The sequence below is a fragment of the Nocardioides sp. NPDC004968 genome, from assembly GCF_040608935.1.
Lineage (GTDB): Bacteria > Actinomycetota > Actinomycetes > Propionibacteriales > Nocardioidaceae > Nocardioides.
In genome coordinates this window covers 1-107,579 of sequence record NZ_JBEXJF010000006.1, presented here as the reverse complement: position 1 = coordinate 107,579, position 107,579 = coordinate 1, and the positions used below count along the sequence as shown (strand labels likewise).

General features: G+C 69.4%; 122 protein-coding genes (1 of these 122 running past the window's edge). 55 read left to right on the top strand and 67 right to left on the bottom strand.

Annotation, left to right across the window (positions count from 1 at the left end; genetic code table 11):
• Together ileS and ABZU72_RS09420 are read right to left on the bottom strand one after the other, a co-directional pair.
• A protein-coding gene (gene ileS / locus ABZU72_RS09425) for an isoleucine--tRNA ligase (RefSeq protein ID WP_355018600.1) crosses the window boundary here: on the bottom strand, window positions 1-2,544 show its 5' portion. It extends 690 nt beyond the left edge of the window; the window shows 2,544 of its 3,234 coding nt (coding positions 1-2,544); its start codon is at window positions 2,542-2,544; its stop codon lies beyond the left edge, outside the window.
• A gap of 268 nt (window positions 2,545-2,812) precedes the next feature.
• Window positions 2,813-3,259 (bottom strand): GNAT family N-acetyltransferase, encoded by a 447-nt coding sequence (locus tag ABZU72_RS09420; RefSeq protein ID WP_355018599.1) that lies wholly within the window; start codon window positions 3,257-3,259, stop codon window positions 2,813-2,815.
• Window positions 3,260-3,315: 56 nt separating this feature from the next.
• Here ABZU72_RS09420 and ABZU72_RS09415 point away from each other — a divergent pair, with 56 nt between their 5' ends.
• The 4 genes from ABZU72_RS09415 (at window position 3,316) to ABZU72_RS09400 (ending at window position 7,186) form a co-directional block, all read left to right on the top strand.
• Window positions 3,316-4,086, top strand: coding sequence for an enoyl-CoA hydratase-related protein (locus ABZU72_RS09415; RefSeq protein ID WP_355018598.1), 771 nt, complete (start codon window positions 3,316-3,318; stop codon window positions 4,084-4,086).
• Between the two features lie 58 nt (window positions 4,087-4,144).
• Window positions 4,145-4,714, top strand: a complete 570-nt coding sequence (locus ABZU72_RS09410; RefSeq protein ID WP_355018597.1) for a DinB family protein — start codon at window positions 4,145-4,147, stop codon at window positions 4,712-4,714.
• Window positions 4,715-4,856: 142 nt separating this feature from the next.
• Window positions 4,857-6,992: a carbon starvation CstA family protein gene (locus ABZU72_RS09405; RefSeq protein WP_355018596.1), complete on the top strand. Its 2,136-nt coding sequence runs from the start codon at window positions 4,857-4,859 to the stop codon at window positions 6,990-6,992.
• Window positions 6,989-7,186: a YbdD/YjiX family protein gene (locus ABZU72_RS09400; RefSeq protein ID WP_355018595.1), complete on the top strand. Its 198-nt coding sequence runs from the start codon at window positions 6,989-6,991 to the stop codon at window positions 7,184-7,186. The genes ABZU72_RS09405 and ABZU72_RS09400 overlap by 4 nt, the downstream gene beginning before the upstream one ends.
• A gap of 6 nt (window positions 7,187-7,192) precedes the next feature.
• Here the strand turns inward: ABZU72_RS09400 and ABZU72_RS09395 are convergent, their stop codons facing one another.
• Entirely contained in the window at window positions 7,193-7,483 is a 291-nt protein-coding gene (locus tag ABZU72_RS09395) for a hypothetical protein (protein ID WP_355018594.1), read from the bottom strand.
• A gap of 68 nt (window positions 7,484-7,551) precedes the next feature.
• Here ABZU72_RS09395 and dapD point away from each other — a divergent pair, with 68 nt between their 5' ends.
• Entirely contained in the window at window positions 7,552-8,481 is a 930-nt protein-coding gene (dapD, locus tag ABZU72_RS09390) for a 2,3,4,5-tetrahydropyridine-2,6-dicarboxylate N-succinyltransferase (protein ID WP_355018593.1), read from the top strand.
• A gap of 35 nt (window positions 8,482-8,516) precedes the next feature.
• Window positions 8,517-9,365: a hypothetical protein gene (locus ABZU72_RS09385; RefSeq protein ID WP_355018592.1), complete on the top strand. Its 849-nt coding sequence runs from the start codon at window positions 8,517-8,519 to the stop codon at window positions 9,363-9,365.
• Window positions 9,366-9,488: 123 nt separating this feature from the next.
• Here ABZU72_RS09385 and ABZU72_RS09380 read toward each other — a convergent pair whose 3' ends face one another.
• Genes ABZU72_RS09380 through fdxA form a run of 3 tightly spaced genes read right to left on the bottom strand, consistent with a single transcriptional unit; the run spans window position 9,489 to window position 12,001 of the window.
• Window positions 9,489-10,520: a hypothetical protein gene (locus ABZU72_RS09380; RefSeq protein WP_355018591.1), complete on the bottom strand. Its 1,032-nt coding sequence runs from the start codon at window positions 10,518-10,520 to the stop codon at window positions 9,489-9,491.
• 36 nt (window positions 10,521-10,556) lie between these two features.
• Window positions 10,557-11,678: a succinyldiaminopimelate transaminase gene (gene dapC / locus ABZU72_RS09375; protein WP_355018590.1), complete on the bottom strand. Its 1,122-nt coding sequence runs from the start codon at window positions 11,676-11,678 to the stop codon at window positions 10,557-10,559.
• Window positions 11,678-12,001, bottom strand: coding sequence for a ferredoxin (gene fdxA / locus ABZU72_RS09370; protein ID WP_355018589.1), 324 nt, complete (start codon window positions 11,999-12,001; stop codon window positions 11,678-11,680). The genes dapC and fdxA overlap by 1 nt, the downstream gene beginning before the upstream one ends.
• 79 nt (window positions 12,002-12,080) lie before the next feature.
• Between fdxA and ABZU72_RS09365 the strand changes: the two genes are divergently transcribed.
• Window positions 12,081-12,968, top strand: a complete 888-nt coding sequence (locus ABZU72_RS09365) for a GNAT family N-acetyltransferase (protein WP_355018588.1) — start codon at window positions 12,081-12,083, stop codon at window positions 12,966-12,968.
• A 4-nt stretch (window positions 12,969-12,972) separates the two neighbouring features.
• Here ABZU72_RS09365 and ABZU72_RS09360 read toward each other — a convergent pair whose 3' ends face one another.
• The 6 genes from ABZU72_RS09360 to ABZU72_RS09335 form a co-directional block, all read right to left on the bottom strand.
• Window positions 12,973-13,362: a VOC family protein gene (locus ABZU72_RS09360; RefSeq protein WP_355018587.1), complete on the bottom strand. Its 390-nt coding sequence runs from the start codon at window positions 13,360-13,362 to the stop codon at window positions 12,973-12,975.
• A gap of 19 nt (window positions 13,363-13,381) precedes the next feature.
• Window positions 13,382-14,212: an alpha/beta fold hydrolase gene (locus ABZU72_RS09355; protein ID WP_355018586.1), complete on the bottom strand. Its 831-nt coding sequence runs from the start codon at window positions 14,210-14,212 to the stop codon at window positions 13,382-13,384.
• A 109-nt stretch (window positions 14,213-14,321) separates the two neighbouring features.
• Window positions 14,322-16,682 carry a VanW family protein gene (locus tag ABZU72_RS09350; RefSeq protein ID WP_355018585.1) on the bottom strand — a complete coding sequence of 787 codons (2,361 nt, stop codon included), beginning with the start codon at window positions 16,680-16,682 and terminating at the stop codon, window positions 14,322-14,324.
• A gap of 62 nt (window positions 16,683-16,744) precedes the next feature.
• Complete coding sequence (locus tag ABZU72_RS09345; protein ID WP_355018584.1) at window positions 16,745-17,101, bottom strand: hypothetical protein; 357 nt, start codon at window positions 17,099-17,101, stop codon at window positions 16,745-16,747.
• Complete coding sequence (gene mshB, locus ABZU72_RS09340) at window positions 17,098-18,033, bottom strand: N-acetyl-1-D-myo-inositol-2-amino-2-deoxy-alpha-D-glucopyranoside deacetylase (RefSeq protein WP_355018583.1); 936 nt, start codon at window positions 18,031-18,033, stop codon at window positions 17,098-17,100. The genes ABZU72_RS09345 and mshB overlap by 4 nt, the downstream gene beginning before the upstream one ends.
• A gap of 10 nt (window positions 18,034-18,043) precedes the next feature.
• Window positions 18,044-18,754, bottom strand: a complete 711-nt coding sequence (locus tag ABZU72_RS09335) for a (deoxy)nucleoside triphosphate pyrophosphohydrolase (protein WP_355018582.1) — start codon at window positions 18,752-18,754, stop codon at window positions 18,044-18,046.
• A gap of 112 nt (window positions 18,755-18,866) precedes the next feature.
• Between ABZU72_RS09335 and ABZU72_RS09330 the strand changes: the two genes are divergently transcribed.
• Window positions 18,867-20,462, top strand: coding sequence for a D-alanyl-D-alanine carboxypeptidase family protein (locus tag ABZU72_RS09330; protein WP_355018581.1), 1,596 nt, complete (start codon window positions 18,867-18,869; stop codon window positions 20,460-20,462).
• A 17-nt stretch (window positions 20,463-20,479) separates the two neighbouring features.
• On the opposite strand, the gene ABZU72_RS09325 is transcribed toward ABZU72_RS09330, so the two are convergent.
• Entirely contained in the window at window positions 20,480-21,307 is an 828-nt protein-coding gene (locus tag ABZU72_RS09325; RefSeq protein WP_355018580.1) for a thioesterase family protein, read from the bottom strand.
• 45 nt (window positions 21,308-21,352) lie between these two features.
• Between ABZU72_RS09325 and ABZU72_RS09320 the strand changes: the two genes are divergently transcribed.
• From ABZU72_RS09320 to ABZU72_RS09285, 8 genes are all read left to right on the top strand, one after another.
• Window positions 21,353-21,730, top strand: a complete 378-nt coding sequence (locus ABZU72_RS09320) for a DUF202 domain-containing protein (RefSeq protein WP_355018579.1) — start codon at window positions 21,353-21,355, stop codon at window positions 21,728-21,730.
• Window positions 21,731-21,788: 58 nt separating this feature from the next.
• Window positions 21,789-22,844, top strand: a complete 1,056-nt coding sequence (locus ABZU72_RS09315) for an acetamidase/formamidase family protein (RefSeq protein ID WP_355018578.1) — start codon at window positions 21,789-21,791, stop codon at window positions 22,842-22,844.
• A complete protein-coding gene (locus ABZU72_RS09310) occupies window positions 22,841-24,379 on the top strand; it encodes an AtzH-like domain-containing protein (protein WP_355018577.1) in 1,539 nt (512 codons plus the stop codon). The genes ABZU72_RS09315 and ABZU72_RS09310 overlap by 4 nt, the downstream gene beginning before the upstream one ends.
• 75 nt (window positions 24,380-24,454) lie before the next feature.
• Window positions 24,455-24,949: a 2-oxo-4-hydroxy-4-carboxy-5-ureidoimidazoline decarboxylase gene (gene uraD, locus ABZU72_RS09305; protein WP_355018695.1), complete on the top strand. Its 495-nt coding sequence runs from the start codon at window positions 24,455-24,457 to the stop codon at window positions 24,947-24,949.
• A gap of 11 nt (window positions 24,950-24,960) precedes the next feature.
• Window positions 24,961-25,275: a hydroxyisourate hydrolase gene (gene uraH, locus ABZU72_RS09300; RefSeq protein ID WP_355018576.1), complete on the top strand. Its 315-nt coding sequence runs from the start codon at window positions 24,961-24,963 to the stop codon at window positions 25,273-25,275.
• Window positions 25,275-26,150, top strand: coding sequence for a factor-independent urate hydroxylase (gene pucL, locus ABZU72_RS09295; protein ID WP_355018575.1), 876 nt, complete (start codon window positions 25,275-25,277; stop codon window positions 26,148-26,150). Before uraH ends, pucL begins: the two co-directional genes overlap by 1 nt.
• Window positions 26,151-26,155: 5 nt before the next feature.
• Window positions 26,156-26,989, top strand: coding sequence for a MurR/RpiR family transcriptional regulator (locus ABZU72_RS09290; protein WP_355018574.1), 834 nt, complete (start codon window positions 26,156-26,158; stop codon window positions 26,987-26,989).
• Window positions 26,990-27,035: 46 nt separating this feature from the next.
• Window positions 27,036-27,515, top strand: a complete 480-nt coding sequence (locus tag ABZU72_RS09285; RefSeq protein ID WP_355018573.1) for a nucleoside deaminase — start codon at window positions 27,036-27,038, stop codon at window positions 27,513-27,515.
• 118 nt (window positions 27,516-27,633) lie between these two features.
• Here ABZU72_RS09285 and ABZU72_RS09280 read toward each other — a convergent pair whose 3' ends face one another.
• The 7 genes from ABZU72_RS09280 to ABZU72_RS09250 form a co-directional block, all read right to left on the bottom strand.
• Window positions 27,634-28,452: an ABC transporter permease subunit gene (locus tag ABZU72_RS09280; protein WP_355018572.1), complete on the bottom strand. Its 819-nt coding sequence runs from the start codon at window positions 28,450-28,452 to the stop codon at window positions 27,634-27,636.
• Window positions 28,449-29,258: an ABC transporter permease subunit gene (locus ABZU72_RS09275; protein ID WP_355018571.1), complete on the bottom strand. Its 810-nt coding sequence runs from the start codon at window positions 29,256-29,258 to the stop codon at window positions 28,449-28,451. The genes ABZU72_RS09280 and ABZU72_RS09275 overlap by 4 nt, the downstream gene beginning before the upstream one ends.
• Complete coding sequence (locus tag ABZU72_RS09270) at window positions 29,258-30,091, bottom strand: ABC transporter ATP-binding protein (RefSeq protein WP_355018570.1); 834 nt, start codon at window positions 30,089-30,091, stop codon at window positions 29,258-29,260. The genes ABZU72_RS09275 and ABZU72_RS09270 overlap by 1 nt, the downstream gene beginning before the upstream one ends.
• A gap of 2 nt (window positions 30,092-30,093) precedes the next feature.
• A complete protein-coding gene (locus ABZU72_RS09265; protein ID WP_355018569.1) occupies window positions 30,094-31,209 on the bottom strand; it encodes an ABC transporter substrate-binding protein in 1,116 nt (371 codons plus the stop codon).
• Between the two features lie 283 nt (window positions 31,210-31,492).
• Window positions 31,493-32,179: an NUDIX domain-containing protein gene (locus ABZU72_RS09260; protein ID WP_355018568.1), complete on the bottom strand. Its 687-nt coding sequence runs from the start codon at window positions 32,177-32,179 to the stop codon at window positions 31,493-31,495.
• A 10-nt stretch (window positions 32,180-32,189) separates the two neighbouring features.
• Window positions 32,190-32,897 carry a YoaK family protein gene (locus ABZU72_RS09255; RefSeq protein WP_355018567.1) on the bottom strand — a complete coding sequence of 236 codons (708 nt, stop codon included), beginning with the start codon at window positions 32,895-32,897 and terminating at the stop codon, window positions 32,190-32,192.
• A 23-nt stretch (window positions 32,898-32,920) separates the two neighbouring features.
• Entirely contained in the window at window positions 32,921-33,472 is a 552-nt protein-coding gene (locus ABZU72_RS09250) for a TetR/AcrR family transcriptional regulator (protein WP_355018566.1), read from the bottom strand.
• Between the two features lie 84 nt (window positions 33,473-33,556).
• Between ABZU72_RS09250 and ABZU72_RS09245 the strand changes: the two genes are divergently transcribed.
• Entirely contained in the window at window positions 33,557-33,880 is a 324-nt protein-coding gene (locus ABZU72_RS09245; protein WP_355018565.1) for a multidrug efflux SMR transporter, read from the top strand.
• Between the two features lie 10 nt (window positions 33,881-33,890).
• Here the strand turns inward: ABZU72_RS09245 and ABZU72_RS09240 are convergent, their stop codons facing one another.
• Window positions 33,891-35,552 carry an FAD-binding dehydrogenase gene (locus ABZU72_RS09240; protein WP_355018564.1) on the bottom strand — a complete coding sequence of 554 codons (1,662 nt, stop codon included), beginning with the start codon at window positions 35,550-35,552 and terminating at the stop codon, window positions 33,891-33,893.
• 137 nt (window positions 35,553-35,689) lie between these two features.
• Between ABZU72_RS09240 and ABZU72_RS09235 the strand changes: the two genes are divergently transcribed.
• Window positions 35,690-36,601, top strand: a complete 912-nt coding sequence (locus ABZU72_RS09235; RefSeq protein ID WP_355018563.1) for a hypothetical protein — start codon at window positions 35,690-35,692, stop codon at window positions 36,599-36,601.
• Here the strand turns inward: ABZU72_RS09235 and ABZU72_RS09230 are convergent, their stop codons facing one another.
• The 3 genes from ABZU72_RS09230 to ABZU72_RS09220 are packed head-to-tail and all read right to left on the bottom strand — an operon-like array spanning window position 36,602 to window position 38,024.
• Window positions 36,602-36,898, bottom strand: a complete 297-nt coding sequence (locus tag ABZU72_RS09230; RefSeq protein ID WP_355018562.1) for a GNAT family N-acetyltransferase — start codon at window positions 36,896-36,898, stop codon at window positions 36,602-36,604.
• A gap of 10 nt (window positions 36,899-36,908) precedes the next feature.
• Window positions 36,909-37,385: an isoprenylcysteine carboxylmethyltransferase family protein gene (locus ABZU72_RS09225; RefSeq protein WP_355018561.1), complete on the bottom strand. Its 477-nt coding sequence runs from the start codon at window positions 37,383-37,385 to the stop codon at window positions 36,909-36,911.
• 60 nt (window positions 37,386-37,445) lie between these two features.
• Window positions 37,446-38,024 (bottom strand): TetR/AcrR family transcriptional regulator, encoded by a 579-nt coding sequence (locus tag ABZU72_RS09220; RefSeq protein WP_355018560.1) that lies wholly within the window; start codon window positions 38,022-38,024, stop codon window positions 37,446-37,448.
• A 137-nt stretch (window positions 38,025-38,161) separates the two neighbouring features.
• On the opposite strand from ABZU72_RS09220, the gene ABZU72_RS09215 reads away from it, so the two are divergent.
• From ABZU72_RS09215 to ABZU72_RS09205, 3 genes are all read left to right on the top strand, one after another.
• Window positions 38,162-40,642 (top strand): MMPL family transporter, encoded by a 2,481-nt coding sequence (locus ABZU72_RS09215; RefSeq protein ID WP_355018559.1) that lies wholly within the window; start codon window positions 38,162-38,164, stop codon window positions 40,640-40,642.
• 86 nt (window positions 40,643-40,728) lie between these two features.
• Window positions 40,729-42,546, top strand: a complete 1,818-nt coding sequence (recQ, locus tag ABZU72_RS09210; protein ID WP_355018558.1) for a DNA helicase RecQ — start codon at window positions 40,729-40,731, stop codon at window positions 42,544-42,546.
• 43 nt (window positions 42,547-42,589) lie between these two features.
• A complete protein-coding gene (locus tag ABZU72_RS09205; protein ID WP_355018557.1) occupies window positions 42,590-43,171 on the top strand; it encodes a histone deacetylase in 582 nt (193 codons plus the stop codon).
• Here the strand turns inward: ABZU72_RS09205 and ABZU72_RS09200 are convergent.
• Complete coding sequence (locus tag ABZU72_RS09200; RefSeq protein WP_355018556.1) at window positions 43,155-43,349, bottom strand: helix-hairpin-helix domain-containing protein; 195 nt, start codon at window positions 43,347-43,349, stop codon at window positions 43,155-43,157. The two genes, ABZU72_RS09205 and ABZU72_RS09200, sit on opposite strands and share 17 nt — an antisense overlap.
• Before the next feature lie 59 nt (window positions 43,350-43,408).
• Here ABZU72_RS09200 and ABZU72_RS09195 point away from each other — a divergent pair, with 59 nt between their 5' ends.
• Entirely contained in the window at window positions 43,409-43,879 is a 471-nt protein-coding gene (locus ABZU72_RS09195) for a DinB family protein (protein WP_355018555.1), read from the top strand.
• A 27-nt stretch (window positions 43,880-43,906) separates the two neighbouring features.
• Here ABZU72_RS09195 and ABZU72_RS09190 read toward each other — a convergent pair whose 3' ends face one another.
• The 3 genes from ABZU72_RS09190 to ABZU72_RS09180 are packed head-to-tail and all read right to left on the bottom strand — an operon-like array spanning window position 43,907 to window position 48,400.
• On the bottom strand, window positions 43,907-45,019 hold the full coding sequence (locus tag ABZU72_RS09190; RefSeq protein ID WP_355018554.1) for a 2Fe-2S iron-sulfur cluster-binding protein: 1,113 nt from the start codon (window positions 45,017-45,019) through the stop codon (window positions 43,907-43,909).
• Complete coding sequence (locus ABZU72_RS09185; protein ID WP_355018553.1) at window positions 45,012-46,304, bottom strand: aromatic ring-hydroxylating dioxygenase subunit alpha; 1,293 nt, start codon at window positions 46,302-46,304, stop codon at window positions 45,012-45,014. The genes ABZU72_RS09190 and ABZU72_RS09185 overlap by 8 nt, the downstream gene beginning before the upstream one ends.
• 38 nt (window positions 46,305-46,342) lie before the next feature.
• Window positions 46,343-48,400 carry an NADH:flavin oxidoreductase gene (locus tag ABZU72_RS09180; protein ID WP_355018552.1) on the bottom strand — a complete coding sequence of 686 codons (2,058 nt, stop codon included), beginning with the start codon at window positions 48,398-48,400 and terminating at the stop codon, window positions 46,343-46,345.
• An 84-nt stretch (window positions 48,401-48,484) separates the two neighbouring features.
• On the opposite strand from ABZU72_RS09180, the gene ABZU72_RS09175 reads away from it, so the two are divergent.
• The 5 genes from ABZU72_RS09175 (at window position 48,485) to ABZU72_RS09155 (ending at window position 53,277) form a co-directional block, all read left to right on the top strand.
• Window positions 48,485-49,405 (top strand): LysR family transcriptional regulator, encoded by a 921-nt coding sequence (locus ABZU72_RS09175; RefSeq protein WP_355018551.1) that lies wholly within the window; start codon window positions 48,485-48,487, stop codon window positions 49,403-49,405.
• Between the two features lie 72 nt (window positions 49,406-49,477).
• Complete coding sequence (locus ABZU72_RS09170) at window positions 49,478-50,116, top strand: LysE family translocator (protein ID WP_355018550.1); 639 nt, start codon at window positions 49,478-49,480, stop codon at window positions 50,114-50,116.
• 84 nt (window positions 50,117-50,200) lie between these two features.
• The gene (locus ABZU72_RS09165; protein ID WP_355018549.1) at window positions 50,201-51,193 is read left to right on the top strand and encodes a DUF5829 family protein; all 993 of its coding nucleotides are present in this window, start codon (window positions 50,201-50,203) and stop codon (window positions 51,191-51,193) included.
• A 52-nt stretch (window positions 51,194-51,245) separates the two neighbouring features.
• Window positions 51,246-51,956, top strand: a complete 711-nt coding sequence (locus ABZU72_RS09160) for an IclR family transcriptional regulator (RefSeq protein ID WP_355018548.1) — start codon at window positions 51,246-51,248, stop codon at window positions 51,954-51,956.
• A 91-nt stretch (window positions 51,957-52,047) separates the two neighbouring features.
• Window positions 52,048-53,277 (top strand): aromatic acid/H+ symport family MFS transporter, encoded by a 1,230-nt coding sequence (locus ABZU72_RS09155; RefSeq protein ID WP_355018547.1) that lies wholly within the window; start codon window positions 52,048-52,050, stop codon window positions 53,275-53,277.
• A gap of 27 nt (window positions 53,278-53,304) precedes the next feature.
• Here ABZU72_RS09155 and ABZU72_RS09150 read toward each other — a convergent pair whose 3' ends face one another.
• Entirely contained in the window at window positions 53,305-54,255 is a 951-nt protein-coding gene (locus ABZU72_RS09150; protein WP_355018546.1) for an SDR family NAD(P)-dependent oxidoreductase, read from the bottom strand.
• An 83-nt stretch (window positions 54,256-54,338) separates the two neighbouring features.
• On the opposite strand from ABZU72_RS09150, the gene ABZU72_RS09145 reads away from it, so the two are divergent.
• Complete coding sequence (locus tag ABZU72_RS09145) at window positions 54,339-54,878, top strand: TetR/AcrR family transcriptional regulator (protein WP_355018545.1); 540 nt, start codon at window positions 54,339-54,341, stop codon at window positions 54,876-54,878.
• Window positions 54,879-54,893: 15 nt separating this feature from the next.
• Here ABZU72_RS09145 and ABZU72_RS09140 read toward each other — a convergent pair whose 3' ends face one another.
• The 7 genes from ABZU72_RS09140 to ABZU72_RS09110 form a co-directional block, all read right to left on the bottom strand.
• Entirely contained in the window at window positions 54,894-55,748 is an 855-nt protein-coding gene (locus ABZU72_RS09140) for a PfkB family carbohydrate kinase (protein WP_355018544.1), read from the bottom strand.
• 47 nt (window positions 55,749-55,795) lie between these two features.
• Window positions 55,796-56,983, bottom strand: coding sequence for a winged helix DNA-binding domain-containing protein (locus tag ABZU72_RS09135; RefSeq protein WP_355018543.1), 1,188 nt, complete (start codon window positions 56,981-56,983; stop codon window positions 55,796-55,798).
• Between the two features lie 22 nt (window positions 56,984-57,005).
• On the bottom strand, window positions 57,006-58,217 hold the full coding sequence (locus ABZU72_RS09130; protein WP_355018542.1) for a M20 family metallopeptidase: 1,212 nt from the start codon (window positions 58,215-58,217) through the stop codon (window positions 57,006-57,008).
• A gap of 3 nt (window positions 58,218-58,220) precedes the next feature.
• Window positions 58,221-59,687 carry an MFS transporter gene (locus tag ABZU72_RS09125; protein WP_355018541.1) on the bottom strand — a complete coding sequence of 489 codons (1,467 nt, stop codon included), beginning with the start codon at window positions 59,685-59,687 and terminating at the stop codon, window positions 58,221-58,223.
• A complete protein-coding gene (locus tag ABZU72_RS09120; protein ID WP_355018540.1) occupies window positions 59,684-60,286 on the bottom strand; it encodes a TetR/AcrR family transcriptional regulator in 603 nt (200 codons plus the stop codon). The genes ABZU72_RS09125 and ABZU72_RS09120 overlap by 4 nt, the downstream gene beginning before the upstream one ends.
• A gap of 99 nt (window positions 60,287-60,385) precedes the next feature.
• Window positions 60,386-60,802 carry a DUF1232 domain-containing protein gene (locus ABZU72_RS09115; RefSeq protein WP_355018539.1) on the bottom strand — a complete coding sequence of 139 codons (417 nt, stop codon included), beginning with the start codon at window positions 60,800-60,802 and terminating at the stop codon, window positions 60,386-60,388.
• A gap of 81 nt (window positions 60,803-60,883) precedes the next feature.
• On the bottom strand, window positions 60,884-61,648 hold the full coding sequence (locus ABZU72_RS09110; protein ID WP_355018538.1) for an SDR family oxidoreductase: 765 nt from the start codon (window positions 61,646-61,648) through the stop codon (window positions 60,884-60,886).
• A 189-nt stretch (window positions 61,649-61,837) separates the two neighbouring features.
• Between ABZU72_RS09110 and ABZU72_RS09105 the strand changes: the two genes are divergently transcribed.
• The gene (locus ABZU72_RS09105) at window positions 61,838-62,476 is read left to right on the top strand and encodes a dihydrofolate reductase family protein (RefSeq protein ID WP_355018537.1); all 639 of its coding nucleotides are present in this window, start codon (window positions 61,838-61,840) and stop codon (window positions 62,474-62,476) included.
• Here the strand turns inward: ABZU72_RS09105 and ABZU72_RS09100 are convergent.
• A complete protein-coding gene (locus ABZU72_RS09100) occupies window positions 62,451-63,152 on the bottom strand; it encodes an NUDIX domain-containing protein (RefSeq protein ID WP_355018536.1) in 702 nt (233 codons plus the stop codon). The genes ABZU72_RS09105 and ABZU72_RS09100 overlap by 26 nt on opposite strands.
• A gap of 47 nt (window positions 63,153-63,199) precedes the next feature.
• Between ABZU72_RS09100 and ABZU72_RS09095 the strand changes: the two genes are divergently transcribed.
• The gene (locus ABZU72_RS09095; protein WP_355018535.1) at window positions 63,200-63,967 is read left to right on the top strand and encodes a DeoR/GlpR family DNA-binding transcription regulator; all 768 of its coding nucleotides are present in this window, start codon (window positions 63,200-63,202) and stop codon (window positions 63,965-63,967) included.
• A 141-nt stretch (window positions 63,968-64,108) separates the two neighbouring features.
• Here ABZU72_RS09095 and ABZU72_RS09090 read toward each other — a convergent pair whose 3' ends face one another.
• Together ABZU72_RS09090 and ABZU72_RS09085 are read right to left on the bottom strand one after the other, a co-directional pair.
• Window positions 64,109-64,564 carry a GNAT family N-acetyltransferase gene (locus ABZU72_RS09090; protein WP_355018534.1) on the bottom strand — a complete coding sequence of 152 codons (456 nt, stop codon included), beginning with the start codon at window positions 64,562-64,564 and terminating at the stop codon, window positions 64,109-64,111.
• Window positions 64,565-64,594: 30 nt separating this feature from the next.
• Window positions 64,595-65,836, bottom strand: coding sequence for a DUF222 domain-containing protein (locus tag ABZU72_RS09085; RefSeq protein WP_355018533.1), 1,242 nt, complete (start codon window positions 65,834-65,836; stop codon window positions 64,595-64,597).
• Window positions 65,837-66,252: 416 nt separating this feature from the next.
• Here ABZU72_RS09085 and arr point away from each other — a divergent pair, with 416 nt between their 5' ends.
• Entirely contained in the window at window positions 66,253-66,663 is a 411-nt protein-coding gene (arr, locus tag ABZU72_RS09080; protein WP_355018532.1) for an NAD(+)--rifampin ADP-ribosyltransferase, read from the top strand.
• 4 nt (window positions 66,664-66,667) lie between these two features.
• Here the strand turns inward: arr and ABZU72_RS09075 are convergent, their stop codons facing one another.
• From ABZU72_RS09075 to ABZU72_RS09055, 5 genes are read right to left on the bottom strand one after another with little or no spacing between them, the layout of a single operon-like run.
• Window positions 66,668-67,246, bottom strand: coding sequence for a DUF1349 domain-containing protein (locus ABZU72_RS09075; RefSeq protein WP_355018531.1), 579 nt, complete (start codon window positions 67,244-67,246; stop codon window positions 66,668-66,670).
• Between the two features lie 6 nt (window positions 67,247-67,252).
• Window positions 67,253-67,582, bottom strand: coding sequence for a nuclear transport factor 2 family protein (locus ABZU72_RS09070; RefSeq protein ID WP_355018530.1), 330 nt, complete (start codon window positions 67,580-67,582; stop codon window positions 67,253-67,255).
• 35 nt (window positions 67,583-67,617) lie between these two features.
• Window positions 67,618-68,016, bottom strand: coding sequence for a low affinity iron permease family protein (locus ABZU72_RS09065; protein WP_355018529.1), 399 nt, complete (start codon window positions 68,014-68,016; stop codon window positions 67,618-67,620).
• A gap of 29 nt (window positions 68,017-68,045) precedes the next feature.
• Window positions 68,046-68,375 (bottom strand): AzlD domain-containing protein, encoded by a 330-nt coding sequence (locus ABZU72_RS09060; RefSeq protein ID WP_355018528.1) that lies wholly within the window; start codon window positions 68,373-68,375, stop codon window positions 68,046-68,048.
• Window positions 68,368-69,096, bottom strand: a complete 729-nt coding sequence (locus tag ABZU72_RS09055) for an AzlC family ABC transporter permease (protein WP_355018527.1) — start codon at window positions 69,094-69,096, stop codon at window positions 68,368-68,370. The genes ABZU72_RS09060 and ABZU72_RS09055 overlap by 8 nt, the downstream gene beginning before the upstream one ends.
• A 63-nt stretch (window positions 69,097-69,159) precedes the next feature.
• On the opposite strand from ABZU72_RS09055, the gene ABZU72_RS09050 reads away from it, so the two are divergent.
• Window positions 69,160-69,612, top strand: a complete 453-nt coding sequence (locus tag ABZU72_RS09050; protein ID WP_350838185.1) for an Lrp/AsnC family transcriptional regulator — start codon at window positions 69,160-69,162, stop codon at window positions 69,610-69,612.
• On the opposite strand, the gene ABZU72_RS09045 is transcribed toward ABZU72_RS09050, so the two are convergent.
• Window positions 69,602-70,408: a helix-turn-helix transcriptional regulator gene (locus tag ABZU72_RS09045; protein ID WP_355018526.1), complete on the bottom strand. Its 807-nt coding sequence runs from the start codon at window positions 70,406-70,408 to the stop codon at window positions 69,602-69,604. The genes ABZU72_RS09050 and ABZU72_RS09045 overlap by 11 nt on opposite strands.
• Window positions 70,409-70,525: 117 nt before the next feature.
• On the opposite strand from ABZU72_RS09045, the gene ABZU72_RS09040 reads away from it, so the two are divergent.
• Window positions 70,526-70,879: a nuclear transport factor 2 family protein gene (locus ABZU72_RS09040; protein ID WP_355018525.1), complete on the top strand. Its 354-nt coding sequence runs from the start codon at window positions 70,526-70,528 to the stop codon at window positions 70,877-70,879.
• A gap of 2 nt (window positions 70,880-70,881) precedes the next feature.
• Here the strand turns inward: ABZU72_RS09040 and ABZU72_RS09035 are convergent, their stop codons facing one another.
• A complete protein-coding gene (locus ABZU72_RS09035) occupies window positions 70,882-71,547 on the bottom strand; it encodes a TetR family transcriptional regulator (protein ID WP_355018524.1) in 666 nt (221 codons plus the stop codon).
• Window positions 71,548-71,645: 98 nt separating this feature from the next.
• Between ABZU72_RS09035 and ABZU72_RS09030 the strand changes: the two genes are divergently transcribed.
• Window positions 71,646-72,551: an SDR family NAD(P)-dependent oxidoreductase gene (locus ABZU72_RS09030; protein ID WP_355018523.1), complete on the top strand. Its 906-nt coding sequence runs from the start codon at window positions 71,646-71,648 to the stop codon at window positions 72,549-72,551.
• 8 nt (window positions 72,552-72,559) lie between these two features.
• On the opposite strand, the gene ABZU72_RS09025 is transcribed toward ABZU72_RS09030, so the two are convergent.
• On the bottom strand, window positions 72,560-73,012 hold the full coding sequence (locus tag ABZU72_RS09025) for an Lrp/AsnC family transcriptional regulator (RefSeq protein ID WP_355018522.1): 453 nt from the start codon (window positions 73,010-73,012) through the stop codon (window positions 72,560-72,562).
• Window positions 73,013-73,116: 104 nt separating this feature from the next.
• Between ABZU72_RS09025 and ABZU72_RS09020 the strand changes: the two genes are divergently transcribed.
• Window positions 73,117-74,061 (top strand): SMP-30/gluconolactonase/LRE family protein, encoded by a 945-nt coding sequence (locus tag ABZU72_RS09020; RefSeq protein WP_355018521.1) that lies wholly within the window; start codon window positions 73,117-73,119, stop codon window positions 74,059-74,061.
• A 19-nt stretch (window positions 74,062-74,080) separates the two neighbouring features.
• On the opposite strand, the gene ABZU72_RS09015 is transcribed toward ABZU72_RS09020, so the two are convergent.
• Window positions 74,081-74,797 (bottom strand): NADPH-dependent F420 reductase, encoded by a 717-nt coding sequence (locus ABZU72_RS09015; protein WP_355018520.1) that lies wholly within the window; start codon window positions 74,795-74,797, stop codon window positions 74,081-74,083.
• A gap of 98 nt (window positions 74,798-74,895) precedes the next feature.
• Here ABZU72_RS09015 and ABZU72_RS09010 point away from each other — a divergent pair, with 98 nt between their 5' ends.
• A complete protein-coding gene (locus ABZU72_RS09010; RefSeq protein ID WP_355018519.1) occupies window positions 74,896-75,216 on the top strand; it encodes a transcriptional regulator in 321 nt (106 codons plus the stop codon).
• Window positions 75,217-75,326: 110 nt separating this feature from the next.
• Window positions 75,327-77,651, top strand: coding sequence for an arylsulfatase (locus tag ABZU72_RS09005; protein WP_355018518.1), 2,325 nt, complete (start codon window positions 75,327-75,329; stop codon window positions 77,649-77,651).
• 89 nt (window positions 77,652-77,740) lie between these two features.
• On the opposite strand, the gene ABZU72_RS09000 is transcribed toward ABZU72_RS09005, so the two are convergent.
• From ABZU72_RS09000 to ABZU72_RS08980, 5 genes are all read right to left on the bottom strand, one after another.
• On the bottom strand, window positions 77,741-78,073 hold the full coding sequence (locus ABZU72_RS09000) for a metalloregulator ArsR/SmtB family transcription factor (RefSeq protein WP_355018517.1): 333 nt from the start codon (window positions 78,071-78,073) through the stop codon (window positions 77,741-77,743).
• The gene (locus ABZU72_RS08995; protein WP_355018516.1) at window positions 78,070-78,543 is read right to left on the bottom strand and encodes an SRPBCC domain-containing protein; all 474 of its coding nucleotides are present in this window, start codon (window positions 78,541-78,543) and stop codon (window positions 78,070-78,072) included. Before ABZU72_RS08995 ends, ABZU72_RS09000 begins: the two co-directional genes overlap by 4 nt.
• Before the next feature lie 26 nt (window positions 78,544-78,569).
• Window positions 78,570-79,121, bottom strand: coding sequence for a hypothetical protein (locus ABZU72_RS08990; protein ID WP_355018515.1), 552 nt, complete (start codon window positions 79,119-79,121; stop codon window positions 78,570-78,572).
• A gap of 390 nt (window positions 79,122-79,511) precedes the next feature.
• Window positions 79,512-80,111 (bottom strand): hypothetical protein, encoded by a 600-nt coding sequence (locus ABZU72_RS08985; protein WP_355018514.1) that lies wholly within the window; start codon window positions 80,109-80,111, stop codon window positions 79,512-79,514.
• Between the two features lie 20 nt (window positions 80,112-80,131).
• Window positions 80,132-80,821 carry an alpha/beta hydrolase gene (locus ABZU72_RS08980; protein ID WP_355018513.1) on the bottom strand — a complete coding sequence of 230 codons (690 nt, stop codon included), beginning with the start codon at window positions 80,819-80,821 and terminating at the stop codon, window positions 80,132-80,134.
• A gap of 56 nt (window positions 80,822-80,877) precedes the next feature.
• Here ABZU72_RS08980 and ABZU72_RS08975 point away from each other — a divergent pair, with 56 nt between their 5' ends.
• The 3 genes from ABZU72_RS08975 to ABZU72_RS08965 all read left to right on the top strand — a co-directional run bounded on the left by ABZU72_RS08975 (window position 80,878) and on the right by ABZU72_RS08965 (window position 82,982).
• Window positions 80,878-81,255 (top strand): HTH domain-containing protein, encoded by a 378-nt coding sequence (locus ABZU72_RS08975; RefSeq protein WP_355018512.1) that lies wholly within the window; start codon window positions 80,878-80,880, stop codon window positions 81,253-81,255.
• 102 nt (window positions 81,256-81,357) lie between these two features.
• A complete protein-coding gene (locus ABZU72_RS08970; protein ID WP_355018511.1) occupies window positions 81,358-82,566 on the top strand; it encodes a N(5)-(carboxyethyl)ornithine synthase in 1,209 nt (402 codons plus the stop codon).
• A gap of 71 nt (window positions 82,567-82,637) precedes the next feature.
• Window positions 82,638-82,982, top strand: coding sequence for a VOC family protein (locus ABZU72_RS08965; RefSeq protein ID WP_350662469.1), 345 nt, complete (start codon window positions 82,638-82,640; stop codon window positions 82,980-82,982).
• Between the two features lie 125 nt (window positions 82,983-83,107).
• Here the strand turns inward: ABZU72_RS08965 and ABZU72_RS08960 are convergent, their stop codons facing one another.
• From ABZU72_RS08960 to ychF, 5 genes are all read right to left on the bottom strand, one after another.
• Window positions 83,108-83,773 carry a hypothetical protein gene (locus ABZU72_RS08960; protein ID WP_355018510.1) on the bottom strand — a complete coding sequence of 222 codons (666 nt, stop codon included), beginning with the start codon at window positions 83,771-83,773 and terminating at the stop codon, window positions 83,108-83,110.
• A gap of 31 nt (window positions 83,774-83,804) precedes the next feature.
• Window positions 83,805-84,182, bottom strand: a complete 378-nt coding sequence (locus tag ABZU72_RS08955; protein ID WP_355018509.1) for a hypothetical protein — start codon at window positions 84,180-84,182, stop codon at window positions 83,805-83,807.
• 131 nt (window positions 84,183-84,313) lie between these two features.
• Entirely contained in the window at window positions 84,314-84,772 is a 459-nt protein-coding gene (locus ABZU72_RS08950) for an SRPBCC family protein (RefSeq protein ID WP_355018508.1), read from the bottom strand.
• A 20-nt stretch (window positions 84,773-84,792) separates the two neighbouring features.
• On the bottom strand, window positions 84,793-85,086 hold the full coding sequence (locus ABZU72_RS08945; protein WP_355018507.1) for a DUF1330 domain-containing protein: 294 nt from the start codon (window positions 85,084-85,086) through the stop codon (window positions 84,793-84,795).
• An 80-nt stretch (window positions 85,087-85,166) separates the two neighbouring features.
• Window positions 85,167-86,240, bottom strand: a complete 1,074-nt coding sequence (gene ychF, locus ABZU72_RS08940) for a redox-regulated ATPase YchF (protein ID WP_355018506.1) — start codon at window positions 86,238-86,240, stop codon at window positions 85,167-85,169.
• A 129-nt stretch (window positions 86,241-86,369) separates the two neighbouring features.
• Here ychF and ABZU72_RS08935 point away from each other — a divergent pair, with 129 nt between their 5' ends.
• From ABZU72_RS08935 to ABZU72_RS08925, 3 genes are read left to right on the top strand one after another with little or no spacing between them, the layout of a single operon-like run.
• The gene (locus ABZU72_RS08935; protein WP_355018505.1) at window positions 86,370-86,888 is read left to right on the top strand and encodes a PH domain-containing protein; all 519 of its coding nucleotides are present in this window, start codon (window positions 86,370-86,372) and stop codon (window positions 86,886-86,888) included.
• Window positions 86,885-88,510, top strand: coding sequence for a PH domain-containing protein (locus ABZU72_RS08930; protein WP_355018504.1), 1,626 nt, complete (start codon window positions 86,885-86,887; stop codon window positions 88,508-88,510). Before ABZU72_RS08935 ends, ABZU72_RS08930 begins: the two co-directional genes overlap by 4 nt.
• A 40-nt stretch (window positions 88,511-88,550) precedes the next feature.
• On the top strand, window positions 88,551-88,958 hold the full coding sequence (locus ABZU72_RS08925) for a VOC family protein (RefSeq protein ID WP_355018503.1): 408 nt from the start codon (window positions 88,551-88,553) through the stop codon (window positions 88,956-88,958).
• A 2-nt stretch (window positions 88,959-88,960) separates the two neighbouring features.
• Here the strand turns inward: ABZU72_RS08925 and ABZU72_RS08920 are convergent, their stop codons facing one another.
• Complete coding sequence (locus ABZU72_RS08920; RefSeq protein WP_355018502.1) at window positions 88,961-90,022, bottom strand: oxidoreductase; 1,062 nt, start codon at window positions 90,020-90,022, stop codon at window positions 88,961-88,963.
• Between the two features lie 243 nt (window positions 90,023-90,265).
• Between ABZU72_RS08920 and ABZU72_RS08915 the strand changes: the two genes are divergently transcribed.
• On the top strand, window positions 90,266-92,113 hold the full coding sequence (locus ABZU72_RS08915; RefSeq protein WP_355018501.1) for a glycoside hydrolase family 3 protein: 1,848 nt from the start codon (window positions 90,266-90,268) through the stop codon (window positions 92,111-92,113).
• A 61-nt stretch (window positions 92,114-92,174) separates the two neighbouring features.
• On the opposite strand, the gene ABZU72_RS08910 is transcribed toward ABZU72_RS08915, so the two are convergent.
• From ABZU72_RS08910 to ABZU72_RS08895, 4 genes are all read right to left on the bottom strand, one after another.
• Window positions 92,175-92,978, bottom strand: coding sequence for a M57 family metalloprotease (locus ABZU72_RS08910; RefSeq protein ID WP_355018500.1), 804 nt, complete (start codon window positions 92,976-92,978; stop codon window positions 92,175-92,177).
• Window positions 92,979-93,140: 162 nt separating this feature from the next.
• A complete protein-coding gene (locus tag ABZU72_RS08905; protein WP_355018499.1) occupies window positions 93,141-94,229 on the bottom strand; it encodes an ABC transporter substrate-binding protein in 1,089 nt (362 codons plus the stop codon).
• A 21-nt stretch (window positions 94,230-94,250) separates the two neighbouring features.
• Window positions 94,251-95,102, bottom strand: a complete 852-nt coding sequence (locus tag ABZU72_RS08900; protein ID WP_355018498.1) for an ABC transporter permease — start codon at window positions 95,100-95,102, stop codon at window positions 94,251-94,253.
• Window positions 95,099-95,905, bottom strand: a complete 807-nt coding sequence (locus tag ABZU72_RS08895) for an ABC transporter ATP-binding protein (RefSeq protein WP_355018497.1) — start codon at window positions 95,903-95,905, stop codon at window positions 95,099-95,101. Before ABZU72_RS08895 ends, ABZU72_RS08900 begins: the two co-directional genes overlap by 4 nt.
• A 45-nt stretch (window positions 95,906-95,950) precedes the next feature.
• Here ABZU72_RS08895 and ABZU72_RS08890 point away from each other — a divergent pair, with 45 nt between their 5' ends.
• A complete protein-coding gene (locus ABZU72_RS08890) occupies window positions 95,951-96,733 on the top strand; it encodes an exodeoxyribonuclease III (protein ID WP_355018496.1) in 783 nt (260 codons plus the stop codon).
• Between the two features lie 10 nt (window positions 96,734-96,743).
• On the top strand, window positions 96,744-97,691 hold the full coding sequence (locus ABZU72_RS08885; protein WP_355018495.1) for an endonuclease/exonuclease/phosphatase family protein: 948 nt from the start codon (window positions 96,744-96,746) through the stop codon (window positions 97,689-97,691).
• Here the strand turns inward: ABZU72_RS08885 and ABZU72_RS08880 are convergent.
• Complete coding sequence (locus ABZU72_RS08880; RefSeq protein ID WP_355018494.1) at window positions 97,674-97,991, bottom strand: TfoX/Sxy family protein; 318 nt, start codon at window positions 97,989-97,991, stop codon at window positions 97,674-97,676. The genes ABZU72_RS08885 and ABZU72_RS08880 overlap by 18 nt on opposite strands.
• A gap of 75 nt (window positions 97,992-98,066) precedes the next feature.
• Between ABZU72_RS08880 and ABZU72_RS08875 the strand changes: the two genes are divergently transcribed.
• Complete coding sequence (locus ABZU72_RS08875) at window positions 98,067-99,158, top strand: DNA recombination protein RmuC (protein ID WP_355018493.1); 1,092 nt, start codon at window positions 98,067-98,069, stop codon at window positions 99,156-99,158.
• 84 nt (window positions 99,159-99,242) lie between these two features.
• Window positions 99,243-99,686: a DUF6542 domain-containing protein gene (locus ABZU72_RS08870; RefSeq protein ID WP_355018492.1), complete on the top strand. Its 444-nt coding sequence runs from the start codon at window positions 99,243-99,245 to the stop codon at window positions 99,684-99,686.
• On the opposite strand, the gene ABZU72_RS08865 is transcribed toward ABZU72_RS08870, so the two are convergent.
• Together ABZU72_RS08865 and ABZU72_RS08860 are read right to left on the bottom strand one after the other, a co-directional pair.
• Window positions 99,687-100,316, bottom strand: a complete 630-nt coding sequence (locus ABZU72_RS08865) for an L-threonylcarbamoyladenylate synthase (protein ID WP_355018491.1) — start codon at window positions 100,314-100,316, stop codon at window positions 99,687-99,689.
• Window positions 100,317-100,349: 33 nt separating this feature from the next.
• A complete protein-coding gene (locus ABZU72_RS08860; protein WP_355018490.1) occupies window positions 100,350-101,348 on the bottom strand; it encodes a 4-hydroxy-3-methylbut-2-enyl diphosphate reductase in 999 nt (332 codons plus the stop codon).
• A gap of 65 nt (window positions 101,349-101,413) precedes the next feature.
• Here ABZU72_RS08860 and xseA point away from each other — a divergent pair, with 65 nt between their 5' ends.
• Both xseA and ABZU72_RS08850 read left to right on the top strand, forming a co-directional pair.
• Window positions 101,414-102,661 (top strand): exodeoxyribonuclease VII large subunit, encoded by a 1,248-nt coding sequence (xseA, locus tag ABZU72_RS08855; RefSeq protein WP_355018489.1) that lies wholly within the window; start codon window positions 101,414-101,416, stop codon window positions 102,659-102,661.
• Window positions 102,654-102,851, top strand: a complete 198-nt coding sequence (locus tag ABZU72_RS08850) for an exodeoxyribonuclease VII small subunit (RefSeq protein ID WP_355018488.1) — start codon at window positions 102,654-102,656, stop codon at window positions 102,849-102,851. The genes xseA and ABZU72_RS08850 overlap by 8 nt, the downstream gene beginning before the upstream one ends.
• Before the next feature lie 110 nt (window positions 102,852-102,961).
• Here ABZU72_RS08850 and ABZU72_RS08845 read toward each other — a convergent pair whose 3' ends face one another.
• The gene (locus ABZU72_RS08845; protein WP_355018487.1) at window positions 102,962-103,585 is read right to left on the bottom strand and encodes a DUF4245 family protein; all 624 of its coding nucleotides are present in this window, start codon (window positions 103,583-103,585) and stop codon (window positions 102,962-102,964) included.
• A gap of 130 nt (window positions 103,586-103,715) precedes the next feature.
• On the opposite strand from ABZU72_RS08845, the gene ABZU72_RS08840 reads away from it, so the two are divergent.
• The 5 genes from ABZU72_RS08840 to glpX are packed head-to-tail and all read left to right on the top strand — an operon-like array spanning window position 103,716 to window position 107,434.
• Window positions 103,716-104,105, top strand: a complete 390-nt coding sequence (locus ABZU72_RS08840) for a TOBE domain-containing protein (protein ID WP_355018486.1) — start codon at window positions 103,716-103,718, stop codon at window positions 104,103-104,105.
• Window positions 104,102-104,857, top strand: coding sequence for a molybdate ABC transporter substrate-binding protein (gene modA, locus ABZU72_RS08835; RefSeq protein WP_355018485.1), 756 nt, complete (start codon window positions 104,102-104,104; stop codon window positions 104,855-104,857). Before ABZU72_RS08840 ends, modA begins: the two co-directional genes overlap by 4 nt.
• A gap of 58 nt (window positions 104,858-104,915) precedes the next feature.
• Window positions 104,916-105,677: an ABC transporter permease gene (locus ABZU72_RS08830; protein ID WP_355018484.1), complete on the top strand. Its 762-nt coding sequence runs from the start codon at window positions 104,916-104,918 to the stop codon at window positions 105,675-105,677.
• Window positions 105,674-106,372 carry an ATP-binding cassette domain-containing protein gene (locus ABZU72_RS08825; RefSeq protein ID WP_355018483.1) on the top strand — a complete coding sequence of 233 codons (699 nt, stop codon included), beginning with the start codon at window positions 105,674-105,676 and terminating at the stop codon, window positions 106,370-106,372. Before ABZU72_RS08830 ends, ABZU72_RS08825 begins: the two co-directional genes overlap by 4 nt.
• Before the next feature lie 42 nt (window positions 106,373-106,414).
• On the top strand, window positions 106,415-107,434 hold the full coding sequence (gene glpX, locus ABZU72_RS08820; protein ID WP_355018482.1) for a class II fructose-bisphosphatase: 1,020 nt from the start codon (window positions 106,415-106,417) through the stop codon (window positions 107,432-107,434).
• The last annotated feature ends 145 nt before the right edge of the window (window positions 107,435-107,579 follow it).

Genomic DNA, 107,579 nt, shown 5'->3' with positions numbered 1-107,579 from the left:
GACCGCGCGGACCGCGTCCATCCGGGCGACCAGGTCGTCATCAGCAGGAAGGTCCTCGACGACCGGGTAGTCGGCCAGGTGCACCGAGCGGCCACCGGTCAGGCCCCGCCAGATCTCCTCGGTGGTCAGCGGCAGCAGCGGCGCGACCAGACGGGTCACGGTCTCCAGCACCGTGTAGAGGGTGTCGAAGGCGGCCTTGTCCTCGTTCCAGAACCGCTCGCGGCTCCGCCGGATGTACCAGTTCGTGAGCACGTCGATGAACTCACTCGTCACCGAACAGGCCTCGGCGACGTAGTAGTCGTCCATCGCGGAGGTCATCGCAGCGACGTAGTCGCGCAGCTTGGCCAGGACGTAGCGGTCCAGCGGGTCCTCGGACGCCGTCGAGCCGGTGGTCTCCAGGTCGGCCGCGTTGGCGTAGAGCTGGAAGAAGTACCAGCTGTTCCACAGCGGGATCATCACCTGGCGTACGGAGTCCCGGATGCCCTGCTCGGTGACGACCAGGTTGCCGCCACGAAGGATGGGCGAGGACATCAGGAACCAGCGCATAGCGTCGGCGCCGTCGCGGTCGAAGACCTCGTTGACGTCGGGGTAGTTGCGCAGGCTCTTGGACATCTTCTGCCCGTCCGAGCCCAGCACGATGCCGTGGCTGATGCAGCTCGAGAACGCCGGGCGGTCGAAGAGCGCGGTCGCCAGGATGTGCAGGGTGTAGAACCAGCCGCGGGTCTGGCCGATGTACTCCACGATGAAGTCGCCCGGGAAGTGGTGCTGGAACCACTCCTCGTTCTCGAACGGGACATGGTTCTGGGCGAACGACATCGACCCGGAGTCGAACCAGACGTCGAGGACGTCGGAGACGCGGCGCATCATCGACTTGCCGGTCGGGTCGTCCGGGTTGGGACGGACCAGGTCGTCGACGTACGGACGGTGCAGGTCGGGGTTGCCCTCGGCGTCCTTGGGCAGGGTGCCGAAGTCGCGCTCCAGCTCCTCGAAAGAGCCGTAGACGTCCAGGCGCGGGTAGGCCGGGTCGTCGGACTTCCACACCGGCACCGGCGAGCCCCAGAAACGGTTGCGGGTGATCGACCAGTCGCGGGCGTTCTCCAGCCACTTGCCGAACTGGCCGTCCTGGATGTGCTCGGGCACCCAGCGGATCTGCTGGTTGAGCTCGAGCATCCGGTCCTTGATCTTGGTGACCTCGACGAACCAGCTCGAGACACCCTTGTAGATCAGCGGCTGACGGCAGCGCCAGCAGTGCGGGTAGGAGTGGTTGTAGGACTCGCGGCGGAGCAGGATCGTGCCCGCGGTCACCGATCCCCCGGCCTCGCCGCGGGTGACCGACTTGAGGTGGTCGATGATCTGCAGGTTGGCGTCGAAGACCTGGACACCGGCGTAGTCGACCACCGGCGCGGTGAAGCGCCCGTCCTTGCCGACCGGCATGACCGCCTCGATGTTCTCGCGGTCGGTCACCTCCTTGTCGACCTCACCGAACGCACCGGCGGTGTGGACGACCCCGGTGCCGTCCGTGGTGGTGACGGCGTCGTCGGCGGCCACGATCCGGAAGGCGTTCTGGTGACCGGCGTAGTAGGAGAACGGCGGCTGGTAGGTGCGGCCGAGCAGCTCGGCTCCCTTGTAGCGGCCCAGGACCGTCGCCTCGTCGGCGTCAGGGAAGAGCTCCTTCTGGTACGCCGCGAGGCGAGCCTCCGCGAGGACGTACTTGGCCGTCTTGTCGGTGCCCGGGACCGGGCCCTCGACCACGACGTAGTCGATCTCGGAGCCGACCATGACCGCGAGGTTGGACGGCAGGGTCCACGGCGTGGTGGTCCAGATCAGGATGTGGGCGTTGTCGAGGACCTCGTCCTCACCGGTGGCGTCGATCGCATAGCCGACGGTGACCGCCGGGTCCTGGCGGTCCTTGTAGACGTCGTCATCCATCCGCAGCTCATGGTTGGACAGCGGGGTCTCGTCCTGCCAGCAGTAGGGCAGGACACGGAAGCCCTCATAGACCAGGCCCTTGTCGTAGAGCGTCTTGAACGCCCAGATCACCGACTCCATGTAGTCGGGGTTGAGGGTCTTGTAGTCGTTGTCGAAGTCCACCCAGCGCGCCTGACGGGTGACGTAGTCGCGCCACTCGCCGGTGTACTTCAGCACCGAGGCGCGGCTGGCCGCGTTGAACTTGTCGATGCCCATCTCGACGATCTCGTCGGTCGTCTTCAGGCCGAGCTGGCGCATCGCCTCGAGCTCGGCGGGCAGGCCGTGGGTGTCCCACCCGAAGCGCCGCTCGACGCGCTTGCCGCGCATCGTCTGGTAGCGCGGGACGATGTCCTTCACGTAACCGGTCAGCAGGTGGCCGTAGTGCGGCAGGCCGTTGGCGAACGGCGGCCCGTCGTAGAAGACGAACTCGTTCTCGCCGTTCTCCCCGGCGTAACGGTTGTCGATGCTCGCCTGGAAGGTCCCGTCCTTCTTCCAGTAATCGAGAATCTGCGTCTCGATCTCCGGGAAGCGTGGGCTGGCCGGGACTTTGGCTGAGTTGACCTTCGGATAGGCCATCGACGCATCTCCTGCTGGGTGGTAGTGGGTTGTCTTCACCACAGGGACGATCTTTCGACCGCGGTACCACCCTGCTTGTCCTGGTCGGCCACGCTCCACCGGTGGTTGAGCTTGTCGAAACCAGGGCCACTCATTCTCGGCTGTGACGGGCCAATCCCGCCGGGTTCTACTTGCCCGAAGGCTTTCTTCCCGGGGCTCGCCGCTGATGACGGCTCGAACGCCTGTAAGGAAGAGAGTACGCCGCCCGGCACCCGCCACGCGAACCCGATTACACCGCGCGCCACATCCGCACGTGCGGACCGATCTCGGGGTCGTCCCACGGCTCACCGATCTCGACGAACCCGGCCCTCGCGTAGAACGCTGCCGCCGGCGTACGCGCGTTGCACCAGACCAGCCCGCCGCCCCTGGCCGCGACATGGTCCAGCGCCGCCTGCAGCACCTCGGCCCCGACACCCTTGCCGCGCCATCCGTCCGCCGTCGCCATCCCCCGGATCCGCCACCCCTTCCCGGGGTGTTCGGCCAGGTCAGGACATGCTTCCGGGAAGAGCCCGACGCAACCGATCAGACTCCCGTCCACATCCAGCGCCGCGTACGTAGCGACCTCGGGACCGTCGTCCCCCGGCACCCTCGCAGCCTCCGGCGGCCCACCGTTTCGCAACACCTTCGCCCGCAACGGATACGTCTCCTCAACCGCCACCCGGCGCACCGTGATCACGACGCGACCATATCGGGGTGCCGACGCCTCGTCGGGGCACCTGGCAGGATGCGCGCATGAGCCTGATTCGCTACGAGTACGCCGACGGTTGCGCCCGCATCACGATGACCAACCCGGACAAGGGCAACGTCTTCAAGCCCGAGGCGGGCGCGGAGATGCTGGCGGCGATCTTGCGCGCGAAGGCGGACTCGGCGCGGGTGATCGTGCTCGCGGCGGAAGGGAAGTACTTCTCCGTCGGCGGCGACCTGGCCGGGTTCGCGGCGGCCGATGACCTGGGGCCGTTCATCCTCGAGCTCGCCGAGGGCGCCAACCGGATCATCACCGAGCTCGTCCGCTGCGACGCGATCGTGGTCAGCGCCGTCCAGGGCACCGCGGCGGGGGTCGGGTTCCCGCTGGCTGCGGCCGCCGACATCGTGATCGCGGCCGACAAGGCGAAGTTCAGCCTGGCCTACGCGAAGGTGGGGCTGTCGGTCGACGGCGGCGGGTCGCTCCTCGTGCACACCCTGGGCCTGCACCGGGTGCTGCGGCTGACCCTGCTCGGCGACATGCTCTCGGCGACCGAGGCGCTCGAGGCCGGGCTGGTCGCTCGTGTCGTACCGGCCGATGACCTCGCCGCCACCGTGGACGAGGTCGTCGCGACCCTCCTCGCCGGCTCGCCAGAGGCGCTGGCGAGCACGAAGCACCTGATCCGCGACGTCGCCGACCCCAACCCCGAGTCGGCGCTGCGCCGCGAGGCGCAGTCGATCTCCGCGCTCGGAGGCTCGGCCTCCGGCCGCGAAGGCATCAACGCGTTCCTGGAGAAGCGGCCGCCCAGCTTCACCGGCTGAAATCGCTGGCCGCTGAATTCATTTGGCGCGGGGGCGCTCGTTCCGCGAGGGTGAGCCCATGAGCAGTGATCAGCGACAGGTGGGCTTCGGCGGAATCTGGCTTCCCGAGGGCGAGGATCCACGCCACCAGGACCAGCAGGCCGTCGGGGAGCTGGCGACCTACCGGGACTACCTGCGCCACTACCGGCTCACCCTCGAGCTCAAGTGCGAGGACCTCGGCCCGGAGGATCTGGCCAAGCAGAGCGTGCCCCCGAGCGACCTGAGCCTGCTCGGGCTGATCCGCCACATGGCACGGGTCGAGCACAGCTGGTTCCAGCGGGTGCTGAAGGAGAACCTCGAGCTGCCGCGGTTCGACGCCGACGACCCCACCGGCGGCTTCCACAGGGTGGCGCCGACCAAGGAGTCGGTCGACGAGGCGTTCGCGAGCTGGCGCGAGCAGGTCGCGGCGGCCGACGAGTGGCTCGACTCGATCGACGACACGATGCTCGGCGAGACCCGTGACGTCGGCCGCGGCGACGAGCCGACCAGCATCCGCGACATCCTGGTCCACATGATCGAGGAGTACGCCCGCCACGCGGGCCACGCCGACCTGCTGCGCGAGGTCATCGACGGGCGTACCGGGCAGTAGCCCCTCCCCCGCCCACCAGGCGGTTTCCTGAGACTAGGCTGAGACAGCGGTCACAACGACCGTTACCGCGCTGAATCAGAGGGAGACCATGTCGACGTCGACCGCCAACCCCACCAGCTCGGGCCCAGGGTCCGGGCCCAACATGCCCCGTAATTGGAGGGCAATCGCCATCTGGACCGCCGTCGCTGTCGTCGGCGCCGTCTGCTGGGCCATGCTCGCCCTGTCCCGAGGCGAGGAGGTCTCGGCGCTGTGGATCCTGTTCGCCGCGCTGGCCTCGTACGCGATCGCCTACCGGTTCTACTCGAAGTTCATCGCCAACAAGGTGCTGAAGGTCGACGACACCCGGGCCACCCCGGCCGAGCGGCTGGAGAACGGGCAGGACTTCGACGTCACCGACCGGCGAGTGCTCTTCGGGCACCACTTCGCCGCGATCGCCGGCGCCGGCCCGCTGGTCGGCCCGGTGCTGGCCGCGCAGATGGGTTACCTGCCGGGCACGATCTGGATCATCGTCGGCGTCATCTTCGCCGGTGCCGTGCAGGACATGGTCGTGATGTTCTTCTCGATGCGCCGCGACGGCAAGAGCCTCGGTCAGATGGTGCGTGAGGAGATCGGCACCGTCGCCGGCGTGGCCGCGCTGATCGCCGTCTTCGCGATCATGATCATCATCCTGGCGGTGCTCGCGCTGGTCGTCGTCAATGCGCTCGCGGAGTCGCCGTGGGGTGTCTTCTCGATCGGTCTCACCATCCCGATCGCGCTCTTCATGGGCTTCTACCTGCGTTACCTGCGCCCCGGCCGCGTCAGCGAGGTGACCGTCATCGGCGTCGCGCTGCTGCTGCTGGCCATCATCGGTGGTGGGTACGTCGAGGAGATGGGCCTGGCCGGCGCCCTCACCCTCTCCCACGAGACGCTGGTGATCTGCCTGGTCGTCTACGGCTTCGTCGCCTCGATCCTCCCGGTGTGGATGCTGCTCACGCCGCGTGACTACCTCTCCACCTTCATGAAGGTGGGCGTCATCGTGCTGCTCGCCGTGGGCCTGGTCCTCGCGGCCCCCGTGCTGCAGAACGAGGCCGTCACCGACTTCGCCACCAACGGCGAGGGTCCGGTCTTCGCCGGCAAGCTGTTCCCGTTCGTCTTCATCACCATCGCCTGCGGCGCCCTCTCCGGCTTCCACGCCCTGATCGCCTCGGGGACGACGCCGAAGATGGTCGCCAAGGAGTCGCAGGTCCGCATGATCGGCTACGGCGGCATGCTGATGGAGTCGTTCGTCGCGATCTCCGCCCTCATCGCAGCCTCCGTGATCGACCAGGGCATCTACTTCTCGATGAACGCCTCCGCCGGTGCGACCGGCGGCACCCCGGAGACCGCGGCCGCCTTCGTCAACGGGCTCGGCTTCTCGATCACCCCGGCCGACCTCGAGGCAGCCGCGGCCAGCGTGGAGGAATCGATCATCTCCCGCACCGGTGGCGCCCCGACCCTGGCGTTCGGGATGTCGCTGATCTTCACCGAGGCGTTCGGTGGCGGCCTGGCCGCCTTCTGGTACCACTTCGCGATCATGTTCGAGGCGCTCTTCATCCTGACCGCGGTCGACGCCGGCACTCGCGTGGGCCGGTTCATGCTCCAGGACACGATCGGCAACGTCTGGAAGCGCTACGCCGACACCTCCTGGCGGCCGGCGGCCTGGTCGGCCTCCGCGCTGGTCGTACTGGCCTGGGGCTACATGCTCTGGATCGGCGTCGGTGACCCGCTCGGCGGCATCAACCAGCTCTTCCCGCTCTTCGGCATCGCCAACCAGCTGCTCGCCGCGATCGCGCTGACGCTGGCCACGACGCTGCTGATCAAGCACGGCAAGCTCAAGTGGGCGTGGGTGCCGGGCATCCCGCTGGTCTGGGACCTCATCGTCACGATGACGGCGAGCTGGCAGAAGGTGTTCAGCGACAACCCCGCGATCGGCTACTTCGCCCAGGCGTCTGCCGCGCGCGAGGCACGCGACGCCGGCGAGCTCTACGGGGTTGCGAAGACTCCCGCGGACGTCGACCAGATCATCTACAACTCGACCCAGTCCGGCATCCTGCAGGCCGCATTCGCGGTGCTGGTGATCGTGATCGTCGCCGGTGCCGCGGTGACCGTGGTCAAGGCGATCCGCGCCGGCGGGCTGCCGACCACCGAGGTACCGAAGGTCGAGTCGAAGATCGTCGCGCCCTCCGACTTCTTCGCCACCAAGGAGGAGAAGGAAGCCGTACGCGAGTGGGAGGCCTCCCAGAAGGCGCCGGTCTCATGAGTCTGCTCGCCGAGCGTGTCTCCGATCGCTTCTCCGGCGCCTGGCGGCTGCTCCGCCAGGCGACCGGGGAGGCGAAGTGGGACGAGTACGTCGCCCGGTGCGAGCGCGAGGGCGTCGAGCCGATGAGCCGGCGCGCGTTCGAACGTCACCGGGCCGACGAGAAGGAGCACAACCCGCAGGCCCGCTGCTGCTAGCGGGGCCTAGCGGGGGCTGTCGTCGGCGAAGGCGGCGTCGAGCCAGGCGTACACCTGCGAGTCACCTCGGGTGACGAGCAGGACCACCTGCTTCTCGGCGTCGCTCACCGGCTTGCCGTTGATCCACCCGCGCACGATGTCGGAGGCCGCGCGGCGGACGACCTCGACGCCCTTCGCCATCGCCCACTCCGGCGCCGGATGACCCTTGCTGGTCGCCACTCCGGGGATCTCCAGGGTCCAGGTGCCGTCCTCGGCCTGGAGGAGCTGGGGCATCGGGGGCGCACTCTTCTTACTCACCTCCACATGTTCGCACGTCGAGACCGTCGATAAGGGACCACTCAGGCTCGGCCACTAGACTGCGCCCCGTGACGAATGCAGCTTGGGGCTTCGGCCTCGTGACGTACGCCGCCGATAACTCCGTCCTCGACGTGTGGTTCCCCGCGCCGCAGCTGGGTGAGAAGCCCGCCGACGCGAACGCGCCGGCCGAGCTGACCGCCCTCGAGGGCGCCGACGAGGTGCGTCAGGTCACCCAGCGGGTCGCTCTCGTCGAGGTCAAGGACCTCGAGACCGCGCCCGAGACCACCGAGGACGTCTGGCTGCGGCTCCACCTTCTCTCCCACCGCCTCGTGCAGCCGCACGGGCAGAACCTCGACGGCATCTTCGGCCTGCTCACCAACGTGGTGTGGACCAGCGCCGGCCCGTGCGCCGTCGAGGGCTTCGAGCTCACCCGCGCCCGGCTGCGCGCCGCCGGCCAGCACGTGACCGTCTTCGGCGTGGACAAGTTCCCGCGGATGGTCGACTACGTCGTCCCGAGCGGCATCCGGATCGGCGACGCCGACCGCGTCCGCCTCGGTGCCCACCTGGCCTCCGGCACCACCGTGATGCACGAGGGCTTCGTCAACTTCAACGCCGGCACGCTCGGCGCCTCGATGGTCGAGGGCCGGATCTCCGGCGGTGTCGTCGTCGGCGACGGCTCCGACGTCGGTGGCGGCGCCTCGATCATGGGCACGCTCTCCGGTGGCGGCAAGGCCGTCATCTCCATCGGCCAGCGCTGCCTGCTCGGTGCCAACTCCGGCATCGGCATCTCGCTGGGCGACGACGCCGTCGTCGAGGCGGGGTGCTACGTGACGTACGGGACCAAGGTCACGCTCCCCGACGGCACCGTGACGAAGGCCGGCGAGCTCTCCGGCGCCTCCAACATCCTCTTCCGCCGCAACTCGGTCAGCGGCGCCATCGAGGCAGTTCCGTGGAAGGGCGAGGGCATCGAGCTCAACGCCGCCCTCCACGCCAACTGACTCTCGCCGAAGAGCCCGAAGAGCAGAGTGCCGAGTTGAAGAAGCTTCTCACCGCCCTGGTGGTGCTCAGCGTGATCGCCGGCGGCATCTACTGGGTCGTTCAGGCCGCGACGGACAAGCTGGACTCGATCCTGCCCGACCTGCAGCAGTGCACGGCGGTCGCGGGCGAGTACGAGGCGCGCTTCGACCCCGAGCAGATGGGCAACGCCGCCGTGATCACGGCGCTCGGGCTCAAGCGCGGCCTGCCCGCACGGGCGGCGACGATCGCGATCGCGACCGCGATCCAGGAGTCGAAGCTCTACAACATCAGCCACGGTGACCGGGACTCGCTCGGCCTCTTCCAGCAGCGCCCGTCGATGGGCTGGGGCACCGAGGAGCAGGTCCAGGACCCCGTCTACGCCACCAACAAGTTCTACGACGCGCTGGTGAAGATCGAGGGCTACGAGGACATGGTGGTCACCGAGGCGGCGCAGGAGGTACAGCGCTCGGCCTACCCCGAGGCGTACGCCGACCACGAGGGCGAGGGCCGCGCGATCGCCTCCGCGATCAGCGGCTACTCCCCCGCCGCGCTGACCTGTCGGATCGACGAGCCCGAGGCCGGCTCCGGCAAGCCCCAGGCGACCAAGACCGAGGTCAACCAGCTGCTCGGCCAGATGGTCGGCCGCGCCCGGGTCGACGGCACCACCGTGGTCATCCCCGTCGACGCCGGCGAGACCGGCCAGCGCAACGGCTGGGCCGTCGCCCACTACGTACTCGCCCGGGCCAGCGAGTTCGGCGCCACCTCCATCGCCTACGACGGCCGCACCTGGTCCGCCGGCAAGGACGAGGAGTGGGCCGCCACCCCCAAGGCCACCGGCGACCAGATCGTCGTCACCCTCGCCTGACCCCACCAGCCGAGGCGTCAGCCCGGTCGGCCGAGACGTCACCCCGGGCGGGCGACATGGCAGTCGGGTGCCAACTCGGCCAACGCGAGCGACCTCTCGGCCGACGTACGTGACGCCTCGGCGTCAGTCGGCTACGTCGACGTGCACGTGGTCGCGGTGCTCGAGGATGGCTTGGTCGCCGCCGCGGGGCGGGACCTCGTAGTCGCGCCAGCCGGCGCCGGAGCGGAACTTGGTCCAGATGCGGTCGTCGTAGATGACGGTCTCGATGTCGAGGCGGTCGGCGTTGGCGACGAGGTACTGCGCCAGCGACCAGCCTCTGATGTTGTTGCGGGCGTTGATGGGCCGGAAGAAGTAGTCGACCGCGCGGCCCTCGTAGTGGGCCGAGCCGACCATGTGTCCGGTGGTCACCCCGCCGGGTTGGAAGCCGCCTTCGGGGACGCCCCCGTAGACACTGCGTACGTCCTCGCGCAGCGCCTCCGCACGCGAGGTGAGCCCGGCGCCGCTGAGCCTGTCCGGGACCTCCTCGGCGCTGCCCTTGACGACGCACGAGAACGCCTCAGGGGTGTTGCCGGTCAGCGCCGAGGCCAGGGCCCGCGCCTCGGGCTCGGCGTCGCGGTAGCTGTCGCGCGGGCCGTCGCCGATCTGCTGGGCGACGCCCGGGACGGACTGCTGGCGGTAGTCGGCGACCCCGGAGAGCCGGTCGTAGAGGCCGGCCGCCTTCGCCGGATCCCGTTCGAGCGAGTGGTCGGCGAGCTCGACCGCCAGCACGACAGAGGCCGCGCGGGCAGGGAGGCCGCGGCGTACGGCTTGGGCGGCGATCGCCGAGGCACGCTCGGCCTGCTCGGAGGAGAGGTCGTAGGTCTCGCCCTCGGAGGTCACGGTGCAGGCCTCGCGGGCGAGGACCGGGATGCCGCCGACCCCGACGCCGAGGAGCCGCAGGCCGGCGAAGACCAGGGCGACGGCGATCACGACGCCGAGGACGATGAGGTGCTTGCGCACCGGCCGCAGCTGCTTGCGGGCTTCCCGCGCCGACTTGCGCAGCGCCTTGCGCGCCGGCTCGGGGAGCCTCGGCCCGTGAGGGCCCGGCGCAGGAGGCCGCGGACCCGGGGGCGGGATGGTCGGCGGGCCCGTCGGGGTCCCCGGCTGTGCGCTCACTCCACCAATCTTCACGTATGGGGCAAACCCGCCCGGCTATGCCGTGAGGCGGGCGACGGCCGCGTCGACGCGCTCGTCGGTGGCGGTGAAGGCGATGCGTACGTGCTGGCTGCCGGCGCGGCCGTAGAAGATGCCGGGGGCGGCGAGGATGCCGCGCTCGGCGAGCCATTCGACGGTGGCCCAGCAGTCCTCGTCGCCCCCGGAGATCGGGCGCCGTGACCACAGGTAGAGGGATGCCTCGGAGTGATCGATGCGGAAGCCGGCCGACTCCAGCGCCGTCTTGAGCTTGGCGCGCCGGGCGGCGTAGCGGGCGTGCTGCTCCTTGGCGTGCTGGTCATCGCCCAGCGCGGTCACCATGGCGACCTGCTGCGGGCCTGGCATCTGCAGGCCGAGGTTCTTGCGGACCGCGAGGACCTCACCGAGGACGGAGGCGTCACCGGCGACGAAGGCGCAGCGGTAGCCCGCGAGGTTGGAGCGTTTGGAGAGCGAGTGGACGGCGAGGATGCCCTCGTAGGAGCCGCCACAGACGTCCGGGTGCAGCACCGAGATCGGCTCAGCGTCCCAGGCGCACTCGATGTAGCACTCGTCGGAGATCAGCAGCGTGCCGCGCTCACGCGCCCACTCGACCGTCTTGCGCAGGTGCTCGACCGGGAGCACCCGGCCGCTCGGGTTGGAGGGCGAGTTGATCCACAGGATCTTCGGCGCCTTCGGGCCCAACGCGACCAGCGAGTCGGTGGCGACGGTGTCGGCGCCGACGAGAGCCGCGGAGACCTCGTACGTCGGGTAGGCGAGCTCCGGGTAGGCGACCAGGTCACCCTGGCCGACGCCGAGGTGAAGCGGCAGCGATCCGATCAGCTCCTTGGAGCCGATCACCGGCAGCACGTTGTCCAGCCCGAGGCCGTCGACCCCGTGGTTGCGCGCGAGCCAGTCGATCGCGGCCTGACGTACCGCGGGTGTGCCGATCGTGGTCGGGTAGCCCGGGGAGTCGGCGGCAGCACGGAGCGCGTTCTGCACCACCGCGGGGGTCGAGTCGACCGGAGTCCCGACCGAGAGGTCGACCAGCCCGTCAGGGTGCGCGGACGCCTTCTCCTTGAAGGGAGCGAGCTTGTCCCAGGGGAAGTCGGGCAGCCGCTGCGAGACTGGGATCGAGGCCGGCATCATTCCTGGTTCTGCGGGGGCAGCGCGGCGACGAACGGGTGGTCCTTGTCGATCTCACCCATGCGGGCAGCACCACCGGGCGAACCGAGGTCGTCGAAGAACTTGACGTTGGCGTCGTAGTACTCCTTCCACTCCTCCGGGGTGTCGTCCTCGTAGAAGATCGCCTCGGGCGGGCACACCGGCTCGCAGGCGCCGCAGTCGACACACTCGTCGGGGTGGATGTAGAGCATCCGCTTGCCTTCGTAGATGCAGTCCACCGGACATTCGTCGACGCAAGCCTTGTCCTTCACGTCAACACAGGGCTGGGCGATGACGTACGTCATTCGGGGCTCCTCCAAGCGGGGTATCACGAAAGTCAGAGGGGCACGACTGGCCCTTCAGGGAACAGCCTAGTATCCCCACGTGCCTGCTCATCTCCTGGGACCACATGTCGTCGGCAAGCGGATCGTCATCCGCCGCCTCGTGCCCGGCGAGACCGGCCCCACCGGCGGCCCCGCCTTCACCGACATCCTCGGAGTCTGTACGTCCTGGGCCGACGGCGTCGCGGTCATCGAGCGTGAGTCCGGGGAGCAGGTGAGCGTGCCCGTCGCCGAGATCGTCTCCGGCAAACCGGTGCCGCCACGGCCGAACGTACGCCTCCGGATCGGGGTGCGCGAGGCCGAGCTGCTCAGCGCCGCGATCTTCCCCGGCACCACCTCCGAGCCGTTGGGCGAGTGGGTGCTCTTCGACCACGAGGTCTCGGTCCGCCGGCGCCCCAACTCGGCGCTGGCGATCGGCGACCCCGGCATCGGGCTGGATGCGGCCATCGACCGGGTCGAGAGCTACTACCGGAGCCGCCACAAGCGCCCGCGCGTGAAGATCGAGGTCGGCTCCGCGGTCGAGGAGGCTGTGGTCGCGCGCGGCTGGGTCGAGGACGTGACCGTCGGGTTCCAGCTCGCCGGGCTCGCCGCCACCCGCCGCATCCTGCCTCCGCCCGTCGAGGACGCCCGCGTCGAGGTCCAGGCGAACGACGCACAGGTGCTGATCACCCTCGGCGACACCGCCCGGATCATGGGCACGATGGAACGCGACTGGCTGGCCATCCACGACCTCGAGGTCGCCGAGCCACACCGCCGCCAGGGCCTCGCCTCGAAGGCTCTCGCCACCCTGCTCGAGTGGGGCGCCGAACGCGGTGCCCGCGCCGCCTGGCTCCACGTCGAGACCACCAACGCCCCCGGCCTCGCCCTCTACGAGGGGCTCGGCTTCACCGAGCACCACCGCTCCCGCTACTACGCCTCGCCCACCCCGTAGAGATTCAGCCCGCCAGCAGGTCCCACAGGTTGCCGAACGGGTCCCGGAAGACCTGGAGGGTGCCGTAGGGCTCCTCGCGCACCGGCCCGACGAGCTCGATCCCGGCGGCGACCAGCTTCTCGTACGCGATCCTGAAATCGTCCACCCGCAGGAAGAACGTGACCCGGCCGCCGGTCTGGTCACCGACCCTCGCGGCCTGCGCGGGGCCGTCAGCCCGGGCGAGCAGGAAGCCGGTGCCACCGCCGGGCGGGCGTACGACCACCCATCGCTTCGGGCGGCCGTCGTTCGTGGTGGACGGTGCGTCCTCGGTGACCTCGAAGCCGAGGACGTCGCGGAAGAACTCAATCGCCTCGTCGTAGTCGGGAACGACGATCGTGACCAGGTCCAGGTGCATGGGTGAACGGTAGGCGAGGTCAGCAGGTCTTCAGGTCCGGGGAGGCGGGGCCTTCGTGGGTGAGCGCGTCGAGGGTGAGGGCGATGGCGGAGGCGCTCATCGGGATGAGCAGGTGGTCGGAGAGGTCGAGGGCGCAGGCGTCCTGGATGCGTACGTTGGTGGTGTTCGGGCCCTCCGCGAGGAAACCGGAGGTGTGGGGCACGACCACCTCGTCGGTGGCGGTGACGATCTGGGTGTAGGAGATGTCGCCCGGGGTCTCGTCGCCGGCGTTCAGGTCGGCGAGGAACTGCGAGCCGGCGGCCTGCTGGGCACACGACTGGCACAGACCGGTGGCTCCGAGCGCGGTCCCGTCCAAGACGATGGTCGTGCCGTGGTTGGAGGGAGCGAGGCCGACGAGGTCCTCGACGTAGGCAGCTCCACCGAGGTTCTTGATGTAGTAGCGCGGCATCATGCCGCCCTGGGAGTGACCGACGAGGGACACCTTGTCGGCGTCGGTGACCTCGCGTACGCGCTCGATGAACTCACCCAGGTGAGCCGCCGAGTCCCGGATGTCGCCAGTCGCGCGGTTGCCGTAGTCGAGCGAGTAGACGCAGAACCCTGCCCGCTTCATGGCCAGCGAGATCGGATCCAGCAGCGAGCGGCGGTCGCCGAAGGTGCCGTGCACGAGGATCACCGGCGTCGGGCGGGCTGCCGACGGCGCGCACGCCCAGTCGTTGGACCCGGCGGGGTCGCCGTAGGGCGAGCCCGGAAGCGGGATCCCGGTCCGGCTCGGCCCCGCCGCAGCGGGGGCAGAGACCGGTGCCAGGACGAGTGCGACAGCAGCGAGAAGACTCAGCAGAAACGGGCGCATGACCGCTTCAACGAGCAGCTGTGATCCGCGTCACGGTCAACAACGCCGAGTCGGCGCGTCATGACGCGCCGACTCGGCGTTGGTTGTGGTCAGAACCGGCCGACTCGGGTCAGTTGGGGTCGGCGGGCGGCGGCGGCTTCTCCGACTCGTCGGTGCACTCGACCTCGTCCTGCGGGATGTAGGTGGTCTTGAAGGTCTCGGTGTCGACCTTCGAGCCCGAACCCGCGTTGTAGAAGTCGCGCCAGACGTTGATCGAGAAGCCCTGGGCGCCGACGGTGTTCTCGCAGTTGCCGTCGGTGATCTTCTGCTTGCCCGGCGACTTGAAGTCGTAGCGCTCGCCGGTGCGGGTCTTGATGTCCCAGATCTTGGTGGACCACATCTCCACGGTCACCGCGCCCTGGCTGCTGCCGCTGGCGGGGTTGACCCAGGAGCGGATCAGGACGCCGTACTTGGTGTTGTTCTTGAACTTGAGGTCCAGCGAGGGCCAGGCGACGGTCGCCTCACGGCCGATCGGGTAGCGGTCGATGTAGAGCGAGTGGGCCTTGTGCTCGACGTCCTGGAGACCGGCGAAGAACATCGCGTTGAACGTGGTCGTCGCCATCTGCGAGACACCGCCGCCGTAGTCCTCGCGGAAGACACCGTTCTGGATCATCCAGCCCTTGGTGAACCCGTTGGCGGCCGTACGCTCCCCGACGATGCCATTCATCGAGAAGGTGTCCCCCGGCGCGAGCACGGTGCCGTTGACCAGCTCGGCGGCGCGGCCGATGTTGACGTTGCGGTATTCGGCGTAGGGGAAGTTGGTGGTGAAGGTCGAGACCTTCTCCTTCACGCCCCAGGCCTTGGCTTCCTCGGTGGTGACCTTCGGCTTGGCGACCTTCGACTTCACCTCGACGGTGCGCTCGCCCTTCGGCGCCGTGACGACGTCGAGGAAGACCGCCTCCAGGTCCTTCTGGTTGAAGGTGACACCCGGCTTGGCGGGGATGACCTTCGGAGTGCCGTTGACCATCTTGATGGTCGCGTCGACCGGCTTCGCGGCGTCGTCGGCGAGGGCCTTCTTGAGCACCTTCTTGAGCTTGCTGGGCGCGACCGAGGCCTGCAGCTCGCCGTCCTTCGGGTCGAACCGGATCGCGTCGCCGAACTCCTTCGGGGACAGCTCCACCGGGGTCTTCTCGAACTTCAGCGTGATCGGCCCGGAGACCGCCGGCGTGGCGACCTTGTCGACCGCCTCCTGGACGTCGGCCTCGTCGACGTCGGGGGTGAGCTCCGCTAGAGGTACGTCGGCCTTGCGGTCGCCCTCGACGAGGAGCTGACCGGCGAGCGCGGTCCGGAGGGCCTCGTCGCTGACGCCCTCACCGGCGACCGGCTGGGTGGTCTTGATCTTGCCCTTCTTGATGACGACGTCGCCGTCCTTGAAGGGGGTGCCGGCGCGCTTGTTCACCTTGGCGGCGACCTTGGCGATCAGCTTGTCGTCGGCCTTGACGACGGGCTCGATCTCGGCGCCGCCGGTGAAGTGCTTCCACAGCTTGACCGGGCTCCAGCTGCGTACGGCGTTGGCCTTCTCGATCGTCGCCTCGGCGTCGAAGCTCAGGCCCGCGTCGGCCGGGTTGACCTCGGTCGTGCTGTCGCCGGCGGTCACGTTGATCGGCTGGCTGTGGGCGGGAGCGAACTTCTGGTCCAGCAGCGGCGTCGCCGCGGCGGCCGTCATGCCGCCGATGTCCACGCCCGCGACCGTGGTGCCTTCGGGGATCTTCTCCCCCGCCACGGCGTACGCAGCAGCCCAGCCGACGAAGGCCAGGACGGCGATGCCGCCCGCGATCGCGGCGGCGACCTTGGTGCCGGTGCCGAGCGGCTTGCTCTCGGCCGCGACCGGCTGGGCGTAGTCGGGCTGCTCGAAGGCGGAGTGGTCGTAACCGGAGTGGTCGAAGCCGGACTGGTCGAAGCCGGGCTGGTCGGCGGGGACCGGCTCGTTCACGACGAACGGCCCGACGCCCATGACGGTCGCCTCGAGCGGCTCGTCATCGAAGTCGGGAGCGTTCTGGGCCTGGTTGTCGAGCGCGATCTCGGTGGCCGCGTCGCTGGCCAGCTCGGGGGCGGCGTCGACCGCGTCCGGCTCCGGGGCGAACTTCCGGTTCTTCGAGACGAACAGGAAGTTGTCCTCCTCCGGCAGCTCGGCGCGCTTCGGCAGCTCCGAGCGCAGCATCGTGCTGCGCAGCAGGGTCTCCTCGGCCGCATCCTCGTCGAAGTCGCCGGCGGGGACCACTCGGGTCGCGCCCTCGGGCTCATCATCGGCGTCGTTCGGAACCGGCTTGGCACCCGTGGACTCGGCAACACGGGCGTCGATCTCGATCTGAGGGATCATGATCGTCTCGATGGCAGCATCGTCCGCGCCAGCTTGGCTGGCGTTGGACCCGGCCGCGTCAGTTTGCTTCGCGGGCTCGGGGGCCTTGGAGGCCTCGGGCTCATTGGACATGCGGGAGAGCCTAGGACCTATACCCCCCTAGGCCGAACCCGTAGCCCATCTTGGGACGTTCGTCACTTCCCGGGGAGGTCCTGATCCGCCCGGGAAGCGACCCTCGACACGGTCGCGGTGGCCACCACGATCATCAGCACGGCCCAGAAGATCATCAGGTACCCCGCCACGTCGCCCGCGACGGCATACCCGCCCGTCGGCCTCGGCGTCGCGGCCAGTGCGACCACGATCGCCCAGGCCGCGGCGTACGCGATCCTCGAGACTCCGCGCGGCAGCACGAGCAGCATCGCCGAGGACGCGGCCAACGCGAGCGGCAGACCCCACCACCAGGGATGAACTGCGACCGCCGCGACCCCGACGACGAGACCGAGGAGAAGACCGGCCCCACAACGAGCCAGGCCGCCGCCGAGCAGCCTCACAACCCGGCGAAGAGGTCAGTCAGGCTGGTCCCGTCGACGGTCCCTTCGACAGTCCCTTCGACGGCTCCCTTGGCGATCCGGAAGTGCTCCTGGGACCACGCGGTCGTACCGAGGCTGTTGGTCATCGCGAACATGCCCTGCTCCATGTCCATCTGGGTGGGGTAGGCGCGCATCGCGGCGACCTTCTGATCGGCGTAGGCGGTGCCGTCGATCGCGGCGGCGATGTCGACGTCGGGAGTGGCCATCGGCAGCGGACCCTCCGGGTCCATCCCGCCGAGCGCGTCCTCGTCGCCGGCCGCGCGGGCCGCCCGCAGCCCCTCGCGGATCCAGCTCTCCGCGATCGCGGTCCAGAAGATCCGGTCGATCTCGTGGGCCTCGCCGAGCTCCTTCTTGTAGGTCGGCACGGCGGCGAGATGGGCGGCGTACGTCGCGACCCGGTGAGCCTGGATGTGGTCGGGGTGGCCGTAGTTGCCGAACTCGTCGTAGGTGACCAGAACCTGCGGGCGCACCTCGCGGATGATCGTGACGAGGTGGTCGGCGGCCTCGTTGAGGTCGGCGTACCAGAAGGCGTTCTCGCGCGCGTCGGGGTCGGGGAGCGCGTGTGTGCGGCCCTCGCTCCAGGTCATCCCGGAGTCACGGTAGTTGCCGAATCCGCCCAGCCAGCGGTGGTCGACCTGGCTGCCGTCGGGTGCCTTCAGGGCCGCCATCGCGTCGTCGATCTCGCCTCGGCGGTGCTCGCCCAGGGCGTCGTCCTGGTCGGCGGCGAGATGGGCGAGGCCGGGGACCAGGATCTCGCCCATCTCCCCGGCCGTGCAGGTCACCAGGGTGACGCGGGCGCCCTCGGCGAGATATCTCGCCATCGTCGCCCCCGTCGCGATCGTCTCGTCGTCGGGGTGGGCGTGGACGAGCAGCAGGCTCTTCTGTGAAGTCACGTTATCGATCCTAGGAGTCGCCCAAGTCGGGGCGCTTGATCCGCTTCGGGTTGTCGGGGAGCTCGACGGGTTCGGGGGCGATCGAGTCGTCCGGTGCGTCCTCGGGGATGTCGAGCCAGCCGTCGTACTCGTCGACCAGCAGCTCCAGGACCATCTCCGGGGCGTCCGTCTCGACCGACCACGGGTGGTCCTCGTCGTCGTCCTCGCCCTGGTAGCGCTCCCTGCTGACCCGGGCCGTCCAGCCCTCGCGCTCCAGCGTCGACGCGGCGGTCCGGGCGTACTCCTCCTCGAAGAAGATGCCGCGCAGAGTGGGCCCTTCGGGCACGCCGAGTACGTGGCGGAGCGCATCGAGGAACGGACGGTCGGGCTCGAGCCAATCGATCGAGTCGAGGTCCTCGGCCGCCAGCCAGAGGACCTGGTCGTGCTCGCGCGGTCTCGGCTCTCCCGCGACCACCCGGGCGGTCGCGGCGATCAGCCTGCCGGCGGTCCCGCCGATGGCCGACTCGCCCTCCATCCAGTCGAGCACCTCGATCAGGCAGCCGAGCTCCTCGCCGATCTCGCGGACGAGGGCCGCCTCGGGCGTCTCCCCCTCCTCGACCTTGCCGCCGGGGAGCTCCCAGCGTCCGGCGGCCTCGGGCGGGGAAGTACGCCTCGCGGCCAGCACCTGCTTGCCGTCGGCGCTGAGGATCGCCGCGGCCACTACGGTCTTGGGGCTGTTCACGTGTGAGATTGTTCCCTAGACACCCGGAAAGTGGTGTCTCTTGGGTACGCTCCAACGCCGTGCCCCGCTGTCTTCTGCTCATCGCCTGCCTGCCCCCGTCCGGGGCCCGATCATGAGCGATCAGCAGTGGCCCCCGCGGCGCCCCGGCGAGCCTCGCCCGCCCTACCGGGGACAGGAGCCCTTCCCCGGCCCGCGGCAGCCCCAACGGCCACCGGCCCAGCCGGGCCGACCTCAGCAGCCGCAGCACCCGGGGCAGCAGCCCCACCCCAGCCAGCAGCGGCCCCATCCGGGGCAGCACCAGCCCTACCCCGGCGGGCAGCGCTACTCAGACCAGCGGCCGTACCCGCCTCAGCAGCAGCCCTATCCGCCGGCACAGCAGCCTTATCCGCCTGAGCAGGATCCCTACGGCCAGCAGCCCTATCCGGATCAGCCCTACCCCGAGCAGCCCTACCCCGAGCAGCCCTACGGGCAGCAGCCGCCCCCGGGGTACCCGCAGGGTTTCGGTCCCGGCCGGTTCGGGCCCGAGCCGCCGAAGAAGCGGCGGTGGCCGAAGGTGGTCGTGGGCCTGCTGGTGCTCGCGCTGGTCGGGGTCGGCGGCTACGGGGCGTACGACTTCTACGACCAGATGCAGAAGTGGGAGCAGACCACGACCGACGACCTGAACGGCGTCGGCAACGACCTGTCGGTGGCCGTGGCGTCGCTGCGCAGCGTCGGCTGGGAGGTCACCGCCGCGGACATCGGGACCTGGCTGGAGCAGCCGGGCGCCTACGGCGACGGCCTGAGGCTGCGTACGCTGCAGGCCGATCCTGCCGGCACAGACGGCAACAGCTTCTCGGTGGCCGGCTATCGGACCTGGCAGGACACCTACGCAAAGCGCGACCACACCACAGTCGTGTGCGCGAACATCACCCTCGCTACCGGGACCCAGAAGCCGTTGAGCGAGTCGATCACGACCTGCCCCGAGGACGTCCCGAAGACGGCCCCGGACGCGGGTCAGACCGACGCCGACGCGAACGCGGGCGGGGTCACCGGTCATCTCGCCGACCTGGCCGTGGAGGCCTCCGAGCAGCGCGCCGCCGGCGCAGCCGAGGGCAAGCTCCTCGAGGTCGCGGCACCAACGAGGCCGGTCGGCAACGTACGCGCCGACTCGACCGCGCTCGTGTGCTCGCCGGGGACGAAGGACCTCGGCGAGGGCGAAGGGTATGACAAGGGCAAGCTGATCCCGGTGCGGCTCTGCGCGGTCGAAGGACTGCCCAACACGGGCACCGAGAGCACCAAGGGCGACCCCTACTACATCGACGGCGCCGAAGGCCTGACCGTCGTCAACGCACGCATCTCCGGGGCCGCGGCGGCGCTGGTCAAGAAGGCCTCGAAGCAGGGGGTCGACCTGGTCGCGGGCAGCTCGTTCCGGACGATGAAGAAGCAGAAGGCGCTGTGCCAGGAGGACGCCACCGGCGGCTGCCCGACCGGTGATTACACGCTCACCGCGCAGCCCGGCCACTCGTCCCACCAGCTCGGCATCGCCATCGACTTCGAACAGCCCAGCGCGACCGGCGGCAAGACCTGCGCGACGCGGGCCTCGGAGCCGGCCAGCGCGGTGTGGAGGTTCCTGAACAAGACGGCGCTGAGCGTCGGGCTGAAGCAGTACTCGGCCGAGGCCTGGCACTGGGACGCGTACGGCGGGAAGGACCGCTGCGCTCCGATGTGACCGCCCGGACTGACGCGTCAGGCGCGCGGCAGCCGAGCCAGCTGACGCGCCTGCGCGACCAGCTTGCCCTCGGAGTCCCAGACCTCGCAGTCCTCCTCGAACATGCCGCCCGAGAGGTTGCGGGAGAAGTGGGTGACCTTGAGCCAGCCCGGCGCCGGCTTGTGGCGGATGTGGCAGGTGAGCTCGAGAGTCGGCGCCCAGCCTGGCAGCTCGAGCCCGAAGGTGACCGGCGGGAGCGCGTCGAGCACCTGCAGCAGCGAGATCGGGTCGGGCTCGCGCTCGTGGTGACGGAACCAGCCGGTGAAGACGGCCTCGCCGGTCGGCGCGGCGCCGCCCCAGACGAACTGCTCCTTCGGCACGCAGAGCTCGTAGCGGTCCAGCATCGGCACGAACTTCTTCATCTCCTCGGGCGCCGTGGTCGAGGAGAGGCACTCATCGAGCGGCGGCAGCTCCGGCTCGGTCGCGGTGACCCGCTCGAAGCCGCTGCTCTTGGCGTGGAGACCGTCGAGGTCCGCGTACGTCGCGGTGGTGGTGATCCGCAGCTCCTCGCCCTGCCACAGCTCGGCGGTCGCGATGGCCAGCGAGCCCTTGTCGCGCTTGGTCTCGACGCGGACCTCCGCCGGCCCGGGGGTGCTCGCGCCGGCGTAGAACGCGCTCAGCACGACCGGGTCCGGGTGGTTCGGCAGGTGAGCTCGCAGGGCGTTGGCGATGACCGCGAGCAGGTAGCCGCCGTTCACACCACCGCCGACCACCCAGCCGGGGGCGAGGTCGGCCGCGTACGTCTTCTGGTCGGTCCTGCGGACCGCGATGTCACGGTCGAACTCAGCCTGTTCGCTATTACCCATGGGTAATAATCTAGATCGGGACCCGATGTGGTGGACGATGGGGGCATGACCGAGACGCCATCGAAGGAGGACCCGCGGCACCCGCACTGGGTCTACGACCACGGCTCCGAGCCGGACCCGCGGTTCACGCTGGCCAACGAGCGCACCTTCCTGGCCTGGGCACGCACGGTGCTCGGCCTGCTCGCCGGTGCGGTCGCGCTGCACTCGTTCCAGGTGCCCACCGCGGAGGGCGTACGCATCGGGGTGGTCGCCATGCTGGTGCTCACCGCGATCCTGTGCACGGTCCTCGCGATGGTCCGTTGGGCACGGGTCGAGCGCGCGATGCGGGAGCGGCGACCGCTGCCGGCCTTCTCCACCGGGTTCATCCTCGCCGGGGCGCTGCTGCTCATCGCGGTGCTCCTCGGCGTCGCGCTCGTCTTCTGAACCATCGGCTGATCCGCGCGTCACGAACGTGAAACATCCGTTCCATACGGTTTCGGCCATGACTGCCCCCACCGTGACGGCACTGCAGCCGGGAACCGGACCGATCAGCTCCTCGACCTACCTCCCTGCCGAGGTCGACAACGTGCTGTGGGGGCGGCTGCCGTGCGCGACGGACTCCCCCGTGCTGAGCATCGCGCCGGGGACCTCGGTGACCGTGGACACGATCTCCCACGAGGGCATCCTCGAGGACCAGGGGCGGGACCCGGAGAGGTTCTTCTCGGCCCACGGCGTCTCGGAAGTCCTCTCCGACGCCGTCGCTCTCGCGGCGTCGGGCTATGAGCGGACCTTCGGCGTCGACGGTCCGCACGTGGTCTCGCGGCCGATCGAGGTCGAAGGTGCCGAGGTGGGAGACCTGCTCGCGATCACGGTGCTGGAGACGCTGCCGCGGGTGCCCTACGGCGTGGTGTCGAACCGGCACGGGCGCGGCGCGCTGCCGGACGAGTTCCCGCGTGGCGACTCGCCGGTGCACAGCGTCTTCACCCCCGTCGTCGACGGACGTGGGGTGATCGGGCCGGCGTCGTTCGCCCTCGACCCGTTCCTCGGGATCATGGGGGTCGCCGTGCCGGGGTCTGAGCGGCCACACTCGGTCCCGCCCGGGTCGCACGGCGGCAACATCGACATCCGGCTCCTCACGGCCGGGGCGACCCTCTACCTGCCCGTCCAGGTCGCCGGGGCGCTGGCCTACGTCGGCGACCCGCACTTCGCGCAGGGTGACGGCGAGGTCTCGCTGACCGCCTTGGAGGCCTCGCTCCGGGCGACGCTCCGTTTCGACGTGGTCGCTCGCGAGGAGGCCGCCACGCGGTTCGGCGAGCTCGCCGGGCCGTTGGCGGAGACCTCGGAATTTCTGATCCCCACCGGGCTCGACGAGTCCCTCGACGTGGCCACGCAGAACTGCGTCCGGGCCGCGATCGCCCTGCTCAGCGCGCGCTTCGGGATGGAGCCGGAGGCTGCGTACGCCTATCTCTCGGCGGCCACCGACTTCCGGATCTCTCAGGTCGTCGACGTCGTCAAAGGCGTACACGCCACGATCCGCAAGGCAGACTTCGCCCTATGACCCCTCGACATGCCGGCGCCCAGCTCAAACCGGTCCCGCACGGGCTGCTGCAGGCCTTCCGGGCGTACGAGAGCGCGCTGATGTCCGACGACGTCGCCGCTCTGGACGCGCTCTTCGCCGACTCACCGACCACCCTGCGCGGTGATGCCGCCGGACTGCTCGTCGGGCACGAGCAGATCTCCGCCTTTCGCGGGTCGCGCGGCGGCGCGCCGAAGCGGCGCATCGTGCAGACCCATGTGCAGGTGATCGACGACGACCATGCGCTGATCGTGGCCGTCACGGAGCTCGACCGCGGCGGGCGCGGTCTGCAGACGCAGCTGTGGGCGCGGGACCCGGTGCGGATCGAGTACGGCGGCTGGCAGGTCACCGCGGCCCATGTCTCGGCGCCCGCGCCGGCCTTCGACACCCGGATCTGGCGGGTCGTCGGGGACCCGCTGGTCTCCTCGCACACCGCCGACGGCGCCCTTTCGGGCGAGACCGTCGCGGTCAAGGACCTCTTCGCGGTCGCGGGCTTCGCGGTCGGCGCCGGGAGCCCGGCATGGCTGGAGCAGGCGCCGGTGGAACCGTCGCATGCCGCCGCCGTCGCCGCGCTGCTCGACGCCGGAGCGTCGGTACGCGGGATCGCGCGCACCGAGGAGTTCGCCTACTCGCTGTCGGGGCTCAACGCCCACTACGGGGCGCCGCCGAACCCGAAGGCTCCCGGGCGGATCCCCGGCGGCTCGTCATCTGGCTCGGCGACCGCGGTCGCCCTCGGCCAGGCCTCGATCGGCCTCGGCACCGACACCGGCGGCTCGATCCGGGTCCCGTCCGCCTACCAGGGCCTCTACGGGATCCGTACGTCGCACGGGGCCGTCTCGCGCGAGGGCCTGCTCCCGCTCGCCAAGGCCTTCGACACCGTCGGGTGGATGACGCGTTCGGCGTTCCTGCTGCAGGCGGTGGGTGACGTACTGCTGCCGGACGCTCCGGCGTCATCATCCGTCTCGCTGGACGAGGTCCACCTGGTGCCGTCGCTGGTCGGGCTCGCCGCGGAGGACGTCGCCACCGCGGTGAACGAGGCGCTGCCCGAAGCCAAGCCGCTGGCCTGGGAGGCGGCAAGGCTGGACGAGTGGCGCCAGGCCTTCGTCATCGGACAGGCCCACCAGGCGTGGCAGGCCCACGGGGCCTGGCTCGAGACCCGGCTCGACACGATCGGCGAGGCGGTGCGCGGGCGGTTCGAGATGGCCCGGTCGGTGACCCGCGAGCAGGCCGCCGAGGCGCGTGAAGTGCTCGCGCAGGCGCGTACGGAGATCCTCGACGTCGTCGGCGACCGCATCCTCGCCTACCCCAGCGCCTCGTCGGTGGCGCCGACGGCGGCCGACGCTGCCGGGGTGCGCGACGACACCATGCGCCTCACCTGCATCGCCGGTATCGCCGGCCTCCCCGCCGTCTCGATCCCCGTCCGCACCCCTGGCAATCTCCCGGCGGGCCTCTGCCTGGTCGCCGCACCCGGCCGCGACCGCGACCTCCTAGCCCTGGCCCAGAGCCTCGCGGGGTAGCGGCCAGGGCGTTACACAAAGGCAACCTGCGTTGCGGACGCCGAAACGATCGTTTCATAGGCTGCAGTGGTGACCATGACGCTCGCCGAGTTCGATGCCCTGCCCGCCGACGCGGCGGAGAGCGTCGTCGCACCCTGTGTCGCGATCCCCTCGTGGGCGGCCGGGCTGGTCGCGGGGCGGCCCTATACGGACCTACCGGACCTGCTCGCCGCCGCCAGGCAGCTGGCCGCGGCCTGGACGGACGAGGAGGTCGAGGCAGCCCTGGCCGACCACCCCAGGATCGGGGAACGGCACACTGGGGACGGCGACAGCGCGGCACTCTCCGCCCGTGAGCAAGCCGGGGTCGACCCTGCCGACGCCGAGGTGCAGGCGCGGCTGAGGGCGGGGAACGCGGCCTACGAGGAGCGGTTCGGGCGGATCTACCTGGTGCGGGCGGCGGGGCGCAGCGCCGAGGAGATGCTCGCGCTCCTCGAGGACCGGCTGGAGAACGACCCGGCTACCGAAATCACGGTGACCAAGGGCCAGCTCGCCGAGATCGCGTTGCTCCGGCTGCGAGGCTTGCTGGCATGACAGGTTTTGGTATGACCACCGTCTCCACGCACGTCCTCGATGCCGCCCTCGGCCGGCCTGCCGCCGGGCTCGCGCTCTACCTCACCCTTCCCGACGACAGCGCGCGCACCGCGACCACCGACGCCGACGGGCGGGTGCGGTTCGACGGCGAGGTGCCGCCCGGGCCGCACTTGCTGACCTTCGCGACCGGCCCCTGGTTCGCCGAGCAGGATCGCGAGACCTTCTTCCCCGAGGTGACCATCGGGTTCACCGTCACCGCCGGCGAGCACCACCACGTCGCCCTCCTGCTCAGCCCGTTCTCCTACACGACCTATCGAGGAAGCTGATGTCGATCACTCTTGGCCCCAACCAGCACGGCAAGGCGGAGGTACGCCTGGTCAAGGTCGACAGGGAAGGCGCACGGCACACGATCCACGACCTGAACGTGTCCACCCAGCTCAGGGGCGACTTCGCAACGGCCTTCACCGAGGGTGACAACGTGCACGTGCACGCCACCGACACCCAGAAGAACGTGGTCTACGCGAAGGCCAAGGAGCTCGGCATCACCTCGCCGGAGGCGTTCCTGCTCGACCTCAGCGCCTACTGGGCCGAGCAGCCGTGGGTGACCGGGTCGGTGATGAAGGCGGAGTCCTACTCCTGGGACCGGATCCCGGCGAACGAATTTTCGTTCGCCCGGCGCGGTCAGGAGACGCGTACGGCTGTGGTCAACAGCTATGGCGAGCGAAGGTTCGTTCTGTCGGGCCTGACTGACCTGGTGGTGCTCAAGTCGACCGGGTCGGAGTTCCACGGCTTCCCGCGCGACCGCTACACCACCCTCGCCGAGACGACCGACCGGATCCTGGCGACCGAGGTCACCGCGTGGTGGCGGTGGGAGAGCCAACCGGAGGACTGGAACGAGGCCTACGACCGGATCCGCGCGCTCATGCTCGACACCTTCGCGGAGGTGCACTCGCTCGCGCTGCAGCAGACCATCTACGAGATGGGCAGGGCCGTGATGGAGGCCTTCGAGGGGATCGCGGAGTTCAAGATCTCCTGCCCCAACAAGCACCACTTCCTCGTCGACCTCTCCCCGTTCGACCTCGAGAATCAGAACGAGGTCTTCTTCGCCGCCGACCGCCCGTACGGGCTCATCGAGGCGACCCTGCAGCGCGACGGATCGACCGAGCCGGACGCCTGGGCCTCAGTACCTGGGTTCGCGTGACCCGCATGACCGTGAGCACAGCTCGGGTGGACCAGCGGATCGACCGGCGGATCGCCGCGAACTACCAGACGCTCTCGCCCCAGGAGCGCAAGGCGGCCGACACGCTGCTCGAGCATCTCGACGACCTGGCGACCTACCGCGCGGCCGAGCTGGCCTCGCTCGCGGAGGTGTCCAAGGCGACGATGAGCCGGCTCTTCCGGTCGCTGGGATTCGACGGCTTCGACGAGGTACGCGATCACCTGCGTGGGCTGCGTACGGCCGGCGAGCCGCGACGGGTCGAGGGCGCTCCGGACCTGAGCGCCCACGCAGAGGGCGAGGCGGCCGCGATCGCGCGGGTCGTGGAGCAGGCCGGCATCGCCGAGGCGATCGAGGCCATCGCCGGCGCGAGCGACGTGATGGTCACGGGCTGGCGCAACTCCTACCCGGTCGCGCTCCATCTGCGCCAGCAGCTCACCCAGACCCGCGAGCGGGTCACGCTCGCGCCCGCTCCGGGCCAGGTCATCGGCGAGGAGCTGGCCGAGCTCGGTGAGGGCTCGGTGGTGGTCGCGGTCGGGCTGCGGCGCCGGCCGCCAGGCTTCGGCGAGTTCGTCGACGCCGCCGCGTCCTCCGGGAGCACCGTGATCGTGATCGCCGACCCGACCGGAACGGTCCACCTCGGCCGTGCCGACATCGCGCTGGAGTGCCCTGTCCAGGGCGCTCTCGCCTTCGACTCCCTGGCCGCGCCGATGTCGCTGGCGAGCGTGCTCGCCGACGGCGTACTCCACGAGCGGGGACGGGCCGGACGCGACCGCGTATCGACCATCAGCGCCACCTACGACCGGCTCCACGAGGTCGAGTGATGCCTGGGAGCAGAATGGCAGTAGGACATCGATCCGGGGGGATCTTATGAGCGACACCATGTGGTTGGAGCAGGCGATCGCACTCGCCGTGCGCAACGTCAACAACGGCGGTGGCCCGTTCGGGGCAATCATCCTTCGCGAGGGCATCCTGCTCGGCACGGGCCAGAACCGGGTCACCCGCGACCTGGACCCGAGCGCTCACGCCGAGATCGTCGCGATCCGGGCCGCCTGCAAGGAGGCCGACAGCTTCTCGCTGGCCGGCTGCACCCTCTACACCTCGTGCGAGCCCTGCCCGATGTGCCTGGCGACCGCGCTGTGGGCGCGTCTGGACCGCGTCGTCTACGCGGCCGACCGGGACGACGCGGCCAAGGGCGGGTTCGACGACCGCGCCTTCTACGACCTGTTCGGGACCGGCCGCGCCAACGAGCACCACGACTGGCCGACCCGCGTCGACGAGCTGCGGATCCCGCAGGCGTACGACCCGTTCGACGCCTGGCTCGCGAAGCAGGACCGCACGGACTACTGACCTGCCGAGGCGTCACCCCCGTCGGCCGAGGCGTCACGTACGTCGGCCAAGTTGGCATCAGATTGCCCACTCAGCCGACGGGAGTGACGCTTCGCGCGACGTACGTGACGCCTCGGCGCTACCGGGTCGTCATCCCCATCCGCTCCAGCGCGACCGACTCCAGGAGCTGGACGAGGTTGTAGAGCACCAGGGTGACCACGGTGATGATCGCGACGGCTGCCCACAGGTCGTCGAAGCGGGCGGCGGCGGGGAACTTCTGGATGTTGCCGCCGATGCCCTTGCCGGTCGAGAGCCACTCGGCCAGCAGCGCGCCGGTCACGGCGCCGGGCACCGAGACGCGGGCGGCGGCAAAGATCGACGGGAGCGCGCCTGGCAGCGACACCTTCCGGATCGCGGTGAGTCGCGAGCCGCCGTAGACGGCGACCAGGTCCAGCGACTGCGGCGAGGCCTGCGAGAGGCCGAACAGGACCGCGGCCAGCGCCGGGAACAGCACCACGATGATCCCGAGCACCACGACCGATGCTGTCGAGGCGCGGCCGGTGATCAGCATGACCACCGGAGCGATCGCGACCAGGGGTATCGAGCGCAGCAGCAGCGCCAGCGGCATCACGCCGGCCTCGACCGTACGCGACAGGTTGAACAGCACCGCCGCCACCACCGCGAGCGCCATCCCGGCGAGGAAGCCGAGCGCGGCGTCCTTCAGGGTCACCCAGGTCAGCGGGAACAGCTCCGCCCGGTGGGCGGCCGCGTCCGGCCCCGTGAAGAGGTGGTCGAGGACGTCCAGCGGCCCCTTGGCGACGAACTCCGAGACGCTGGAGAACGACACGAACGCCTGCCAGAGCACGACCACGATCGCCAGCGCGGCGACGGTGTGCAGCACCGGCCCCAGGACCGCCCGCGACAGACCCCGCGACAGACCCTTGGCACCCGACCTCATCCGGACCTCCCAGCGACCCACGGCGTCACCAGACGCGAAACCAGCCCCAGCAGCAGGTAGCCGGCCAGAGCGACCAGAGCGCAGACCAGGAAGACGGCCCAGAGCCGCTCCGGGTCGGGCTTGCCCTGCAGGACGATCAGCGTGCGCCCGACGCCACGGTCGGTGGATCCGAGGTACTCGCCGAGCACGGCACCGAGGATCGCGGTCGGCACCGCGATCTGCAGCGCGTTGAGGATCGCCGGCACGGCCGCGACGAGGCGTACCTTCACCAGCTGGGTCCACACCGACCCGCCGTAGACCCGCACCACGTCGAGCGAGGCGCGATCGGCCGACTTGAACCCGAGCACGGCCCCGACGACGGTCGTGAAGAAGACCATCAGCGCGGCCAGGAAGATCGACGTCTTCGACGGGTCACCGGGCTGCTCGGCGCCGCCGAGGACCACGATCGAGATGCCGCCCACGGCGACCACGGGCAGGCAGTACGTCGTCACCGCGATCTGCATGATCATCGGCTCCAGCCACGGCACCAGCAGCACCAGCGAGGCCAGCAGCAGGGCGATCAGGTTGCCCCAGAGGAACCCGATCGATGCCTCCATCAGCGTCTCCCGGAGCACGCCGTCCCAGAACGCCGACGGGCCCGCGGCGGCCATCTCGGATAGGACCGTCCACGGCGGCGGCACCGGCGTGAACCCGGTGCCGGGGTCGGGCGGGAACCCGGCCACGGCCACGACCGCCCACAGCACGAAGAGGGTCACCACGCCGATCAGACCGGCCAACCAGCCACCCAGCTGTTGACTCAGTCGCATCAAGACTCCGCCTCGGCACGCCCGTCATCACCGAAGAGCAGCTCGGAGGCCCGGTCGGCCAGCGCGTGGAACTCCGGCGTACGCATCATCTCGGGCGTACGCGGCCGGGGAAGGTCGACCTCGATGATCTCCTTGATCCGGCCCGGTCGCGGTGACATCACCGCGACCCGGTCGGAGAGGAAGATCGCCTCGTTCACGCCGTGGGTGACCAGCAGCGTGGTCGCCGGCTTCTCGGTCCAGATCCGCAGCAGCTCCAGGTTGAGGTTCTGCCGGGTCATGTCGTCCAGCGCGCCGAACGGCTCGTCGAGCAGGAGCACCGACGGCTTCAGCGCGAGCGCCCGGGCGATCGAGACCCGCTGCCGCATCCCGCCGGAGAGCTGCGCGGGGCGGGCCTTCTCGAAGCCCTCCAGCCCTACGAGCTTGATCAGCTCGCGGATGTAGGACATGTCGGAACGCCGCCCGGCGACCTCGAAGACGAGCTTGATGTTGCCGACCACCGAGCGCCACGGCAGCAGCGCGTGGTCCTGGAACGCGATCCCCAGCTCGGAGTCACGCCGCAGCTCGGCGGGAGCCTTGCCGTCGACGTACGCCTCTCCGCTCGTCGGCGTCTCCAGGCCCGCGAGGATCCGCAGGATCGTCGACTTGCCGCAGCCTGAGGGCCCCAGCAGGGCCAGGAACGAGCCCTGGTCGGTGTGGAGCTCGGTGTCCTTGAGCGCGGTGACGGCCTTCGACCCGGAGCCGAAGACCTTGCTGATTCCGGAGATGTGGATGCCGGTGCCGCCACCGGTCTCCGCCGTGGGAGCACCGGCATCCATGAGCTTGTCCTGAGTCATGACTACTTCAGGTAGTCCTTGAGCTCGGGGTTCTCCTCGTAGATCTCGTCGATGATCGAGGTGTCGAAGAGGTCCTCGACCGAAATCTCCCAGCCGGCGGCGGCGAGCGAGTCGACGGTCTGCTGCTGGAGCTCCTCGGAGATGGTGAAGAGGCCGTTCTCCTCGGTCTCTGGCGTCGAGATCAGCTTCTGCGACTCCTCGAGACCACGCTTGGTCTTGACCGGGTCGAGCTCACCGAAGCTGGCCTCGAGACCGTCGGAGTCGCTGGCCGCCTGGTTGTAGTGGGTGGTGACGACCTTGACCACCTCGTCGCTGGGGTTCTTGAAGGTCTCGGTCCAGCCCTTGATCTCGGCGGTCAGGAGCGCCTTGAGAAGGTCGCGGTTCTCGGCGAGGTACTGGTCGGTGACGGTGTAGGTCTCGGCGACGTACGGCACGCCGTTCTCGGCGTAGGGCAGGTTGGTGACCTCGTGGCCGGCGAGCTCGACGGTGATGGACTCGTTGGTCAGGTAGGCCATGAAGCCGTCGACCTGGCCCTTCATCAGCGGCGTCGGGTCGAACTCGACCGGGACGACGGTGATGTCGTCCTTCTTCTCCTCCAGGCCGTTGGCCGCGAGGATCGCCTTGAAGACGTTGACGTTGGAGTCCTGGACGCCGATCTTCTTGCCCTTGAGGTCGGCCGGCGTCGCGATGTTGCCGCCGTCCTTGAGCGAGAGGATGGTGAACGGGTTCTTCTGGAAGGTGGCGCCGATGATCTTCAGCGGCGCCTCCTGCTCGGCGATCGCGGAGCCGACCGAAGCGGCGTCGTTGATGGCGACCTGGACCTTGCCGGAGAGCAGCTTGGCGACGCCGGTGTCGGGGCCGGAGATGCCGTTGACAGCGTCGAAGCCGGCTTCCTCGTAGTAGCCCTTGTCCTCGGCGTAGAACTCGCCGGCGAACTCTTCGTTCTTGATCCAGGAGTACTGCATCGAGATGGTGCCGAAGCCCTCCTCGCTGCTGCCTTCTTCGGAGTCGGAGCCGCAGGCGGCCAGGGTGGTGGCGGCGACCAGGGTCAGGAGGGCCGCGGCGGCCCGGCGTTGAACTGACTTACGTCGCGAGGTCCGAGAGGCGGGGGTAGACATCGAAACGAGTTCCCTTCGAGGAGTGTCACGCATAGGTTTCGGGGACCGTAGCGAGCGGAGGTTTCAGGGGCTGGCACTGGCGTTTCGGCGTTGTAACGACCCTTTCAAGACGAAACTCTCGAACGGGGCGTACGGTCCCGAGACACGGCGTCCGCTGGACAAGAATGCCGTGGCTGTTGTCTAGTTACCCGACGCGCTCGGACGCGTCGCGTGTGCGGTCTGCCACACCGGATCCGCCGTTATCGGTTCGTGATCGGCTCGAGACCTTTCGGTGACCAAACCGTCAGGTCGTACGCCGCAGCAGCGGTGGGTGCAGGTGCTCGGCGGAGCCCCGGCGGAAGAGCTGAGCCGGCCGGCCACCGTCGCGGGTCGTCGTGGTGCCCGTGGGCTCGAGGAAGGCCTCGGTCTTGGTGACCTTGCGATGGAAGTTGCGGGGGTCGAGGCGCTCGCCCCAGACGATCTCGTAGACCCGGCGCAGCTCGGCGACGGTGAACTCCTCGGCACAGAACGCCGCGCCCAGCGGTGAGTACTCCAGCTTGGAGCGGGCGCGCTCGACGCCGTCACGCAGGATCGCGGCGTGGTCGAAGGCGAGGCCGCCGCCGGCCAGGAGCGAGTCGACCGGCCACCACTGGGCGTCCGCCGCGTCCGAACCCGCAGCGGGCACCGGCAGGTCGGGCGCCAGCGCGAGATAGGCGACGGTCACGACCCGCGTCCGCGGGTCCCGCCCCGGAGAGCCGTACGTCGCCAGCTGCTCGACATGGACGCTGCCCGGCCGGATGCCGGTCTCCTCCGCGAGCTCGCGCGCCGCCGCCTCCTCGAGGCCCTCGTCGTCGAGGACGAACCCGCCCGGAAGCGCCCAGGCGCCGACGAACGGCTCGATGCCGCGGCGTACGACCAGGGCGCAGAGCGCGTCGTCACGAACGGTGAGCACGACGAGATCGACGCTCACGGCGAACTTGGGGCACTCCACGTGGCAGACCCTAGATGATCGAGCGGTGCACCCGGGCGTGCCAGGCGCCGAGGATGGTGGCGAGCCCGATCAGGATGCCGGCGAGCAGCAGGCCGCCGCCGGTGTGCCACAGCAGCATGCCGGCGCCTGCGAAGGCACCGAGCAGGATCAGCAGGACGGTGATCACGCGCCGCGCGGTGCCACCGCCACGGAAGGACGCCTTGCCGGAGCCGATCGGCGAGTCGGCCGCGAGGCCCGTGATCGTGCTGGTGACGACGACGGTGGTCACGTCCTTGACCGCGATGTGGCGAGCGGCCGCGGCCTGGGTGCCCATCGCGACCGCGGCGAGCGTGGTGGTCGTGATCATCACCGCACTCGAGGGCTCGTCGCCGGTGACGAAGAGCAGCCCGGCCAACACCAGCATGACCACTGCGACCAGCGAGAACAGCATGGTCGTACGCGCGCTCCAGGCCTGCTTGTCGGCCTTCAGCACCCGCCCGCCCAGCGCGGCGCCGGCCATGAACCCGACCAGAGCCAGCGCCGGCCCGAGGACCGGCAGGCCGGTGTCGCCGACCAGCGCCATGCCGAGGATGACCACGTTGCCGGTCATGTTGCCGGTGAACACCTTGTCCAGACCGAGGTAGCCGACGGCGTCGTTGATGCCTGTGGTGAAGGTGAGCACGAGCATCAGCCACAGATGCATGCGGTCGGCGGGGATGGTCTTCAGCAGCGAGTTCACCCGCGCATTGTGCCGGACCTCGATCAGCCCTCGGCGATCGCTCCCGCGGCCGCGGCGAGATCGGCCACACCGGCGGCGAGCTCGTCCGGCCGGTCGGTGGCCAGATCCAGGTGGAAGCCGAACAGCGACGAGTCGACGAGCGTGACGATCCGGCCGGCACGCTCGGGCGGCGCGCCACAGGCGGTGATGTAGTCGCGCAGCGCGGCGTACCACAGCTCGTTGGTCTCCCGGACGACCGAGCGATAGGGCTCCATCCCGATCAGCCCGGTCGCGGCCGCCTGCAGGTAGATCTGCAGACAGCTGTGCAGCGGCTCGGTGCGGTAGGCCCGCCACAGCGCATCCACCCCGGCACGTACGTCATCGGCCGGCTCCAGCGCCGCGACCGCCGCGACCGAGAGCTCGTTGGTGCGGGCCACCACCGCGGCGACGAGCTCGTCGCGACCGCCGAAGTGGTAGATCAGCATCCGGTCGCTGGTGCCGATCGCCGCCGCCAGCGGACGCAGGGTCAGCCCGATCAGCCCGCGCTCGAGCACGTGGTCGACCACCTGCCCGAGGAGCTCCTCCTTGCGGTCCATGAAAAGCATTATGCCCAACATGTAGCGACTGCTACATTTGGCATGATGTAGCAGTCGCTACATGCGCCTCAGGAGGACCCGAAGATGTACGCCGCCATTCTGCTCGTCGCCGCCATCGCGATCGAGGTCGTCAGCACCGCGCTGCTCCCGCGCACCGAGGGCTTCCGCAACCTCGGCTGGTCGGTCGCCGTCCTGGCCGGCTACGGCGCCTCGATCTGGCTGCTCTCGGTGGTCGTGGAGCGGATGCCGGTCTCGGTGGCGTACGCCATCTGGTCAGGCCTCGGCACCGCGCTGGTCGCCGGCATCGGCGTGATGTTCCTCGGGGAGCACCTCACCGCCGCCAAGGCCGGCTTCCTGGCGATGATCGTCGTCGGCGTCATCGGGCTGAACCTCTCCGGCGCCCACTGAGCCGATCGGGTCAGACCGCGGCCGCCGCGGCCCTGCCCGCCGTACGTCCTGAGAACAGGCAACCGCCGAGGAACGTGCCCTCGAGCGCGTTGTAGCCCATCATCCCGCCGCCGCCGAAGCCCGCGACCTCGCCGGCCGCGTAGAGCCCGGGAAGCGGGGTGCCGGCGGCGGTCAGGCAGCGGCCGGACAGGTCCGTCTCGAGCCCGCCGAGGGTCTTGCGGGAGAGGATGTGCAGCTTGACCGCGATCAGCGGGCCGGCCTCGGGGTCGAGGATCCGGTGGGGCTTGGCGGTGCGCTGCAGCTTGTCGCCGCGGTAGTGGCGGGCCGCGTACAGCGCGGTGATCTGGGCGTCCTTGGTGAAGTTGTTGGCGATCTCGCGGTCGCGGGCCTCGAGGATCCGGCGCAGCTCGCTCTCGTTGATCTGCGGGCCGGTCGGGTCCTTCTCGGCGAGGCCGTTCATGCCGTGGACCAGCGCGGTGAGGTTCTCGGCGACCACGAAGTCCTCGCCGTGCTCCATGAAGCTCTTCACCGGGCCGGGGCCCTTGCGCGCCCGCTCGGCGAGCAGCTTGAGGTCCTTGCCGGTCAGGTCGGGGTTCTGCTCCGAGCCGGAGAGCGCGAACTCCTTCTTGATGATCTTCTCGGTCAGCACGAACCAGGAGTAGTCGTAGCCGGTCTGGCGCAGGTGCTTGAGCGTGCCGAGGGTGTCGAAGCCGGGGAAGAACGGCGCCGGGAGACGCTTGCCGGTCGCGTCCAGCCACAGCGAGGAGGGGCCGGGCAGGATCCGGATGCCGTGGTTGGCCCAGATCGAGTCCCAGTTGCGGATGCCCTCGACGTAGTGCCACATCCGGTCGTCGTTGATGATCTTGGCGCCGGTGGCTCCGGTGATGGCGAGCATCCGGCCGTCCACGTGCGCCGGGACGCCGGAGACCATCGACTTCGGCGGAGTGCCGAGGCGGGCCGGCCAGTGCTTGCGGACGAGGTCGTGGTCACCGCCGATGCCGCCGGAGGTGACGATCACGGCCTGGCCGCTGAGCTCGAAGTCCTCGACCTCCGTGCGCGAGGAGGCGTGGCCGCGCTCGATGTCGCTGGGTTCGAGCACCTTGCCGCGTACGCCGACGACGGCCCCGTCCTCGACCACGAGATGGTCGACGCGGTGCCGGAAGGCGAAGGTGATCCGGCCGGTGTCGGCGTGGGCGCGCACCCGCCGCTCGAACGGCTCGACCACGCCCGGCCCGGTCCCCCAGGTGATGTGGAAGCGCGGCACGGAGTTGCCGTGGCCGTCGGCGCGGCCGTCGCCACGCTCGGCCCAGCCGACGACCGGGAAGATCCGGTGGCCCATCTGGCGCAGCCAGGACCGCTTCTCGCCCGCCGCGAAGTCGAGGTACGCCTCGGCCCAGCGTCGCGGCCACAGGTCCTCGTCACGGTCGAACTGGGCGGATCCCATCCAGTCCTGGAGCGCCAGCTCGGGTGAGTCCTTGATCCCCATCCGGCGCTGCTCGGGGCTGTCGACGAGGAAGAGCCCGCCGAGGCTCCAGAAGGCCTGACCGCCCAGCGACTGCTCGGGCTCCTGGTCGACCAGGAGAACGCTCTTTCCGGCGTCCGCGACCTCGGCCGCTGCTGCCAGGCCGGCAAGGCCGGCTCCTACCACGATCACGTCGGCGTGCTTCGTCATGTAGGCAGATCCTGCCACCATAACTACCCGCGAGTACATGGAACCTGTCGCCCGACCGTTCCGTCAGGTGGACAGTTGTCGGACTCGCGCCCCGAAGCGACCGCCGATCGGTGTCCGAGCGGATAGATTTTTTGATCGTGATCGACCCCAAGGTGATGGCCAAGAGGCAGCAGAAGTGGGTCCAACGCGGCATCGACCGCACCGAGACCTGGCTGGGCCGTAGTGGCAGCAGACTCGGTCCGCTGATCCCGCACATCGCCACCGCCGGGGTGCTCACCGGGGACGAGGACCACGGTTGGGTCCCTCAGGGCTTGGCGTACTCCCCCGAGGCCGAACTGCTCCTGCAGGGCTACCACGGCGACAAGCTCGGCTCCGCGCTGGCTCTGGTCGACCGGCCGTCGGGCGAGCTCATCAACGCCGTCTATCTTGGCGGGCCGAAGGGCAGCGTCAGCGGCCCGGTCAACGCCGGCGGCGTCGCGGTCATCGGCGACGAGGTCTACGTGTGCCGCGAGGGCAACCCGCCCCGCCTCTACCGCTACTCACTGACCCAGATCGTCCACGCCGAGCCGCTCTCGACCGTCTCGACCGTCTCCCCGCTGGTCGCGCTCGCCGCCGGCTCCTACCTCGCCGCCGCAAAGGACCTGCTCTACGTCGGGTCGCACGCGAACAACCGCCTCTACAAGTACATCCGCAAAGACGACACCTGGCAGATCAAGACCCCGATCGGCGTACGCACCCCCGTCGGCACCCAGGGCGTCGTGGTCCGGGAGGAGGAGTACGTCTTCAGCGTCAACCGCGGCCCGGCCCGACGCAGTCAGCTGGTCGTGCAGGACCGAGTCACGATCCGGCCCCGTGCCGTGCAGTCGCTCCCCAACCTGGCCGAGGGCGTCGCCGAGGTCGGGGACGAGTTCTTCGTGACCTACCAGTCGGGCGCCAGGCTCTACTCCCGCGGCTCCTCCCGAGGCCAGACCTGGCCCTCGGCCCACATGACCTGCACTCCCCTGGCCAAGCTCGGCCTGGAGCCGCGGAAGTCGGCAGACTCCCTCTGATCAGGCCGGCCAGTCGGTGATGTCGGCGTACTCGTCGCCGTGCCGCTTCAGCCACCCCGCGACGTACGGGCAATGCGGAATGATCCGCTTCCCCTTCGCCTTCACGTCGGCCAGCGCGAACGCCACCAGCTTCGAGGCGAGCCCCTGCCCGTTGTAGGCCTCCTTGACCTCGGTGTGCAGGAAGTCCACATGCTCGTCGTCGGGCAGCCGATAGGCCGCCAGCCCCGCAACGGTCTCGCCGTCACGGATCTCGTAGCGATGCCTGGCCGGGTTCTCTACGTACTCGATCTCGCTCACGCCCCTATTCTCACCCACCCGCCGAGGACGTACGCGGGCCGCGGCGCGGGCCGAGCCAGCGGGGCGCGGCGCTCCGGTAGGAGTCGTACGCGTCGCCGAAGCTCCATGAGAGGGCTTGCTCCTCGGCGGGGATCTGGGTGCGGTCGATGACGGCGACGAAGGCCGCGACGGGGACGAGCGGAAGCCAGCCACCGCGGAGAACGGCGTGCGCGGTGAGGAGACCGGCCATGCCGACGTACATCGGGTTGCGGGTGTAGCGGAACGGCCCCTCGGTGACGACCGCGGTCGCACCCTCGGGCTCGAGCGGGTTGAACGTGGTGTCCTTGTGCTTGAACGCCCGCGCGGCTCCGCCCGCGACACAGACCGAGCCGGCCGCGAGGAGACCGGCCGCGACGGACCGCACGACGGTCGGTCGGCGGCCCCGAGCGAGCAGATGCTGGGCGGCCAGGCCCACGGCGACGTAGACGGGCGGCGGCACCTTCGGCATGCCCCACACCGTAGCCCGGCAGCGGAGGTCCGTACCCCTCTTTCTTGGGTAAAGAGAAGTTCAGTGCAAGAGCGCACGGACCAGGCGCTCGGCGACGTCCGGAGCGGGCTCGGTGCGCTCGAGGGAGTGGAGCACGAAGCCACCGACCAGGGCGCTTACGAACTCCTTGACCGGCAGATCGGCGGGCAGCTGGCCGGCCTCGACGGCCGCCTCGATCCGGGTGGAGACGGTGGCGGTGATGCCGAGCGCGTCGTTGAGGCGGGTGCCGATGTCGGGGTTCTCGCAGGCGGCCGCGACGAGCGAGCGGACGAGGCCGTCGTTGCCGGGCTGGGCGACGAGGTCGATGAGGCTCTGCATCCAGGCGATCAGGTCGGCACGGATGTCCCCGGTGTCCGGTACGACCGGGTGGTCGGGCAGCAGCAGGTCCTCGATCAGGGCGTCGGCGACGACCGCGCTCTTCGAGGACCACCAGCGGTAGATCGTCTGCTTGGAGACACCGGCCTCGGCCGCGATTCCCTCGATGGTGAGGTGGTCGTAGCCCTGGGTGGCGAAGAGCCGCCCGGTCGCGTCGAGGACCGCCATGCGAGCCTCCTCGCTGCGTACGGCACCTCTTCGGCGCACTCCTGCTGACGCTGGCATGAACGGCATCCTAAGAGCCCGTGGCATCTCCTGGCCACGGCACAGGTGTGACACATCACTCGCTCAGCAACCCTTGTCCATCGGCGTACAGGTGATTAACTGGACGCACCGTTGCGTATTACCGGAGGGATGCCGTCATGGCGGAGCTGTTGTACCGATTGGGCAAGTCGGCCGCGCGCCGCGCCTGGCTTGTGATCCTTGCCTGGGTGCTGGCGCTGTCCGGCGCCGCCGGGGCGTACGTCGCCTGGTCAGGCGAGCTCACCACCAGCTTCGACATCCCGGGGCTGCCCTCGTCCGAGGTGGTCGACGAGCTCCAGGAGGGGCTGCCCGACCTCGCCGGCGGCTCCGGCACGATCGCCTTCCAGACCGAGGACGGCACCCCGCTCAGCGCGACCCAGAAGCAGGAGATCCGGGCGCTGATCACCAGCGCCGAGGACCTCCCCGACGTCGCCGCGGTCACCGACCCGTTCCAGACCGAGGCCCAGCGCAAGGCGCAGGCCGAGAAGGTCACCGAGGGCCAGGCCCGGCTCGAGGCCGGTCGGACCCAGCTCGACAGCGCCCAGGCCAGGCTCGACAAGGCACAGGCCGACATCGACAAGGCCCGCGCCCAGCTGCAGGCCGGCGGGATGCCGACCACGCAGATCGACGCCCAGCAGGCCGCTCTCGACAAGCAGCAGTCCAAGCTCGACGACAGTGCCGCCGACCTCGAGGCCAACACCGCCAAGGCCGAGAACGGCGCCGATCTGCTCGAGCTCTCCGAGGAGATCCGGATGGTCTCCGCGGACGGTTCGGCCGCCCTGGTAAACGTCGCCTACTCCGTCGGCCGGCTGGAGATGTCCGAGGAGACCAAGAAGGCCACGGTCGACCACTTCACCGACAACCCGATCGACGGTGTCGAGATCGGCGTCTCCTCCGACATCTCCCAGGAGGCGCCCAACCCGATGGGTCCAGGTGAGATCGTCGGCGTCGGCGTCGCCGCGATCGTCCTCCTGGTCATGCTCGGCACGATCATCGGCGCCGGCGTGCCGCTGGTCACCGCGCTGACCGGAGTCGGCATCGGCGCGCTCGGCGCGCTCTCCCTCTCCGGCGTCGTGCAGATGGCCTCGATGACCCCGATCCTGGGCCTGATGCTCGGCCTGGCTGTCGGCATCGACTACTCGCTCTTCATCCTCAACCGGCACCGCAAGCAGCTGCTCCACGGCTCCGACGTGAAGGAGTCGATCGCGCTCGCCAACGGCACCGCCGGCACGGCGGTCGTCTTCGCCGGCTCCACCGTGATCGTCGCACTGGTCGCCCTCAACATGACCGGGATCCCGTTCCTCGGTCTGATGGGCTCGGTCGGCGCGGCCTGCGTCGCGATCGCCGTCCTGGTCGCGATCACCCTGACCCCGGCCATCCTCGGCCTCGTGGGTGGCCGCATCGTCTCCAAGCGCGCCCGGAAGAAGGTCGCCAAGCAGGACGCGGCCGAGGCCCACGCCACGCCGATGCCCACCTGGCGCGCGCTGGTCACGGTCGTCGCCTCTGTGGTCGCCCTGCTCGCCCTCGCGGTCCCCGCCCTCGACATGCGCCTCGGCCTTCCCGACGGCGGCTCCGAGCCCGAGGGCTCGCTGGCCAAGACCGCCTACACGATCACCGAGGACAGCTTCGGTGCCGGCGCCAACGGCCCGCTGCTGGTCGCCGCCGAGCTGCCCGACGGCCTCAACGAGGCCGGCATCCAGCGATCCCAGCTGACGGTCGCCAAGGCGCTGGCGGACCTCGATGACGTACGCGCCGTGGCTCCTGTCGCGGTGTCCGAGGACGGGCGCACGGCGGCCTTCCAGGTCGTCCCCGAGGAGGGCCCCAACAGCGTCTCGACCAACGAGCTGGTCAACGCGATCCGGGAGATGCCGGCGGTCAACGGTGACATCACGCTCGGCGTCGCCGGCGCCACCGCGGTCGCGATCGACGTGTCGCAGGGCCTCAACGACGTACTCCTCCCCTACCTCGCCGTCGTGGTCGGCCTCTCGCTGCTGATCCTGATCCTGGTCTTCCGCTCGATCCTGGTCCCGCTCATCGCGACCGGTGGCTTCGTGCTCTCGCTGCTCGCGACGTACGGCGTCGTGGTCGCGGTCTTCCAGAAGGGCATCGGCGCGGAGTGGATCGGCCTGGACAGCACCGGCCCCATCCTGAGCTTCCTGCCGATCCTGCTGGTCGGGATCCTCTTCGGCCTGGCGATGGACTACCAGCTGTTCCTGGCCTCCGGCATGCGGGAGGCGTACGTCCACGGCGCCCCGGCCCGCATCGCCGTCGCCCAGGGCTTCCGGGCCGGACGTTCGGTCGTGATCGCCGCCGGCCTGATCATGGTCTCCGTCTTCGGCGGGTTCATCTTCGCCGAGTCGGTGATGATCCGCTCGATGGGCTTCGGGCTCGCGCTCGGGGTGCTGCTGGACGCGTTCATCGTCCGGATGCTGCTGATGCCGGCGCTGATGCACCTGCTCGGCCGCTCCGCATGGTGGCTGCCGAAGTGGCTCGACCGCATCCTGCCGAACGTGGACGTCGAGGGCGCCGGGCTCGAGCGCGCCCACGGCCCTGCCGCTGCGTCGGAGGACACCGTGCGACGCGAACGGATCGGCGTCTGAGGAGGTTGTGAAGCTGAGAGTGACCTATGGACCACTCTCGGCTTCACAACTCCGGACCGTCGGTGGCGGCCGATAGGGTCACACCTGTGAGTGAGCTGACCCCGGAGCTGGATGTACTGCGCCGCGTCTTCGGCTACGACGAGTTCCGCGGCGAGCAGGCGGAGATCATCGCGCACGTCGCCGGTGGCGGCGATGCGCTGGTCCTGATGCCGACCGGTGGCGGGAAGTCGCTGTGCTACCAGATCCCATCCCTGGTGAGGGCCGGGACCGGGGTGGTCATCTCGCCGCTGATCGCGCTGATGCAGGACCAGGTCGACGCGCTCTCCGCGCTCGGCGTGCGCGCCGGCTTCCTCAACTCCACCCAGATGCCCCACGAGCGGCAGCAGGTGGAGAAGGCGCTGCTCGCCGGTGAGCTCGACATGCTCTACCTGGCCCCGGAGCGGCTGCGGGTGCCCGAGACCGGCCGGCTGCTCGACCAGGCGAAGATCTCGCTCTTCGCGATCGACGAGGCCCACTGCGTCTCCCAGTGGGGTCACGACTTCCGGCCCGACTACCTCCAGCTCTCCCACCTGCACGAGCGCTGGCCGGAGGTGCCGCGGATCGCGCTGACCGCGACCGCCACCGCCGAGACCCGGCGCGAGATCGCATCCCGGCTCAACCTCGAGGACGCCCGCCACTTCGTGGCCTCCTTCGACCGGCCCAACATCCAGTACCGGATCGCCCCGAAGGACAAGCCGGCCAAGCAGCTCCTCGACCTGATCACCACCGAGCACCCGGGCGAGGCCGGCATCGTCTACTGCCTCTCGCGCAACTCGGTCGAGCGCACTGCCGCGACCCTGGTCGGCGCCGGGATCTCCGCGCTTCCCTACCACGCGGGTCTCGACGCCAGGACCCGCGCGCAGAACCAGTCCCGCTTCCTGCGCGAGGACGGCATCGTCATGGTCGCCACGATCGCCTTCGGGATGGGGATCGACAAACCGGACGTGCGCTTCGTGGCCCATCTCGACCTGCCCAAATCGGTCGAGGGCTACTACCAGGAGACCGGCCGCGCCGGGCGTGACGGGCAGCCTTCGACCGCGTGGCTGGCCTACGGGCTGGCCGATGTCGTCCAGCAGCGGCAGATGATCGAGACCTCCGAGGGCGACCGGACCCACAAGCACCGGCTCGGTCAGCATCTCAACGCGATGCTGGCGCTGTGCGAGACCGTCGACTGCCGGCGGGTGCAGCTGCTGCGCTACTTCGGCCAGGCCGCCGAGCCGTGCGGCAACTGCGACACCTGCCTGGCCACACCGGAGTCCTGGGACGGCACCGTGCCGGCCCAGAAGGTGCTCTCCACCGTCATCCGGCTCGACCGCGAGCGCAACGGGCAGCGCTTCGGGGCCGGGCAGATCGTCGACATCCTGCGGGGCAAGGAGACCGAGAAGGTCCGCCAGTTCCGCCACCACGAGCTCTCGGTCTTCGGGATCGGCACCGACATCGCCGAGAGCGACTGGCACTCCGTCATCCGGCAGCTCCTGGCTCGCGAGATGCTCGCCGTCGACCCCCGCTACGGGGTCTTCTCGGTGGCTGAGGCCGCCGGACCGGTGCTGCGCTCGGAGCAGCAGCTGATGCTCCGCAAGGAGCCGCCGCGACAGGCTCGCCGCAGCGGCTCCGGGGAGCGGAAGCCGAAGGTGGCCGCCGCCGACCTCTCGCCCGAGGCCGCCGAGGTCTTCGAGCGGCTGCGGGCATGGCGCGGCGAGGTCGCCAAGGAACAGGGGGTGCCTGCCTACGTCGTCTTCCACGACGCCACGCTCCGCGAGATCGCCACCCGGCTGCCCGCCAGCCGCGACGAGCTCGGCACGATCAGCGGGATCGGCGAGGCGAAGCTGGAGAAGTACGCCGACGGAGTGCTCGCCGTCCTCTAGGCAGCGAGCTTCTCAGTCCGCACCCTCGGTAGGTTGCGCCGCGATGAGTTCTGAGGTCTGGTACGTCAGCTATGGGTCCAACATGTGCCGCGACCGTCTCGGCGCCTATCTCCTCGGTGGCCAACCGGAGGGTGCGCGGAGGTCGTACGTGGGGGCCCGTACGCCAGCCATGCCCGTCGACGACGTCGCTGTCGACCTCCCCGGACGGCTCTACTTCGCGGGTGAGTCGAGGACGTGGACCGGTGGGGTGGCGTTCTACGACCACGATGCGGCCGGGTCGTGGACTGCTGCCCGGGCCTTCCGGATGACCGCCGAGCAGTTCGCCGACATCGCCGCCCAGGAGATGGACCGGCTGCCCACCCCCGGCGACCCGATCGAGAAGGTCGTCATCGACGGGCTCGAGAAGGGCCGCCACGAGGCGGGGCCGGGGCACTACGAGACGCTGATCGAGGTCGGTCGCCGCGACGGCCTCCCGATGCTCACCTTCACCGCGCCGCACGGCTTCGACGCCGTCCCGCACACCCAGCCGTCGGCTGCGTACGTCTCGATGCTCGTTCGCGGGCTCGAGGAGTCACGCGGCTGGGATCGCCGGCAGGCGGAGGCGTACGTCAGGGAGCGCTGCTGAGCGCCTCGCGCAGCAGGCGCACGGCCTTGGGCCCGACGCCGTGGAGCGTCAGCAGAGCGTCCAGGTCGTCCGGCAGGTCTGACAGCGTCAGGTAGCCCGCAGCGAGCAGCGCGCCTGTCGCGGGCCGCCCGATCTTCACGCCATCGAAGACCGGCCCCGCGTCGTTCGTCGTCGACATGGCGGACAGGCTACGGCCCAGGGGCCATGCAGCGGCGGACGCCCGGCTAGCCTGCCCGCATGAAGATCGGACAGGCGGACGAGCGCGCGCTTCTCGAAGGAATGGTCGACACCCAGCGGGACGAGATCAATGCCATCCTCGAGGACCTCGACGACGAGGAGGCGCGGCGGAAGCTGGTGCCGTCGCTGACCACACCGTTGGCCCTGGTCAAGCATGCGATCTTCGTGGAGAAGGTGTGGTTCCACGCCAGGGTCGCGGGCGTGCCGCGCAAGGAGATCGGGCTGCCCGACACCGTCGACGAGAGCTTCATGCTGGACCCCGAGGACACGGTCGAGTCCGTCCGGGCGGCCCACCGCGCGGCCTGCGAGCGCTCCCGCGAGGTCGCCGCCGGACACGAGCTGGACGATGCGTTCAACTGGCATGGAAACGCGGTGTCACTTCGGTTCATCTACGCGCACATGATCCAGGAGCTCGCCCGCCACGCCGGGCACGGCGACATCCTCGTCGAGCAGATCCGGGCAGGGCGCTGACCGAGCACTGCCCGCACCGGCGTCTCCTCAGATGTCGATGACGAGGTCGCCGAGCGGTTTCGAACAGCAGGGCAGGAACTTTCCGGCGGCCACCTCGCGCGGCCGGATCCCACCCGCATGGTTCATGTCCACCTCGCCGGAGACGAGGGTCGACTTGCACGTGCCACACATGCCCTGCACACACGATGACGGCACGCGTACGCCGGCGGCCTTCACGGCGTCCAGGACAGTCGCGTCCGGGGCACACTCGAGGTCGCGGCCGCTGCGCTGCAGCCGGATCCGGTACGCATCCCCGGCCGCAGCGGCCGGCGCCTCGACCTCCGGAGCGTCAGTGAGGACGAAGCTCTCCTCGTGCCACCGCTCGAAGTCTCCACCCAGCGCCTCGAAGGCGGTCCGCGCCGCGCCCATGTAGCCGGACGGACCGCAGCAGAAGACCTCGCGTCCGCCCAGGTCAGGAACCAGTTCGGCGAGCTGCCCGGCGCTCATCAGCCCGGTCGGCCCCGACCAGGAGGCATCGGGCTGGTCGACGACCCACACGACGCGTACGCCGTCATGGGCAGCCGCCAGCGCCTCGAGCTCGGGCCGCTCGATCAGGTCGGCCGGCGTACGCGCGTGATGGACGACGACCACGTCGGTGGTCTCGGCGAGGTCGGCGAGCGTGCGCAGCGTCGAGAGGGTCGGGGTCATCCCGCTGCCGCCGGAGAGGAGCAGATAGGACGAGGAGGGGTGCTCCCGCACCGAGAACCCGCCCATCGGTCCGCTCGCCCACAGCCGGTCACCGACGGCGAGCCGATCGTGGAGCCAGCGGGACATCGGCCCGTCGGGCACCCGCTTGACGGTGATGGTGAGCAGGTGCGGGCGGGTCGGCGGCGAGGAGATCGTGTAGCACCGCTCGACGGGCTCGCCGTCGATCGACGCCCGAAGGGTCAGGTACTGCCCGGGCGCGAAGGCGAAGGGCTCGCCTCCGGTCGGCTCGAGGGTCACCTCGACCACATCGTGGGTCACCCGGCGCACCCGCCGGCACCGCAGCTCACCCTCGAACGGCCTCTCCTCGGGCAGGATCCCGGCCCCCAGCGGCGACGGGACCGCGTAGAGGATTGCCGGCGGCGGAGCCACCTCGACGGGCCATGGCTCAGTCATCGACTCCACCTCTCTGCGCTTCTGATCGGATCTGGGCGTCGTACCAGCGCACGAAGTCGTCGACCTGTCGCTCCGCCTCGTTGTAGGGCCCGGGGACGTAGGCCGGGTCGGAGACCCCGAGCTGGGTGTTGCGTACGAACTCGGCGTCCTGCTCGTTGGTGGCCCGCCACACCGCGGTCAGGGCAGCGACGTCGTAGTCGACCCCCTCCACCGCGTCCTCGTGGACGAGCCAGGTGGAGCGGACCAGCGTGCGGTCGGGCGAGAGCGGCGTGACCGAGAAGGTCACCACGTGGTCGGCGAGGAGGTGAATCCAGGCGTTGGGCTGGGTGTGGAGCGTGCAGCGGCCGAGCTGCGGATCGTCGAGGTCGCCCAGCAGCCGGCCCACCAGCCCGGACCCGTCGATGCTGAAGGACTCCCCCGCCCCGTCGAGCGGCTCGCGCTGGATCCGGAAGCCGAACGGGCGGTCGGCGAGCTCTTCGATCAGCGCGTACGGCATCCCGAGCGCGTCGCAGCGTCGCGCCAGATCGGCCTCGGCGAACAGATAGCGGTCATGGTCCGCCCGGAGCCGGTCGGGGATCTGGTCCTCGCGGAGCCCCCAGGTCGGGAAGAAGGTGCAGATCAGCTCGGGGTGACCGCCCTCGCAGTGGTAGCACTCCCGGTTGTTCTCCATGACCAGCTTCCAGTTGCCCTCCTCGACCAGGTCGACCTGGGCGGCAACCTTGGCTCGGTCGAGACGGTGCGGAGTGATGTAGTCACGGACCTGCTCGGCGACCACGTCCAGGTCGCCGTCGGGCTCGGCAGCGAGCGAGCTGTAGAGCAACCCGCCGATCTCGCGCAGCGCGACCGGGCGCAGGCCGAGGCAGGCGGTGTCGATGGCCGGCGAGAGCTGGGGCGCGTAGCGGAGCGACCCGTCGGTGGCGTACGTCCAGCTGTGGTAGCCGCACACCAGGTTGCCGACGCTGCCGTGTCCCGGCGCGACCAGCCGGGAGCCGCGGTGGCGGCAGACGTTGTGGAAGGCGCGCACCTGCTCGTCGTCGTCGCGGATCACCAGGACCGAGGAGCCGGCGACGTCGAAGGAGAAGTAGTCACCGGGCTCGGGCACCTCGGCGACGGTGCCGACGAAGAGCCAGCGGCGTCGCCAGAGCAGGTCGACCTCACTCGCGAAGACGTCGGGGTCGGTGTAGAGAGCACCCGGCAGCGAGTGGCCGGGGGTCCTGCGGTCGAGATGGTCGAGGATTCTGGTACGTCGGCCGGCGAACGGTTCGCCGACGAGTTGGTCTGTCATCCATCGCTCCCAGGAAGATTCAGAAACGTTCGGGGGGGTCAGATCGTCAGGCACAGCCGCAGCGCGTCGTAGACCGCGGCATGGACGTTCCGGCTGGCGACCGCGTCGCCGATCCGGAACAGCTGGTAGCTGCCCGCCGCATTGCGGGACACCGTCTGCGACACGCCGGTCAGCAGCGCCGCCTGGTCGACCTCACCGAGGTTGATCGAGCTGGGGACGAGGTCGTGGTACAGCTCGTCGTTGGGGGTGGTCCCGTGCTCGACCACGACGTGGTCGACGTGTCTCTCGACCTCGGCACCTGCTGCGTATTCGCTGGTCAAAGTGGCAATGAGCCGGTGTTCCGAGCCCGCCGGGGCCCGACGCACCGCGACCAGCTTCCGGGCCACGGTCAGGGTCACGTCCTGCGCGGCGAAGACCCCCAGATAGGCCGGGCTGTTCATCGAGCCGACGGAGATGCCGACCGTACGCTCCGGCGTGACCAGCTCGACCTGAGCGCCCAGCGTCGCCAGGTGCTCGGCGGCGTCGAGCGCGGGCTCGGCGCCGTTGTCGTCGTAGACGAGGACGGTGCCGTTGCCGGGGGTCAGGGTCCCGTCGAGCACGTCCCAGGTGTCGTTGACCAGCTCGGCGCCCACCGGGACGCAGGAGCGGTCGGGCACCCCGCCGGTGGCGACGACCACGACATCCGGGTCGAGGCTCCGGACGAGGTCGGCGTCGGCGTAGGTGCCGAGCCGGAAGTCGACGCCGCTGTGCTTCGCCTCGGCGACGCGCCAGTCGACGATGCCGATCAGGTCGCGGCGGTGGCTGGTCGAAGAGGCCAGCAGGAGCTGACCACCGGGCCGGTCGGCGGCCTCCAGGACGGTCACGGCGTGACCGCGCTCGCCCAGGACGCGAGCGGCCTCGAGACCGGCGGGCCCAGCGCCGACGACCACGGCCCGGCGGGTTCGAGGCGCCGGCGGCGTGAGGTGGGGCAGCGACTGCTCACGCCCGGTCGCCGGGTTGTGGATGCACTTGGCATCCCCGGACTCATAGATCGCGTCCAGGCAGTAGCTCGCGCCCACGCACGGCCGGATCCGGTCCTCCTCGCCGCGCGCTACCTTGGCGACCAGGTGCGGGTCGGCGAGCTGGGGACGGGTCATCCCGACGAGGTCGAGCAGCCCTTCGCGGAGCGCGTAGCGCGCGGTCGCGACGTCGCTGATCCGAGCAGCGTGCATGACCGGGACATCCACCCGGCGGCGTACCTCTCCGACGAAGTCGAGGAACGGGGCCGAGGGCGTGCCCATCGACGGGATCACCGCGGCGAGGCGGGCGTCGGTGTCGAGACCTCCCTTGATGACGGAGAGGAAGTCGACGCCGGCGCCGACGTAGCGGCGCATCACCTGCTCGGTGTCGTCCAGGCCCAGGCCGGAAGGCAGATCCTCGTCCATCGCCATCCTGACCCCGACGATGAAGTCGGGTCCGACGGCGGCCCGGATCGCGTCGAGCACCCGCAGAGGAAAGGCGAGCCGGGCCTGCGGGTCGCCCCCGAACTCGTCGTCGCGGAGGTTGGTGGCGGGCGAGACCCAGGCGTCGAAGAGATGGCCGTAGGACTCGATCTCGATCCCGTCGAGGCCCGCCGCCTGGCAGCGCGAAGCCGCCTCGGCGTAGTGCCGCACGATCCGGTCGACGTCCCAGGCCTCGGCGACCTTCGGGAACGACCGGTGCTGCGGCTCGCGCAGCCGGGAGGGGTAGACGAGCGGCAGCCAGTCACCGGCGAAGTTGCTGGTGCGACGGCCGAGGTGGGTGATCTGGCACATCACCGCGGCGCCTTCTTCGTGGACGTCGTCGGCGAGCCGGCGCAGCCAGGGCACGACCTCGTCGCGGTAGAGCAGCATGTTGCCGAAGGCCGGTGGGCTGTCGGGCGAGACCACCGCGGACCCGCCGATCATGGTGAGCCCGACCCCGCCGCGCGCCTTCTCCAGGTGGTAGAGGCGGTAGCGGTCCTTCGGCATCCCGTCCTCGGTGTAGGCGGGCTCGTGGGAGGTGCTCACCACGCGGTTGCGCAGGGTGAGGCTCCGGAGCTGGAAGCTCGCCAGAAGGGGATCGGCGCTGGGGGACACAGGACCAGCGTGGCGCCTCGGCACTGTTCAAGAAAAGCGCACGTTTCCGCTATTTACCGTGCGATTCCATTGCACAATCGAAGCATGATCGACCAGCGGCTCCACGTGCTGCGGGTGCTCGCCGAGCGCGGCACCGTCTCGGCCGCCGCAGCCGACCTCGGCTATACCCCCTCGGCCATCTCCCACCAGCTCCGCACACTGGCCCGCGACGTGGGTGCGGAGCTGCTGGTGCCGGAGGGCCGCGGCGTACGCCTCACCGGGGCCGCGCTCACCCTGCTCGAGCGCAGCCACGACCTGTTCACGCAGTGGGAGGAGATCCGCGCCGACGTACAGCAGGCCTCGGGCACCTCCCGTGGCTACCTGCGGATGGCCGGCTTCTCCACCGCCGCCTCGGCGCTCCTGCCACCGGCCGCGGTGGCGGTCGCGCGGGAGTTCCCGCAGTCGACGATCAAGATCATCGAGGCCGATCCCGAGGTCTGCTTCGACATGCTGCTGGCCGACCAGGTCGACGTCGCCGTGGTGGTCAACATGTCGGAGCTGCCGCCGACCGCCGACCCGCGGTTCGAGCAGGAGCGGCTGATGGAGGACACGCTCGACCTGCTGGTCAATGCCGACAGCCCGCTCGCCTCCCGGTCCCGGGTCCGGCTCGCCGACGCCGCCGAGGAGCACTGGATCATGGAGCATCCCGGCCGCCCGTACCACCAGCTGGTGACCTCCGCCTGCGCCGCGGCCGGATTCACCCCCGAGCACGCCCACGAGGTCGTCGAGTGGGACACCGGCGCCGCCCTGGTCAGCGCCGGCTTCGGTGTCGCCCTGGTCCCTCGCCTCGCCCGGATCCCGAACGCCGCCGGCCTGGTCCGGATCCCGCTGCGCGGTGAGGCGAGCCCGGTGCGGCACGTCCGGACCAGCGTACGCAGCGGCACCTCGCGCCAGCCCGAGATCGCCTGTGCCCTCGCCGAGCTCAGAAAGGTCGCGACCTCCCTGGCCGAAATCGATGCCGGCTAGGGCCGACCCGTCGCGTCTCGCCCACCAGAAATCATTCGTACGCCACCACGACCCTGCCGCAGAATGAACGACGTGCCCACCCTGAGCCAGTTCGCCGCCTTCGCGCTCGCCTCCGTCATCTTCATCCTGATCCCCGGCCCGAGCGTGCTCTTCGCCCTCGGCCGGGCTCTGACCGCGGGCCGCCGCGAGGCGGTGCTCGCCGTCGGCGGCAACGCCCTGGGTCAGTTCGGTCAGGTCCTGGCGGTCGCCGTCGGGCTCGGCGCGCTGGTGGCTGCCTCCGCGACGGCGTTCACGGTCGTGAAGCTGGTCGGCGCTGCGTACGTCATCTATCTCGGCATCCAGGCGATCCGCCACCGTGCCGACGCCCGGGCCGCCCTCCACGGCGAGGATGTCGCCCCGACGACCGCGTGGGGCGCGATCCGCACCGGGATGATCGTCGGGGCGACCAACCCGAAGACGATCGTCTTCCACCTGGCCTTCCTGCCCCAGTTCATCAACACCTCCGCCCCGGCGGTGCCCCAGATCCTCCTGCTGGGCGCGATCTTCTCGGCGATGGCGTTCACCTGCGACTCCGGGTGGGTCCTCGCGGCCAGCCGGGCCAAGGCCTGGTTCGCCCGCAAACCCAAGCGTCTCGACAGTCTCGGCGCCGGTGGCGGCGTCGTCATGATCGGCCTCGGCGCCACCATGGCGACCGCGTCCCACGGCGCCTGACCGGCGCGACGCGAACGCCGGCAACCGGCCGTCAGCCGCCGAATTCCGAAGACAGGAGCGCCCTGGTCACCGAGACTGGGACGCATGCGGACTCCACTCTCGGGCCTCATCGCGGCCGCGCTCGCCTCACTCGCCATCACATCGGGGGCCCTCGCGACTCCCGCCCACGCCACGGAGGCTGCCCACGCCGAGGAGGGGCGTACCGACCCGCTCCTTGCCTTCAACCACGCCTGGGCGATGGTCGACCGGGAGACGGCCGACGCGATCGAGCACTCCGACTACCTGGGCGAGTTCGCCGACCGCCGGATCAACACCGGCAACGACGGGACCTCGACCTGGACGGGTCGCTACCTGCTCGGCAAGGAGACCTACCTGGAGTTCTTCGGTCCGGGCGACGCTCCCGACGCAGTCGCCGGTGACACCGGGCTTGCCGTCTCGGCGGACAACGACGGCGACCTGGCCATCGCGGCCGCCAACCTGCGCGACCTCGGCGTCGACCCGGTCGAGTTCACGCAGGTGACCGATCTCGGCGACGGCAACCCGATCCCGTGGTTCGACGCCGCCTACACGACCTCGACCTACGACACCTTCTTCTCCTGGGCGATGGAGTACCGCGACGAGTTCCTCGACGACCCCCGGCTCTCCTTCCCGCCCGCCGCCTACGAGGGCGACGTCAGCCGCGACCGCTACAACCGGGATCGCTATCTCGACCACCAGCTGCGCGACGTCATCGGCATCCAGATCGCCACCACCGCCGCCGACATCGAGAAGATGGTGCCGCTGTGGCGCGCCGCCGGGATCACCATCCGGGTCCTCAAGGACGGCGGCGTACTCGCCTTCGACGGCATGACCACGATCCGCCTGCTCCCGGTCCCGGCCGACGAGGCAGGCGTACGCCACATCATCCTCGCCCTCAACGAGGCGGCCGAGGAGCCGCACACCGAGACGATCGGCAACTCGACGCTGCACGTCGGCCCGGGGGCGTACGCGCTGTGGACCTTCGACCCGATCGAGGCCTCCGCGTCCACCCGTTCCAAGGGGTCCGGCAAGCCGCTCCACCCCGCGTTCGGCGGCTGAGGTAGTAATCTCCGCAGCAATGGCCGGGAACACCCGACAGACTGGCACGAGCGTGACCAGCCGGGCACTTGCGATCCTGAGCGCGTTCGACGAGCAGCACCGGTCGATGTCGCTCAGCGACATCGCTGCCCGCGCGGACCTTCCGCTCGCCACGACCCATCGGCTCCTCGGCGAGCTCTTCCGGTGGGGTGCACTGGAGCGGCTGCCTTCCGGCGACTACGTCATCGGCCGGAGGATCTGGGACATCGGCCATCTGGCCCCTGCCGAGACCGGGTTGCGCCAGGTCGCCGAACCCTTCCTCCACGACCTCTACGGCGCAACCCTGGCCACCGTGCATCTCGCCGTACGTGAGGGGCTCGAGGTCGTCTACCTCGACCGGCTACGCGGCAACCAGTCCGTCCCGGTGGTGAGCAAGGTCGGCGGGCGCCTGCCCCTGCACACCACCGGGGTCGGCAAGGTCCTCCTCGCCCACGCTCCGGACGAGGTCCAGGAGACGGTGCTGGGCGCTCTCACCCGGGTCACCCCCTACACGATCACCCAACCGGGTGTCCTCCGCAGACAGCTGCGGCAGGTGCTCGACAAGGGCTACGCCACCACCCGCGAGGAGATGAGCCTCGGCGCCTGCTCGATCGCCGTCCCGATCCACCGCCGCGACGAGGTGATCGCCTCCCTGGGCCTGGTGGTGCCTACGCTCAAGGGCAGCGAACAGAGGTTGTACGGCGCACTCCGCGTCGCCGCGCAGTCGATCGGACGGCGGCTCTGAAGAACTTCGGCTCTGAAGAATTTTGGCGGGCTTTCCACTGAACGGAAGCTGTGTCGATGTTCACAGGGGTGACCGCTCTTAGGTTCGTCCCATGAATGTGTCCGCAACCACATCGTCCACCGTCAGTGGCGATACCCGGAGCCTTTGGCCGGTCGTCCTCTGCTGGCTCGCTGTCGCCCTCGACGGCTATGACCTCGTCGTCCTAGGAGCGGTCATCCCCACCTTGGCGGGGACCGGCGCGCTCGGGTTCACCGAGGCGTCACTGACCACGGCCGCCACCGTCGGCCTGATCGGGGTCGGCATCGGTGCCGTCGCCATCGGTCCGCTCGCCGACCGGTTCGGCCGTCGCAAGACGCTGATCAGCAGCATCGCGCTGTTCTCGCTGCTCACCTTGGCCGTCGCCTTCGCGCCGAACGCCACGGTGTTCATCGTGCTGCGCTTCCTGGCAGGCCTGGGCCTGGGCGCCTGCCTGCCGACGGCCCTGGCTTTCATGAGCGAGCACGCTCGCCAGGGACGTTCGGGCACGGCCATGACGCGGATGATGACCGGCTACCACGTGGGCGCCGTACTCACCGCTCTGCTGGCTCTGTGGGTGATCCCGAAACTGGGCTGGGAGGCGATGTTCGTGATCGGCGGCGTCGCGGGCCTGCTGACGGTCCCGGTGATGTGGGCGAAGCTCCCGGAGTCGCAGGCCTACCTGGAGACCGTCGAGGCCGAGAAGGTACGTCCCTCCGAGGTCGTTCGCGGCCGCCTGCTGTGGGTCAGCCTGGGCCTGTGGGCGGCGTCGTTCTGTGGACTGCTGCTGGTCTACGGCCTCAACACCTGGCTGCCGACGATCATGGGCGAGGCGGGCTACTCCCTCGACGCCGGGCTCGGCCTGCTCCTCACCCTGAACGTCGGCGCGGTGATCGGACTCGTCCTGGCGGGCCTGATCTCCGACGCCAAGGGCAACAAGCCGACGGTGGTGACCTGGTTCGGCGTTGCTGCGCTGATGCTGGCCCTGCTGTCGATCAAGATGGAGAGCAGCTTCTTGGTGTACGCGGCGGTGCTGGCCGCCGGCATCTTCGTCTTCAGCGCGCAGGTGCTGGTCTACGCGTTCGTCAGCCACCTCTACCCCGCCCGGATCCGCGGCACGGCGCTCGGCATGTCCGCCGGCATCGGCCGGGTCGGCGCCATCGTCGGACCGTTCCTCGGCGGCGCACTCCTCACCGCCGGCATCGCCTATCCGTGGGGCTTCTACGCCTTCGCCGGCGCGGCCGTGATCGCCATGCTGGCTCTGCTGACCGTGCCGGCGCACCCCGAGGAGGGGGCGGCCGCGTAGCGGACAGGGGCTGCCGCGGCCGAACGGTCAGTCGCGACCAGCTCCCTCCGGGGCGAAGGCGAGGGACTCGCCGGACAGATCCTCGAGCGCCTCCCAGACCCGGGCCGAGACCTCTCGGCCCGGGTCGATCGTGTGCGGCAGCGGAGCCAGGCGTACGGGGCGGCCGGCTGCCTTCTCGGGACCGTAGTAGTCGCCGCCGACCGCGTCGGGGTCGACCAGGGCGCGTACACCGGACCAGGCCGCCGCGTCCTTGCCCTGCGCCCACGGGGTGAACGGGTTCCGCCGGTAGCCGATGCTGCCCTCGCGGATCCCAGCGCGCTCCGGCGTCTTCGCATCGACGCCGACGCCGGGGTGCGTGAGGATCGAGGCGACAGGCAGCCCCGCGGCTCGCAGCCGGCGGTCGAGCTCGTAGCCGAAGATCTCGGTGAGCGTCTTGGCCTTGACGTACGCGGCGATGCCGGCGCGAGGCGTCGCCCTCGGGTCGGACACGTCCATGCGGAAGCGCCGCACGAACCCGGTCGAGGCGTGCACGATGCGAAGCGGATCGTCGACGGCGGAAGGCCCGGCGGCCCGCACGGAGAGCAGTCGGGCGACGAGGCCGAAGTTGGCGACGGCATGCGCGCCGGTGATGAGCGGAAGGCCGTCCTTCGTCGTGGACGCGCCGGAGAGCTGCATGGGGGCACCGTTGAGGAAGATCCCGTCGAGCCGTGCCAGCGCGGCGAGCTGCTCGGCTCCCTCCGCGACCGACGCGAGAGAAGTGAGATCGAAGGCCACCGACGTCGTGGCCGCCCCCGGGACCTGGCCGCGGATCGCGGCCGCGGCGACGTCGATCTTCTCGGGCGAGCGCGAGGCGAGCACCACCTCGGCGCCGGCCGAGGCGAGCTGCTCGGCGGCGAAGTAGCCGATTCCCCCGGTGGCGCCGGTGACGGCATAGACGCGACCACGCAGATCGGGCAGGTGAATGGGGTCCCAGGTCATGAATGCTCCTCTAATCGGATAGATGATCCGTTTCAGGATATACCCAAAGCGGATAATTAATCCGAATCGAGTAGAGTGTGCACATGTCCCTGCTACGTTCGGACGCAGCTCGCTCCCGCGCGAAGATCCTCGACACCGCCCGCGCGCGGCCGGTCACCGAGCTGCGCCTCAACGAGCTGGCGCGTGCAGCCGGCGTCGGCGTCGCGACGGTCTACCGCCACTTCCCCACGGTCGACGCCCTCGTGGAGGCACTCAACCTCGATGCGCTCGAGCAACTGGTCGCCCGGGCGCGCACGGCGGCCGAGATCCCCGATCCCGGCGAGGCGTTCACCACCTTCGTACGCAGCGCCGCCCTGTTCCAGGTCGAGCACGAGGGTCTCCAGGCAATCCTGCTGTCCGAGGACGTCTCACCGGCCGCACGCGCGCTCCGCGACGAGCTCTTCGGCCTCGCCGAGACCACCCTCGAGGAGGCCATCCGCAATGGCTCCGTACGTCCCGACATCACCAGCAGCCACCTGCAGCGGCTCGTCTGCGGCGTCGAGCACGCCGTCCGGCTCGGCGACGGAACCGACCGCGACCTGCTCCTCGATGTGATGCTGTCCGGCCTCGCCCCGACCGCCTGACCGCTGCTCGACGACCTACTGATCGAGCGCTGGATGGAGGTGCTCGGTCTCGATGGCGACCCGGGCCTGCTCGGCGGCGGCGCGGAGCGCTCCTTCGACCGGTTCCGTACGCAGCCGCGCGGCCAGGAAACCGGCCATGAACGCGTCCCCGGCGCCGTTCGTGTCCACGACGGTGGCCGGCGCCGCGGCGACCTCGTGGCGGGTCCCGTCGGCCTCGAGCGCGATCGCGCCCTTGGCACCGAGGGTGCACACCGCGAGGCGGGGACCGCGGTCGAGGCACGAGGCCATCAGGTTCCAGGCGTCATCGGTGCCGTCGTCGTTCATGAACACGCCTTCGGCGGCGCGTAGGAAGGGCTCGTGGAACGACGACGACCCGTCGTAGTCGTGCAGGTCCATCCACAGCGGCGCCCGCCGGGCGGGCATCGCCTCGAGCACCAGCCAGCCGAGCTCACTCAGGTCGACCACCGCGAGATCCGCCGCGGCGACCGCTCTCACCGCCGCCTCGACCGCGTCGGCGGACGGGGTCGAGGGGGTCGAGACGTACAACGAGACCCGGCCCCCTCCGCCTGCCATCAGGTTGACGTGCCGCTCGGTCTGCTCGCTGGCAATCGCCTCCACGACGACGCCCGCCTCGGCGAGCCGCTCCCGCAGCAGCGCGCCGTCCTCGTCATCCCCGACAGCAGCCCATAGACGTACGTCGATGCCGAGACCGGCCAGATGCAGCGCCTTGCCCGCGGAGGTTCCGCCGACCGTGTGCCACGCCCGCCGCGCGAACTGCATGTGCGGCACCGGCTCGGGCAGCCGGTCGAGCTCGATCAGGTGGTTCCAGGACGCGGGGCCGCAGACGATGACCCGGGGAGCAGACGACATCGCCCTATTCCAGCACTCTCTTCCAGCACCCTTCGCGGTCAGTAGGTTCAGTAGGTGGTGACGTCGACCGACACCGACGACGCATCCCGCAGCGGCGCGATGCTCTCCGCCTCTGCAACGAGGGCCTCCTGATGACGTCTGCTCAGAGCCTCGAACGCCTGGAGCTCGACGCGCAGCTTCCGGCCGCTCTTGCGGGCGCGCCAGGTGCCGACGATCTCGCCGTCGGCGAGCATCGTCCCGGGGTCGCCGGTGGTCCTCCAGATGTCCCGGTGATGGGCCTTGTCCACGATGGTGTCTCGATCGCGCAGCTGGGTGTAGGCGTCCCGGGGCGGAAGCAGCCGCACGCCGATGGGCATCGTTGCCGTTCGAAGTGCGTCGAGATCGCCGGCGAGAGCCCATGTCCGACCACCGAAATCCACCTCGACCAGCTCATGCTCGAGATGGCTCCACCACGGATCGACATCCCCCGCCCGCACGCCCAGCCACGTCGCGAAGTCGCTTCGGGTCGACGGGCCGTAGCAGCGCAGGTAGCGCCGGAGCAGCTCGCGGCGACAGGCCACGGGATCGGCCTCCGCAACGGGACGTCCGAGCCAATCCTCGGTCAGGACGAACGGGGCCCTGTTCCCGGTGCGCGGCGCGAAGCAGACGGTACGCTGCAGCGCGAGCAGTCGGACGCAGAAGTGCACCACCGCCTCGCCGATGGGCTGGCCTACGGCGTACGGCCCCTCTTCGTTCCAGACCCCGCGCTGCTGAGCCGTCAGCTCGGGAGCGATCCGGGCGGCAACCTCGGCTCCGAGCTCGTCGATCGCCAGCTGCCGTCCCGACAGGACCTCGCGCGTGGCCGTCGTGACGATGTCGACCGTCTCTGTGAGACTCAATCCGAGCCGGTCGACGGCCTGCTCGACACCCAGCACGAAGTGCCGCCGCGCCTCCTCGGTCACAGGCAGCACCCCGGTCGTGTAGACCTCGGCCTCAGCGGTGGGGACGTAGTACGGGGCACCCCGCAAGCTCCACGTCAGCAGCATGGTCCTGTCCTCCACCGCCCCGGCGACCACGTCGGCCGAGACGCCCTCGACCCGAGCATGGAACGCCAGCAGCGCCGACCCTGGTGGAGTGTTCTGGATGCCGCACCGCCCGGCGGCCGTCAGCAGGTCCCGCTCGCCGGGCCGGACGTCGAGATGGTGCGACGCCAGCCGGAACGCGACCACGTTCTCCCGCTCGATACGCTCGGCCACCGGACCAGGGTACGGCCCGGGCTCACCCCGCGACCGAGGCTCTTGGTGACGTACGGGCGAAGGCGATCGCAGCGAGGGCCGCTGCCTGATCTCCGAGCAGCGCGTCATCGAAGACCACCCGCGGGGAGTGGTTCCACTCCACGGTGGCGAGATCGGTGTCCGCGGGCGAGGTGAGCATGCCGATGAAGGTGCCGGGGACCTCGTCGAGGACGAAGGAGAAGTCCTCCGAGCCCATCATCGGCGTCGGCATGATCATCACGCGCTCCTCGCCGAAGACGCCGCGGAGCACGTCGACCGTGTCGGCTGTCTCGGCGTCCGCGTTGACGGTGACGGGATACATCACGTCGAACTGCACCTCGGCCGTCAGCCCGTGAGCAGAAGCGACCCCCTCGATCACCCGCGGCAGACCCTCCTGAAGGATCGCGAGCGAGGCGGGTGACATGTTGCGTACGGTCGCGGCGAGCTCAACCGTCTCGGGGATGACGTTGATCGCGCCGTCGCCGGTGGACAGGCGCGTCACCGAGAGCACGACTGGGTCGAACGCGTCGAACCGCCTGGTCACGAAGCTCTGCAGGGCGAGCACCATCTCGGCGGCGGCGGGCACCGGATCGAGGGTCTGGTGCGGCTGGGAGCCGTGGCCGCCGCGGCCCTTGACCGTGACGGAGAGGTGGTTCGAGCCGGCCGCCATCGCGCCGGGCCGGGTGGCGAAGAGACCGCGCGGACCGGGGCCGACGTGGATCGCGTACGCAGCGACCGGCCGCTCCCCCGCGACATCGAGCAGCCCCTCCTCGAGCATGACCTTGGCCCCGCCGTGGCCCTCCTCACCGGGCTGGAACATGAAGATCACCGAGCCGTGCAGCTCCTCTCGGCGGGCCGAGAGGAGCTTGGCCGCGCCGACGAGTCCGGCGGTGTGCAGATCGTGGCCGCACGCGTGCATCGTGCCGTTGCTCGAGGCGAAGTCGAGCCCGGTCGCCTCCTCGATGGGCAGCGCGTCCATGTCACCACGCAGCAGCACCGTGGGTCCGGGAAGCGCCCCGCGCAGCACCGCCACGACCGAGGTCGTCGCAGTGCCCGTGGTGATCTCGAGCGGCAGGCCCGCCAGGGCGGCGAGGACCCGCTGCTGCGTACGCGGCACGTCGAGGCCCAGTTCCGGGTCGGCGTGGATCGCCCGGCGCAGGGCGACGAGGTCGGGCAGGAGGGCTTCGGCGTCGGCGGCGAAGTCGGGGATGGTCATGGATCAGCCTTCCGGAGTGACGGCGGTGGGGGCAGGGGTGACGACGGGATCCGCAGCGGCGGCGCTCTCGCGCGGCATCCGCATGAAGGCGAGCGCGAGGGCGGAGAGGACGAACGCGGCGGCGCAGACGCTCCAGACCGTGACGTACCCACCGATCGAGGAGCTCAGCGAGCCCGATGCGGTGAACCCGGCGAGCACGACGGCGAACACGGCCCCGGCAGCCGATCCGCCTAGCGTGCGCAGCGAGTTGTAGACACCGGCCGCGATGCCGGTCTGGTCGCTCGGCGCGAGCTCGGCGACCAGGGCGGGAAGGGCTCCGAGGAGCAGCCCCATCCCGATGCCGTTGACCGCGGAGACGAGGAAGATCTGCCACAGCTCGGAGTGGAACGCGATCTGGACGAGGAACCCGCAGGCCGGCAGCACGGCCCCGGTGACCAGGACCGCGCGGATGCCGACCCGGCGGGCGATCGACGCGAAGACGGCGGCGCCGACCGTGGCCAGGATCGTCACCACGGCGGTGACCGCGGATGCCGTGCCCGCCGTGGCGGCGAACCCGTAGCCGGTCTCGGCCGGGTCGGCGGTCAGGAACGTCGTCGACGGCGACTGCGCACCGAACATGACCATGCCGAAGAGGAACGCGGTGAGGTACACCGGCCCCATCCGCCCGGAGACGATGAGGCGTACGTCGATCGCCGGCGCCTCCGCGCGCAGCTCCCACACGACCCAGAGCGCGAAGATCACCAGGGCCACGGCGAGGGTGCCGATGGTCGTGACGGAGGCGAACCCCTCGCTGGAGGCCAGTCGCAGCCCGAAGAGCAGCACGACCATGGCGAGGCCGATGCCGACGAAACCGAGCACGTCGATCCTGGTCCGGGTGCGGGTCGTGGACTCCGGCACCTTGACGAAGACCGCGTACACGCTGACCAGCACGAACAGCACCGGCATCAGCAGCGTCAGGGTGAGGCTCGGCAGCAGCGCGGAGAAGACTCCGGCTGAGATCGTGCCGAGGATCGCGCCGCCGGTGAGGCAAGAGACGAGCAGGCCGATCGAGGTGCGCGCGGTGTCGCCCTTGATCCGGTTGTGCACCAGCGCGATCTCCAGCGGCAGCCACACAGCGAGCGGCCCGACGAGGATGCGCGCGGCGAGCACGAGCGGATAGCTGGGCAGGAACGCCGTGACGACCGTGCCGATGAGCACGGAGACGACGCCGATGCGCAGCATCCGGCGATGTCCGAAGATGTCGCCGAGCTTGGAGAGCAGCGGAACGCAGACGGCGGCGGCGAGCGTCTGCACGGTGAGGAACCAGGTGATGTCCGAGTCGGAGACCCGGAGGTGGTCGGCGATCTCACCGAGCAGCGGGGCGTAGAAGCCTTGGACGAAGCCGCTGGCGAGCTCGCAGAAGACGAGGAAGCCGACGATCGCGCGAGCGTTGATCTTCGGTGGGGACTGGGTGGGGGCGTCAGTGGTCATGGTTGGCCTGTTTCGTCAGCGCCGTCGAGGCGGCGCGGCGGTCGGGTGACGAGGGCGTCGATGATGTCGACGTAGTGGCGCTCGTCGATGTGGATGCGCTTGACCGACTGCCGATAGAGGGTGAGCCCGGCGATCGTGTCGAGAATGATGTCGTGGTGGACATCGGCAGGGAGCTCACCTCGGGCGATGGCCCGGTCGATGATCTCGATCCCCTGCTCGCGGCGGTGCTTGAAGAACCCCTCCCACAGGGCGGGGAAGACATCGGGCTCGAACATCGCCCGCATGCCATGCACCCGTTCGGGAGAGAGCTCCTGGTTTCGCTGGTTCTGACGAGCGTGCTCGAGAAGGTCGGCGCGTACGTCGCCACTGTCGGGTGTCGCCCCGAGCTCCACCTGTGACCGAACCACAGCAGCGACCAACGCACCCTTGTCGGCATAGCGCCGGTAGATCGCGGTCTTGCCGCAACCGACGGCCTTGGCGACCTTCTCCACACTCAGCCCGGCGTAGCCATACTCGCCGAGCAGACGTCCCGCCGTCTCCAGGATGCGACGCGTGAGGTCCTCATCCGTGGGCCGGCCGAGCTTCTCGTCAGATGCCATGCCCAAAACAATACGATACGACCTGTTTCGTATGTGTAAAAAAGCGTGTCGCTCCCAAACCCTGTTCTTGGAACAGAGTCAAGGACGACGCCGTCCGCGCTACTTCCGATCGAGTCCGGCGATCAGCACCAGCGCGGCGAAGCCGTCCTCGGTGCCCGGCCACTGGGCTCGAACCGCGTCGATCCCGGCGCGGCGTACGACACCACGCAGGACGGCGGCGACGATGATCGCGTCGTCGGCGTAGCCCAGCACCGGGATGAAGTCGGGCACCAGATCGATCGGCAGGGCGAGATAGACCATCAGCAGCCCGAGCCTGACCCGTACGCCGCGAGGCATCGACCTGTCAGCCGCGAGCCGACGCAGCAGCCGCACCACATCGGGCAGGATCCGCAGCGCTTCGCGGAGCAGGTCGCCGCGCGGTCGGACGACGAGCAGCGCGATGATGAGGCACAACCAGGTGAGCAACAGCGCCGCGACGATGCCGATCGCCAGGTCCCACCAGAACGAACCGGTCATCCTCACCCTCCGGGCCACGCCGCGCTCAGTGGTGGCGCCGCACGCCCGAATTCCATCACGGCGCCACCACAGGCAGGACGGTCAGGCCGCGACGACCGCCACGCCCGTACGTCCGCCGTCGACGTCCAGCACGGTGCCGTGGACGAACTCGGCCTCATCGGAGGCGAGGTACGCAACCGCCGCGGCGATCGCGTCCGGACCGCCCGAGCCACCCGCCGGGGTGCCGGCCATGAGTCCGTCGGCGGCCCAAGGGCCATCCAGAGCGGGGTCGCGGATCACGCCGGGCGAGACCGCGTTGACCCTGATCCCGCTGTCGGCGAACTCCGCGGACCAGGCGCGGGTGAGGGTCTCCATGGCCGCCTTCGTCGAGGCGTACAGGGCACCGAGCGGGAGGCTCAGCCGCGCGACCCAGCTGCCGAGGTTGATGATGACGCCTCCACCGGCCGCCTTCATCTGCGGCGCGAGCGCCTGGGTCAGGAAGAACGGCGCCTTCACGTTGACGCCGTACACCTGGTCGAACATGGTGGCGTCGGCCGTGAGGGTGTTGGCCGCCGGGAAGATCCCGGCGTTGTTGACGAGGATGTCGAGCCGCCCACCGAGCGCGGCGAGGGCCTGCTCGGCGAGGGCAAGGCTCGCTTCGGGACTGCCGTCGAGATCCGCGGCGACGAAGTCGGCGCGGCCACCGTTCGTACGGATCGCCTCGACGACCGCCGCTCCTCGCTGTTCGTTACGGCCGGACACGATCACGTGCGCGCCCTCGGCGGCGAGACGCTGAGCGATCGAGCGTCCGATGTTGCTGGTCGAACCGGTGACGAGAGCCGTCTTCCCGGAGAATCTGTGTGTCATGTCTGCGACGGTAGAGAGCGTAAATTGGACTTACAAGTCCAGTATTTCGAGGAGCGGCATGGGCCTGACGCTGTTCCTCGAGGCGTCCATGGAGATCCTGTTCGATCACCTCCGCGGCTGATCCCCGAGCAGTACGCTCGACAAGACGGCGAGCTGACCTCGACGTCGTCATGGTTCACGGAGGAACCCATGCCACTCACCAGAGTCCACAATCTTTCGATCTCGCTCGACGGCTTCGCGACCGGGGAGCCGCAGTCGGCCGAGGCTCCGTTCGGGCATGCCGGCGAGCGCCTTCACGAATGGATGTTCGCCACCCGCTACTGGGATTCGTCCGGCGGCGCGGGCGCGGACGACGCGTTCGCGCAGCGGCACAGCCAGGGCATCGGCGCCGAGATCATGGGTGCGAACAAGTTCGGTCCGCCAGGATGGCAGGACGACCCGGACTGGAAGGGCTGGTGGGGCGCCAACCCGCCGTTCCACTCGCCGACCTTCATCCTCACCCACCGGCCGCGTCCGCCGGTGGAGATGGAGGGCGGCACGACCTTCTACTTCCTGGATGCGCCCCCAGCCGAGGCCCTGGAGGCCGCGTTCGAGGCCGCCGATGGTCAGGACGTACGTCTTGGGGGCGGGGCGACAGTGGTGCGCGACTTCGTCGCCGCCGGGCTCGTCGATCTGATGCACCTGGTCCAGGTCCCGATCGTCCTCGGTCGTGGCGTACGCGTCTGGGACGGGCTGGAGGGCACGGAGAAGGACTACGACATCGAGGCGGTCTCGACACCCAGCGGCGTCACCCACCTGACCTTCACCCGCAAGCCTGCTGACTCCTGACGCCGGCGAACGGTCCGTCGAGGGCCGCCCACTGCAGGAGCATGACCGTCTTGCCGTCGATGATCCGGCCGTCCCGGGTCATCGCGAGCGCCTCGGCGAAGTCGAGCTCGAGCACCTCGATGTCCTCGCCCTCCTCGGCGACTCCTCCTCCGTCTCCGGTGCGGCTCGCCGGCGAGTAGGCCGCCGAGAAGAAGTGGAGCCGTTCGGTCACCGACCCGGGGCTCATATAGGCGTCGAAGACGTGGTCGACGTCGGTGAGGCTGATGCCGAGCTCCTCGGCGCTCTCCCTACGGATGGCGGTGACCGGATCGTCGGCATCCAGCAGCCCCGCGGCCGCTTCGATCAGGAGCCCGTCAGGATGGTCGTTGACGTAGACCGGATATCTGAACTGCCGCGTCAGCAGGACCGTGCCTCGCTCGACGTCGTAAGGAAGGAGCACGGCGCCGTTCCCACGGTCGTACGTCTCGCGCTGCTGCGTCTCCCAGCGCCCGTCTCGTCGGCGGTAGTCGAACGTGGTGCGCCTGAGTACGTGCCACCCCTGCGAGGTCAGGTCGACGTCTCGGACCACGACGTCGGGGTTGCGGGTCAGCTCCCGCCCGGCGCGGTCGAGACCGATGCGGCCTCGATGGTCGGGGACCTCGATGCCAGGGCGTGCGTGGGCTTCAGCTGTCGTCATGGCGGCAGATTACATGCAATACTGTGCAAGAGCAGAAAGGAACGTGCATGCTCGTTGGACAGCGCCGCGCCCATCTTCTGCGCATTCTGGACGAAACAGGCAAGATCGTGGCCAAAGACGTCGCTACAGACCTGGGCATCTCCGAGGACAGCATCCGCCGCGATCTGCGCGACCTGGCCGCGGAAGGTCTGTGCCAGCGGGTCTACGGTGGCGCGCTCCCCGTCTCACCGGCGGTGGTCGACTACACCACCCGTCACAGCGTCGAGCCCGGCGGAAAGCGCGCGGTAGCGGCCACGGCCGCCGGCCTCGTACGCCCCGGAAGCACGCTCATCCTGGACGGAGGCACCACCGCCCTCGCCGTCGCGGAGGCACTTCCCCGGGACTTGGAGTGCACCGTCATCACCAACAGCCCGACCGTCGCCTCGGCCCTCCTGCAGCACCCGAGCGCCGACCTGTTCCTCCTCGGCGGCCGGGTCTTCAAGCACTCCGCCGTCGCCTGTGGCGCGGCAGCCGTCGAAGCAGCCCAGAACGTCTCCGCCGACCTCTGCCTCATCGGCGTCACCGGCGTCCACCCCGAGGCCGGCCTCACCACCGGCGACGCCGAGGATGCCGCGATGAAGCGCGCCCTGGCCGCGCGTGCGGCCGAGACGTACGTCCTCGCCTCCTCGGAGAAGATCGGCACCGCCTCCCCCTACCGGGTGCTCCCCTGGGATCAGGTCACCGGCATCATCACCGACGCCGACCAGACCGACGACGTGATCAAGCAGCTGTCAGCACTCGACGTCGAGATCCTGCACGCCGGCGGCGCGTTCTAGGAACGAGTCCCATGCCCAGCGGATCACCGAGTCGCCCGGGCTCCAGATCCGAAGGCCGCCCCACCCTCGCGGTTGCCATTCCAGAGCTCCTGGCGACCGTCGATTTGCCCGAACCCGAGGATCCGACCACCGATACCCGCATCAGAGTGTCTTCTTCATGAGCACACGACGGTATCCATCCTCGATCAAGTACCCGGTCTCCTCGAACCCCAACCGCGCGTAGAGTCGGCGATTCTCGGTCATCGCCTCATGCGTGAAGAGCTCGACGTACGCCGCGCCGCGGGCCATCGCGCGAGTCTCGACCTGGGCGATCAGCGCCCGGGCGATCCCCCGCCCCTGATGGTCAGGCGCCACCGCGAGGTTCTCCAACAGCACGCCTTCGTCCCCTGGGTGCCTGGTGACCGCGTATCCGGCAACGACGTCATCAGCCATCGCCACCCAGACCTCGCCGGACTCGATCGCCTCCTCGTAATCTGCCCCCATCGGCCCCGGCTCGAGCCCGATCCGATCCACATACTTCGCGTACGCCGCCAGCGCGATCTCCCTCAGCCTCGGCGCGTCCGCCGGCTCCGCCGGCCTGATCGGGATGGCGCTCATGGTGGCAACCGTACGACGCACGGCCGAGGTCTATGTGCGTCTGGTGAAGCGGATATCGCCGCTGGATAGGCGCTCGTGGAGGTATGCGGCGTCGTGGGCGCGGTGGTGGTGATGACTGCAGAGCAGGGCAGCGTTGTTGAGATCGGTGGCCCCGCCTCGGGCCCATTCGATCCAGTGGTGGGCCTCTGCCCAGGTGCCGGGGATGTCGCAACCCTCGGCCTCACAAGTCGCCGACCTGAGCAGGAGGGCTCGGCGTTGGGCCGCGGTGAAGAAACGTTCCTTGCGGCCGAAGTCGAGGACCTCCGAGGCACCACCGAGAACCGCCGGGATGATGTTCGCGGTGCACGCCAGCCGCCGGGCCTCGGCCGCCGTGATCGGACTGCCACCGACGATCTGGGCGATACCGGCGTCCTTGCGGAGCTGGTCGATGTCGATCGTGACGATCACCGTCGTCGCATCCCCGCCGTGGATCGGCAGCCGGGTCGGGTCGAGGGTTTCCAGCATCTGGCACAACGCACGGCCCAAGCGCCGGTCGTAGGGCAGGTACTCGCCTGTGTCGGTGTGGGTGCCGTCGTCGCGGCGTGGTGAGGCAAAGGCCTCGAGGTTGGTGGCCAGCCGGTCCGCGGCCGCGTCCGGGATGACCGCAGTGATCCGGGTGGTGCCGTCCCCGACACGGCGCATGGCCAGTCGGGTCTTCTTGCGGGCGTGGGCCTCCTCAGCAGCGAGCCGTCGCGCTTCTTCGGACTCGGCGATCTCGGGCGCGATGACATCGAGGATCCGGCGGCCCAGGCGACGCAGCTGGGTGGGATCGAACTGGGTCGCGTAGGCGACCAACGTCTCCTCGGCCTTCGTCTTGATCTCCGGATCGAGGTCAGCAGGGAGGTCATCGAGGGAATTGATGATCACCTGGGCCTGGGCCGGGTTGCAGGCACCGGCGCGCATCGCGGCCGCGACCTGGTGGTAGGTCCGGTCCAGGGCCTGAGCCAGTCGCAGGTCGGCGCGCAGGGTCTCGGGGCGCTGGTGGGTGTGGTGATGCAACCACGCCGCGACATCCCGAGCCGCGGACACAGCAGCGACGTCATCAGCGGTAGCGAGTACACGCAGCTCGAGTTCAGCCAGCTGCGCCTTCGCGCGGGCGATCTCGATCAGGGTGGTGGCCTTCTGGTCGGTGGCCATAAACGACGGATTCGCCTCAGAGACTCGGCCAAGCGCGGCGGTGACAGCGACCACGGCCCCGAGCACGGGGTGTTGTGGCTGTTGCAGCGTGGTCATCACGGTCACCTCCCGACGTACGAACTCTCCACACCCACTGATGCGGATGTGTTCTGGTTCGCTGGTCTCGGAGGCCCGGCAGTACGGGCTATTACTTACCCTCGCAGCTCAGCGTTCACGTCCCTGGTTCCCCTGGATTACCCCACACCCGTTGTGTCTCGGGCAGATAGGGCACGCCTCTTCCGATGTGGTCGGCCTTCACGTTCATGCCTGCGCCGAGCCTACCACACCACGCAAACGATCGGAACTCAATCAGGGACAGGTATCCCAAACTCAGCCAGACCGCTGCTGGTAGTCCGCAAGACAGGTAAATGGCACCCACCCAGGCACCCTGGTTCTAAATCTCCCAACCCAAACCCGGTATTGGCCCCACCCACGCTGGAACCCAAGCACAAATGCCCGAGTAACCTGCGAGCATGAGTGAGCCGCTGGACGACGGGCCGTTCTACCACGGCACAAAGGCCGATCTTCGCGAAGGAGATCTACTCACCGCCGGGTTCCGCTCCAATTACAAGCCCGACGTCGTGATGAACCACATCTACTTCACCGCGCTCCCCGACGGCGCAGGCCTGGCCGCCGAGATCGCCCCCGGCGACGGAGATCCACGGGTCTACCTCGTCGAGCCGACCGGCGAGTTCGAGAACGACCCCAATGTCACGGACAAGAAGTTCCCCGGCAACCCGACCCGTTCCTACCGCAGCACGGCACCGCTGAAGATCGTCTCCGAGGTCCACGACTGGACCCGACTGACCCCGGAGGCCTTGCAGACGTGGCGAGACCGCCTCACTGCCATCCGCACGGATGATCGGGCCGAGATCATCAACTAACCGATCAGTGCAGGGCGGCGTCGGCCGAAGTCGTACGCCAGGCATAGAAGGTGATCGTGAGCCCCGCCCGCGTGGGAGCGCAGGTGAACGGCCCAGCCTCGGCGACGAGGTCCGGGGCGAACGGAACGAGTCGGACGAGCTGAAGAGGCCCACCGTCGACCGCGGCCCGGATGGTGAGCGCGTCACCGGATCGACTGACCCGCATGAGGACCTTCCGATCGCGCCAGTCGGGCACCGCCGCCAGCGACCAGTCGGACCTGCCGTCGGTGACGACAGCGCCGAGCTGCGGCCGGCCGTCGGCGTACTCGACGCCGGCCTTGACCCAGTGCGTCTCGCTGACGCGTACGAAGATCCCGGCCTGGTCGAACTGCTGCGAGAACGCGGCCGTGAACTCGACCTCGACCGCCGTGTCCTGGGCGAAGGGAGCCAGCAGGGCGTGCTCGCTGTCGTGGACGAACCCGTAGGAGGTCGTACGCCACGCGTCGCTCCCCTCGGCGGCGGTGACGAGCAGGTCAGAGCCGCGCGCGACAGCGGCGACGGGCGGATGGGTCCAGCGCCCACTCCCCCAGCGGATCGAGGTCAAGGCCCGTCAGCCCTCGCGAATGGTCATCTTGGTGAGCCGGTCGCCGTCGATGTCGAAGACGAACTTCGAGCGGCCGTTGGCGTGGGTGGAGCGCCAGTCGCCGATCACGGTCACGCTGGTGCCCGCGGCCTCGACCTCCTCGACGGCGAGGGTTCCCTGCGCGCCGATGAACTCATTGTCGCTCCACCCCTTGATCTCCTCCCGTCCCGTGAAGACACGGCCCCAGTCGTCGACCGCTCCCCCCTCGGTGAAGGCGTCGAGGAACGCGGACTCGTCGTGCCGGTTGACGGCCTCGATGAAGGCCGCGACCGGTTCAGGGATCGTCTGCTCTGTCATGTGCACTCCTTCTCAGCGGGTGGTGTCGCAAGTATTCAGTGTCGCTCCTCGAGCCCCACGGCCTCGCGCAGGATGCGCACCGAGTCGGCGAGTTCCTCGTCGTCACGGGCCCGGGACTCCATGAGATCGGAGAGGGCCGAGGCGATGACGTTGAGCTTCTCGTGGGACGCCTCCTCCGAGCGCCGCCCGGCGTTCTGGAGCAGCACCAGCAACAGCAGCGAGAGGACCGAGGAGCCGGTGTGCACGGCCAGCTCCCACTTGGTGCTCGAGGACCAGAGCGGGAAGCTGACCGCCCACACCAGCAGAACGCCGACGATCACATAGAAGAACGGAGCATGGCTTACCACGGAGGTGACCACCTCCACGAAGCGTTCGAACCCGTTCCGTCCGTCGCCTCGCTGACGAGACTTCCTGGCCTTGTTCTCTACGGTCATGCGCACACCGTAGTCCCGATCGCCGCCGCTCAGGCCGCGATGACGGAGGTGACCAGGACGTACGCCGCCGTGCCGGCGAAGATGCTCAGCGTCATGCTGCCTCGCCACAGGTGCAACCCGATCGTGATCGCGAGGGCCAGTGCGGCCGGCCCGGCCGAGGTCAGGACGACAGGGTCCGTGTCGCGGAGGGTGTAGGCGGCGAGGATGACCATCACGCCGACGGGCATCCGGTCGCCGATGTAGGCCAGCAGCGCGCTGTGGCGCAGCGGAGCAAGCATCGCGAAGGGAGCCGCGCGAAGGGTCCAGGTGACGGCCGCGGAGACGAGGACGGCGGACAGGACGTACCAGGGATCAGTCACGCCTGCTCCTACGGGAGGCCAGGACGTACGAGCAGACCAGCGCGACACAGAACATGCCCATCGCGATCAGCAGCATGTTGTCCCGCGAGATCAGCGCCGCGACGATCGCGCAGCCCAGGGCGAGAGCCGAGATCGGCAGAGACCGACGGACCTTGTACGCCTCGATCCCCAGCACCGCGAACAATGCGGTGACCGCGAAGTCGAGGCCGACCACCTGCGGCGGGATCAGGGAGCCCAGCCCGGCGCCGGCAGCCACGCAGAGCACCCACGCCAGATGGAAGAAGGCCTGGATGCTGACGATCCTGGTCCGCGACCACCCGGCCGCCTCCGGCGTCGCGGTGAGCGCGTACGCCTCGTCGGTCAGGGCGAAGGTGCTGTAGGCCTTCCATCCGCGGCCGTGCACCCGGTGCATCGGGAACGAGATGGCGTAGAAGACGTGCCGGAAGTTCACCAGCAGCGTGCTGACCGCGATCTGCGCCAGCGGAGCAGCGGCGGCCAGGAGGCCGACCAGCAGGAACTCCATGGAGCCGGCGAACACGACCGCGCCGAGCACCGGCGCCCACCACCAGGAGAGCCCGGACTGGACCACCAGTACGCCGAGCGCGAGCCCCAGCGGCACGACCGCGACACAGGCGGGAAGCACGGTGCGCCACCCGGCGGCGACCTCCTCGCGGGTCCCCGCGGGCTCCCGGTGCGCCGTCCCCATCTCCATCACCTGCATGTCGCAAGCCTAGGAAAGTTCTGACGTCCTTGGGTTGCCCATTGACGATGCTAAAGTGCCGCTATGCGCAATGATCATGCGATCGACGACCTGGATCGAGCAATCATTGCCGAGCTCGAGGATGACGCCCGACTGAGCAACGCCGAGCTGGCCCGACGGGTCGGACTCACCCCGGCGCCGTGCCTGCGCCGCGTGCAGCGCCTGGAGCGCGACGGCGTGATCAAGGGCTACCACGCCAGCATCGACCCGAAGAGCGGTGGACGCGGTTTCGAGGTCATCGTGGCCATCGACATCGCCGTCAACGACGGCAAGACCATCGAGGACTTCGAGACCGCCGCCGTCGCCGTCCCCGAGGTCACCGAGATGCGCCGCATGCTCGGCCAGCCCGACTACTACCTGCGCGTCCAGGTCGCCGACCCCGATGCGTACGAGGCCCTCATCGTCGGGACGATCTCCCGGCTGCCCGCGGTGAACAGACTGCTCTCGCACCAGACCATGCGGCTGATCAAGGGCTGAGCACCTGTCGCGTCCGGTCGTCGGCGGGGACGAAGGTCTCCAGATGGAGGCCGTTGAGCGTGACGTCGGCGGCGCTCTCGATCTGGCTGGCGACACTGAAGAAGCGGAGCACGTGGCCGCCCACGTCGATCTCCAGCGGGACGACCGGGTCGGCCAGCGGCCGGGCGGACGGCACGTCGGCGGAGGGGTACGCGGTGACCTCGTCCCGGAGCGCGACCAGGGCCGGGTCACCGCCGGTGTGCGTGATGCGCCGGCTGAGCTGGTGGAGCAGGTGGGCACGCCAGACGGGAAGGTTGCGGATGCGCGGGGCGAGTCCTCGCGGATGCAGGCAGAGCCGGATCACGTTCAGCGGAGGCTCGAGCAGGCTCGGGTCACAGCCAGCGAGCAGCCCGTCGACGGGCTGGTTGGCATCGACGATGTCCCAGTGGTCGTCGAGGAGCAGGGCCGGGTACGGCGCGTGGGCGTCCAACAGGCTGCGCAGGCCGGCCATCACCGGCGCGAGCGCGTCGTCGTCGGTCGCGCGGTGTGGATAACGAGGGGCGAACCCTCCGGCGAGCAGGAGCCGGTTCTGCTCGGCCATCGGCACCCGCATCACCTCGGCCAGTCGGACGATCATCTCCGGTGTCGGCCGGGAGCGCCCGTTCTCGACGTAGCTCACGTGCCGTGTGCTCACCTCGGCCTGAGTGGCGAGCGCGAGCTGGCTCAAGGACCGCAGCTCGCGCCAGCGGCGAAGCTCGGTGCCGACGGACGATGCCGATGATGGCGGCGCTGACGGTGACGTCGCGGTTGAGATCACGGCCCGAGGCTAGCCAACCCGGCATCGCAACGGCCATGACCTCAGAGGTTATCGACCAGCGCACCGACCAGCGGCGAACCTTCTCGTGGCAACCCGATCCGAGAGAAGGAAGACACCATGAACGACATCGTGACGCGCTACCTCGACACCTGGAACGCCACCGACGAGTCGGTGCTCACCGAGCTGCTGGCCAAGCACTGGTCCGACGACTGCGTCTACGTGGACCCGCTCGCCGACGTCCAGGGCCGCGAGGCCGTCGGGGCGACCATCCAGGCCGTACGTGCGCAGTTCCCGGACTTCGTGTTCACGCCCGTGGGCGCCGTCGACTTCCACCACCAGCAGGCCCGCTTCCAGTGGGGTCTGGGACCGGCCGGCGAGGAGCCTGTCGTCATCGGCTTCGACGTGGTCGTGGTCGACGAGGACCAGCGGATCCGTGACGTACGCGGCTTCCTCGACAAGGTGCCCGCCTGAGGTCAGGCGCGTGGCAGCACGCCCACGAGTGCGGCGCTGCACGAGGTCCGCAGGGCGTCGCGCAGATCCAGGTGGAGTACGCCGAGGTCCGGCTCGTCCGCATAGGCGGCGAGCAGGCTCGGCGGTGGCGGGACGTACGCCGCGAGGGCGCCCGCCGAGATCAGGCTCATCAGGCAGAACGTCTGGGCGCCGTCACCGAGCTCGGGCAGGTGACGGCGCACGAGCTCGATCATGGTCACGAGCTTCGCGTGGGAGGCGCGTTTGTGGCGCTTGACGACCTCGACCGAGACGTTGTGCTCGAGGACGCCGCCCTGCGCGCCGAAGAGGTCGCAGAGCACCATCCGCTCCGACAGCGACCGGCTGAGGACCTCGGCCAGTTGGTTCGCCCGCGCCTCCGGTGACGCGTCGGCCTCGATCCCCGCAGCAAGCTCCTCGGCCAGCTCCTCGAGCCACCTTCCCAAGAAGTCGTCGAGCAGCTCGAGCAGCACCGCCTCGCGCGACTCGAAGTAGCGCAGGACGTTCGACTTCGCCAGCCCCACCCGCCGGCTGAGCTCGTTGAGACTCACGTCGGCCACCGGCATCTCGTCGAGCATCGCCGCCGCCGTGTCCAGGATCGCCCGGCGGCGGATCTCCCGTTGCTCGTCGCTTCGCGCCCGTTGGAATGTCACACCCCCAGGCTAACTTAAAGACCGCCGGTCCCTTGACATCAGACCGCTGGTCTCTTAAGTTGGTCGTAACAGACCGATGGTTCTTTAGGGAGCGGACAATGAGTGACACCTGGACCGAGCAGCACATCCCCGATCAGAACGGCAGAGTGGCGATCGTGACCGGCGCCAACACCGGGCTGGGCTACGAGACCGCCCGGATGCTCGCCGAGCACGGAGCCCACGTGGTCCTGGCCGTCCGCGACGTCGAGAAGGGGAAGCAGGCGGCCGCGCGCATCGGCGGCGACGTCTCCGTCCAGGTCCTGGACCTGACCTCCCTGGACTCGGTCCGGTCGGCGGCGGCCGACCTCCGCGCCGCCCATCCGCGGATCGACCTGCTGATCAACAACGCCGGCGTGATGTACACACCGAAGCAGACCACCGAGGACGGGTTCGAGCTGCAGTTCGGCACCAACCACCTGGGCCACTTCGCCTTCACCGGGCTGCTGCTGGACCACCTCCTCCCCGTCCCCGGCTCCCGGGTGGTCACCGTCAGCAGCATCGGCCACCGCATCCGGGCCGACATCCACTTCGACGACCTGCAGTGGGAACGCTCATACAGCCGCGTCGCCGCGTACGGCCAGGCCAAGCTCGCCAACCTGATGTTCACCTACGAGCTCCAGCGCCGGCTCGCACCGCACGGCACCACGGTCGCGGTGGCCGCTCATCCCGGCGGGTCCAACACCGAGCTCGCCCGCAACACACCCGCCGCGCTTCGGGTGCCGCTCACCTGGCTCGCGCCGCTGATCACCCAGCCGGCCGAGATGGGCGCCCTGCCGACCCTGCGCGCCGCGACCGACCCGTCCGTCATCGGCGGCCAGTACTACGGACCCGGCGGCCGGGGCGAGGTCCGCGGACATCCGAAGCTGGTGACCTCCAGCCCCGCCTCCTACGACCTGCAGACCCAGCAGCGGCTGTGGACCGCCTCCGAGGAGCTCACCGGCGTACGCATCCCCCTCGACAGCTGAGCCGCGAATCAGGCCTGGTCCGCGACGAGGGGCGAGAGCGGCCGCTCGAAGAAGGTCTCCAGGACCACCGTCGCCTGCGTTCCGCTGACGCCCTCGATGGCGTAGATCCGGCGCAGCACGTCCTGCAGCTGCTCGGTGGTCGCGGTCCTGACCTTCACCAGCACCGAGGCGCTGCCCGCGATGATGTGCGCCTCCACGATCTCCGGAAGCTCGGCGAACGCCTGCGCCGAGTCCCCCATCCATGACGTCGAGTCGACCATGACGTACGCCAGGACGCCGCTGCCCACGGCGGCCGGGTCCACGTCGGCGGTGGTGCGCCGGATGACGCCACTCTCACGCAGCTTGCGTACGCGCTCGTGAGCCGCACCCGCGGAGAGGCCGACGGCCTGGCCGAGCGTGGCGTAGGACTGGGTGGCGTCGCGCTGGAGCTCGGCCAGCAGCTCGCGATCGATCTGGTCCACAGGTACTCCATTCAGAAATATCTTGCGTGAACCGTATCTCATCTTGCAGTCTTCGCCTCAGGCCGATTCAGGTTCGGCATCCTGGATATTGAGGAGTGGACTCCATGAGCAGCGATCGCCCTGGGCTGTACGAGATGCTTGACGACCGGTTCCGCACCGGGCGGTGCATGAACGGTGACGAGGCGCTGGAGGCGCTCTTCACCGGGTGCCGTTGGGCCGAGGGGCCGATCTACGTGCCCGCCTGGCGTCAGGTCGTCTGGAGCGACATCCCCAACGACCGAATGCTGCGCTGGGACGAGGAGACCGGGAACGTGGGCGTCTTCCGCCGCTCTGCCGGGCACACCAACGGCAACACCCTCGACCGCGAGGGCCGGCTGATCACCTGCGAGCAGGGCAACCGCCGGATCACCAGGACCGAGCACGACGGCACGATCACCGTGCTGGCCGAGCGCTGGCAGGGCAAGCGCCTGAACAGCCCCAACGACGCGACCGTGAAGTCCGACGGCTCGATCTGGTTCTCCGACCCCGACTTCGGCATCACCAGCGACTACGAGGGCTACCGCGCGGAGAGCGAGATCGGTTCCAACAACGTCTACCGGATCGACCCCGCCACCGGCGAGGTCAGCCTGGTCGCGGACTGCTTCGGCGCCCCGAACGGGCTGGTCTTCTCCCCCGACGAACGCCAGCTCTTCGTCTCCGACACCCGCGCCGGCAAGATCTGGGTCTTCGACGTACGCGAGGACGGCACCCTGTCCGACGGATCGGTCTTCGCCGAAGCCGGAGCCCGCGACGGCGCCCGCTTCGACAACCTCCGCTTCGACGACGGCGGCCGCCTCTGGGTCGCCGCGATGAGCGACGGCGTGCACTGCTACGACCCCGACGGCACCCTCATCGGCCGGCTGAACGTCCCCGAAGTCGTCTCCAACATCTCCTGGGGCGGCGCCAAGCGCAACCGCCTCTTCATCACCGCCGAGACCAGCCTCTACTCGGTCGTCATGGGCGTCACCGGCACCCACCCCACCGGCCCCGGGCGGCAGCCCTGGCGGTAGCCGGCGGCGATCCGGGACTTCAGAAGGCCCGGTCCGCGACCCGTACGCGATCGGCACTCTCGAGCACAGACGCAAGACGCGCGACGTCGACCGGAGCGGCGGGTGCGGTCAGCATGTCCTCGAGTGGCGTCGACTGGTCGGCGAGGTAGACGCGGGTGTAGCCGGCAGCCTCCGGCTCGAAGCGCCAGCTCTCGGCGAGGGTTCCCGCATCGTGCACGTCGTAGCCCAGGCGGTCGATCATGGCGGCTGCGACGGACTTCGCCCGCTGGTCATCGCCGGCGATCGGCAGGGCCGTGCGGTCGGCGGCGCCTGAAGGCCTGGCGAGCAGCGGGATGTGGTGCGCCAGGATGTTGTTGAACGCCTTGACCAGATGCCCGCCCGCGAAGTGTCGCTGCACGAGCTCGCTCGTGGTGACCTGCTCGTCGTCCAGCTCGCGGATGCGGCCGTCCCGGTAGGGGTAGTAGTTGCCGGTGTCCAGCACCACCTTGCCGGCGAGCAGCGACGGCGGGATGCTCGTGTGGGCCGGCAGCGGCACCGACAACACCACGACCTCGCCCGCGGCTGCCGCCTGCTCGACTGTCCCCGCCACGGCCAGCGGACCCAGCTCCTCGACCAGGTCGGCCAGGCTCTCCGGTCCCCGCGAGTTGGCGATGACGACGGGTACGCCGCCCGCAACCGCCAGCCGGGCAATGGCCGCCCCGATGTTCCCGCTGCCGATGATTCCGAGCCTGGACATGATCCTCGATCCGACGAAGGTGGTGGACTGTACGTGCTGAGACGTCCCGTCGCTATGTTCACCTTCATTTAAACATAGGACTGCGAGATACTGAGAACATGGCTAGCCGCACCTCGACTCCCCTCACGCACCCCGAGCGGGAGGAGCTCGACCTGTTCCAGGTCATGTCGGCGCTGGCGGACCCGATCCGACGGGGCATCGTGGTCCAGCTCGCCGCCTCGGCGGACCCCACGCCCTGCACCGAGTTCCCGCTGCCCGTCAGCAAGGCCGCAGGGACCCGGCACTTCCGGACCCTGCGCGAGGCGGGGATCATCCACCAGCACGACGTGGGCGTACGCCGCATGAACCGCCTGCGGCGCGAGGACCTCGAAGCGCGCTTCCCCGGACTGCTCGAGCTCGTACTGCGCGAGGCATCCTGACGGAGCGCCCGCGCCGTGATCGGCAGAAGCGCACTCACCTGAACCGGGGGATGCGACCGAAACCGCCAAGAGATCAGTGTCTGGAACACACGACTAGGGGCGGAGACGAGATGGCCAAGCAGTTCAAGGGAATCGTCAATCTCGACGTGCGGGACTCGGTCCCGGACTGGACGCCCTTCCGCGAGCCGCCGGCTCCGGAGGGCGCTCCCAACGTACTGCTGGTTCTCTACGACGACACCGGCATGGCCGCGTGGTCGCCGTACGGCGGTCGCATCAACATGCCGACCATGCAACGGCTCGCCGACAACGGCCTGACCTACACCCAGTGGCACACCACGGCGCTCTGCTCGCCGACCCGATCCTGCCTGCTCACGGGACGCAACCACCACGAGAACGGCTTCGCCCAGATCGCCGAAGGTGCCCAGGGGTTCCCTGGCCACACCGGCCACATCCCGATGGAGAACGCCACCATCGGCGAAGTGCTGCGCGAGAACGGCTACAACACCTTCTGGGTCGGCAAGAACCACAACGTCCCGCTCGACGAGTGGGCGGTCGGGGCGAGCAAGCGGAACTGGCCGCTGGCGCGCGGGTTCGACCGCTTCTACGGATTCCTCGGCGGAGAGACCAACAACTGGTACCCGACCTTGACCGAGGACAACCACTACGTCGACCAGCCCTACCTCCCCGAGGACGGCTACCACCTCTCCAAGGACCTTGCCGACAAGGCGATCTCGTTCATCGCCGACAGCAAGACTTCGGCACCGAAGAAGCCGTGGTACCTCTGGTTCTGCCCCGGCGCCAACCACGCCCCGCACCACGCGCCGGAGGAGTACATCGCGAAGTACGCCGGCCAGTTCGACGACGGCTACGAGGCCTACCGCGAGTGGGTGCTGCCACGGATGGTCGAGCGCGGCATCCTTCCGGAGGGCACGGAGCTCACCGACATCAACCCGCTGCCCGGCGAGGCCGCGCAGCCCATGGACCACGTACGGCCCTGGGAGTCTCTCAACGACGAGGAGAAGCGGCTCTTCGCGCGGTTCGCCGAGGTCTATGCAGGGTTCTCGGAGTACACCGACGCCCAGGTCGGCCGGATCATCGACTACCTCGAGGAGACGGGCCAGCTCGACAACACGATCGTCATGTACTGCGCCGACAACGGCGCCTCCGGCGAGGGCAGCCCGGACGGCACCGTCAACGAGAACAAGCTCTTCAACGCCTATCCCGAGGACCTCGAGCAGAACCTCTCGATGCTCGACCAGCTCGGCTCCCCGGACACCTACAACCACTATCCGACCGGCTGGGCAACGGCGTTCTCCACTCCGTTCAAGATGTTCAAGCGCTACACCTACCAGGGTGGCGTCGCCGATCCGCTGGTCATCTCGTGGCCGAAGGCCATCGCGGCGCGCGGCGAGGTGCGCAACCAGTACCACCACGCCGTCGACATCGTGCCCACGCTCTTGGAATGCATCGGGCTGGAGATGCCGGAGGAGGTGCTCGGGTACGCTCAGTCGCCGCTTCCGGGCGTCTCGATGAAGTACAGCTTCGACGCGGACGGACCGACTCAGAAGGTCATCCAGTACTACGAGATGTTCGGCACCCGAGCTCTGTGGCACGACGGCTGGCACGTCGTCGCCCAGCGCGCACCGAACGCCGGCGGCACCGCGACCGACCTGGTCAACGACACCTGGGAGCTCTACCGCTCCGAGGCCGACCGGTCAGAGGCGCACGACCTCGCCGCGGAGCACCCCGACAAGGTCAAGGAGCTGGTCAACCTCTGGTACGTCGAGGCCGGCAAGTACGACGTACTGCCGCTCGACAACCGGTCCATCGCCGACCTGGTCAAGGAGATGCCGGTCGCTGACGTCCCGGAGGGCGGCGTCTATCGCTACTACCCCAACACCTCGCCGGTCCCGGAGTTCGCTGCAGCGGAGATCCGCGGCCGGTCGTTCAAGATCCTGGCCCAGGTGGAGCTCGACGACGACGCGGAAGGCGTGATCATCGCGAACGGGGCCCGCTTCGGCGGGCACACGCTCTTCATCAAGGAGCGAAAGCTCTGGTACGCGTACAACTTCCTCGGCATCCCGCCTGAGCAGCAGCTGGTCTCAGCGGACGAGCTGAAGCCCGGAAAGCACGTGCTAGGAGTGGAGTTCTCCAAGGAGGGCCACGGCGAGCACCAGGAGGCGATCGGAACCACCACGCTCTACGTCGACGACCAGGCGGTCGCCAAGGGCGAGTGGAAGACACAGCCCGGCCACTTCGCACTGTGTGGGGAGGGGCTCACCGTGGGCAAGGACGGCGCCGACCCGGTCTCGCGGGAGTACTCGTCACCGTTTGCTCTCACCGGGGCCAAGATCAGGGTGGTCGAGATCAATATCGGCGACGACGTCTACCTCGACCTGGAGCGCGACTTCCACGCCGCGATGTCTCGAGACTGATGAGGATCCTCCCGTCCAGCGGGACGTGACTCCCCTTCGACCGTGTGATCGAGCAGACCGATCACACGGTCGGGGGCCGTCAGGCGGCGTCAGAGGCTCTCGGCGATCTGCTTGATGGCAGCAAGGCGACGGTCCCACTCGATGCCGATGGCATCGAGGCGACGGGCGACGGTGCTGAGCCCGGAGCCGACTACCCGATACTGGACCTCGCGCCCGGCCTGGACGGTCTCCACGAGACCGACCTCGTGCAGGACGGCGAGGTGTTTGGCGATGGCTTGCCGGGTGATGGGCAGGCGCCGGGCGAGGGCCGACGCCGAGGCGTCGCCCTCGCCCAGGGCGGCAAGGATGCTCCATCGGCTCTCGTCGCCGAGCGCGCTGCACATCTCGACCACGGCCTGGTCGATGGGGGTGTCGATGCTCATGAGCCCTGCTCGAGGAGGGCGACCAGCTTGTCGAGTTCCTCGTCCCAGCCGCCACGATGGTCTGCCATGAGCCCCGTCGGGTCGCTGGTGTGCTCGAAGCCCGTCTCGACGACGGTGAGCTGAGTGCCGCCGGGAGTCGCCTCCAGGGTGAAACGGAAGACAGTCGAACGCTGTTCGTCGACCGTTTCCGGCAGCGGTCCTTCCTCGTTGCACCAGCGGTAGGACACCTCCGACGGAGGGTCGAAGGTGTCGACCCGGATCGGCACTCTGCGCTCACCTGGCCAACCGATCGTACCGAGGGCGCCGACACCGGTACCGGTGAGAGTGATCTGGCCGAACCACTGCGAGATCAGCTCGGGCTCGGTGACGGTTCGCCAGACCTTTTCCCGGGGCGCGTTGACATGGATGGTGCGGCGTACGCTGAAGGTGTCCGCCTCGATCTCGGCCAGCGGGTTCTGTGTGTTCTTCATGGGTTTCCTTTCTCTCGGTGTCGGCATCAGCTGATGGCGACGGGTTCTGGTTCCGGTGTCCGATCTGGTTCGGTCGAGGTTGAGGATGCGGGACGCAGCGAGCGGCTGGCGATCGCGGCGGCGACGGCGATGGCGGCGAGGATCGCACCGGGACCGGCGAGGCGTTCGACGCGGTGCTGCCACGGGGCGGTGATGCCTGCGCTGCACATGCCGAGGCAGAGGACCGCGAGAACCGCGACGACGGCGCTCGTCCCCCACTGGACCATTGCGATGAGTGACGCCGCGGAGCCGACGGCGCCGACTGTCAGGGCGCGTGCGGCACCGATGTCGGCGAACCTTCCACCAGCCAACGACCCGACTGCGGCGGCGATGCCGTAGCCCATCAGGCAGACTCCGATCCAAGGCCCCGAGACCTCGGCCACACCGCCCAGGAACGATGCCCGCCAGCCGACGGCTTCGCCGAGGAGGCGGCCCAACGGCACTCCCACCGCGCCGGAGACGGCGAACCCGGAGATCACCACCGCCATCGCTCGGCCAGCCCGTTCCGGGGGGTGTGCCGAGATGCTCGTGGTGGGCATGCTCGACCTCATGGCTGAGGACCTGGCCCCCATCACCAGCGTCCCCGTGAACAATGCGCCCAGCGCGATCGCCGCTCGTGAACCGCCCGTTACCGAACGCCCCCGTCGATGAGACATCTCTCCCCCAAGGAATCTGCAACCCAATGGTTGCATGCCACTCTGGCACGCCTCACACTGAATAGCAACCCCAAGGTTGCACTAACTGCCGTGGGCGACTTCGGGACTCCCCCTGGTGGTGTACCGGGTCAGCACGAGGGCGTTCAGCAACCGCCCGACCGAGCGGGCAGGCGACTCGAACTCCACAACATCTGTCATCAACGTGCCGTCGGCGACCGATTCGAATCGGTGCTCGTGCCACCACCGCCGAAACGGCCCGTTCCCCGGCGAGCCTCAGACCTCGGAGCGGGGCTCCGGCACACCGATGTCTGTCTCTGGCCAGAGCGATCCCGCAGCATGCCCCATGAGCAGCTTGGGGTAGTAGGACCAGGCGAACCATGGCGCGACGGTCGAGCTTCCCAGTGCACGGTCGAGAACTAGACCACCAACTGTCAGAGCCAGCCCCAGGCTGCGCCGATGAGTCGAGGAACGTCGGATGATGGCGGTGGACAGCATCATGTAGCCGTATTGCGCCGCTGCCCAGGCGACGACGTTGTCGCGGGCACCCACGCGATGATCCACCCAGGCGACCACGGCAGGATGTCCGTGCAGCGCTGCGAACCTGAGGTGATCGGCATCGTCCTGGCCGGCACGCTCGTACCACCGGACGGACGCGCGAGTGTTGTTCACATACGCGCCACCGATCAGGTCGGCAGCCAGTACGGCCATGGTCGTTGTCGACCCGCCGCCCGCTCCACTGCGCTTCGCCCACATCGCCGCCCCGACCAGTCCGACGACTGCGGACCCGAGGGCGATCGTGGTGTTCGCACGAGTGGCTTCCGGTCCCACCAGGTTCGCCCAGCCACGCTTGACGGACTCTGTCCATACGCTCATCGGTTGCCTCCAGAGGCGGTTCAAACGGTTGGGTGGCTCTCGGCGAGGTCCTGCGCGGCGGCGATCACCTCGGCAGAGTTGGTGATCATGGGGAGGTGCGCGCTGGCGATCTCGGTCACGCCGCTTGCACCGAGCTGCCCCGCGTAGCCTCGCTGCATACCGACGGTCAGCTCGGCATCATCGGTGGTGACGACGTACTTCTTGAGCGGCACCGCGCGCATCGCTTCGTGCCCCGTGGTGCGGGTGGTGAAGTACTTCACCGGCTCGGGTTCGAGGTCGGCGATCAACCGCTGCACGGTTTCCTCGTCGAGCCCCGCAGCGAGGCCCTTGCGGATCACTGACTCGGGCGGCTTGGTTCCCGCGACGCGGAGGATCAGAGGAAGCAGGATCTTGTTGGGGAACGGTAGCGACGAGGCGAAGGATGCACCAGACGCGGGGATCACGGCGGCGACTCCGAGCACTGCGTCCACTCGACCCGCGGCGAGACGTGCCAGCTCCGCGGCGACCACGCCTCCAGCAGAGTGCGCGACGACACCAAATGATCCCTCGGGAGCGGCGTCGAGAGCCGCTCGAGCGTACTCAGTGACGGTCCCTGAACCTGTCGCGGGGCGAGGGCCGACCACCGACGGGGTGGTGATCCCGGAACGAACCTCGTCCCAGATCCAAGGGGGTAGCCCGGCGCCGGACAGGAAGAGGAGAGGAAGTGTCATACGGTTCAAACTACGGTCAGAGGCCGACAGGCAGGTGTCGGCATTAGGGTCGTGTTGTGGCGTTCTCCAGGTCGGCCGATCCGCATCTGACTCTCCGTCGGATCGAGCGACAGCACGCTCTCATCGAGCAACTGCGATGGCAGCGCGGCGTACCGAAGTCGGCACTCGCCTTGGCCCATGCTCTCGACGTGACCGCACGGACCGTCGAGCGCGATATCGCCCGGATGCGTGAGAGCGGCATCCCCATCCGCGTCCAGCGAGGCCCGGGAGGTGGCTATCTCTTGGATGTGCGGTCGAAGCTGGACCCCATCTCGCTCGAACCGGACGAGGTGGCGGCGCTGATCGTTGCCCTGGTTGCCCTCGGTCCCACAGCGACCGACTCGGCGAGGACAAGCATGCACAAGCTCACCCGAGCGCTGCTGCCCTCGGGGTAGCTGCGGCTCCGTCGCGCGTGTTCGACGATCGCGTCGGCATAACAGGGGGCACGTACGATCGAGTCAGGAGCTGACCCTGGTTCCCCAATGATGGGAGACCGGATGTCCGGCGCTGTTTCATCCCTTTCCACCGCCACCAGCTCGTCGACCAACACGCTGCTCACCCTCGGACTGCTCGCGGCTTCCTCGATGGAGAACGAGCACCGGCTGCCGATCCACCCTCATCACCTCGATCTGATCGACCCGGATCTCCGTGCGCGGATGATCGTCGAGCGCGGCTACGGCGCTGACTTCCAGCTGGAGCCCGGCTACGTCGAGTCGCGGGTCGGCAAGGTCGCGGATCGCTCCGCGGTGATCGAGGCAGCTGACGTGCTGCTGCTTCCGAAACCGCAGGCGGCCGACGTGGCAGCGATCCCCGAGGGCGGTGTGCTGTGGGGATGGCCGCACTGCGTTCAGGACCCCGGGCTGACGCAGACGGCGATCGACCGCCGGCTCACGCTCATCGCATTCGAGGCGATGAACCACTGGAGCCGCCGCGGTGACTTCAGCCTGCATGTGTTCCACAAGAACAACGAGCTCGCCGGCTACTGCTCGGTGCTCCATGGCCTGAGCCTCATCGGGTCCACGGGCATGTACGGGCCTCGTCGGAGCGCAGTCGTCATCGGCTTCGGTGCGACGGCACGGGGTGCGGTGACTGCGCTCACGGCGCAGGGGATCCACGACATCCAGGTCCTCACCCAGCGCGGCGTCGCGGCGGTCGGCTCCCCGATCCACGGCGCGCATATCGCCCAGCTCAACACCGGCGACGGCGAGACCCACCTCAGCGAGGTGCTCACGAAGGACGGCAACGTCCTGCTCCCGGAGTTCCTGGCATCGCACGACATCGTCGTCAACTGCACGCTCCAGGACGTCGCAGAACCGTTGACCTATCTGCGTACCGAGGATCTGGCGGGGTTCGCCCCCGGCAGCCTGATCGTCGACGTCTCGTGCGACGAGGGGATGGGGTTCGAGTGGGCGAAGCCCACCACATTCGACGACCCGATGTTCACGGTCGGCAACGGCGTCAACTACTACGCGGTCGACCACACCCCGTCATACCTGTGGAACACGGCCACCTGGGAGATCAGCGAGGCGCTGCTGCCGTTCCTTCGCACGGTCATGGAGGGACCGGCCGAGTGGGCGACTGACCTGACCGTCTCCCGGGCGATCGAGATCGACCACGGCGTGATCAGCAACCCGAGCATCCTGAGCTTCCAGGGACGCGACCCGGCCTATCCGCACATTCGCGCTGCCGAGGCGTTCAGTCGTTGAAGCGGAACTCCACCGTTCTGTCGCTGACCAACGTTTCGAACCGAGGCCGCTGAATATGATCGGATTGTTGCATGGAGATCGAGCGCATCGCCCCGATCCTGACCGTCGATGATCTCGCGACCGCCATCACCGAGCACACCGGCGTGCTCGGCATGCGGGTGGTCATGAACATGGGGTGGATTGCCTTCCTTGCCGACGACGCCGGCCACCAGATCGGATTGATGACCACTGACGCAACGGCCTCGGTCAACCCGGACGTCTCGATCTTCGTCGACGATGTCGAAGCTGCCCACGCCGCGGCAGTGACTGCGGGCGTTGAGATCGTGCACCCCCTGTCCACGGAAGAGTGGGGCGTGCGCCGATTCTTCTACCGCGACTCGTCCGGGCGGGTGATCAACGTCGGCACCCACACCTGACCGGGGAGGACTGCGAAGATGCTGCCCCTACGACTCATCCGAGCCGACGCCCGGTCCTACGTCCGGTCCGAGCTTTGGGGTACGACAGGTGGCGGGTGCCGTCGCGGCGACTTCATGGCTCCGGGTCACTCGGGCCCGAGGGAGTCGGACGCCTCGATCCGGTGTGCGTGCCGCACCGACACCGAACCGGCGTACCCCTCGACGAAGCCGACCACCACGTCGTACTCATCCCCCGCGGTGGAGCGCAAGGTGAGCGTCCAGGAGTTGTCCGCCGCGTGGTGCTCCTCCGCGCGGAGCGACAGGGCGTCCGGGTCCACGGCGTACGCCGTCGCGGCCGCGCGCCGGGTGCGCTGGACCGCCGACTCCCGCGAAATCGGCGTCCGCTCCGGCTGGCCGACCACCTCCATCACGTCACGAAAGGCGCGGGACACACCGGCGTACGACGCCTCCGAGACGGCCGTTGTCCGGGGCCCGGTGTTCACCAGCAGCCCGATCTCGAGGGCACCCGGACTGGCGCCCCAACTGGTGTGCCATCGGTGCTGGTGCAGCGAGTAGTGCCGCCGCGCGTCGGCCCCGGCGTACAAGACTGGCTCCAGTGCGGCGAGGATCCCCCGCTCGTCGAGGACATCCTCGCCTCCCCCGCCGTCCGGCTCTGGGACCGACAGGTCGAGCAAGTACTGCCGATCCACCTGCTCGTCCGGGCTGGCCCGATAGCCGACCTGGACCCGCACCGAGTCCACCCGGCCGAGAGTCAGCAGCGAACGCGAGTCATCGATCGCACAGTTAGTCATCTCTCCAGACTTCTCCTGGTCCCCACCAGGGTCAAGCGCCAGACCGTGCGCCGAGTGCTTCGCGAAGCTGTCTCGAGGCGGATCGCGGGGTAGCGCCCGCCCGCCAGATGGCGAGCAGCAGATCCGCCCGCGGCCGGCCAGGCTCGGTCCAACTCGGCCCGAGTCCTGCCTGGCGGAGCACGTCGATCAGGTCGTCGTCGGCTGCCGTACGCGCTTCGGCCCAGGCCAGCGCGTACGCCTCATCGACCCGGTTCAAGGTCGTCTCGGTCTCTACGATCGCAGGCGACACCGCGACCACGGCTCGGGACTCCTGTCGGTGACGCAGGAACGCGATGAGGAAGTAGACCAAGGCACCTGCCCAGCTGAAGACCAGCACCATCACGATGTCGAGGACGTCCAGCCCACTCATTGCGTCCCGGGGTCCAAGCAGACCTTGACTGGCAAGCAACGTGGGAGCCCTGAGGTCACCGGGTGACTTCGGGACTCCCACGTCGCTGCTGCATCAGCACGGGGAGACGAGTGCTCGCGCCACGAGAGCCATCAGACCTCAGGCGCAGAGAGAGCGTCGACCAACCACGCGTTCCGTTGCTCCAGCAGCTTCGTCATGTACCGAGTCAGCACGAGGGCGTTCACGAACCGCCCGACCGCTCCGGCCGGCGACTCGAACTCCACGACATCCGTCATCCGGGTGCCGCCGGCGACTGGTTCGAATCGGTGCTCATGCCACCACCGCCGAAACGGGCCGGACTCCTGCTCGTCCACGAACCGGTACGGAGCGTCGTACTGACTGATCACCGAGGTCATCGTGAACGGGATCCCGAAATGTCGGGCTCCCCAGGTCACTGAGTCGCCGAGACGCATCACACCCGAGGTGACACCGGCGATGGCGCGCTCACCCGAGTCGGACATCGACGACTGGTGCGCGTCCACGGACAAGCTCAGCTCAAAGCACCGCCCCGGCGTCGCCGGAATCTCAGTGGTGAGCTCGATCCGTGGCACCTGAAGATCCTGGACTTCGGTCAGTCCATGCCTTCGACGATGCGGAAGTCGCGCTCGACACCGTCGGAGAGGGCGGCCAGCGCCTCCTGGTAGGCCGCACTCTCGTGCGCCGCGACGGCCTGCTCGAAGCTGTCGAACTCGATCAGGACGGTGCGCTCGGCGATTCCGGCGTCATGCGCCACGACCCGACTGCCACGGCTGAGGACCCGACCGCCCCCGGCCTTGACGGCCTGCGGGGCCAGCTTGTTGTAAGCGGCCAGCTTCTCAGGGTCGGAAATGGTGCGGTACGCGCTGACCCAGTAGCCCTTGGGCATGGAACCTCCAGTGTTGGGTTGAGTGCATCTGACGTACGGGTAGCGCAGCACGCCACCCGGCGGCCGATCCGGTCCGTCGCTCAGACGTTGAAGCGGAACTCCACGACGTCGCCGTCGGCCATGACGTAGTCCTTGCCCTCCATGCGCACCTTGCCGAGGTCGCGGGCCTTGGCTACGGAGCCGGCGGAGATGAGGTCGTCGTAGGAGACGATCTCGGCCTTGATGAAGCCCTTCTGGAAGTCGGTGTGGATGACACCGGCGGCCTCGGGGGCGGTGGCGCCCTTGGGGATCTCCCAGGCGCGTACTTCCTTGGGGCCGGCGGTGAGGTAGGTCTGCAGGCCGAGGGTGTCGAAGCCGACGCGGGCCAGGATGTCCAGGCCGGGCTCCTCGACGCCGGCGTCGGCCAGGAACTCGCGGGCCTCGTCCTCGTCGAGCTCGACCAGCTCGGACTCGAACTTCGCGTCCAGGAAGATCGCCTCGGCGGGGGCGACCAGCTCGCGCATCGAGTCCTTCAGGGCCTCGTCGGCGAGCTCGTCGGAGTCGCAGTTGAAGACGAAGATGTAGGGCTTCGCGGTGAGCAGCATCAGGTCGCGGATCAGCGCGCGGTCGATCTTCGTGGCGATGATCGGGGTGCCGGCCTCGAGGGCCTCCTTGGCCTCGACCGCGGCGGCGAGGTTGGCCTTGAGGTCGGGAGCCTTGCGCGACTCCTTCTCCAGCCGCGGGATCGCCTTCTCGACCGTCTCCAGGTCGGCGAGGATCAGCTCGGTCTGGATGGTGGAGATGTCGTTGGCGGGCTCGACCTTGCCGTCGACGTGGGTGACGTCGTCGTCACGGAAGACTCGGGTGACCTGGCAGATCGCGTCGGACTCACGGATGTGGGAGAGGAACTTGTTGCCCAGGCCCTCACCCTGCGAGGCGCCGCGCACGATGCCGGCGATGTCGACGAACTGCACCGTGGCCGGCAGCAGCTTCTGGGACCCGTAGATCTTCGCCAGCTCGGGCAGCCGCTCGTCGGGCACCCCGACGACACCGACGTTGGGCTCGATGGTGGCGAACGGGTAGTTCGCCGCGAGTACGTCGTTCTTGGTCAGAGCGTTGAAGAGGGTCGACTTGCCCGCGTTGGGAAGTCCCACGATGCCGATGGTGAGTGCCACGATCGACAATCCTAGGGTCGTACGCCGACCACGGCCGAAACGCCGGACAGCGCAGTGGGGCGGCCAGGCCAGAACCGCCGATCACGAATTCCGACGGTAAAGGGCCTTCACCCAATAGGCTCGCGTCCCGTGAACGCCCCCGATGCACCACAGCGACTGCGCGAACCCGCACATCAGGTCTCAGAGAGCGCACCGGCGTACTGGCGTACGGCGGAGGCGATCGGCGCCGTGATCTGGCTGGCCCTCGCGGTGGGTGCGGTCGTGGCGGCGGTCCTCGTCCCGGAGGGCTTCTGGACGTGGATCCTCTGGCTCGTCGCCGTGGTATTCGTCCTGGCGCCGGTGCCGGGGCTGACCTTCGTGCCGTCGATCCGGTTCCGGATCCACCGGTGGGAGGTGACCGACATCGCCGTCCATGTACGCCACGGGTGGATCACGGTCGTCGACGAGATCGTGCCGCTCTCCCGAGTACAGACGGTCGACTCGACCCAAGGGCCGCTGATGCGGCGGTTCGGGCTGCGTACGGTCAAGGTCTCCACCGCCTCCTCCGCAGGCATCGTCCAGATCGCCTGCCTCGACGACGCGCTGGCGCTCGAGGTCGTCGCGAAGCTGGTGGCGATCACCGCGGCGACGCCTGAGGACGCGACGTGAGCACGCCCGAGGTCCCTGACGTTCCTGAGATTCGCGAGGTCTCTGAGATCCCTGAGGTACCTGACGCTCCTGTCGTCCCGGACGCGGAGTGGCAGCGGCTGGCCGGCTGGACCGCGGTCGTCAGCCCGCTCTCGACGCTGCGCCAGGCGATCATCCCGGCCGCGATCGGTGCCTTCGGTGCCGGGCAGGCGAACGTGTTCATCGGCCTGCTGGTCGCGGCCGGCATCGCGGTGGTCGCGGCCCTGGCCGGCATGGTCCCGTGGCTGACCACGAGCTATCGGGTGACGCCGACCCACCTGGAGGTACGCAAGGGTCTGCTCAACCGCACCACCCTGACCGCGCGGCTCGACCGCGTGCGTAGCGTCGACCTGAGCTCGACGCTCATCCACCGCGCGCTCGGGGTCACCAAGGTCAATGTCGGCACCGGGGTCGACGAGGGCCAGATCACCCTCGACTCGCTGACCAAGGACGCCGCCGCCCGGCTGCGACGCGAGCTCCTGCACGCGGCCCCAGCGACATCGACATCCGCGCCATCCGCGTCCGCCGTGCCCTCAGCTGAAGGTTCATCGCCAGAGACCGAGCCCGCCGAGGCCCCGTCCGAAGGCGAGGTCATCGCCAGACTCGACTGGTCCTGGATCAGGTACGCCCCGCTCAACCTCAAGAACCTTGCGATCGCGGTCGGCGGTCTGGGTGCGGTCTTCGGTGCCTTCTCCGACCTGATCCCGTGGGGGTCCTTCGGAGTCCGGGTCACCAACGGCGAGGTCAACGGCGTCCCGGTCGACGAGGTCGTACGCATGCTGTTCATCGCCATCCCGATCGCGATCGTCGGGGCGGCCGCGGTGTGGGCGATCGGGTCGTGCGTCGGCTACGCGGTGCGTTGGTGGGACCTCCAGGTTGTGCGCGAGCAGGGCCGGGAGGGCACCACGCTGCGGCGCAGCTTCGGCCTGACCAGCACCCGCGCGACGACGGTGGAAGAGGCGAAGGTACGCGGCGCCACCTCCACCGTCGGGCCGCTGATCGGTCTGGCCGGCGGCGCCGACCTCAACCTGCTGACGACCGGGCTCGACGACAACTCCCCCGCGGTGCTGCCGACGGCCCCGGAGCAGGTCGTCTCCGAGGTCGGCACCGACATCCTCGGCGAGGACGCGTTCTCGGCGGCGCTCGCCGGCCACGGGCCACGGCCACGCCGGCGCTACTGGTTCCGGGCGGTCGTCGCCACCGTCGTGTGGACGCTCGTCGCGCTGGTCCCGACCGTGCTGATCGGCGTGTTCGGCGACATCTGGCTCTGGTGGATCCCGGTCGCCATGCTGGTGCTGGCCCTCGTTCTCGGGCTGCTCGGTGCCGAGCTGCGTCACCGCCACCTCGGCCACGCGCTCACCGACCGCTACCTGGTGGTCCGCTCCGGCTCCTACACCGCCGTACGCACCGCCCTGCAGACCGACGGCATCATCGGCTGGCGGGTCAGGCAGACCTTCTTCGACCGCCGCATCGGCCTGGCCCAGGCCACCGCGATGACCGCGGCCGGACAGGAGCACGTCGACATCCCGGACGTGCCGCTCGAGACGGCCGTCGCCCTCACGGCGGCGGCCACGCCGCGTACGGTCTCGGAGTTCGTCGAATAACCCGTTCCGCTACGGACAGGCTTCGGTGGATGATCCGGCCATGACTATCCAGATCCGCCACCTCACCTTCGACTGCGCCGACCCCCGCAAGCTCGGGGAGTTCTGGTCGGCCGTCACCGGCTGGCACCTCTTCTACGACGAGGACCCCGAGGTGATCGTCGCCCGCAGCTTCCCGTCGAAGGAGCTGATGTTCCTCTTCGTCCCGGTGCCCGAGGCGAAGTCCGCGAAGAACCGGGTCCACATCGACATCAAGCCGGAGGACACCACCCGTGACGAGCTCGTCGAGCGCGCGCTCTCACTCGGCGCGACCATCTTCGGTGACCACCGCAAGGAGGACGGAACCGGCTTCGTCGCGCTCCGCGACCCCGAGGGCAACGAGTTCTGCATCGAGCGCGGCGAGCACGAGATGACCTCGAGCGGTCCGATGACGATCGGCCTCAAGATCTGACCTCAGCGGGCGAGCACCCCGACCCGTCCGCCCGCACCGGCGGCCCAGCAGACACCTCGGGCGCAGTCGACGGTGTGGAAGCGGGTCTGGGTGGCGCCGAACGGCTTCCAGGAACGGCCGTTGTCGTGGCTGATGTCGCTGCCGTTGGGGCCGACGGCGATCGCGGTGCGGCCGCCGATCCAGGCGACTGCTTCGCGGTATCCGCCCAGGTCGGAGTCGGAGTTGGTCCAGGTGCGACCACCGTCGGTGGAGTAGGCGGCGCGGTCGACGCCGTCATCCTCGAGGCCGAAGTCGCCACCGACCGCGATCCCCTGGCGAGGGTTGCGGAAGCCGAGCCCGAAGACGCCGGCGGCCTCGCCGGTCGCGATCGTGGAGTCGGCGGCGGACCAGGAACGACCACCGTCGTGGGTGGCGTAGATCTTCGCGGCGGCGCCGCCCCCGCCGATCCAGGCGTCGCGCGCCCCCGCGGTGACCAGGCAGGTCCCGCTGGCCGAGTAGCCGAACTCGCCCGGCGCCTCCAGGCCGCGCGTGTCGGCGATCGTCCAGGTGTCGCCGCCGTCGGAGGTCGTGATGATGCGCCACTCGCCGTCGACCGGGTCGCTCATCGCGATCCCGCGCTTGCCGCCGGGCCAGAAGTCGACGCAGTTGTAGAACGCGGCCGGCTCCGCGGACCGGAACGTCTCGGTCCAGGTCGCTCCGCCGTCGACGGTCTTGTAGATCCGGCTCGCCTCGCCCTCGCCGATGGAGAGCACCACGGCCTCCCTCGCAGAGCTTGCTTCGACGTCTCGGAAGAGGAGCCCGTCTGATCCTGGCGGCGAGACCTCGTCCCAGGTCCGGCCGCCATCGGTCGTACGGAACACTCCCCCGCCATCCCCGCCGACCCACGCGGTCTTCGCGTCGACGGCGTCCAGCGCCCGGAACCCCTGTGTCGTATCCACGTTCACAGACGTCCAGTCGTACGCACCCCCTGACTGCACTGACTGCACAGCCTGCGCCGCCGGCGCGAGCGTGAGGGTGGTGAGAGCGAGAGTGGCCGCCGCTGCGGCTCCGACAACGATGCGCACGAAGGTTCACCTTGGCCCTGCGAGGCCGTTCTGTCCACCGATCCGGCAAAACTCGTCCGCCGAATCGGCGGCAACGGCAGGCGAATCTGCAGTTGTGGACGACGAAAGTCGAGTTTCGTCCTCCACAACTGCAGATTCGGCGGGCCAGATGTGCGGACTCGGGAATTTTCTTCCGTGACCGGTTGGTAGCCCCTAGAGTGAATCGCCGTGCCGCGTACCAGCGGTGCAGATGGGGAGGTTGTCATGAGCAGAACGACACTGACCAGACGCGGAAGGTTGGCGGCTGCGGGACTCGCGGCCGCGGTGGCGGTGGCGATGCCGTACGCAGCAACGCACGCCGCCGAGCCGGATCCGCCCGCGACGACCGCCACCAAGAAGCCGACGCAGCACGGCCAGATCGTCTCGCTGATGCGCCACATGTCGCTGCAGCAGAAGGTCGGCCAGCTCTTCGTGATCGAGGTCTACGGACGCGACGCCAACACCGTCAGCGACACGGCGAAGGCCGGCAACCAGAGGCTCTACGGGGTGGACACCCCGGCGCAGGCGATCGCCAAGTACCAGCCCGGCGGGGTCATCTACTTCACCACCCGCGGCCCCGACAACATCGGTGACGCGGCCCAGGTGGCGACGCTCTCCAACGGTCTCCAGCGCGCCGCGCTGCAGCAGCGGCCCAAGATCCCGCTCAACATCGCTGTCGACCAGGAGGGCGGCGCGCTCGTGGCCCGCTTCGGTCCGGCCAGCGGCGCCACCCAGATGCCCGGCCAGATGGCGCTGGGCGCCGGCGGCTCGACCGAGGACGCAGCCCGATCGGCCGAGGTGATCGGCACCGAGCTGGCCGCCGTCGGGGTCACCCAGGACTACGCGCCCGTCGCCGACGTCAACCTCAACCCCAACAACCCGGTGATCGGGATCCGCTCGCCCGGAGCCGACTCCGCCGCGGTCTCCGACATCGTCTCCGCCGAGGTCGGCGGCTTCGACGACGGTGACCTCTCCTCGATCGCCAAGCACTTCCCGGGCCACGGCGACACCGGCACCGACAGCCACTACGGCCTGCCCGAGGTGACCCACAGCCGCGAGGAGCTCGAGGCGATCGACCTGCCGCCCTTCGAGGCCGCGATCGACGCCGGGATCGACGCGATCATGACGGCTCACGTGACCGTGCCCGCGATCGACCCGAGCGGCGAGCCGGCCACCATGTCCGAGCCGATCCTCACCGGTCTGCTCCGTGAGGAGATGGGCTTCGACGGCCTGATCGTGACCGACGCCCTCGACATGCAGGGCGCGAGCGCGACGTACCCGCCCGACGTCGCTCCGGTCGAGGCGTTCCTCGCCGGCGCCGACCAGCTGCTCATCCCGCCGCAGATGGACACGGCGTACGCCGCGGTCCTCGACGCCGTCAAGAACGGCACCATCTCGCGCAAGCGGCTCGACGAGTCGGTCTACCGGATCCTGAAGCACAAGCTCGACAACGAGATCTTCAAGAGTCCGTACGTCGACCCGGCTGCCGCTCCGGCGGTCTTCAGCAACCCGGCGCACAAGGCCGACGCCCAGGCGATCTCCGACCGCACCACCACGTTGGTGAAGAACGACGACGGCCTGCTGCCGCTGGCGCCCGGGGCGAAGAACGTCCTGGTCGCGGGCTGGGGCGTGGACACGACGGCGGGCATCGCGGCCGGGCTCCAGAAGCGCGGCGCGACGACCCAGGTGCTGCAGTCAGGCACCACTCCGACCGACGCGCAGATCGATGCCGCGGTCGCGGCTGCCGCGGGCAAGGATCTGGTGGTGATTCCGACCAACAACGCCTGGCAGATCAACCCGGCGACCGGCCAGCCGACACCGGCGGCCGTGGCCCAGACCAAGCTGGTCAAGGCGCTGCTCGCCACCGAGGTCCCGGTGATCGTGACCGCGATGCGCAACCCCTACGACGTCACGTCCTTCCCTGAGGCGGCAACGGTTCTCGACACCTACGGCTACACCTCCCACCAGCTCGAGTCGCTGGTGCGGGTGCTCTACGGCGAGGTGAACCCGAGCGGCAAGCTCCCGGTGGAGATCCCGGATCTCTTCCCGCTCGGCCACGGGCTGTCCTACTAGGAACCCCATGAGAGCGGCCCTCCCGGGAAACCGGGAGGGCCGCTCTCTTGCTGCTGGTGGATCAGGAGCCGTACAGCGCCCGGATCCCGGCCGCGTCGGAGGCCTGGAACTCCAGGTCCTCCGAGCCACCGTTGCACTGCGGGTAGTGCATGATCGAGGACGAGTCGTACGGGGTCAGCGCACGCCAGTTGTTGTCCTCGAAGCAGGTCGCCGACTCGGGCCGGGTGTGCTCGTGGCGGAACCCGAGGGTGTGACCGAGCTCGTGGCCGAGGATGTCACCCGCCTCCCAGTTGCCCGACGAGAAGATCGAGTCGTCGATGAGCACGTTGCGGGAGCGCTTCGAGGTCGACGGGAAGAACGCCCGCGCGATGTACTGCGAGGTGCTCACCGGCTCGACCGAGAAGAGCACGTTGGAGTTGCGGGTGTTGCAGGACGCGTCCTGGGCGGGGACGTAGATGAACTCGACCGCCGAGCTGGCCGCCTCCCACATACCCTCGCCCTGCGCCATCGCGGTCACGATGGCGGCCTTGTCGGTGCCGAACTTGTTCGAGACACAGTAGGTGAGGTTGAGCGCCTGGGAGGCCGACCACTTGTCGTCCTTCCCGCTGACGGTGTTGACGATGAGGCCGTCCTCGGGGACGTGCTTCGGCGCCGAGACCATCGACTCGTAGAACTTGTGCAGGTCACCCTGGTTGGAGACGACCTCGTCGCCGTTGACGACGTACTGACCGTCGAAGTCGACGTACGTGGACGCCTCGAACTCCTTGTAGCTCGGTGCCTCTTGGGCGAATGCGGGAACCATCGACGCAGTCAGCGCCGCGGCACCCGCAGCCGCGGCGATCATCATGGGAATACGAACTCGCATAGCTCTTCCTCCTGGATTTGTGAACGGCCGCCGGCGATTGACGCCGGCAGCCACAGGAGATTCAAGCGTTGCGACTAGGGATGGGCTATAGAAACTTCGGTGAAATTGCCGTTGAACAGGCAAAACTTTCGAGTCGAATTCCTACGTTTGCCACCAGGAGTGTCACGGAGCGGGCCAGATCACGTTGTCGTTGTCGTCGACGACCGCCTCCGCGAAGGACGTGTCGAACCAGGAGGCGGCCTGCTCGGGCGTGACCTTCTGACCTGCGTACGCCGTCACGACCCCGGCCAGCGCCGCGACGTTGTCGGGGTCGACCGAGCCGAACCTGCCCGGGAGCGGGTTGTCGGCCGCGACCGCGACCTCGGTGCGCCAGATGGCCGTCTCGTGCGTCTCGTCGGACTCGGCGCCGGCCAGATCGTGCTGGTAGCCGATGCACTCCTCGACGTGGTCGTCGGCGGCGCAGTAGGTGTAGGCCTTGAAGACGGCCCGGAGGAAGTCCTCGACGGCGGTGGGGTGCTTCTCGGCCCAGGCCGGGTTGACGGAGTAGGCGCCGAGGGAGCCGGGCACCTCGAAGTCGGTCGGCTCCCAGACCGTGACCTCCTCGCCGGCCTCCTTCAGCTGGTTGGGCTCGTTGGAGACGAACCCGACCAGCGCATCGACCTGGCCGCGCGGCAGCACGCCGGGGTCGTAGCCGACCTTGACCTGCTTCACCTTCGCCATGTCGACGCCGGCCTCGGCGAGCATCGCCTGCACGCCGACCGGGACCCAGCCCTTGTGGCCGAGGGTCTTGCCCTCGAGCTGCTTCAGGTCGGTGATCTCGGTGCCGGTCATCAGCACGTCGAGACCGGCGTTGGAGTAGGACGAGACGCCGAGCACCTTCAGCCCGCTCGCATTGGAGGTCATGATGTCCTGCTCGGAGAGCGGCCCGACCTGCACCTTCCCGGCGGCGATCAGCTTGGCGTTCTGGGAGACGTCGCCCGAGCCCGGCTGGAGCTCGACGTCGAGGCAGAGATCTTTGAAATAGCCCAGCTGATCTGCGGCGATGGCCTCCATGATCGAGGCCGACGCCTGCCAGTAGTAGCCCGACATGTAGGTGATCCTGCCGGCCTTCTCGTTCTGCTCGCAGCGCTCGGCCGAGACCGCGCTCCCCTGCGGGTCGGCGGAGTCCTGCGAGGACCCGCAGGCGGTCAGCGCACCGAGCAGGACGACCGCCGACGTGAGGGCAGCCGCGAACGGACGTACGCGAGACATGAAGGGCTCCTTCAACTCAGGTCAGGACTCGTGCCAGTGGAGCACTCGACGCTCGGCGAGCGTCACGAGCCAGAACAGCAACGACCCGAGCGCCGCGAGGACGAAGATCGCTGCCCACACCGTAGCCAGTCTGTTCTGCGAGCTGGCCACCTGTATCACGCTGCCGAGGCCGTCGGCCGACCCCGCGGCGGAGAGCTCGGCCACGACGGCGCCGATCATCGACAGCGGGAAGACGATCCGGAGCGACGCGAAGACGTAGGGCAGCGAGGCGGGCACCCGCAGGTGGCGCAGCACCTCCAGCCGGCTCGCGGCCACGGTGCGGTAGACCTGCAGCACCGGCGAGGGCACCGCCCGCAGCCCGGTCGCCACGTTGATCAGGATCGGGAAGAAGCAGACCAGCGCGGTCAGGACCACCTTCGGCCCCATCCCGAAACCGAGCGCGACCACGAGCAGCGGCGCGATCGCCACCAGCGGCGTCACCGAGAGCACGACGGCCACCGGCATCACCGCACGCCGCACCACCGCGATCTCGCTCACCACGACGGCGAGGGCGAAGGCGGCGACGAAGCCGATCCCGAGCCCCACCAGTGCCTCGCTGAGGGTGACCAGAGTGTTGCTCAGGAAGTAGCCGGGGTCCTCGGTCAGCACGCTCGCGATGTCGCCGAGCGGCGCGAACAGGTAGGGCATCCGCCGCGCGCCCACCTCCCAGGCAAGCCCGAGCACCACGACGAGAAGGACGAACGGGAGCCAGTAGCGCGGGCGGAGCAGCCGGGTGCGGCGGCGCAGGCGGCGCGCGGCGAGCTGCTCGGGGGTGGGGACGACCAGATGTGGCCGCTGCCGAGGGGCCGGCTGCGTACCTGAGTCCAGGGTCACGAGACGACCTCTCCGTGGCTGAAGGCGTCCCTCAGGCTGCCCCGGAGGGCGAGCTCGTAGGCGTGGAACTCCGGCGAGGTGAGGAGCTCCTGGTGGCGGGGGCGGGGCAGGTCGATGTCGATGACGTCGGTGATCCGGCCAGGTCGCGGGGCCATCACGACGACCTTGTCGGACAGCCTGACCGCCTCGGAGATCGAGTGGGTGACGAAGACGACCGTCGCGCGGGTCTGCTCCCACAGCTCCAGCAGTTGCTCCTGGAGCGCCTCGCGGGTGAACTCGTCGAGCGCACCGAAGGGCTCGTCGAGAAGGAGTACGTCGGGGCGCAGCCCGAAGGCGCGTACGATCGCGGTCCGCTGCTTCATGCCGCCCGACAGCTCAGCGGGGAGCTTGTGGAGCGACTCCCCCAGGCCGACCTCGCGCAGCATCGCCTCGAGGTCGGGGCGGCCGCGGTCGCTGCGGCGGTTGGCCCCGCGCCGATTGACCTTGTGCGGCAGGGTCACGTTGCCGAGCACGCTCAGCCAGGGCAGCAGCGCGGGAGACTGCGGCACGAACCCGAAGGCCTTCGCCTCGGCCGCCTCCTTCGGGGTCAGACCGCACACGGTGATCCTCCCGGCGTCGGCCGACTCCTGCCCGCTGATCAGCCGCAACAGCGTCGACTTGCCGCAACCCGAGGGCCCGATGATGCTCACGAACGTGCCGGGATCGATGGTCAGATCGATGTCGTCGAGGGCGATCAGCTCGGCGAGATCTGCCTGCTCGTAGAGACGACGGACCCCATGCATCTCGATCGTCGCGCTGCCCACGCCTCAAACGGTAGTCCAATACGTCTTCTGGATAGTCTGACGGGCGTGCGTATCGCCACCTGGAACATCAACTCCATCCGCTCCCGCATCGACCGCGTCGAGGCCTTCGTCGAGCGACACTCGATCGACGTGCTCGCCCTGCAGGAGACCAAGGCCAAGCCCGACCAGATCCCGACGATGGGCTTGGAGGCCCGCGGCTACGAGGTCGCCTCGGTCGGCTACGACCAGTGGAACGGCGTCGCGCTGATCTCCCGGGTCGGGCTGACCGACATCCAGGTCGGGTTCGAGGGGATGCCGTCGTTCAAGGACGTCGCCGAGGCCCGCGCGCTCACGGCGACCTGCGGTGACGTACGGGTGACCTCGGTCTACGTCCCCAACGGCCGCAAGCCGGACGATCCCCACTATGCCTACAAGCTGGAGTGGCTCGCGGCCCTGCAGAAGGCCTCGCAGGCCTGGCACGACGGACCCTCGGCCATGGTCGGCGACTGGAACGTCTGCCCCTTCGACGAGGACTGCTTCGACCCCAAGCAGTTCGTCGGCAAGACCCACCTCACCCCCGCCGAGCGCGACGCCTTCTTCGCCATCGAGAAGGACTTCAAGGACGTCGTACGCCCCTTCGTGCCCGGCCCGGAGGCCTACACCTACTTCGACTACTACCGGCAGCGTTTCGAGCGCAACCGCGGCCTGCGCATCGACTTCGTCCTCGGCTCCCCCTCGTTCGCCTCACGGGTGACGGGCGCGTCCGTCGATCTCGACGAGCGCAACCCCGCGATCGGCACCGGCTCCCCCTCCGACCACGCCCCGGTGATCGTCGATCTCGCCGACTGACGACGATGCCGTGAAACGGGAGCGACGGGGAACGGTCTGGTCCCGCGGCACGGTCTGCGCGGTCCTCCTTCTCGTCATCGCCGGCGCGATCCTCTTCCGCGCCCATCTCCCATCGGCGTTCGGTATCGGCAGCCTCGTGGAGACGTTCCTGCCGTGGCTCGGCGCCGTGGCGGTGCTGGTCCTGCTCGTCGGGCTGGCGCGACGGTCGGCCGCCGCGGTCATCGCGTTCATCGTGCCCGCCGTGGCCTGGGGCTGGACGTTTCATCCCAAGCTCTCCGACGTTCCCGCCTCGAACCCCGACCTGGTCGTCGTCCAGCACAACGTGAGCGACACCAACACGGATATCAGCGGGACCGTCCGCGAGATCCTCGCTGCCTCGCCCGACATCGTGACGCTGAACGAGGTGGTTCCCGAGCTGGTCGGCGACTACAGCCGGGCGTTCGGAGCTGCCCTCCCGCACCACGAGACGTACGGCACCGTCGGGGTGTGGTCGGCACGACCTCTCGAGAACGCGACACCTCTCGATCTGCGCCCGGCGGGCGTGGACGCGTCGTGGAGACGTGGGCTGCGGGTGGAGACGAGGCCTGCCGACGACGCCCCGGTCGTCGCGGTGTATGCGGTGCACCTGCCCTCGATCCGGCTGGGCGTCCGCGGCCTGGACGTCACGGCGCGCAACGGGAGCATCAAGCTTCTCGCCGAGGCCTTGCGGGCGGACGACGCCGAGGTCGTGATCGTCTCCGGCGACTTCAACGCAGACGCGGGTGACCGCGCGCTACGTCCGGTCATCTCCCAGGTCAGCGAGCCGCAGGACCGCTTCGGGTTCACCTTCCCGGCAGCCCTCCCGGCCATCCGCATCGACCACGTCTTCGCCCGTGGCGCCGAGGTCGAGGACGTACGACCGTTGGACCGGACCGGGAGCGATCACCTTCCCGTGGTCGCGCTACTTCGGTGGCAGTGACTCGGCGGTGGCGACGCCGCGCTCGACCCAGCCGGCGAGGGCATCGCCGTTGAGCAGGTCGGCGGCGACGTTGACGTAGCCGGACATCGTCCGAGCACCCATGATCATCGGCTCGGCGCCTGCCGCGAGGGCGGCCTCGTAGGCCGACTTGCCGGTGCGTACGAGCAGGTCGTCGGCACCGACCGCGCACGCCATGTTGCCGTTCACCATGAACGCCAGCCCACCGAACATCTTCACCTCGGTGGTGCCGGCGGGCATCAGGTCCCGGACGCGTTCGGCCAGCTCGACGTTGTGCGCCATGCCTCCATGGAACCACGAACCGCCGACCGTGCCCATCCGAACAAATTGTCGGTGGTCCCTGCGAGTATCGATGTCATGGAGATCTGGATCCTCGTGCTCGGACTGGTGATCGGTCTTGCCCTGGGCGTCGTGCTCGGGGTGCTGTGGGCGCGGGCCCGGAGCGTGGGGACGGTCGCGGCCGGGATGGTGGACCAGGCCGAGGTGATGCAGGGGCTCGACCGGCTCAGCGACCAGATGCAGCATCTCGACCGGGAGCGGGCCCGCTGGCAGGGGCAGTTCGAGACGGAGGTCGGGCGGCTCCAGACCGAGACCCGGTCGCTGTCGACGGCGCTGCGGAAACCCCAGGTCAGGGGCCGCTGGGGCGAGATGCACCTGCGCCGCGCGGTGGAGCTCGCCGGCCTGGTGGACAAGTGCGACTTCTCCGAGCAGGTCCATCTCGAAGACGGGCGACTGCGCCCCGACCTGGTGGTGCATCTGTCCGGTAACAAGGAGCTGGTCGTCGACTCCAAGGTCCCCCTCGACGCCTACCTCGACGCCGCGTCCGCGGACAACGAGGACGACTACCGCGCTCACCTGCGCAGACACACCACCCAGCTGCGTACGCATGTGGACCAGCTGGCCTCGAAGTCCTACTGGCGCTTCCTGGAGGAGTCGCCCGAGTTCGTCGTGCTCTTCGTGCCGGCGGAGTCGTTCCTCTCGGCGGCGCTGGAGACCGAGCCCGGCCTGATCGAGTACGCCGCGGAGCGCCGGGTGGTGCTGGCCTCACCGACGACACTGATCGCGCTACTGCGCACGGTGGCGCACGGATGGTCCCACGAGGCGCTCGCCGAGCAGGCCCGGGAGATCCACCGGCTCGGCCGTGACCTGCACCAGCGTCTGTCCACCATGTCCGGCCACCTGGACGGGATCGGGCGCTCCCTCAACACCGCGGTGACCCGCTACAACCAGGCGATCGGATCCCTCGACAACCGGGTCCTGGTGGCCGCCCGTCGTTTCAATGAATTATCGGTAACCGACGATGAACTCGAGACACCGCGACCGGTGGAGATACGCGCTGTGGAAAGGCTGAGCAGCGTAAGGGAGGATGATCGGCGCGCCGCCGAAAATGACGGTGTGCCGGGCCCTACCGTGGGTTCTGATACACAGGCTGCATTCGAGAGATCGTGACCCCATGAGCGAGCGCCAGCGAGCGACCATAAGCCTCAGGCCGTCGCGTCCGTACCATGGCGCTTGCGCAACGGAGGCGGCGGCATGAGTCAGCGCACCATCTGGGAGGAAGGACGCGAGTCCGGCCGCCATGTTGTCGCGCTCGGATCCGCCACCTCGCTGACGGTCACCTTCGTCGATCTGCTCATCGATGACCAGATCGGCCTGCTCTTCGACTTCACCTTCGTGGCGATCGCGCTGACGCTCGCGCTGATCGTCAGACCCAGCGACTTCTTCGTGGTCGGCGTGCTCCCGCCGCTGATCATGCTCGGCATCTTCATCCTGCTGGCCGCGACCCAGCCCGGGTCGATCGCCGACGCCGGGGACGGCTTCGTCCAAGCCGTGGTCAGCGGCCTCGGACACCACGCGATCAGCCTGTTCATCGGCTACGCCCTGTGCCTGGGCTGCCTGGTGATGCGCCGCCGGGTTCTGAAACAGCGCATCGAGACCCGCGACGAGGTCGAGCGCGAACGCGCCCTGGCCTCCTGATCAGTCCAGCGCCAGGAACCCGGAGACGTCGCCGGCACCCTCACGGATGACCTCGGGCTCGCCGTCGGACCAGTCGATGACCGTGGTCGGCTCGGCCGGGGTCTCGCCGGCCTCGATGACGATGTCGACCTGGTGGTCGAGCGCCTCCTTGACGTTCCACCCGAAGACCTCCGGCTCGGTCTCGCCGGGCAGGATCAGCGTCGAGGACAGCAGCGGCTCACCGAGCTCCTCGAGCAGCGCCTGCACGACGGCGTGCTCGGGGATGCGTACGCCCACGGTCTTCTTCTTCGGGTGCATCAGCCGTCGCGGCACCTCAGGGGTCGCCGGCAGGATGAACGTGTAGGGCCCCGGGGTCGCGCTCTTGATCGCCCGGAAGGCGCTGTTGTCGACGTGGACCATCGTGCCGAGCTGCGCGAAGTCCTTGCAGATCAACGTGAAGTGGTGGCGGTCGTCGAGGCCACGGATCTTGAGGATCCGGTCGCGACCGTCCTTGTTGCCGATCCGCGAGCCGAGCGCGTAGCCGGAGTCGGTCGGGTACGCGATCAGCTGGTCGTCACGCAGGGCATCGACGACCTGGCTGATCAGACGGGGCTGCGGGTTGTCAGGGTGTACGTCGAGAAATCGGGCCACCCCTCGACCCTAACGCCCATCACGGGTCGGGGATCAACCCCTCGCGGCAGCGGCTTTCAGGTCCTTGCGGAGTTCCGTGGGCAGCGCGAAGATCAACGACTCCTCGGCGCTCTTGTGTGCCAGGGCGTCGGGGAAGCCGCGCTCCTTGAGGAACTCGACGACACCCTCGACCAGCTTCTCGGGCACGCTGGCACCAGAGGTGACCGAGACGCTGCGTACGCCATCGAGCCAGGACTCGTCGATCTCACTGGCGTCGTCGACGCGGTAGGCCGCCTTGGCGCCGGCCTCGAGCGCGACCTCGACCAGGCGGACCGAGTTGGAGGAGTTGCCGGAGCCGACGACGATGACCAGGTCGCTGGCCCCGCCGATCTCCTTGACGGCCTGCTGGCGGTTCTGGGTGGCGTAGCAGATGTCGTCGCTGGGCGGGTCGAGCAGCTCGGGGAACTTCACCCGGAGCGCGGCGACCGTCTCCATGGTCTCGTCGACCGAGAGGGTGGTCTGGGAGAGCCAGACGACCTTGGAGGGGTCGGCGACCTCGAGTCCGGGTACGTCACCGGGACCCTCGACGAGCGTGGTCGCCTCCGGCGCCTCACCCATGGTGCCCTCGACCTCCTCGTGACCGGCGTGGCCGATCAGCAGGATGCTGTAGCCCTCGCGCGCGAACCGCTTGGCCTCCAGGTGGACCTTGGTGACCAGCGGGCAGGTCGCGTCGATCGTCTTCAGCTCACGCACGGCGGCGTCGGCGTGGACCGCCGGGGAGACACCGTGGGCGGAGAAGACGACGGTCGCGCCCGAGGGCACCTCGTCGAGCTCGTTGACGAAGATCGCGCCGCGGTTGCGCAGATCGTCGACGACGTGCTTGTTGTGCACGATCTCCTTGCGCACGTAGACGGGCGCGCCATAGAGGTCCAGCGCCTCCTCGACGGTGATCACGGCCCGGTCCACCCCGGCGCAATAGCCGCGCGGCTCCGCGAGGAGGACAGCCTTCTCGTCGTCGGAGATCAGGCGTGGGGTGCCGAGGTCGATGCTCATGGGACCAGTCTAGAGACCGTGGCGTGACACCTCTAATGTCGGTGGCCCGCTCTAGGGTTGGCGGCATGGCCCTCGACACCTCCCCCGAGTCGCCCGCTCCGGTGCGGCAGATCGCGAACGCGATCGGCGGCTGGATCGACAAGCTCGGGGCGGTCTGGGTGGAGGGGCAGGTGGCCCAGATGAGCCGGCGGCCGGGGATGCAGACCGTCTTCCTGACCCTGCGCGACTCGGTGGCCGACATCTCGGTGCCGGTGACGTGCACGCGGTTCCTGCTCGACAGCCTGAATCCGCCGCTGGTCGAGGGCGCCTCGGTGATCATCCACGCGAAGCCGTCCTACTACGCCAACCGCGGCACCTTGTCGCTGCAGGCCCGCGACATCCGTCCGGTCGGGCTCGGTGAGCTGCTCGCCCGGCTCGAGCAGCGCCGGCAGCTGCTGGCCGCCGAGGGGCTCTTCGCTGCCGAGCTGAAGCGCCCGCTCCCCTTCCTGCCGACCAAGGTCGGGCTGCTCACCGCCGCGAACTCAGCGGCCGAGCGGGACGTGCTCGAGAACGCGAAGCGGCGGTGGCCACAGGTGCGGTTCGAGGTGGCGTACGCCGCGATGCAGGGGGCGCGCAGCGCTGCCGACGTCGTCGAGAAGCTGCAGCGGCTCGACCGCGACCCCGAGGTCGACGTGATCGTCATCGCCCGCGGCGGCGGTTCGGTCGAGGACCTGCTGCCGTTCTCCGACGAGCACCTGATCCGTGCGGTGCACGCCGCGCGCACCCCGGTCGTCTCCGCGATCGGCCACGAGCCCGACTCGCCGCTGCTGGACCTGGCCGCCGACGTACGTGCCTCGACGCCGACCGATGCCGCCAAGCTCGTCGTACCCGACGTGGTCGAGGAGCAGCGGATCGTGGCGACCGGACGCGACCGGCTCCGCGGCGGGATCGCCGCGCTGATCCACCGCGAGCAGACGCTCTTGGACGCGTTGCGTTCGCGGCCGGTGCTGGCCGACCCGCGCTCCCTGATCGACGCCCGCCGCGACGAGGTGACCTCGCTGCGCGACCGTGCCCGCCGCACCGTCGGGCACGCCCTCGACCGGGCCGCCGACGACATCGGCCACCATCGCGCCCGCGCCCGCGCGCTCTCACCCCTGGAGACGCTGAGACGGGGGTACGCCGTCGCCCAGGATGCCGACGGACACGTCCTCACCAGCGTCGCCGACGCCGCCGAGGGCGAGGCGGTCAGCATCCGCCTCGCCGACGGCCGCCTGACAACGACCATCACCTCGATCGAGAAGACTGAGCCCACTAAGGACGTAGCCGATGACTGACGACGACAAGAACCTGTCCTACGAGCAGGCCCGCGAGGAGCTGGTCGAGGTCGTCCGCAAGCTCGAGGCCGGCGGCATCACCCTCGAGGAGTCCCTGGCCCTGTGGGAGCGCGGCGAGAAGCTGGCCACGCTGTGCCAGGAGTGGCTCGACGGCGCCCGGAAGAAGATCGACGCCGCCGTCCAGGACTGACGAGACGTCGCTCCCGCCGCCCGAGACGTCGCTCCCGCTGGCCGAGTTGTCACAGCGCTGCCACCTCGGCCGACGTAGGTGACGCCTCGGCCGACGCGGGTGACGTCTCGCTACTTCAGGGGCTCGGTGGTGACGAGGGCGAGGTAGTCGCGTACGTCGCCGTCCTTGGGACCCCAGAGCATCAGCGTCTGGCCGTCGACCTCGGCGGAGTAGCCGGTGTCGCCGCCAGAGTCGGACCATTCGGTCCAGGTGTCGGCGACGTCGGTGTCGATGCTGACCTCGTCGCCCTCCTTGGCCTGTGTGTCGATGTTCTTCTGAGCCAGCGCCTGCGCCGAGCGGGAGGAGAGCTCCAGGCCGACGTAGGAGGTCTCGCCCTTGACGAACGACATGGTCCACGACGGCTCCTCGCCGCCCTGGTAGGACGGGTCGGTGTTGGCGTACCAGCCTGAGGGCAGCTCGCGCGGGTAGACGACGTCGAGGTCGGCGACCTGGGCGCTGCGTACGGCCTCGGCCCAGTCCGCCTTGTAGGTCTCGTTGGCTCCGCTGACCTCGCGCTCGAGGTTGCCGCGCCACTGCACGATCAGCACGATCGGGACGACGAGGACGAGCAAGAAGATCATCGACCCGATCAGGGCACCGAACGTGCGTGGGTAGCTGCGCGCCGGGGTCTCCGGCTGCTCGCCCGCCGGCTGATTCGACGGCTGGGCGGGCTGCTGCTGATCGGTGTCGCTCACGCCCTCCATGGTCCCACTCGGTCGATGTTCCCTCGAATCGTGGTCCCGACAAGCTCGACCACCGAATCGAAGCGTTCCGCAGATGAGGACACTTCGCGCGTGATTTCGCCGCAGATGCGATACTCCTCCCGTGACCACCTACCGTATCGCCGAAGCCGCTGGTCTCCTCGGCGTCAGCGACGACACCGTGCGCCGCTGGATCGACGCGGGACGGATCGAGGCGAGCACGGAAAACGGCCGGGCGGTCATCGACGGCATCGTTCTGGCCGAGCTGGCCTCGGAGCTGGCCGATGCCCCCGATCCGGTCCGGGCGAAGGCGGTCAGCGCCCGCAACCGGATGCTCGGGATCGTCACCAAGACCACCCTGGACACCGTGATGGCCCAGGTGGAGATGGTCTGCGGGCCCTACCGGATCGTCTCCCTGATGAGCGCCGAGGCCGCCATCGAGCTGGGCCTCGAGCCCGGTGTCAGCGCGGTCGCATCCATCAAGTCAACCAACGTCGTCGTGGAGCGCCCATGATCAAGAACCCACGAATCGGTGCCACCGTCGCGGTGGCGGCCGCCCTCGCGCTCGCCGGCTGCGCGAGCTCGAGCGAGGGGTCGGAGGACCGGGAGCTGACCGTCTTCGCGGCGGCCTCGCTGACCGACACGTTCACCGAGCTGGCCGAGCAGTTCGAGAAGGACCACCCCGGCGTGAAGGTGACCACCAGCTTCGGCGGCTCCTCCGACCTGGTGGCCCAGATCGAGGACGGCGCCCCGGCGGACGTCTTCGCCTCGGCCGACACCAAGAACATGGACAAGCTCGGCGACCTGGCCGTCGACCCGCAGGACTTCGCCGCCAACACGCTGGAGATCGCCACGCCGCCGGGCAACCCGGCCGAGATCACCGGCTTCCAGGACCTCGCCAAGGCCGAGAACAAGGTCGTCGTCTGCGCGGCCGAGGTCCCCTGCGGCAACGCGACCGCTCAGATGGAGGAGGAGACCGGCGTCGACATCGAGCCGGTCAGCGAGGAGCAGTCGGTCAGCGACGTACTCGCCAAGGTCACCTCCGGTGACGCCGACGCCGGGGTCGTGTACGTCACCGACGTGACCGCCGCCGGCGACACCGTGACGGGCGTCGAGTTCGACGAGGCCGACCAGGTCGTGAACACCTACCCGATCAGCACCATCGACGGCGCCGACGACGCCGACCTCGCGCAGGAGTTCGTCGACCTGGTGCTGAGCGGGACCGGGCAGAAGGTACTGACCGATGCCGGCTTCAGCCAGCCCTGATCTTCTCGGGACCGCCAGGCGGACGGACCGGCAGAGGGGGGTCGGTCCGTCCGTCGGTATGCCACGCTGGCTGTGGTTCCCGGCGGCCCTCGCGGCGGCGTTCATCATCCTTCCGCTCGCCGCGATCATCCTCCGCGTCGACCTCGCGAGCTTCCCGGCGCTGATCACCTCGCCATCCGCGCTGGAGGCGCTCTGGCTCAGCCTGCGCACCTCGGTGGCGAGCACCGCGCTGTGCATCCTCCTCGGCGTACCTCTCTCCACCGTCCTCGCCCGCACCAGCTTCCGGGGTCAGGGACTGGTGCGCTCGCTGGTGCTCCTTCCGCTCGTGCTGCCCCCGGTCGTCAGTGGCCTGGCGCTGCTCTACACCTTCGGCCGGCGGGGCCTGCTGGGACAGTCGCTGGACCTGGTCGGCATCCAGATCCCGTTCACCACCCTCGCCGTGGTGATGGCGCAGACGTTCGTCGCGCTGCCGTTCCTGGTGATCAGCCTCGAGGGCGCGCTGCGCACCAGCGGCACCCGCTACGAGGCGGTCGCGGCCACCCTCGGCGCTCGCCCGACCACCGTCTTCCGGCGCGTCACACTTCCGCTGGTCGGCCCCGGCCTGCTCTCCGGGTCGGTCCTGGCCTTCGCTCGCTGCCTGGGCGAGTTCGGCGCCACCATCACCTTCGCCGGCAACCTGCCCGGGATCACCAGCACGATGCCGCTGCAGGTCTACCTGCTCCGCGTCGACGACCCGGACGCGGCGGTCGCGCTATCACTGGTGCTGGTCGTCGTCGCGGTCGCCGTGATCGGCTTCGCCCGCCACGGGAGAGCCCTATGAGCAAACTTCATCTGCGTGCGGTGATCCCCCAGCGCGGCATCGACGTCACCCTCGACGTGGCCGCCGGCGAGACGGTCGCGCTCACCGGCCCCAACGGCGCCGGGAAGTCGAGCATCCTCGGCGTGATCGCCGGGCTCCTGCGTCCCGACGAAGGCGAGGTACGCCTCGGCGACCGCGTCCTCGACCGCACTCCCCCGCACGCCCGCGGGATCGCGCTCCTCGCCCAGGACCCGCTGCTCTTCCCGCACCTGTCGGTGCTGGCCAACGTCGCCTTCGCGCCCCGGGCCCGTGGCGTACACCGCCGCCAGGCCAACGAGCTCGCCACCCGCCACCTCACCGAGGTCGGCGCAGAGATGCTCGCCGAGCGCAGACCCACCGAAATCTCCGGCGGTCAGGCCCAGCGGGTGGCGGTCGCCCGAGCGCTCGCGGCAGACCCCGAGCTGCTCCTGCTCGACGAGCCGATGGCCTCGCTCGACGTCGACGTACGTCCCGCGCTGCGGCAGACCCTGCGTACCGCCCTCGAGGACCGGACCGCCATCATCGTCACCCACGACGCTGCTGACGCCCGCGCGCTCGCCGACCGGGTGGTGGTGATCGAGCACGGTCACATCGTCGAGGACGGCCCCACCGAGCAGGTTCTGAACGACCCGCAGTCGGGTTTCGCTGTGAGGCTTGTCTCTGGATCGATCAAGTGACACCGTGGCCGCTCCGCCGCGCCCGGCGGATAGATTGACCCTATGAACGACACCCAGCCGCTCGGCGTCGCCCCCACCGCTCCTGACCGCAACCTGGCCCTGGAGCTCGTGCGCGTGACGGAGGCCGCGGCGATGGCCGCCGGCCGCTGGGTGGGTCGCGGCGACAAGAACGGCGCCGACGGCGTCGCGGTCAACGCGATGCGCACGATGATCTCCACCGTCGCCATGAACGGCACCGTCGTGATCGGCGAGGGCGAGAAGGACAACGCCCCGATGCTCTACAACGGCGAGGACGTCGGCGACGGCACCGGCCCCGACTGCGACGTCGCCGTCGACCCGATCGACGGCACCACCCTGTGCGCTAAGGGCATGAGCAACGCCGTCGCGGTGATGGCGGTCGCCCCGCGCGGCAGCATGTACGACCCCAGCGCCGTCTTCTACATGGAGAAGCTGGTCACCGGGCCCGAGGCCGCCGACGTCGTCGACATCCGCCTCCCCGTCGCCGAGAACATCGCCGCGGTGGCCAAGGCGAAGGACACCAAGGCCTCCGACATCACCGTGATCGTGCTCGACCGGCCGCGCCACGACAAGATGGTCGAGGAGATCCGCGAGACCGGCGCCCGGATCAAGTTCATCGTCGACGGCGACGTCGCCGGCGCGATCTCGGCGGCCCGTGCCGGCTCCGGCGCCGACCTGCTGATGGGCATCGGCGGCACTCCCGAGGGCATCGTCGCCGCGTGCGCGATGAAGGCACTCGGCGGCACCATCCAGGGCCGGCTGTGGCCCAAGGACGACGAAGAGCGCCAGCGCGCCCTCGACGCCGGCCACAACCTCGACCCCGACTTCGTGCTCCACACCGACGACCTGGTCACCGGCGACGACTGCTTCTTCGTCGCCACCGGCATCACCGACGGCGACCTGATGCGTGGCGTGCAGTACCTCCCCCACGGCGCCATCGTCACCGACTCCCTGGTGATGCGCAGCCGCTCTGGCACGATCCGCAAGGTCACCTCGGAGCACCAGCTCGCCAAGCTCCAGGCGTACAGCGCGATCGACTTCTGATCCTCGCCCGGCGCTTGCGCCGGCCGGATGCGCGGCAAGGACCTCTTGGTCCTCGTCGTAGATCAGCTGGCGGCCACCGCAGCGCGGGCAGGTCTCGTTCATCGAGAACGCGCCGCCGACGGAGTTGACGACGTAGCCTGCGCCC

Bases quoted from the DNA above. Each gene is read 5' to 3' on its own strand.
- ABZU72_RS09415 (WP_355018598.1), top strand. From the start codon at position 3,316: ATGAGCCTGATTCGCTACGAGTACGCCGACGGTTGCGCCCGCATCACG.
- ABZU72_RS09410 (WP_355018597.1), top strand. From the start codon at position 4,145: ATGAGCAGTGATCAGCGACAGGTGGGCTTCGGCGGAATCTGGCTTCCC.
- ABZU72_RS09405 (WP_355018596.1), top strand. From the start codon at position 4,857: ATGCCCCGTAATTGGAGGGCAATCGCCATCTGGACCGCCGTCGCTGTC.
- ABZU72_RS09400 (WP_355018595.1), top strand. From the start codon at position 6,989: ATGAGTCTGCTCGCCGAGCGTGTCTCCGATCGCTTCTCCGGCGCCTGG.
- dapC (WP_355018590.1), bottom strand. From the start codon at position 11,678: ATGCCGGCCTCGATCCCAGTCTCGCAGCGGCTGCCCGACTTCCCCTGG.
- fdxA (WP_355018589.1), bottom strand. From the start codon at position 12,001: ATGACGTACGTCATCGCCCAGCCCTGTGTTGACGTGAAGGACAAGGCT.
- ABZU72_RS09360 (WP_355018587.1), bottom strand. From the start codon at position 13,362: ATGCACCTGGACCTGGTCACGATCGTCGTTCCCGACTACGACGAGGCG.
- ABZU72_RS09355 (WP_355018586.1), bottom strand. From the start codon at position 14,212: ATGCGCCCGTTTCTGCTGAGTCTTCTCGCTGCTGTCGCACTCGTCCTG.
- ABZU72_RS09350 (WP_355018585.1), bottom strand. From the start codon at position 16,682: ATGTCCAATGAGCCCGAGGCCTCCAAGGCCCCCGAGCCCGCGAAGCAA.
- ABZU72_RS09330 (WP_355018581.1), top strand. From the start codon at position 18,867: ATGAGCGATCAGCAGTGGCCCCCGCGGCGCCCCGGCGAGCCTCGCCCG.
- ABZU72_RS09325 (WP_355018580.1), bottom strand. From the start codon at position 21,307: ATGGGTAATAGCGAACAGGCTGAGTTCGACCGTGACATCGCGGTCCGC.
- ABZU72_RS09320 (WP_355018579.1), top strand. From the start codon at position 21,353: ATGACCGAGACGCCATCGAAGGAGGACCCGCGGCACCCGCACTGGGTC.
- ABZU72_RS09315 (WP_355018578.1), top strand. From the start codon at position 21,789: ATGACTGCCCCCACCGTGACGGCACTGCAGCCGGGAACCGGACCGATC.
- ABZU72_RS09310 (WP_355018577.1), top strand. From the start codon at position 22,841: ATGACCCCTCGACATGCCGGCGCCCAGCTCAAACCGGTCCCGCACGGG.
- uraD (WP_355018695.1), top strand. From the start codon at position 24,455: ATGACGCTCGCCGAGTTCGATGCCCTGCCCGCCGACGCGGCGGAGAGC.
- uraH (WP_355018576.1), top strand. From the start codon at position 24,961: ATGACCACCGTCTCCACGCACGTCCTCGATGCCGCCCTCGGCCGGCCT.
- pucL (WP_355018575.1), top strand. From the start codon at position 25,275: ATGTCGATCACTCTTGGCCCCAACCAGCACGGCAAGGCGGAGGTACGC.
- ABZU72_RS09290 (WP_355018574.1), top strand. From the start codon at position 26,156: ATGACCGTGAGCACAGCTCGGGTGGACCAGCGGATCGACCGGCGGATC.
- ABZU72_RS09285 (WP_355018573.1), top strand. From the start codon at position 27,036: ATGAGCGACACCATGTGGTTGGAGCAGGCGATCGCACTCGCCGTGCGC.
- ABZU72_RS09280 (WP_355018572.1), bottom strand. From the start codon at position 28,452: ATGAGGTCGGGTGCCAAGGGTCTGTCGCGGGGTCTGTCGCGGGCGGTC.
- ABZU72_RS09275 (WP_355018571.1), bottom strand. From the start codon at position 29,258: ATGCGACTGAGTCAACAGCTGGGTGGCTGGTTGGCCGGTCTGATCGGC.
- ABZU72_RS09270 (WP_355018570.1), bottom strand. From the start codon at position 30,091: ATGACTCAGGACAAGCTCATGGATGCCGGTGCTCCCACGGCGGAGACC.
- ABZU72_RS09265 (WP_355018569.1), bottom strand. From the start codon at position 31,209: ATGTCTACCCCCGCCTCTCGGACCTCGCGACGTAAGTCAGTTCAACGC.
- ABZU72_RS09250 (WP_355018566.1), bottom strand. From the start codon at position 33,472: ATGGACCGCAAGGAGGAGCTCCTCGGGCAGGTGGTCGACCACGTGCTC.
- ABZU72_RS09245 (WP_355018565.1), top strand. From the start codon at position 33,557: ATGTACGCCGCCATTCTGCTCGTCGCCGCCATCGCGATCGAGGTCGTC.
- ABZU72_RS09240 (WP_355018564.1), bottom strand. From the start codon at position 35,552: ATGACGAAGCACGCCGACGTGATCGTGGTAGGAGCCGGCCTTGCCGGC.
- ABZU72_RS09225 (WP_355018561.1), bottom strand. From the start codon at position 37,385: ATGCCGAAGGTGCCGCCGCCCGTCTACGTCGCCGTGGGCCTGGCCGCC.
- ABZU72_RS09220 (WP_355018560.1), bottom strand. From the start codon at position 38,024: ATGCCAGCGTCAGCAGGAGTGCGCCGAAGAGGTGCCGTACGCAGCGAG.
- ABZU72_RS09215 (WP_355018559.1), top strand. From the start codon at position 38,162: ATGGCGGAGCTGTTGTACCGATTGGGCAAGTCGGCCGCGCGCCGCGCC.
- ABZU72_RS09205 (WP_355018557.1), top strand. From the start codon at position 42,590: ATGAGTTCTGAGGTCTGGTACGTCAGCTATGGGTCCAACATGTGCCGC.
- ABZU72_RS09200 (WP_355018556.1), bottom strand. From the start codon at position 43,349: ATGTCGACGACGAACGACGCGGGGCCGGTCTTCGATGGCGTGAAGATC.
- ABZU72_RS09195 (WP_355018555.1), top strand. From the start codon at position 43,409: ATGAAGATCGGACAGGCGGACGAGCGCGCGCTTCTCGAAGGAATGGTC.
- ABZU72_RS09190 (WP_355018554.1), bottom strand. From the start codon at position 45,019: ATGACTGAGCCATGGCCCGTCGAGGTGGCTCCGCCGCCGGCAATCCTC.
- ABZU72_RS09185 (WP_355018553.1), bottom strand. From the start codon at position 46,304: ATGACAGACCAACTCGTCGGCGAACCGTTCGCCGGCCGACGTACCAGA.
- ABZU72_RS09175 (WP_355018551.1), top strand. From the start codon at position 48,485: ATGATCGACCAGCGGCTCCACGTGCTGCGGGTGCTCGCCGAGCGCGGC.
- ABZU72_RS09165 (WP_355018549.1), top strand. From the start codon at position 50,201: ATGCGGACTCCACTCTCGGGCCTCATCGCGGCCGCGCTCGCCTCACTC.
- ABZU72_RS09155 (WP_355018547.1), top strand. From the start codon at position 52,048: ATGAATGTGTCCGCAACCACATCGTCCACCGTCAGTGGCGATACCCGG.
- ABZU72_RS09150 (WP_355018546.1), bottom strand. From the start codon at position 54,255: ATGACCTGGGACCCCATTCACCTGCCCGATCTGCGTGGTCGCGTCTAT.
- ABZU72_RS09145 (WP_355018545.1), top strand. From the start codon at position 54,339: ATGTCCCTGCTACGTTCGGACGCAGCTCGCTCCCGCGCGAAGATCCTC.
- ABZU72_RS09140 (WP_355018544.1), bottom strand. From the start codon at position 55,748: ATGTCGTCTGCTCCCCGGGTCATCGTCTGCGGCCCCGCGTCCTGGAAC.
- ABZU72_RS09130 (WP_355018542.1), bottom strand. From the start codon at position 58,217: ATGACCATCCCCGACTTCGCCGCCGACGCCGAAGCCCTCCTGCCCGAC.
- ABZU72_RS09125 (WP_355018541.1), bottom strand. From the start codon at position 59,687: ATGACCACTGACGCCCCCACCCAGTCCCCACCGAAGATCAACGCTCGC.
- ABZU72_RS09120 (WP_355018540.1), bottom strand. From the start codon at position 60,286: ATGGCATCTGACGAGAAGCTCGGCCGGCCCACGGATGAGGACCTCACG.
- ABZU72_RS09115 (WP_355018539.1), bottom strand. From the start codon at position 60,802: ATGACCGGTTCGTTCTGGTGGGACCTGGCGATCGGCATCGTCGCGGCG.
- ABZU72_RS09110 (WP_355018538.1), bottom strand. From the start codon at position 61,648: ATGACACACAGATTCTCCGGGAAGACGGCTCTCGTCACCGGTTCGACC.
- ABZU72_RS09105 (WP_355018537.1), top strand. From the start codon at position 61,838: ATGCCACTCACCAGAGTCCACAATCTTTCGATCTCGCTCGACGGCTTC.
- ABZU72_RS09100 (WP_355018536.1), bottom strand. From the start codon at position 63,152: ATGACGACAGCTGAAGCCCACGCACGCCCTGGCATCGAGGTCCCCGAC.
- ABZU72_RS09095 (WP_355018535.1), top strand. From the start codon at position 63,200: ATGCTCGTTGGACAGCGCCGCGCCCATCTTCTGCGCATTCTGGACGAA.
- ABZU72_RS09090 (WP_355018534.1), bottom strand. From the start codon at position 64,564: ATGAGCGCCATCCCGATCAGGCCGGCGGAGCCGGCGGACGCGCCGAGG.
- ABZU72_RS09085 (WP_355018533.1), bottom strand. From the start codon at position 65,836: ATGACCACGCTGCAACAGCCACAACACCCCGTGCTCGGGGCCGTGGTC.
- arr (WP_355018532.1), top strand. From the start codon at position 66,253: ATGAGTGAGCCGCTGGACGACGGGCCGTTCTACCACGGCACAAAGGCC.
- ABZU72_RS09070 (WP_355018530.1), bottom strand. From the start codon at position 67,582: ATGACAGAGCAGACGATCCCTGAACCGGTCGCGGCCTTCATCGAGGCC.
- ABZU72_RS09065 (WP_355018529.1), bottom strand. From the start codon at position 68,016: ATGACCGTAGAGAACAAGGCCAGGAAGTCTCGTCAGCGAGGCGACGGA.
- ABZU72_RS09055 (WP_355018527.1), bottom strand. From the start codon at position 69,096: ATGCAGGTGATGGAGATGGGGACGGCGCACCGGGAGCCCGCGGGGACC.
- ABZU72_RS09050 (WP_350838185.1), top strand. From the start codon at position 69,160: ATGCGCAATGATCATGCGATCGACGACCTGGATCGAGCAATCATTGCC.
- ABZU72_RS09040 (WP_355018525.1), top strand. From the start codon at position 70,526: ATGAACGACATCGTGACGCGCTACCTCGACACCTGGAACGCCACCGAC.
- ABZU72_RS09030 (WP_355018523.1), top strand. From the start codon at position 71,646: ATGAGTGACACCTGGACCGAGCAGCACATCCCCGATCAGAACGGCAGA.
- ABZU72_RS09020 (WP_355018521.1), top strand. From the start codon at position 73,117: ATGAGCAGCGATCGCCCTGGGCTGTACGAGATGCTTGACGACCGGTTC.
- ABZU72_RS09015 (WP_355018520.1), bottom strand. From the start codon at position 74,797: ATGTCCAGGCTCGGAATCATCGGCAGCGGGAACATCGGGGCGGCCATT.
- ABZU72_RS09010 (WP_355018519.1), top strand. From the start codon at position 74,896: ATGGCTAGCCGCACCTCGACTCCCCTCACGCACCCCGAGCGGGAGGAG.
- ABZU72_RS09005 (WP_355018518.1), top strand. From the start codon at position 75,327: ATGGCCAAGCAGTTCAAGGGAATCGTCAATCTCGACGTGCGGGACTCG.
- ABZU72_RS09000 (WP_355018517.1), bottom strand. From the start codon at position 78,073: ATGAGCATCGACACCCCCATCGACCAGGCCGTGGTCGAGATGTGCAGC.
- ABZU72_RS08995 (WP_355018516.1), bottom strand. From the start codon at position 78,543: ATGAAGAACACACAGAACCCGCTGGCCGAGATCGAGGCGGACACCTTC.
- ABZU72_RS08990 (WP_355018515.1), bottom strand. From the start codon at position 79,121: ATGCCCACCACGAGCATCTCGGCACACCCCCCGGAACGGGCTGGCCGA.
- ABZU72_RS08985 (WP_355018514.1), bottom strand. From the start codon at position 80,111: ATGAGCGTATGGACAGAGTCCGTCAAGCGTGGCTGGGCGAACCTGGTG.
- ABZU72_RS08980 (WP_355018513.1), bottom strand. From the start codon at position 80,821: ATGACACTTCCTCTCCTCTTCCTGTCCGGCGCCGGGCTACCCCCTTGG.
- ABZU72_RS08970 (WP_355018511.1), top strand. From the start codon at position 81,358: ATGTCCGGCGCTGTTTCATCCCTTTCCACCGCCACCAGCTCGTCGACC.
- ABZU72_RS08965 (WP_350662469.1), top strand. From the start codon at position 82,638: ATGGAGATCGAGCGCATCGCCCCGATCCTGACCGTCGATGATCTCGCG.
- ABZU72_RS08960 (WP_355018510.1), bottom strand. From the start codon at position 83,773: ATGACTAACTGTGCGATCGATGACTCGCGTTCGCTGCTGACTCTCGGC.
- ABZU72_RS08955 (WP_355018509.1), bottom strand. From the start codon at position 84,182: ATGAGTGGGCTGGACGTCCTCGACATCGTGATGGTGCTGGTCTTCAGC.
- ABZU72_RS08945 (WP_355018507.1), bottom strand. From the start codon at position 85,086: ATGCCCAAGGGCTACTGGGTCAGCGCGTACCGCACCATTTCCGACCCT.
- ABZU72_RS08925 (WP_355018503.1), top strand. From the start codon at position 88,551: ATGACTATCCAGATCCGCCACCTCACCTTCGACTGCGCCGACCCCCGC.
- ABZU72_RS08915 (WP_355018501.1), top strand. From the start codon at position 90,266: ATGAGCAGAACGACACTGACCAGACGCGGAAGGTTGGCGGCTGCGGGA.
- ABZU72_RS08910 (WP_355018500.1), bottom strand. From the start codon at position 92,978: ATGCGAGTTCGTATTCCCATGATGATCGCCGCGGCTGCGGGTGCCGCG.
- ABZU72_RS08905 (WP_355018499.1), bottom strand. From the start codon at position 94,229: ATGTCTCGCGTACGTCCGTTCGCGGCTGCCCTCACGTCGGCGGTCGTC.
- ABZU72_RS08880 (WP_355018494.1), bottom strand. From the start codon at position 97,991: ATGGCGCACAACGTCGAGCTGGCCGAACGCGTCCGGGACCTGATGCCC.
- ABZU72_RS08875 (WP_355018493.1), top strand. From the start codon at position 98,067: ATGGAGATCTGGATCCTCGTGCTCGGACTGGTGATCGGTCTTGCCCTG.
- ABZU72_RS08870 (WP_355018492.1), top strand. From the start codon at position 99,243: ATGAGTCAGCGCACCATCTGGGAGGAAGGACGCGAGTCCGGCCGCCAT.
- ABZU72_RS08860 (WP_355018490.1), bottom strand. From the start codon at position 101,348: ATGAGCATCGACCTCGGCACCCCACGCCTGATCTCCGACGACGAGAAG.
- xseA (WP_355018489.1), top strand. From the start codon at position 101,414: ATGGCCCTCGACACCTCCCCCGAGTCGCCCGCTCCGGTGCGGCAGATC.
- ABZU72_RS08850 (WP_355018488.1), top strand. From the start codon at position 102,654: ATGACTGACGACGACAAGAACCTGTCCTACGAGCAGGCCCGCGAGGAG.
- modA (WP_355018485.1), top strand. From the start codon at position 104,102: ATGATCAAGAACCCACGAATCGGTGCCACCGTCGCGGTGGCGGCCGCC.
- ABZU72_RS08830 (WP_355018484.1), top strand. From the start codon at position 104,916: ATGCCACGCTGGCTGTGGTTCCCGGCGGCCCTCGCGGCGGCGTTCATC.
- ABZU72_RS08825 (WP_355018483.1), top strand. From the start codon at position 105,674: ATGAGCAAACTTCATCTGCGTGCGGTGATCCCCCAGCGCGGCATCGAC.
- glpX (WP_355018482.1), top strand. From the start codon at position 106,415: ATGAACGACACCCAGCCGCTCGGCGTCGCCCCCACCGCTCCTGACCGC.